Origin of the sequence: Citrobacter sp. Cpo012, from assembly GCF_030333015.1 — a bacterium.
GTDB lineage: Bacteria > Pseudomonadota > Gammaproteobacteria > Enterobacterales > Enterobacteriaceae > Citrobacter > Citrobacter portucalensis.
Genome location: NZ_JAOWGR010000036.1, coordinates 1 through 115,343 on the forward strand (window position 1 = coordinate 1; position 115,343 = coordinate 115,343).

98 protein-coding genes (1 of these 98 running past the window's edge) are annotated in these 115,343 nt (G+C 53.6%); 63 read left to right on the forward strand and 35 right to left on the reverse strand.

The genetic code is table 11. The features are described 5' to 3' along the window. The first annotated feature begins 762 nt into the window (after positions 1-762). The gene (locus OGX90_RS06825; protein ID WP_008785510.1) at positions 763-2,061 is read left to right on the forward strand and encodes an MFS transporter; all 1,299 of its coding nucleotides are present in this window, start codon (positions 763-765) and stop codon (positions 2,059-2,061) included. Here the strand turns inward: OGX90_RS06825 and OGX90_RS06830 are convergent. The 5 genes from OGX90_RS06830 to trxC all read right to left on the reverse strand — a co-directional run bounded on the left by OGX90_RS06830 (position 2,058) and on the right by trxC (position 7,780). Then, a complete protein-coding gene (locus OGX90_RS06830; protein WP_008785509.1) occupies positions 2,058-2,393 on the reverse strand; it encodes a YfiM family lipoprotein in 336 nt (111 codons plus the stop codon). The genes OGX90_RS06825 and OGX90_RS06830 overlap by 4 nt on opposite strands. A gap of 32 nt (positions 2,394-2,425) precedes the next feature. Next, positions 2,426-3,781, reverse strand: a complete 1,356-nt coding sequence (gene pssA / locus OGX90_RS06835) for a CDP-diacylglycerol--serine O-phosphatidyltransferase (RefSeq protein WP_234692717.1) — start codon at positions 3,779-3,781, stop codon at positions 2,426-2,428. A gap of 114 nt (positions 3,782-3,895) precedes the next feature. Continuing rightward, the gene (locus OGX90_RS06845) at positions 3,896-6,556 is read right to left on the reverse strand and encodes a bifunctional acetate--CoA ligase family protein/GNAT family N-acetyltransferase (protein WP_032944266.1); all 2,661 of its coding nucleotides are present in this window, start codon (positions 6,554-6,556) and stop codon (positions 3,896-3,898) included. Positions 6,557-6,592: 36 nt separating this feature from the next. Further along, positions 6,593-7,291: a tRNA-uridine aminocarboxypropyltransferase gene (tapT, locus tag OGX90_RS06850; protein ID WP_003835347.1), complete on the reverse strand. Its 699-nt coding sequence runs from the start codon at positions 7,289-7,291 to the stop codon at positions 6,593-6,595. A 69-nt stretch (positions 7,292-7,360) separates the two neighbouring features. Continuing rightward, on the reverse strand, positions 7,361-7,780 hold the full coding sequence (gene trxC / locus OGX90_RS06855; RefSeq protein ID WP_008785506.1) for a thioredoxin TrxC: 420 nt from the start codon (positions 7,778-7,780) through the stop codon (positions 7,361-7,363). Between the two features lie 207 nt (positions 7,781-7,987). On the opposite strand from trxC, the gene OGX90_RS06860 reads away from it, so the two are divergent. Further along, the gene (locus tag OGX90_RS06860; RefSeq protein ID WP_048234691.1) at positions 7,988-9,067 is read left to right on the forward strand and encodes a tRNA/rRNA methyltransferase; all 1,080 of its coding nucleotides are present in this window, start codon (positions 7,988-7,990) and stop codon (positions 9,065-9,067) included. A gap of 33 nt (positions 9,068-9,100) precedes the next feature. Here the strand turns inward: OGX90_RS06860 and ung are convergent, their stop codons facing one another. After that, positions 9,101-9,790 (reverse strand): uracil-DNA glycosylase, encoded by a 690-nt coding sequence (ung, locus tag OGX90_RS06865; RefSeq protein WP_060683405.1) that lies wholly within the window; start codon positions 9,788-9,790, stop codon positions 9,101-9,103. A gap of 317 nt (positions 9,791-10,107) precedes the next feature. Between ung and grcA the strand changes: the two genes are divergently transcribed. Further along, positions 10,108-10,491, forward strand: coding sequence for an autonomous glycyl radical cofactor GrcA (gene grcA, locus OGX90_RS06870; protein WP_003037563.1), 384 nt, complete (start codon positions 10,108-10,110; stop codon positions 10,489-10,491). A gap of 79 nt (positions 10,492-10,570) precedes the next feature. On the opposite strand, the gene eamB is transcribed toward grcA, so the two are convergent. Beyond that, entirely contained in the window at positions 10,571-11,158 is a 588-nt protein-coding gene (gene eamB / locus OGX90_RS06875) for a cysteine/O-acetylserine transporter (RefSeq protein WP_286623399.1), read from the reverse strand. 102 nt (positions 11,159-11,260) lie between these two features. Here eamB and OGX90_RS06880 point away from each other — a divergent pair, with 102 nt between their 5' ends. Next, complete coding sequence (locus tag OGX90_RS06880; RefSeq protein WP_100247265.1) at positions 11,261-12,157, forward strand: LysR family transcriptional regulator; 897 nt, start codon at positions 11,261-11,263, stop codon at positions 12,155-12,157. Between the two features lie 17 nt (positions 12,158-12,174). Here OGX90_RS06880 and srmB read toward each other — a convergent pair whose 3' ends face one another. Then, complete coding sequence (gene srmB, locus OGX90_RS06885) at positions 12,175-13,503, reverse strand: ATP-dependent RNA helicase SrmB (protein WP_186413090.1); 1,329 nt, start codon at positions 13,501-13,503, stop codon at positions 12,175-12,177. A 130-nt stretch (positions 13,504-13,633) separates the two neighbouring features. Here srmB and trmN point away from each other — a divergent pair, with 130 nt between their 5' ends. Next, positions 13,634-14,371 carry a tRNA(1)(Val) (adenine(37)-N(6))-methyltransferase TrmN gene (gene trmN, locus OGX90_RS06890; RefSeq protein WP_186413091.1) on the forward strand — a complete coding sequence of 246 codons (738 nt, stop codon included), beginning with the start codon at positions 13,634-13,636 and terminating at the stop codon, positions 14,369-14,371. On the opposite strand, the gene nadB is transcribed toward trmN, so the two are convergent. Next, on the reverse strand, positions 14,356-15,978 hold the full coding sequence (nadB, locus tag OGX90_RS06895) for an L-aspartate oxidase (protein ID WP_003037572.1): 1,623 nt from the start codon (positions 15,976-15,978) through the stop codon (positions 14,356-14,358). The genes trmN and nadB overlap by 16 nt on opposite strands. A 263-nt stretch (positions 15,979-16,241) precedes the next feature. On the opposite strand from nadB, the gene rseD reads away from it, so the two are divergent. The 12 genes from rseD to acpS all read left to right on the forward strand — a co-directional run bounded on the left by rseD (position 16,242) and on the right by acpS (position 25,854). Then, the gene (gene rseD, locus OGX90_RS06900) at positions 16,242-16,406 is read left to right on the forward strand and encodes a rpoE leader peptide RseD (protein ID WP_122973798.1); all 165 of its coding nucleotides are present in this window, start codon (positions 16,242-16,244) and stop codon (positions 16,404-16,406) included. Beyond that, on the forward strand, positions 16,403-16,978 hold the full coding sequence (gene rpoE / locus OGX90_RS06905) for an RNA polymerase sigma factor RpoE (protein ID WP_003037573.1): 576 nt from the start codon (positions 16,403-16,405) through the stop codon (positions 16,976-16,978). Before rseD ends, rpoE begins: the two co-directional genes overlap by 4 nt. 31 nt (positions 16,979-17,009) lie before the next feature. Further along, the gene (gene rseA, locus OGX90_RS06910) at positions 17,010-17,660 is read left to right on the forward strand and encodes an anti-sigma-E factor RseA (RefSeq protein ID WP_008785497.1); all 651 of its coding nucleotides are present in this window, start codon (positions 17,010-17,012) and stop codon (positions 17,658-17,660) included. Next, the gene (gene rseB / locus OGX90_RS06915) at positions 17,660-18,616 is read left to right on the forward strand and encodes a sigma-E factor regulatory protein RseB (protein ID WP_003835334.1); all 957 of its coding nucleotides are present in this window, start codon (positions 17,660-17,662) and stop codon (positions 18,614-18,616) included. Before rseA ends, rseB begins: the two co-directional genes overlap by 1 nt. Further along, positions 18,613-19,077 (forward strand): SoxR-reducing system protein RseC, encoded by a 465-nt coding sequence (gene rseC, locus OGX90_RS06920; protein ID WP_003037576.1) that lies wholly within the window; start codon positions 18,613-18,615, stop codon positions 19,075-19,077. Before rseB ends, rseC begins: the two co-directional genes overlap by 4 nt. Before the next feature lie 270 nt (positions 19,078-19,347). After that, the gene (gene lepA, locus OGX90_RS06925; RefSeq protein WP_003037577.1) at positions 19,348-21,147 is read left to right on the forward strand and encodes a translation elongation factor 4; all 1,800 of its coding nucleotides are present in this window, start codon (positions 19,348-19,350) and stop codon (positions 21,145-21,147) included. Between the two features lie 15 nt (positions 21,148-21,162). Continuing rightward, positions 21,163-22,137: a signal peptidase I gene (gene lepB / locus OGX90_RS06930; RefSeq protein ID WP_003835329.1), complete on the forward strand. Its 975-nt coding sequence runs from the start codon at positions 21,163-21,165 to the stop codon at positions 22,135-22,137. A 269-nt stretch (positions 22,138-22,406) separates the two neighbouring features. Continuing rightward, complete coding sequence (gene rnc / locus OGX90_RS06935) at positions 22,407-23,087, forward strand: ribonuclease III (RefSeq protein ID WP_003037579.1); 681 nt, start codon at positions 22,407-22,409, stop codon at positions 23,085-23,087. After that, positions 23,084-23,989 (forward strand): GTPase Era, encoded by a 906-nt coding sequence (era, locus tag OGX90_RS06940; RefSeq protein WP_003037581.1) that lies wholly within the window; start codon positions 23,084-23,086, stop codon positions 23,987-23,989. Before rnc ends, era begins: the two co-directional genes overlap by 4 nt. A 27-nt stretch (positions 23,990-24,016) precedes the next feature. After that, positions 24,017-24,727, forward strand: a complete 711-nt coding sequence (gene recO, locus OGX90_RS06945) for a DNA repair protein RecO (protein WP_008785495.1) — start codon at positions 24,017-24,019, stop codon at positions 24,725-24,727. A 15-nt stretch (positions 24,728-24,742) separates the two neighbouring features. Continuing rightward, on the forward strand, positions 24,743-25,474 hold the full coding sequence (gene pdxJ, locus OGX90_RS06950) for a pyridoxine 5'-phosphate synthase (protein WP_008785494.1): 732 nt from the start codon (positions 24,743-24,745) through the stop codon (positions 25,472-25,474). Then, positions 25,474-25,854 (forward strand): holo-ACP synthase, encoded by a 381-nt coding sequence (gene acpS / locus OGX90_RS06955; RefSeq protein ID WP_003037588.1) that lies wholly within the window; start codon positions 25,474-25,476, stop codon positions 25,852-25,854. The genes pdxJ and acpS overlap by 1 nt, the downstream gene beginning before the upstream one ends. A 106-nt stretch (positions 25,855-25,960) precedes the next feature. On the opposite strand, the gene OGX90_RS06960 is transcribed toward acpS, so the two are convergent. Together OGX90_RS06960 and OGX90_RS06965 are read right to left on the reverse strand one after the other, a co-directional pair. Continuing rightward, positions 25,961-26,221 (reverse strand): YfhL family 4Fe-4S dicluster ferredoxin, encoded by a 261-nt coding sequence (locus tag OGX90_RS06960; RefSeq protein ID WP_003037590.1) that lies wholly within the window; start codon positions 26,219-26,221, stop codon positions 25,961-25,963. Positions 26,222-26,276: 55 nt separating this feature from the next. Beyond that, positions 26,277-27,125 (reverse strand): MurR/RpiR family transcriptional regulator, encoded by an 849-nt coding sequence (locus tag OGX90_RS06965; protein WP_032944256.1) that lies wholly within the window; start codon positions 27,123-27,125, stop codon positions 26,277-26,279. Positions 27,126-27,242: 117 nt separating this feature from the next. Here OGX90_RS06965 and murQ point away from each other — a divergent pair, with 117 nt between their 5' ends. Genes murQ through tadA form a run of 4 tightly spaced genes read left to right on the forward strand, consistent with a single transcriptional unit; the run spans position 27,243 to position 30,714 of the window. Then, positions 27,243-28,136: an N-acetylmuramic acid 6-phosphate etherase gene (gene murQ, locus OGX90_RS06970; RefSeq protein WP_286623402.1), complete on the forward strand. Its 894-nt coding sequence runs from the start codon at positions 27,243-27,245 to the stop codon at positions 28,134-28,136. Between the two features lie 9 nt (positions 28,137-28,145). Continuing rightward, positions 28,146-29,510 carry a PTS transporter subunit EIIC gene (locus OGX90_RS06975; RefSeq protein ID WP_286623404.1) on the forward strand — a complete coding sequence of 455 codons (1,365 nt, stop codon included), beginning with the start codon at positions 28,146-28,148 and terminating at the stop codon, positions 29,508-29,510. Positions 29,511-29,513: 3 nt separating this feature from the next. After that, positions 29,514-30,149, forward strand: a complete 636-nt coding sequence (yfhb, locus tag OGX90_RS06980) for a phosphatidylglycerophosphatase C (protein ID WP_234692676.1) — start codon at positions 29,514-29,516, stop codon at positions 30,147-30,149. 28 nt (positions 30,150-30,177) lie between these two features. Further along, a complete protein-coding gene (gene tadA / locus OGX90_RS06985) occupies positions 30,178-30,714 on the forward strand; it encodes a tRNA adenosine(34) deaminase TadA (protein WP_286573943.1) in 537 nt (178 codons plus the stop codon). A gap of 40 nt (positions 30,715-30,754) precedes the next feature. Here tadA and mltF read toward each other — a convergent pair whose 3' ends face one another. Then, the gene (gene mltF, locus OGX90_RS06990; protein WP_234692677.1) at positions 30,755-32,305 is read right to left on the reverse strand and encodes a membrane-bound lytic murein transglycosylase MltF; all 1,551 of its coding nucleotides are present in this window, start codon (positions 32,303-32,305) and stop codon (positions 30,755-30,757) included. 257 nt (positions 32,306-32,562) lie between these two features. On the opposite strand from mltF, the gene purL reads away from it, so the two are divergent. The 5 genes from purL (at position 32,563) to glnB (ending at position 41,029) form a co-directional block, all read left to right on the forward strand. Next, entirely contained in the window at positions 32,563-36,450 is a 3,888-nt protein-coding gene (gene purL, locus OGX90_RS06995; protein ID WP_137377899.1) for a phosphoribosylformylglycinamidine synthase, read from the forward strand. Positions 36,451-37,099: 649 nt separating this feature from the next. Next, positions 37,100-38,530 carry a two component system sensor histidine kinase QseE/GlrK gene (qseE, locus tag OGX90_RS07000; RefSeq protein ID WP_286623644.1) on the forward strand — a complete coding sequence of 477 codons (1,431 nt, stop codon included), beginning with the start codon at positions 37,100-37,102 and terminating at the stop codon, positions 38,528-38,530. Positions 38,531-38,552: 22 nt separating this feature from the next. Next, entirely contained in the window at positions 38,553-39,296 is a 744-nt protein-coding gene (gene qseG, locus OGX90_RS07005) for a two-component system QseEF-associated lipoprotein QseG (RefSeq protein ID WP_286623406.1), read from the forward strand. After that, complete coding sequence (gene glrR / locus OGX90_RS07010; RefSeq protein ID WP_304502732.1) at positions 39,296-40,630, forward strand: two-component system response regulator GlrR; 1,335 nt, start codon at positions 39,296-39,298, stop codon at positions 40,628-40,630. Before qseG ends, glrR begins: the two co-directional genes overlap by 1 nt. Before the next feature lie 60 nt (positions 40,631-40,690). Continuing rightward, positions 40,691-41,029 carry a nitrogen regulatory protein P-II gene (gene glnB, locus OGX90_RS07015; protein ID WP_002914032.1) on the forward strand — a complete coding sequence of 113 codons (339 nt, stop codon included), beginning with the start codon at positions 40,691-40,693 and terminating at the stop codon, positions 41,027-41,029. Positions 41,030-41,130: 101 nt separating this feature from the next. Here glnB and hmpA read toward each other — a convergent pair whose 3' ends face one another. Continuing rightward, a complete protein-coding gene (gene hmpA, locus OGX90_RS07020) occupies positions 41,131-42,321 on the reverse strand; it encodes an NO-inducible flavohemoprotein (protein WP_286623408.1) in 1,191 nt (396 codons plus the stop codon). Between the two features lie 326 nt (positions 42,322-42,647). Between hmpA and glyA the strand changes: the two genes are divergently transcribed. Next, complete coding sequence (gene glyA / locus OGX90_RS07025) at positions 42,648-43,901, forward strand: serine hydroxymethyltransferase (protein WP_003835277.1); 1,254 nt, start codon at positions 42,648-42,650, stop codon at positions 43,899-43,901. A 92-nt stretch (positions 43,902-43,993) separates the two neighbouring features. On the opposite strand, the gene hcaD is transcribed toward glyA, so the two are convergent. Genes hcaD through hcaE form a run of 5 tightly spaced genes read right to left on the reverse strand, consistent with a single transcriptional unit; the run spans position 43,994 to position 48,211 of the window. Further along, positions 43,994-45,196: a phenylpropionate dioxygenase ferredoxin reductase subunit gene (gene hcaD / locus OGX90_RS07030; protein WP_286623410.1), complete on the reverse strand. Its 1,203-nt coding sequence runs from the start codon at positions 45,194-45,196 to the stop codon at positions 43,994-43,996. 9 nt (positions 45,197-45,205) lie between these two features. Next, a complete protein-coding gene (hcaB, locus tag OGX90_RS07035) occupies positions 45,206-46,018 on the reverse strand; it encodes a 3-phenylpropionate-dihydrodiol/cinnamic acid-dihydrodiol dehydrogenase (protein WP_111465244.1) in 813 nt (270 codons plus the stop codon). Further along, entirely contained in the window at positions 46,015-46,335 is a 321-nt protein-coding gene (gene hcaC / locus OGX90_RS07040; protein WP_032944244.1) for a 3-phenylpropionate/cinnamic acid dioxygenase ferredoxin subunit, read from the reverse strand. The genes hcaB and hcaC overlap by 4 nt, the downstream gene beginning before the upstream one ends. Continuing rightward, a complete protein-coding gene (gene hcaF / locus OGX90_RS07045; RefSeq protein WP_118262737.1) occupies positions 46,335-46,853 on the reverse strand; it encodes a 3-phenylpropionate/cinnamic acid dioxygenase subunit beta in 519 nt (172 codons plus the stop codon). Before hcaF ends, hcaC begins: the two co-directional genes overlap by 1 nt. After that, on the reverse strand, positions 46,850-48,211 hold the full coding sequence (hcaE, locus tag OGX90_RS07050) for a 3-phenylpropionate/cinnamic acid dioxygenase subunit alpha (protein ID WP_286623413.1): 1,362 nt from the start codon (positions 48,209-48,211) through the stop codon (positions 46,850-46,852). The genes hcaF and hcaE overlap by 4 nt, the downstream gene beginning before the upstream one ends. Before the next feature lie 135 nt (positions 48,212-48,346). On the opposite strand from hcaE, the gene hcaR reads away from it, so the two are divergent. Continuing rightward, positions 48,347-49,240, forward strand: coding sequence for a DNA-binding transcriptional regulator HcaR (gene hcaR / locus OGX90_RS07055; RefSeq protein ID WP_103015195.1), 894 nt, complete (start codon positions 48,347-48,349; stop codon positions 49,238-49,240). 3 nt (positions 49,241-49,243) lie between these two features. Here the strand turns inward: hcaR and OGX90_RS07060 are convergent, their stop codons facing one another. After that, positions 49,244-50,437 (reverse strand): ROK family transcriptional regulator, encoded by a 1,194-nt coding sequence (locus OGX90_RS07060; protein ID WP_213752127.1) that lies wholly within the window; start codon positions 50,435-50,437, stop codon positions 49,244-49,246. Between the two features lie 114 nt (positions 50,438-50,551). Between OGX90_RS07060 and OGX90_RS07065 the strand changes: the two genes are divergently transcribed. The 4 genes from OGX90_RS07065 to OGX90_RS07080 all read left to right on the forward strand — a co-directional run bounded on the left by OGX90_RS07065 (position 50,552) and on the right by OGX90_RS07080 (position 57,409). Next, positions 50,552-53,818, forward strand: coding sequence for a DUF5107 domain-containing protein (locus tag OGX90_RS07065; RefSeq protein ID WP_286623416.1), 3,267 nt, complete (start codon positions 50,552-50,554; stop codon positions 53,816-53,818). Between the two features lie 72 nt (positions 53,819-53,890). Beyond that, positions 53,891-55,330, forward strand: a complete 1,440-nt coding sequence (locus OGX90_RS07070) for a sugar porter family MFS transporter (protein WP_048215775.1) — start codon at positions 53,891-53,893, stop codon at positions 55,328-55,330. Further along, positions 55,330-56,172: an aldose 1-epimerase gene (locus OGX90_RS07075; protein WP_071446847.1), complete on the forward strand. Its 843-nt coding sequence runs from the start codon at positions 55,330-55,332 to the stop codon at positions 56,170-56,172. Before OGX90_RS07070 ends, OGX90_RS07075 begins: the two co-directional genes overlap by 1 nt. A gap of 88 nt (positions 56,173-56,260) precedes the next feature. Beyond that, positions 56,261-57,409: a 3-phenylpropionate MFS transporter gene (locus tag OGX90_RS07080; RefSeq protein ID WP_008785472.1), complete on the forward strand. Its 1,149-nt coding sequence runs from the start codon at positions 56,261-56,263 to the stop codon at positions 57,407-57,409. On the opposite strand, the gene csiE is transcribed toward OGX90_RS07080, so the two are convergent. From csiE to OGX90_RS07115, 7 genes are all read right to left on the reverse strand, one after another. After that, positions 57,404-58,681, reverse strand: coding sequence for a stationary phase inducible protein CsiE (gene csiE, locus OGX90_RS07085; RefSeq protein WP_234692681.1), 1,278 nt, complete (start codon positions 58,679-58,681; stop codon positions 57,404-57,406). The genes OGX90_RS07080 and csiE overlap by 6 nt on opposite strands. A 957-nt stretch (positions 58,682-59,638) precedes the next feature. Then, the gene (locus OGX90_RS07090; protein ID WP_153752480.1) at positions 59,639-60,238 is read right to left on the reverse strand and encodes a KpsF/GutQ family sugar-phosphate isomerase; all 600 of its coding nucleotides are present in this window, start codon (positions 60,236-60,238) and stop codon (positions 59,639-59,641) included. Beyond that, complete coding sequence (locus tag OGX90_RS07095) at positions 60,235-61,872, reverse strand: FGGY-family carbohydrate kinase (protein ID WP_008785469.1); 1,638 nt, start codon at positions 61,870-61,872, stop codon at positions 60,235-60,237. Before OGX90_RS07095 ends, OGX90_RS07090 begins: the two co-directional genes overlap by 4 nt. A 17-nt stretch (positions 61,873-61,889) precedes the next feature. After that, complete coding sequence (locus OGX90_RS07100) at positions 61,890-62,843, reverse strand: ABC transporter permease (RefSeq protein WP_250671843.1); 954 nt, start codon at positions 62,841-62,843, stop codon at positions 61,890-61,892. Between the two features lies 1 nt (position 62,844). After that, positions 62,845-63,834 (reverse strand): ABC transporter permease, encoded by a 990-nt coding sequence (locus OGX90_RS07105; protein ID WP_234692683.1) that lies wholly within the window; start codon positions 63,832-63,834, stop codon positions 62,845-62,847. Then, positions 63,827-65,335 carry a sugar ABC transporter ATP-binding protein gene (locus OGX90_RS07110; protein ID WP_008785466.1) on the reverse strand — a complete coding sequence of 503 codons (1,509 nt, stop codon included), beginning with the start codon at positions 65,333-65,335 and terminating at the stop codon, positions 63,827-63,829. The genes OGX90_RS07105 and OGX90_RS07110 overlap by 8 nt, the downstream gene beginning before the upstream one ends. Before the next feature lie 103 nt (positions 65,336-65,438). Next, entirely contained in the window at positions 65,439-66,422 is a 984-nt protein-coding gene (locus OGX90_RS07115) for an autoinducer 2 ABC transporter substrate-binding protein (protein WP_003037665.1), read from the reverse strand. Positions 66,423-66,842: 420 nt separating this feature from the next. On the opposite strand from OGX90_RS07115, the gene OGX90_RS07120 reads away from it, so the two are divergent. Then, positions 66,843-67,481 (forward strand): DUF1007 family protein, encoded by a 639-nt coding sequence (locus tag OGX90_RS07120; RefSeq protein WP_032944224.1) that lies wholly within the window; start codon positions 66,843-66,845, stop codon positions 67,479-67,481. Beyond that, the gene (locus tag OGX90_RS07125; protein ID WP_128611188.1) at positions 67,472-68,452 is read left to right on the forward strand and encodes a nickel/cobalt transporter; all 981 of its coding nucleotides are present in this window, start codon (positions 67,472-67,474) and stop codon (positions 68,450-68,452) included. Before OGX90_RS07120 ends, OGX90_RS07125 begins: the two co-directional genes overlap by 10 nt. Before the next feature lie 103 nt (positions 68,453-68,555). Here OGX90_RS07125 and suhB read toward each other — a convergent pair whose 3' ends face one another. Continuing rightward, on the reverse strand, positions 68,556-69,359 hold the full coding sequence (gene suhB / locus OGX90_RS07130) for an inositol-1-monophosphatase (protein WP_003835237.1): 804 nt from the start codon (positions 69,357-69,359) through the stop codon (positions 68,556-68,558). A gap of 118 nt (positions 69,360-69,477) precedes the next feature. Here suhB and trmJ point away from each other — a divergent pair, with 118 nt between their 5' ends. From trmJ to sseB, 11 genes are all read left to right on the forward strand, one after another. Continuing rightward, complete coding sequence (trmJ, locus tag OGX90_RS07135) at positions 69,478-70,209, forward strand: tRNA (cytosine(32)/uridine(32)-2'-O)-methyltransferase TrmJ (RefSeq protein WP_003835235.1); 732 nt, start codon at positions 69,478-69,480, stop codon at positions 70,207-70,209. A 239-nt stretch (positions 70,210-70,448) separates the two neighbouring features. Further along, positions 70,449-70,940: a Fe-S cluster assembly transcriptional regulator IscR gene (iscR, locus tag OGX90_RS07140; RefSeq protein WP_003037674.1), complete on the forward strand. Its 492-nt coding sequence runs from the start codon at positions 70,449-70,451 to the stop codon at positions 70,938-70,940. 112 nt (positions 70,941-71,052) lie between these two features. Then, the gene (iscS, locus tag OGX90_RS07145; RefSeq protein ID WP_003835233.1) at positions 71,053-72,267 is read left to right on the forward strand and encodes a cysteine desulfurase; all 1,215 of its coding nucleotides are present in this window, start codon (positions 71,053-71,055) and stop codon (positions 72,265-72,267) included. Positions 72,268-72,292: 25 nt separating this feature from the next. Next, complete coding sequence (gene iscU, locus OGX90_RS07150) at positions 72,293-72,679, forward strand: Fe-S cluster assembly scaffold IscU (RefSeq protein WP_002913991.1); 387 nt, start codon at positions 72,293-72,295, stop codon at positions 72,677-72,679. 20 nt (positions 72,680-72,699) lie between these two features. After that, entirely contained in the window at positions 72,700-73,023 is a 324-nt protein-coding gene (gene iscA / locus OGX90_RS07155; RefSeq protein ID WP_003835203.1) for an iron-sulfur cluster assembly protein IscA, read from the forward strand. Between the two features lie 108 nt (positions 73,024-73,131). Continuing rightward, positions 73,132-73,647, forward strand: coding sequence for a co-chaperone HscB (gene hscB, locus OGX90_RS07160; protein ID WP_003835201.1), 516 nt, complete (start codon positions 73,132-73,134; stop codon positions 73,645-73,647). Positions 73,648-73,662: 15 nt separating this feature from the next. After that, positions 73,663-75,513: a Fe-S protein assembly chaperone HscA gene (hscA, locus tag OGX90_RS07165; RefSeq protein WP_003838439.1), complete on the forward strand. Its 1,851-nt coding sequence runs from the start codon at positions 73,663-73,665 to the stop codon at positions 75,511-75,513. Position 75,514: 1 nt separating this feature from the next. Beyond that, positions 75,515-75,850 (forward strand): ISC system 2Fe-2S type ferredoxin, encoded by a 336-nt coding sequence (gene fdx / locus OGX90_RS07170; RefSeq protein WP_003037690.1) that lies wholly within the window; start codon positions 75,515-75,517, stop codon positions 75,848-75,850. Positions 75,851-75,861: 11 nt separating this feature from the next. Continuing rightward, on the forward strand, positions 75,862-76,062 hold the full coding sequence (gene iscX, locus OGX90_RS07175; protein ID WP_003037694.1) for a Fe-S cluster assembly protein IscX: 201 nt from the start codon (positions 75,862-75,864) through the stop codon (positions 76,060-76,062). A gap of 61 nt (positions 76,063-76,123) precedes the next feature. Then, positions 76,124-77,407, forward strand: coding sequence for an aminopeptidase PepB (pepB, locus tag OGX90_RS07180; protein ID WP_079935288.1), 1,284 nt, complete (start codon positions 76,124-76,126; stop codon positions 77,405-77,407). A gap of 70 nt (positions 77,408-77,477) precedes the next feature. Beyond that, positions 77,478-78,254: an enhanced serine sensitivity protein SseB gene (sseB, locus tag OGX90_RS07185; protein WP_234692687.1), complete on the forward strand. Its 777-nt coding sequence runs from the start codon at positions 77,478-77,480 to the stop codon at positions 78,252-78,254. Between the two features lie 43 nt (positions 78,255-78,297). Here the strand turns inward: sseB and sseA are convergent, their stop codons facing one another. Beyond that, entirely contained in the window at positions 78,298-79,143 is an 846-nt protein-coding gene (gene sseA / locus OGX90_RS07190; RefSeq protein ID WP_048225027.1) for a 3-mercaptopyruvate sulfurtransferase, read from the reverse strand. Positions 79,144-79,349: 206 nt separating this feature from the next. Here sseA and OGX90_RS07195 point away from each other — a divergent pair, with 206 nt between their 5' ends. The 13 genes from OGX90_RS07195 (at position 79,350) to OGX90_RS07255 (ending at position 99,077) form a co-directional block, all read left to right on the forward strand. Beyond that, complete coding sequence (locus OGX90_RS07195) at positions 79,350-84,284, forward strand: alpha-2-macroglobulin family protein (protein ID WP_286623421.1); 4,935 nt, start codon at positions 79,350-79,352, stop codon at positions 84,282-84,284. Then, positions 84,285-86,597, forward strand: a complete 2,313-nt coding sequence (gene pbpC, locus OGX90_RS07200) for a peptidoglycan glycosyltransferase PbpC (protein WP_286623423.1) — start codon at positions 84,285-84,287, stop codon at positions 86,595-86,597. A gap of 148 nt (positions 86,598-86,745) precedes the next feature. After that, positions 86,746-87,177 (forward strand): nucleoside-diphosphate kinase, encoded by a 432-nt coding sequence (ndk, locus tag OGX90_RS07205; protein WP_003037710.1) that lies wholly within the window; start codon positions 86,746-86,748, stop codon positions 87,175-87,177. 251 nt (positions 87,178-87,428) lie between these two features. Beyond that, a complete protein-coding gene (gene rlmN, locus OGX90_RS07210; RefSeq protein ID WP_286623426.1) occupies positions 87,429-88,595 on the forward strand; it encodes a dual-specificity RNA methyltransferase RlmN in 1,167 nt (388 codons plus the stop codon). Positions 88,596-88,878: 283 nt separating this feature from the next. Beyond that, positions 88,879-89,877, forward strand: a complete 999-nt coding sequence (gene rodZ, locus OGX90_RS07215; RefSeq protein ID WP_032944208.1) for a cytoskeleton protein RodZ — start codon at positions 88,879-88,881, stop codon at positions 89,875-89,877. 26 nt (positions 89,878-89,903) lie between these two features. After that, positions 89,904-91,022 carry a flavodoxin-dependent (E)-4-hydroxy-3-methylbut-2-enyl-diphosphate synthase gene (gene ispG / locus OGX90_RS07220; RefSeq protein WP_032944205.1) on the forward strand — a complete coding sequence of 373 codons (1,119 nt, stop codon included), beginning with the start codon at positions 89,904-89,906 and terminating at the stop codon, positions 91,020-91,022. A 110-nt stretch (positions 91,023-91,132) separates the two neighbouring features. Further along, positions 91,133-92,407 (forward strand): histidine--tRNA ligase, encoded by a 1,275-nt coding sequence (hisS, locus tag OGX90_RS07225; RefSeq protein WP_003835173.1) that lies wholly within the window; start codon positions 91,133-91,135, stop codon positions 92,405-92,407. 13 nt (positions 92,408-92,420) lie between these two features. After that, positions 92,421-93,041: a YfgM family protein gene (locus OGX90_RS07230; RefSeq protein WP_003835172.1), complete on the forward strand. Its 621-nt coding sequence runs from the start codon at positions 92,421-92,423 to the stop codon at positions 93,039-93,041. A gap of 10 nt (positions 93,042-93,051) precedes the next feature. After that, a complete protein-coding gene (gene bamB, locus OGX90_RS07235; protein ID WP_008785453.1) occupies positions 93,052-94,230 on the forward strand; it encodes an outer membrane protein assembly factor BamB in 1,179 nt (392 codons plus the stop codon). Positions 94,231-94,348: 118 nt separating this feature from the next. Further along, positions 94,349-95,821, forward strand: coding sequence for a ribosome biogenesis GTPase Der (der, locus tag OGX90_RS07240; protein ID WP_003835168.1), 1,473 nt, complete (start codon positions 94,349-94,351; stop codon positions 95,819-95,821). 300 nt (positions 95,822-96,121) lie between these two features. Next, the gene (locus OGX90_RS07245) at positions 96,122-97,663 is read left to right on the forward strand and encodes a peptide MFS transporter (protein ID WP_003835166.1); all 1,542 of its coding nucleotides are present in this window, start codon (positions 96,122-96,124) and stop codon (positions 97,661-97,663) included. Between the two features lie 63 nt (positions 97,664-97,726). Continuing rightward, positions 97,727-98,809, forward strand: a complete 1,083-nt coding sequence (locus tag OGX90_RS07250; protein ID WP_234103882.1) for a Gfo/Idh/MocA family oxidoreductase — start codon at positions 97,727-97,729, stop codon at positions 98,807-98,809. A gap of 52 nt (positions 98,810-98,861) precedes the next feature. Continuing rightward, positions 98,862-99,077, forward strand: coding sequence for a zinc ribbon domain-containing protein (locus tag OGX90_RS07255; RefSeq protein ID WP_286623428.1), 216 nt, complete (start codon positions 98,862-98,864; stop codon positions 99,075-99,077). On the opposite strand, the gene xseA is transcribed toward OGX90_RS07255, so the two are convergent. Next, the gene (gene xseA / locus OGX90_RS07260; protein ID WP_234103877.1) at positions 99,074-100,447 is read right to left on the reverse strand and encodes an exodeoxyribonuclease VII large subunit; all 1,374 of its coding nucleotides are present in this window, start codon (positions 100,445-100,447) and stop codon (positions 99,074-99,076) included. The two genes, OGX90_RS07255 and xseA, sit on opposite strands and share 4 nt — an antisense overlap. Positions 100,448-100,607: 160 nt before the next feature. Between xseA and guaB the strand changes: the two genes are divergently transcribed. After that, on the forward strand, positions 100,608-102,074 hold the full coding sequence (gene guaB, locus OGX90_RS07265) for an IMP dehydrogenase (RefSeq protein WP_003037756.1): 1,467 nt from the start codon (positions 100,608-100,610) through the stop codon (positions 102,072-102,074). Between the two features lie 63 nt (positions 102,075-102,137). After that, positions 102,138-103,715: a glutamine-hydrolyzing GMP synthase gene (gene guaA / locus OGX90_RS07270; RefSeq protein ID WP_149607872.1), complete on the forward strand. Its 1,578-nt coding sequence runs from the start codon at positions 102,138-102,140 to the stop codon at positions 103,713-103,715. A 121-nt stretch (positions 103,716-103,836) separates the two neighbouring features. Here the strand turns inward: guaA and mscS are convergent, their stop codons facing one another. Together mscS and OGX90_RS07280 are read right to left on the reverse strand one after the other, a co-directional pair. Continuing rightward, a complete protein-coding gene (gene mscS / locus OGX90_RS07275; protein WP_032944199.1) occupies positions 103,837-104,715 on the reverse strand; it encodes a small-conductance mechanosensitive channel MscS in 879 nt (292 codons plus the stop codon). Between the two features lie 364 nt (positions 104,716-105,079). Next, complete coding sequence (locus OGX90_RS07280; RefSeq protein ID WP_286623431.1) at positions 105,080-105,283, reverse strand: YfgG family protein; 204 nt, start codon at positions 105,281-105,283, stop codon at positions 105,080-105,082. Between the two features lie 351 nt (positions 105,284-105,634). Between OGX90_RS07280 and OGX90_RS07285 the strand changes: the two genes are divergently transcribed. Then, positions 105,635-107,905 carry a bifunctional diguanylate cyclase/phosphodiesterase gene (locus tag OGX90_RS07285; protein WP_286623434.1) on the forward strand — a complete coding sequence of 757 codons (2,271 nt, stop codon included), beginning with the start codon at positions 105,635-105,637 and terminating at the stop codon, positions 107,903-107,905. On the opposite strand, the gene ppx is transcribed toward OGX90_RS07285, so the two are convergent. The 4 genes from ppx to purM all read right to left on the reverse strand — a co-directional run bounded on the left by ppx (position 107,885) and on the right by purM (position 113,389). Next, positions 107,885-109,426 (reverse strand): exopolyphosphatase, encoded by a 1,542-nt coding sequence (ppx, locus tag OGX90_RS07290; RefSeq protein WP_286623439.1) that lies wholly within the window; start codon positions 109,424-109,426, stop codon positions 107,885-107,887. The two genes, OGX90_RS07285 and ppx, sit on opposite strands and share 21 nt — an antisense overlap. 4 nt (positions 109,427-109,430) lie before the next feature. Continuing rightward, positions 109,431-111,497, reverse strand: a complete 2,067-nt coding sequence (gene ppk1 / locus OGX90_RS07295; RefSeq protein WP_032944192.1) for a polyphosphate kinase 1 — start codon at positions 111,495-111,497, stop codon at positions 109,431-109,433. Positions 111,498-111,713: 216 nt separating this feature from the next. After that, the gene (gene purN / locus OGX90_RS07300) at positions 111,714-112,355 is read right to left on the reverse strand and encodes a phosphoribosylglycinamide formyltransferase (RefSeq protein ID WP_286623441.1); all 642 of its coding nucleotides are present in this window, start codon (positions 112,353-112,355) and stop codon (positions 111,714-111,716) included. Continuing rightward, complete coding sequence (gene purM, locus OGX90_RS07305; protein ID WP_020996702.1) at positions 112,352-113,389, reverse strand: phosphoribosylformylglycinamidine cyclo-ligase; 1,038 nt, start codon at positions 113,387-113,389, stop codon at positions 112,352-112,354. Before purM ends, purN begins: the two co-directional genes overlap by 4 nt. A gap of 295 nt (positions 113,390-113,684) precedes the next feature. Here purM and OGX90_RS07310 point away from each other — a divergent pair, with 295 nt between their 5' ends. Beyond that, positions 113,685-115,115: a 6-phospho-beta-glucosidase gene (locus OGX90_RS07310; protein WP_048224988.1), complete on the forward strand. Its 1,431-nt coding sequence runs from the start codon at positions 113,685-113,687 to the stop codon at positions 115,113-115,115. Positions 115,116-115,298: 183 nt separating this feature from the next. Further along, on the forward strand, positions 115,299-115,343 hold the beginning of the coding sequence (gene upp, locus OGX90_RS07315) for a uracil phosphoribosyltransferase (protein WP_003835110.1). 582 nt of this gene lie beyond the right edge of the window; the window shows 45 of its 627 coding nt (coding positions 1-45); it begins with the start codon at positions 115,299-115,301; its stop codon lies beyond the right edge, outside the window.

A 115,343-nucleotide genomic window follows, 5' to 3' on the forward strand; every position in this document is an offset into this window, starting at 1 on the left:
GCATCAAATAAAAGCGAAAGGCTCAGTCGAAAGACTGGGCCTTTTGTTTTATCTGTTGTCTGTCGGTGAGCGCTCTCCTGAGGAGGACAAATCCGCCGGGAGCGGATTTGAACGTTGCGCAGCAACGGCCCGGAGGGTGGCGGGCAGGACGGCCGCCATAAACTGCCAGGCATTAATTTAGTGAAGAAGCCCATCCTGACGGATGGGCTTTTTTGCGTCTGTGCGGAATGAAAACCGCCGGATGCAGCGTGCCGCCTTATCCGGCCTGCAGGGGCCGGGCTGAACGTATTTTGTAGACCTGATAAGCGCAGCGCATCAGGCAACACGGCGGTACATTGCCGGATGCGGCGTACCGCCTTATCCGGCCTACAGGGGCTGGGCTGAACGTATTTTGTAGGCCTGATAAGCGCAGCGCATCAGGCAACGCGGCGGTACATTGCCGGATGCGGCGTACCGCCTTATCCGGCCTACAGGGGCTGGGCTGAACGTATTTTGTAGGCCTGATAAGCGCAGCGCATCAGGCAACGCGGCGGTACATTGCCGGATGCGGCGTAACAGCCTTAATCGACCAACAAAAGCACACTGTCTCGATCTACTACACGGATCTCTCCCTCAGAACATATCTGAATCCTTTCTCTGCTAATTAAAATCGTGATCTTTACCGCACAATAAGATATAACAATTATATAACATTCTATTCACTAAAAAACACACAACCATCATTGATAAATTCACGCGATCGTTGGCAGGGGTACAATTCTAATGGCTGATAGTAGTGTAACTGAGAACGGGGCGCTGGCAGACGGCGATACCCGTCGTCGTATATGGGCGATTGTCGGAGCATCATCAGGGAATCTGGTCGAATGGTTTGATTTCTATATCTATTCATTCTGCTCTCTTTATTTTGCTCATATCTTTTTTCCATCAGGAAATACCACCACACAACTCTTACAAACCGCCGGCGTTTTTGCCGCTGGCTTCTTGATGCGACCAATTGGAGGCTGGCTGTTTGGCCGTATCGCGGATAAGCACGGGCGTAAAAAGTCAATGTTGCTGTCCGTTTGTATGATGTGCATGGGATCGTTGGTGATCGCTTGTCTACCGGGATATGAAACTATCGGTACCTGGGCGCCTGCGCTATTACTGCTGGCAAGGCTATTCCAGGGGTTATCTGTCGGTGGTGAATACGGAACCAGCGCGACCTATATGAGTGAAGTCGCCGTTGAAGGTAAGAAAGGTTTTTATGCTTCATTCCAGTACGTAACGTTAATCGGCGGACAGTTACTGGCATTACTGGTTGTGGTCATATTACAGCACACGTTAGAAGACTCTGCGCTCAGAGAATGGGGTTGGCGTATTCCATTTGCGTTGGGCGCCGTGCTGGCTATTGTTGCGCTATGGTTGCGTCGCCAACTGGATGAAACCTCGAAACAGGATGTTCGCGCGCTGAAAGAAGCGGGTTCCCTGAAAGGTCTGTGGCGTAATCGCAAAGCTTTTGTCATGGTGCTTGGTTTTACCGCCGCGGGATCATTGTGTTTTTATACGTTCACAACCTATATGCAGAAGTACCTGGTTAACACAGCCGGTATGCATGCCAACGTAGCCAGCGGGATTATGACGGCGGCATTGTGTGTGTTCATGCTGGTACAACCGCTGTTCGGCGCCTTGTCAGACAAAATTGGCCGGCGTACTTCAATGCTGTGTTTTGGCGCGTTGGCCGCGATTTTCACCGTTCCCATTCTGACAGCATTGCAAAGCGTAACATCCCCGTATATGGCGTTTGCTCTGGTGATGTGTGCTCTGTTAATCGTCAGTTTCTATACGTCAATTAGCGGTATTCTGAAGGCTGAAATGTTCCCGGCGCAGGTGCGCGCTCTTGGGGTCGGCTTATCTTATGCGGTGGCCAATGCGCTGTTTGGCGGTTCAGCCGAATATGTCGCGTTGTCCCTGAAGTCTGTTGGTATGGAAACGACATTCTTCTGGTACGTCACTGCGCTGGCAGTAGTTGCGTTTTTAGTATCGCTAATGCTGCATGGGAAAGGGAAAGGTCTGCGCCTCTAGTAATGTGCCAGTTGCCAGACCGCATAGCCGGTAGATGCGCCTGCAACATCCCAGGCGAAGTCCTTCCAGCTCCAGCCGCTCCCTGCGGGACGGCTGTCCCATAGCTCTTTTGACGCACCCAGGCTGACTGAGAACATCAGGCCGATAGCCGCACTGCGATCGCGGCTGTTGCCCTGATGTTGGGCATATTCATTGCCGGCTGCGGCAAGCATGGCGGAGGCGATGAAGTGTTGAGCTTTGTCTTGTCCGCTCCACTGGTCGTTAGCCATATGGCTGCAGCCCGAAATGGCAAGGACACTGGTAAGAATGAACAGGCGCACCGTTACCTCCATATGAAAAACCCCGTCACTGGACGGGGTCTTGATTACAGAATACGGCTAATTAATCTGTCTATACGAATACGGCGTAGTCGACGGATGAGCTTACGCACTTTGACTGGATAGTCAGCAATGCTTTGCAGGTCGCGATAGTGCTTAACGACGGTAGTATGCGTACGGATAAGCTCCAGCTCTTTATCGCGCTGAGGGGTGAGCTCTTGCTTAGGATCGTGGATAAGGATGGCGTTTTCCAGATCCAGACGCCAGGCACGAGGGTTAAGGTTGTTGCCGGTGAGCAGCATCCATTTATCATCAACCCACATACCTTTCAGATGATAGGTATTGTCATCATCTTTCCATAAGCGCACGACCAACTGGTCGGTATTCACGTAATACTGCAATCTGCTCAAGAAACGGCGCAGATTTATTTCATACAGATAAGGCAGCGCACCGATGATCTTGAATGGCTCATCTTCCGGGATGAAAAAGTCGTTGGCGGTTTTATCACCGACAATGATTTCAACCTTTTTCCCTTCACGCAGCAGTTGAATGATATTGCGCACCAGTATGGCGGGAAGGTTGAAATAAGGGGTACAGATTGTAAGCTTGTGCTCCGCGCAGGGCATAAGATGGAAAATGGTCTTATTTAACAGACTGGATTTCCCAAGGCCCACCAGAGGCGTAACCGAAAGCTGTTCGTTATCAGCATCACCCTGAAAATGGAATGACGCATCGCGCAGTTCTTGACGGTACAGGCGGATGTCGTTTTTAATTTCTGGGCTTTTAGGGCGGTTCATATCATCAAGACGGTTAACGCCGCGACCGTTCATCAGGTTTTGCGTCACCCAATCGAACATGATATCGGCCATTTGCGCGTTGCGAATCAACTGATAACGGTCATAGCGATATTTATCATGCTGATGCAGGTAAACATCGTTCAGACTGGCCCCGCTGTACAGGACGCTGTCATCAATGATAAAGCCTTTGAAATGCAGGACGCCAAGCGCTTCGCGGGTGTTAATCGGAACGCCATAGACAGGAATATCGATACCAGGGTTTTCTTGCGCCATTCGGCAATACCAGTCAGCATTGGTATTGGATGCCGCAGCACCAATACGACCGCGCTGGGCTCGGTGCCAGTCGACAAGCACCCGGACATCCAGTTCAGGACGCTGCCGTTTTGCCGCATAGAGAGCGTCAAGTATGCCTTTACCACCGTCATCCTGTTCCAGGTACAGCGCAATAATGCAGATCCGTTGCGTCGCGCTGGCTATTTTTTCCAGCAGAGTCTCCCTGAAATTAGCGGGAGCATAAAAGAAATCTACATCATCAACTGACTGAGAAATCTTGGGTAGTTGGGCAAGGTGTTGTTGATGTTTATTACGCTTAAATTTTGACAACATCACAGTGCATTTCTTCTCTGTTCATTGAAGGGTCCTCTGTGCTATGCAGACGACATAAGCGGGCAATGATACCACCAGTACCCATTAATGTGGTCAACATTTCCAGTACCTTACTCACGATTCCTCACATTGGGCCAGATTAAGCGTTAGCCCAACAATTCCCTCTTCGAGCTGGACGTCAACAACAAACCCGAGCTTTCGGGCCAGGGCGACCATCCCACGATTGTTCGGCATCGTAATACCATTCAAACGTATAAGTCCGTGATCTCGAGTATAGGCAATTAATTTTTCCATCAATCGGCGACCCAGTCCAAGCCCTTTGAGATCGGAACGAACCAGTACGGCAAACTCAGCGTCTACGTTATCAGGATCCGAGATTGCTCGCGTTACGCCGAGGATCTCTTCGTGATTATCTTTACAACGCACCGCAACAAAGGCCATTTCCCGATCGTAGTCGATCTGCGTCATATTGGCTAAATCTTCGTGGGTAAATTCGTTGATCTCACTGAAATAGCGATAATAAAGATCTTCTTTTGTCACCTGAGAAATGAACTGCTGAAGATGAGGTTCATCCTCCGGCAAAATGGGGCGGAACAGACAGCGCTCGCCGTTCTTCAACTCCACCCACTCTTCAAGCTGATGAGGGTAGGGACGTACAGCCAGTCTGCTTTCGTTATCTCCCGTGAAAGGGGCAATATCCAGCGTAACGTCCAGCGCGGTAAATTCTCCGGCCGAGGCCAGCAGCGGATGAATATCCAGACGCTGAATTTCCGGGCAATCGACGATCAGGTTGGAGACCTGCACCAGAAGTTGGCTTAACCCGGCGATATCCAAAGGGCGCAGTGCGCTGCGCGCGCGGATCTTTTTATTTTTGATCCCCTGGATCACCAGATAACGCGCCAGATTCATGTTCAATGGCGGCAATGCCACCACGGCTTGCTCTTCCGGTCGCCACTCAACACCACCTTCACCCAGCATAATCAACGGGCCAAATACCGGGTCGTGTTCAACGACAACGCGAAGCTCCTGAGCGCCGGCGCGATTCGCCATACTTTGCACTAATAAGCCGTGAATGCGTGCCTGCGGCCAGGCCATTTTTACCCGATCGAAAATTGCATTGGCGGCCTGCTGCACTTCAGTGGCTGTACGCAGGTAGAGCATCACCCCCTGAACTTCTGATTTATGCGGAATATCAGGAGAACGCAGCTTGAGCGCCACCGGGTAGCCGATTTGCTCCGCGATGTGTACGGCTTCCGCGCTGTCGCTGGCGATCCACGTTGGCAGCGTGTGTAAGCCATAAGCCTGTAAAATCGGCTGCACTTCATGGGTATCAAGCGATGTCGCTCCTTCAGCAATCGCACGCTGTAACAGATTATGCGCTTCGGCGGTGTTGGAGGTCAGGCTGTCAGGCAGCGCAGGCGTTTCTCGTAGCTGCTTCTGGTTTCGCCGATACTCCACCATATGCATAAATGCGGTGATGGTACCTTCCGGCGTGCGGTAGGTGGGCAGTCCGGCTTCGCTAAACAGTCTGCGGGCTTCCTGAGAGGAAAACTCTCCGCACCAGTTGGTCAGCAACGAGACGAATTTTCCTCGGGGGTGATGCTTTACCGCTTCAATCAATGCCAGTGCGCTTTCGGTTCCGGGAGCGGCTGCGCTGGGTGAATGAATCACCATCAGCGCGTCGAAATCCTGGCTGGCGAGCAAAATATCCAGCGTCTTAACGTAGTGTTCGCTGCTGGCGTCATCACGCAGATCCAGCGGGTTGGCGATATCAACATGTTCAGGCAATGCATCGCGTAATTTCTGGCAGGTGTCTTCACTCAACGTCGCCAACTTGCCATTTTTTGACCACAGTTCATCTAATGCCAGTGCGGCAGGCGCGGCCCCATTGCTGATGATCATCAGCCTGTCGCCACGTAGTGGACGCATGTGGCTCAGGGTTTCGACCGCCGAAAACAGCTCGTGAGTGTCTTGCACGCGTAATAAACCGGCACGCTGAATAGCGGCATCCCACGCAGGGTCCATCCCGGCGCTGGTATGCAGTAAACGCTGCGCCGCTGGACTACGACCGCTCTTAATCACCAAAATAGGTTTATTGCGCGAGGCGCTGCGGGCGGCGGAAACAAAGCGTCGGGCATCACTTAAATGCTCGAGATACAGCAATATCGCGCTGGTTTTGCTGTCGCGCGCCAGGTAATCCAGCAGCTCATCAACGTCGATATCCAGGCTATCACCCAGCGCGATAAAGTAAGAAAAGCCCATTTCTCTCTGCTGTGCCCAGTCGAGTATGGTGTTGGATACGGCAGCGGATTGAGAGATAAAAGCCAGCTTGCCGCGCTTAATCGGGACGGGGGAAAAGCTGGCGTTAAGCCCTTGCCAGGGCGCGAGAAGTCCCAGGCTGTTGGGGCCCAGCAAACGTATGTTGTAGCGTGATGCGCAGGCCAGCAGCTCTGCGTGCTGCGCCGCGGGAGCTGAGAGAATAATGCAGGTTTTACAGCCTTTCTCGCCAAGCGCTTCGAGTAACGCCAGGTTACGGCTGGCATTGGTGCACAACACGGCGAGATCCGGGCTAAAGGGCAGGCTGTTGATATTGGGCCATGCCAGTACGCCCAGCACCGCTTTCCATGCGGGCGTCACCGGTAAAACAGGTCCATTGAAACCGCCGGCAAGCAGGTTACGCATCATCAGGTAACCCGCGCGATTAGGCTTCATTGACGCCCCAATCACCGCAATGGATTTCGGTCGCAGTAGTGCTTCCAGACCACGCTGACTCATATCGGCTTCCTTAATGACACCAGTGACCGAATGATTTTAAACGTTTTCTGATGAATCTGCTGTGACGCTTCCCTGATGTTGAGTTTTTCCTGCCAGGTAGCGGGTTTTAAAGCGAGTGAAATGATCGCTTAACCCTTCTGCGGCTTGCGTATCTCCCGCCAGATCCAACAAGGCGATGGCCACTTCAGCAGTGCAATATTGCCCTTCAGCGTGAACGCCACGCAGGTGGTAAGCAGAAAGGCGTGATAAATCAACGGAGATCACCGGTAGGTTATCGAGGTACGGGCTTTTGCGGAACATTTTACGCGCCTCAGGCCAGGTACCGTCGAGCATGATAAACAATGGTGGCTTACCGGCTGGTGGCGTGAAAATCACTTCACGCTCTTCACCCGCATAGGAGGCCGGGAATACAACCATCGGCTGGTAATCCGGATTTTTCACCAGTTCCAGCAGCGCCTGCGGCGGCTCGGTGCGTGACCACTGAAAAGCCGTGGTATCGGGCAGAATATCAGCAATCAAACGCCCCGTGTTGCTGGGCTTCATCGGCTCGGTATCAAACATCACCAGACAAAAGCGACTTTTTGCCTCAGAGGGTGCCAGCGTTGCGCACAAGCAGAGTTTCTGCGGCAGCAGGCAGCGCTGACAGCGGCGAACGCGATTACCTCGGGCAAGGAAAGGACGCGTGGCGCGCGCGAGGCGCTCTGCGCGTAACTGAAGAACAGCGTTATCGGTCATGGGGAAACACGTTGAAAAACGCTATTGTCGCAGAGGTGAAAACGGGGCACAAGATGCGCCCCGTAGAGATTATAATGATTCGTTAAGCCAGCTATCAAATGGGGCTTTTGGTACAGCGCCGTTAAGCATGTCGACAATTTCCCCTTTTTTGAAAATCATAATGGTCGGAATACTGCGGATACCGAAACGGGCGCTGAGTTCACGCTCGGCTTCCGTATTCACTTTAACAAAACGCACTTTACCGCTACGCTCTTCCGCGACATCTTCAAAAATCGGGGCGAAGTTACGACATGGACCACACCAGGGGGCCCAAAAGTCAACGACCACCGGGAGATCGTCTTTTAACAGTTTATCCAGTGTCTCACCGGTCGCATTGATCACCTCCCCATCAAACAGGTCGTGACCACAGCGTCCGCATTTAGCCGCTTCCTGGACACGATCGTCGGGGATGCGGTTGATAGCCTGGCAGCTGGTACAAACGGTATTCATAACTAACCTCTGGATGAGTGGAGTGGACTTCACGGCAGGAACGCCAGTATGTTTCTATTATGTTACATATTATCGGGGAGTCTGTTCTAAACAACAATGCGTTTTATTCAATGAGTACAATAGTCCTTAGCTTTTAAATGAAATAATGGCTAACGACGTGCACATCGGGTAATCTGCGCGCTTCGCGCAGAGCAGGTGGAGAAAAACATGAGCGACGAACTGAAGAACAAAAACGGCAAGGTCAAAGTGATGTACGTCCGCAGTGACGATGACTCGGATAAACGCACCCAAAATCCACGTACTGGCAAAGGCGGCGGTCGCCCCGGTACTTCCCGAGCCGAAGGCGGTCGTCGCCCTGCCCGTGATGACCGAAAGGGTCCGAACAGCGAACGCGGTCGTGAACGTGGTCGTGACCGCGATGTAGAACGTGACCGCAGACGTGAAGATTCACCGTGGCGTACCGTGTCCCGCGCACCGAATGATGACGCAGCGGATAAAGCCGATCACGGCGGTATTAGCGGTAAGAGCTTTATCGATCCTGAAGTATTACGCCGTCAGCGTGCGGAAGAAACCCGCGTTTACGGTGAGAATGCCTGTCAGGCTCTGTTCCAGAGTCGTCCGGACGCCATCGTCCGCGCCTGGTTTGTCCAGAGCGTAACCCCGCGCTTTAAAGAAGCATTACGCTGGATGGCGGCAAACCGCAAAGCCTATCACGTGGTTGACGAAGCCGAGCTGGCGAAAGCCTCTGGCACTGAACACCATGGTGGCGTCTGTTTCCTGATCAAAAAACGTAACGGTACTACCGTTAAGCAGTGGGTCGGTCAGGCAGGGGCGCAGGATTGCGTGCTGGCACTGGAAGATATCGCTAACCCGCATAACCTGGGCGGCATGATGCGTAGCTGCGCGCACTTCGGTGTGAAAGGCGTAGTGGTTCAGGATGCGGCGCTGCTGGAATCAGGTGCGGCCATCCGTACCGCTGAAGGCGGAGCTGAGCACGTTCAGCCGATTACCGGCGACAGCATTGTTGATGTGCTGGACGACTTCCGCCAGGCGGGTTACACGGTTGTGATGACCTCAAGCGCGAAAGGCAAACCGCTGTTTACTACCACGCTGCCGGAAAAAATGGTGCTGGTATTAGGGCGTGAGCGTGAAGCTCTGCCAGAAGCAGCATGCTCAGCCGACGATCTGTGCGTTGCAATTGACGGCACTGGCAAGGTAGAAACGCTCAACGTTTCTGTGGCAACAGGCGTGCTGCTCGCGGAGTGGTGGCGTCAGAACAAAGCCTGATAATAAAAATGCCAGCGAATCGCTGGCATTTTTTTACTCGCTTTCTGCGGGTAATACCGGCATCCAGTCAATTGGCTTTTCACCTCGTTGTTCCAGCCATTCATTCGCCAGTACAAAGTGATTGCAGCCAAAGAAACCGCGATGCGCAGAGAGCGGTGATGGGTGGGGCGCTTTCAACACATGGTGACGCTGCGTATCAATAATCGCGCCTTTCTTCTGTGCGTGAGAACCCCAGAGCAGGAAAACCACGTCTTCCCGATGTTGGTTAATCAGACTGATGACTTTATCGGTAAATGTTTCCCACCCAAGGCTGGCGTGAGAATGTGCCTGGCCGGCGCGGACGGTGAGTACGGTGTTAAGTAACAGTACCCCCTGGCGTGCCCAGCTTTCCAGATATCCGTGCGTTGGGCGCGTGAAACCTGGAATCGTTGCCTCCAGCTCTTTGTACATGTTCAGCAACGAGGGTGGAGTGGCAATGCCGGGGCGAACAGAGAACGCGAGACCGTGTGCCTGGCCTGGACCGTGGTAAGGATCCTGACCCAGGATGACGACTTTCACGTCACCAAGCTCGGTAAAGCGAAAAGCGTTAAACACATCTTTTTGCGGCGGATAAATTGTCATTCCCGATTGACGCTCGCCGGCAACAGTATGCAGTGTGTTAACAAAATAAGGCTGCTGTTTCTCTTCAGCCAGCACATCGTGCCAGGTTAATTCGGTGGCCATCTCGCTCTCCTGCGAATTTTCAATCCCCCTAGCTTAACTGCTTCTTTCGACGTCGCAAAATTCTGTACGTTACTCAATGGTCTACCCCTTAAAGATAGTTGAAAATTTATGTAAAAAGTTTAGCTGCGCACATGGCGTAAGTTGATGTAAAACAATAAAATCCACCTATCACCACTTTCCATGTGTGGTTTTTGTTGATTTAAATCAAAGATTCAAGGGTGTGTGAGGGGTATATATACACTCAAGCAACAATGGTTTTACCAATTGGCCGGATGACGGCCAACCGAGATCAAATAATTTTGCCGGGGAGGCATCAAATGATTACAGGTATCCAGATTACTAAAGCTGCAAACGACGACCTGCTGAACTCTTTCTGGCTGCTGGACAGCGAAAAAGGCGAAGCACGCTGCATCGTTGCGAAAGCAGGTTTCAATGCTGATGAAGTCGTTGCAGTCAGCAAACTGGGCGAAATCGAATACCGTGAAGTACCGGTAGACGTACAGCCGGAAGTCCGCGTGGAAGGTGGTCAGCACCTGAACGTGAACGTTCTGCGTCGCGAAACGCTGGAAGATGCAGTTAAGCATCCGGAAAAATATCCGCAGCTGACCATCCGTGTTTCTGGTTATGCAGTGCGTTTCAACTCTCTGACCCCAGAACAGCAGCGCGACGTTATTGCTCGTACCTTTACTGAGAGCCTGTAAGGCTCACGGGGAATAACCCCGTTTAGTAGAGAATCAAAAAGCGGAAGATGCCAGTGCGTCTTCCGCTTTTTTGCATCTGTTAGTAAAAGATCCTCACCGCGCAATACACCAACAGCAGCGCCAGAATGATATTCAACTGTCGACCGTAACGGCAAAAAACGCGCTGAAAAAGATGGCCCGCCAGCGCCCAGCAGGCATTCCCGAAGGTGCCGATCAGCGCTAACAGAATACTCACCCCAATCAGCCAGTGGGCGTCCTGAGTGTACGGTAATACGAACGTGGATAACGCGGTAATGCCGTACAAAATGATTTTCACGTTAACAAACTGCAAGCCAAAACTTGCCCAGAAGCTAATCGGCTCTGACTGCAATCTATCGTTCGAGGTCGGGCTGGTGGCGATCTTCAGCGCCAGCCACAGGATATAAGCGGCCCCAGCCCAACTAAGCCAATGGATGATGGCTGGCTCCATGACCGCCAGTGAAAATGAAATCCCGGCGCACATCATCATGACGATTAAAAAGCCCAGACTCATTCCGGCCAGTACGCGTGTACTCTGACGAAAACCGTGTGACGTCGCGGCGCTGAGCGCAAGGATGTTGTTTGGTCCGGGGGTTAGCGCGGTAATCAATGTATAGGTCCAGAATGCACTTAAAAGCGTGGGGGTCACTTGTTATCTCCTCTGTTTTGGTAGACAGTACCCGAGGCAAAACATTAAAAAAAATGAATGTTTTTGCATTCTGAGTTCGATATTTTCGATGGGTTGGTGCGGATGGATTTACGTCGGTTTATTACGCTAAAAACGGTGGTGGAAGAGGGTTCATTTCTGCGGGCATCACAAAAACTGTGCTGTACGCAATCAACGGTTACCTTTCATATTCAACAGCTTGAGCAAGAGCTTTCGGTGCAGTTGTTTGAAAAAATTGGTCGCCGGATGTGTCTCACCAGTGAGGGAAAACGGCTGATGCCGCATATCCATGACCTGACGCGCGTGATGGCATCGATTCGACAGTCGGCACATCAGGATGCGCAGCCGAGCGGCGATCTACGTGTCGCAACAGGTGAAACGCTGCTGGCGTATAAAATGCCGCAGGTTTTACAGCGATTTAAACAACGTGCGCCCCATGTGCGGCTGTCTTTACAGTCGCTGAATTGTTATGTCATTCGCGATGCATTGCTCAGTGATGATGTTGATCTGGGGGTCTTTTATCGGGTGGGTAATGACGATGCCCTGGAGTTGATGCCGCTTGGCGATCAGTCACTGGCATTAGTTGCTTCGCCACTGCTTCAGCACGTTGATTTTACTCAGCATAACCAGCACATTCCCTGCAGTTTTATCATTAATGAGCCGCAATGTATTTTCAGACAACGCTTCGAGGGGCTACTGCGTAAACGACAGATTACGCTGGAAAATACCATTGAGTTATGGAGCATTGAAAGTATTAAGCAGTGCGTATCGGCAAATCTTGGGATCAGCTTTTTGCCGCATTTTGCCGTCGAGAAGGAGTTACGTTCAGGGGAGTTGATTGAATTACCGTTCAGTGAACAACCTGAGTTAATTACGGCATTGTGTGGTTATCATGCCGGAAAAGTCGTTAGCCCGGCGATGCGGGTGTTTCTTGAGTGCATAGAAGAGAGTTTTGCATCACGTGAAAAAATGCCGGGCTAAATGGCCCGGCATTCGGTTTACTCTTTGTCGGACTGCTGGGTAGCAGCGCCGCTCGGCTTACGACGTTTGCCGATATTTTTGGCGTCGCGGTGACGTTTTTTCACCCGCGGCTTCTCTTTCTCTTTCGCCTTTTTCTCAGCGCGCTTCGCCAGCACTTTCTTGGATGGCTTACCGTTAGATTTCTCACTTGGCGCGCGCGTGGTTGGACGCAGTTCGTCAATGACGCGAGCTTTCAGCGGTTCGTCAATATAGCGGCTCGCTTTGCCGAGCAGCAGGTGGTCGTGCGCTTCAACCAAAGAGATCGCAGTGCCTTTACGGCCAGCACGACCGGTACGGCCAATACGGTGTAGGTAGGCATCGCCACTGCGCGGCATGTCGAAGTTAAACACGTGGCTGACGTCAGGAATATCGATCCCGCGAGCGGCAACGTCGGTTGCTACCAGCACGTTCACACGACCATCGGTCAGGCGTTTGATCGCTTCGTTACGTTTGTTCTGCACCATCTCGCCTTCGAGATAGCAGTTATTAATGCCCGCCTGGCGCAGCCAGCCTGCCAGTTCGTGCACACGCTCACGTTTGCGTACGAAGACAATCGAGCGAGTCGCTTCCGGCTGTTTTAACAGGTGGATCAGCATGGCAGTTTTGTGCTCGATGTCATCGGCACGGTAGTAAAACTGATGGATCTTCTTGCGTTCACGGGTGGACGGATCCGCTGAGACTTCGACCGGGTCTTCCAACAGACGCTCGGCAAAATCTTTAATCGCATCGCCTTCCAGCGTGGCGGAAAACAGCATGGTTTGCTTACGCCAGCGTGTTTCACCGGCGATATGCTCGATGTCCTGGGCAAAGCCCATGTCCAGCATACGGTCTGCTTCATCGAGAATTAGCGTTTCAACCGCATGGCAGTCGAAGTTTTCTTCTTTAATGTATTGCAGCAGACGACCCGTGGTGGCGACCACGATGTCCTGGTTTTCGCTAAAGACTTCCATGTGGTTCATGTAAGCCACGCCGCCGGTAATCGTAGCGATATCCAGATGCGTATTCTTCGCCAGTTCACGAGCGTGTTCGGCAACCTGCATCGCCAGTTCGCGCGTTGGCGTCAGGATTAAAATGCGCGGCGGACCAGATTTCTTGCGCGGGAAGTCGAGCAGGTGCTGCAACGCTGGCAGCAAATATGCCGCCGTTTTACCGGTGCCTGTCGGCGCAGAACCGAGTACATCACGGCCATCGAGCGCAGGCGGAATGGCGGCAGCCTGAATGGCGGTCGGGCGAGTGAAACCTTTTTCATGGAGGGCATCCAGAAGGCTTTCATCGAGTTCAAGTTCGGAAAAAGTCGTTACAGTCATGTTCTACCTCTGAGTGGGGCGCTGATTATAGACGTTACGGCTGCAATCTTCATCTGTTTGTATGGATATACCTTCTCAGGTATTGTTTTTATCCTATGTTATCGTTTTTTTTCCAGGAAGGTTGTTCTTCATGCCCCAGTCTACATCCGTACTGAGACGTAATGGATTTACTTTTAAGCAGTTTTTTGTGGCACACGATCGCTGTGCAATGAAAGTTGGAACAGACGGCATTTTATTGGGGGCCTGGGCCCCCGTTGTGGGCGTAAAGCGGATCCTGGATATTGGTACCGGGAGTGGCCTGTTGGCGCTGATGTTGGCCCAGCGCACTGATGAAAACGTCATCATTGACGCCGTGGAGCTTGATGTCGATGCCGCGCAGCAGGCGCAGGAGAACATCGCGCAATCTCCGTGGATGCATCGCGTGAGTGTTCATACAGAAGATGCACAGCAGTGGATACCGCGTCAGACCGTGCGTTTTGATTTGATAATCAGCAACCCTCCCTATTATGAACAGGGCGTGGAATGTGCTACGCCGCAGCGCGAGCAGGCGCGCTATACCACCACGCTCGATCACCAGGCGTTGCTTACGCTGGCGGCGGACAGCATTACGGAGGAAGGTTTTTTTTGTGTCGTGCTGCCGGAACAGATTGGGAACGCGTTTACCCAGCAGGCATTAAGTATGGGCTGGCATCTGCGATTACGTACGGATGTAGCAGAAACGGAAGCCCGACTACCGCATCGGGTATTGCTGGCATTTTCCCCGCAGGCCGGGGAGTGCTTTAGCGACAGGCTGGTGATTCGTGGGCCAGACCAACGTTACTCTGAAGGTTATACGGCGCTGACCCAGGCGTTTTACCTGTTTATGTGATGACTTAGCGGCGAGAGAATGGACGGGCCGGCTTCTGGAAGCTGCTCTGGGTAATCCAGCGTGTAGTGCAGGCCCCGACTCTCTTTGCGCATCATTGCGCAGCGGACAATCAACTCGGCAACCTGCACCAGGTTACGCAGTTCCAGCAAATTGTTCGACACGCGGAAATGGGCGTAATACTCGTCGATTTCCTGTTGCAGCATGGTGATACGGCGCAGAGCGCGCTCCAGGCGCTTGGTCGTACGCACAATACCGACGTAATCCCACATAAACAGCCGCAGCTCATGCCAGTTATGCTGGATAACAACCAACTCATCCGGATTTTCTACCCGGCTTTCATCCCAGCCCGGGAGCGTGCTAACGCCGCGAGCATAAGGCATGCGCCTGTCGATATCTTCAGCCGCGGACCAGCCATAAACCAGACACTCCAGCAATGAGTTCGATGCCATCCGGTTGGCACCATGCAGGCCGGTGTAACTCACCTCGCCGATCGCATACAGCCCGTCGACATCGGTACGGCCAAAGTCATCCACCATCACACCGCCGCAGGTATAGTGCGCGGCAGGCACGATGGGAACCGGCTCTTTGGTTAAATCAATGCCCAATCCCAGCAACTTTTCATAAATCATCGGGAAATGCTGACGAACAAATTCTTCCGGCTTATGGCTGATATCGAGGAACATGCAATCTGCACCAAGGCGCTTCATTTCATGATCAATGGCGCGGGCGACAATATCGCGGGGAGCCAGTTCGCCACGTTCGTCAAAATCGGGCATAAAGCGTGAACCGTCCGGGCGCTTCAGGTGCGCGCCTTCGCCGCGCAGCGCTTCGGTCAGCAGAAAATTGCGTGCCTGCGGATGATACAGCGCAGTCGGGTGAAACTGGTTAAACTCCAGGTTGGCGACGCGGCATCCCGCGCGCCAGGCCATTGCAATCCCGTCACCCGAGGAAATATCCGGATTGGTGGTGTATTGATACACCTTTGACGCGCCGCCGGTGGCCAACACTACCGACTTCGCATGGCAGGTTTCGACGGCTTCTTTATTACGATTCCAGATCCATGCGCCGACAACCCGACGCGTTCCCGGCAGACCTATTTTATCGGAGACAATCAGGTCGACGGCGTTGCTACGCTCAAGAACCCGGATATTGGGGTGATTTTGTGCCTGGCTGACGAGGGTGGTTTCGACTTCTTTGCCGGTAGCATCCGCAGCGTGCAGGATGCGTCGATGGCTGTGACCGCCTTCACGGGTCAGGTGATAGCTCTCTTCGCCGTTAGGCTGAACCTGTGTATCGAATAAGACGCCCTGATCGATAAGCCATTGAACGCAGGTGCGAGCATTGCTGGCGACAAATTCAACCGCATGGCGATCGCACAGCCCGGCCCCGGCAATCAGCGTATCTTCAACGTGGGAGTCGATACTGTCGGTTTCATCGAAAACCGCGGCAATACCCCCCTGGGCATAAAATGTCGAGCCTTCGCTGACCGGCCCTTTGCTCAGGACAATAACCTGATGTTTTTCAGCCAGGCGCAGCGCCAGTGAGAGTCCGGCAGCCCCGCTGCCAATGATCAGCACGTCACAGGATAATTCAGGAGTCGTATTCATGATGTTTGTTTAATTTACTAAACAGTGTTTGGTCACCATAGCATCACATTGCGCGATACTGCACGTTTTATTTTTAAATGTGTTGCAATGACTAAACATGAAGGAAAAGCATGATGAGGGCGAAATAGGCAAAAATATTTTGTGAAGCAGGCCGTTAGCATCAGATTATGTGATGAAATAAAGTGCCCGTTGGGTTACTCTGCAAGCGGTGAAATGGGCATTTCTGTACAGATAGTGCGTTGATCGGGTTATGTAGACTTATAATGAGAGATAAGACCTGTCTACAACATGACAAACAAAAAACAATGCGTAACGGAACTTTACGAAACTTGAGCACTCTAAGCATTTGCTTGCTCATAGTGAAGCTGATGGAGTGGCGTTTCGAAAGCGCGTGGAAATTTGGTTTGGGGAGACTTTACCTCGGATGAGCGAGCAGTTAACGGACCAGGTCCTGGTAGAACGGGTCCAGAAGGGAGATCAGAAAGCCTTTAACCTACTGGTAGTGCGCTATCAGCATAAGGTGGCGAGTCTGGTTTCTCGCTATGTACCGTCGGGTGATGTACCCGATGTAGTACAAGAAGCATTTATCAAAGCCTATCGTGCGCTGGACTCGTTCCGGGGAGATAGTGCTTTTTATACCTGGCTGTATCGTATTGCAGTCAATACAGCGAAGAATTACCTGGTCGCTCAGGGGCGTCGTCCACCTTCCAGTGATATAGATGCGATTGAAGCAGAAAATTACGAAAGTGGCGGAGCACTGAAAGAAATTTCGAACCCTGAGAACTTAATGTTGTCAGAAGAACTGAGACAGATAGTTTTCCGAACTATTGAGTCCCTCCCGGAAGATTTACGCATGGCAATAACCTTGCGGGAGCTGGATGGCCTGAGCTATGAAGAGATAGCCGCTATCATGGATTGTCCGGTAGGTACGGTGCGTTCACGTATCTTCCGAGCGAGGGAAGCTATTGATAATAAAGTTCAACCGCTTATCAGGCGTTGACGATAGCGGGATACTGGAAAAGGTATTAGGCATGCAGAAAGAGAAACTTTCCGCTTTAATGGATGGCGAAACGCTGGATACTGAGTTACTCAAAGAGCTAACTCACGACCCGGAAATGCAAAAAACCTGGGAGAGTTATCACCTGATTCGCGATTCCATGCGAGGTGATACCGCCGACGTTCTCCATTTCGATATTTCCGCCCGCGTAATGGCCGCCATCCAGGATGAGCCAGTACGTCAGACGGCGCCATTGATTCCTGAGGCCCAGCCAGCACCGCACCAGTGGCAGAAAATGCCATTCTGGAAGAAAATGCGTCCGTGGGCCGCGCAGCTTACCCAAATGGGTGTGGCCGCGTGCGTATCACTTGCAGTTATCGTTGGCGTCCAGCACTATAATGGACAATCTGAAACGTCCCAGCAGCCCGAAACACCGGTATTTAATACATTACCGATGATGGGCAAAGCCAGTCCGGTAAGCCTGGGTGTACCTTCTGACGCGACGGCCAGCGGCGGTCAACAACAGCAGGTACAGGAGCAGCGTCGTCGTATTAATGCCATGTTGCAGGATTACGAATTGCAACGTCGACTGCACTCTGAACAGCTTCAGTTTGAGCAGGCCCAAACACAGCAAGCCGCTGTGCAGGTGCCAGGAATTCAAACTTTAGGAACGCAATCGCAGTAATGAAGCAACTTTGGTTTGCCATGTCACTTGTGGCTGGTAGCCTGTTCTTCTCTGTAAACGCCTCGGCCAATCCTGCGTCCGGGGCTTTGTTGCAGCAGATGAATCTGGCCAGCCAGTCGCTAACCTATGAGCTGTCATTTGTCAGCATTAATAAGCAGGGTGTTGAATCCCTACGTTATCGTCATGCCCGCCAGGATAACCGTCCACTCGCGCAACTATTACAAATGGATGGACCGCGCCGGGAAGTTGTGCAACGCGGCAACGAAATTAGCTATTTTGAGCCTGGTCTCGAACCGTTCACGCTGAACGGCGATTATATCGTTGACTCTCTGCCATCCCTGATTTACACCGATTTCAAACGCCTTGCTCCCTACTATGATTTTATCTCAGTAGGCCGCACCCGTATTGCCGATCGGCTCTGTGAAGTGATCCGCGTTGTGGCGCGTGACGGCACCCGTTACAGCTATATCGTTTGGATGGACACGGAGACCAAACTGCCAATGCGTGTCGATCTCCTCGATCGTGATGGCGAAACGCTGGAACAGTTCCGTGTGATCTCCTTTACCGTGAATAACGGTGTTAGCGACAGCATGCAGACGTTAGCAAAAGCGAATTTACCACCGTTGCTGTCGGTTCCTGCAGGCGAGAAAACCAACTTCAACTGGAGTCCGTCGTGGTTGCCACAAGGTTTCAGTGAGGTCTCAAGCAGTCGACGTCCGCTGCCGACGATGGATAACATGCCGATTGAATCACGCCTTTATTCTGATGGCCTGTTTAGTTTCTCCGTGAACGTAAACCGTGCGACGCAGAACAGCGCCGATCAACTGCTGCGTACTGGCCGCAGAACGGTCAGCACCAGCGTGCGTGATAACGCGGAAATTACGATTGTGGGCGAGCTTCCACCACAAACGGCGAAGCGTATCGCGGACAATATCAAGTTCAGGGCAGCACAATGATTAAAGAGTGGGCGACGGTCGTCTCCTGGCAAAATGGTCTGGCGACGGTCAGTTGTGATGTTAAAGCATCATGTAGCAGCTGTGCTTCCCGGGCCGGATGCGGGAGCCGCGTACTGAACAAACTGGGACCACAGACCACACACACTATCGTGGTGCCCTGCGACGAACCCTTGACCCCTGGTCAAAAAGTTGAACTGGGCATTGCCGAAGGTAGCCTGCTGGGTTCGGCGATGCTGGTCTACATGTCTCCGTTGGCGGGACTGTTTCTTTTCGCGGCGCTGTTCCAGGTGCTGTTTGGTTCCGATCTTGCGGCATTAAGCGGCGCAGTGCTGGGGGGCGTGGGCGGATTCCTGATTGCTCGTGGATACTCTCGTAAGCTTGCTGAGCGCGAAGCCTGGCAGCCGGTCATTCTGAACGTTGCTCTCCCACCCGATCTTATTCGCGTCGAAACCCAGCAGTGATATTTTTGCCTGATGGCGTTGCGCTTATCAGGTCTACAGCGTGCTCAGATGCAGGCGTAGGCCGGATAAGGCGTTTATGCCGCCATCCGGCAAAAGTTTCACCGACTTTGCAAGGTTGTTTCCAGTTCCCGCTATCCTTGCTCTATGAACGTTTCCTCGCCTCAGCGTTGTAGTGTAGAATGCGGCGTTTCACTTAAACAGACGTTAAGCTCAGATCAGCGACTTCTCAGAGTCTGCTCCGGCGGGCGTAAGGCACAATAATTACACTATATGAAGAACATACGTAACTTTTCAATCATAGCTCACATCGACCACGGTAAATCGACGCTGTCTGACCGTATTATCCAGATCTGCGGTGGCCTGTCTGACCGTGAAATGGAAGCGCAGGTTCTCGACTCGATGGATCTTGAGCGTGAGCGCGGTATTACTATCAAAGCGCAGAGCGTGACGCTCGATTTCAAAGCATCTGATGGTGAAACCTATCAGCTTAACTTTATCGACACCCCGGGCCACGTTGACTTCTCGTATGAAGTTTCCCGCTCGCTTGCTGCCTGTGAAGGCGCATTGCTGGTTGTTGATGCCGGACAGGGCGTAGAAGCGCAGACCCTGGCTAACTGCTATACCGCCATGGAAATGGATCTGGAAGTAGTACCGGTACTGAATAAAATTGACCTGCCAGCCGCCGATCCTGAACGCGTAGCGGAAGAGATCGAAGATATCGTCGGTATCGATGCGACAGATGCCGTTCGCTGCTCGGCGAAAACCGGCGTTGGCGTCACTGACGTTCTTGAACGTCTGGTACGCGACATTCCGCCGCCGGAAGGCGATCCGGAAGGCCCATTGCAGGCGCTGATCATCGACTCCTGGTTCGATAACTACCTTGGCGTGGTGTCACTGGTGCGTATTAAAAACGGCACCATGCGTAAAGGCGACAAAATTAAAGTAATGAGCACCGGTCAGGTCTATAACGCTGACCGTCTGGGCATCTTCACGCCAAAACAGGTTGACCGTACCGAGCTGAAATGCGGCGAGGTAGGTTGGTTGGTTTGTGCGATTAAAGACATCCTCGGCGCACCGGTTGGCGATACCCTGACGCAGGCGCGTAACCCGGCAGACAAACCGCTGCCAGGCTTTAAAAAAGTGAAGCCGCAGGTTTACGCCGGTCTGTTCCCGGTGAGCTCTGACGACTATGAAAACTTCCGTGACGCGCTTGGCAAACTGAGCCTGAACGACGCCTCCCTGTTCTACGAACCGGAAAGCTCTACCGCGCTGGGCTTCGGCTTCCGTTGTGGCTTCCTTGGTCTGCTGCACATGGAGATCATTCAGGAACGTCTGGAGCGTGAATACGATCTGGATCTGATCACCACCGCGCCGACCGTAGTCTACGAAGTCGAAACCACGGCAAAAGAGACTATCTACGTCGATAGCCCGTCCAAGCTGCCGCCGCTGAACAACATCTACGAACTGCGTGAGCCGATCGCTGAGTGTCACATGCTGCTGCCGCAGGCTTACCTTGGCAACGTCATCACCCTGTGTATCGAGAAGCGTGGCGTCCAGACCAACATGGTTTACCACGGTAACCAGGTGGCGCTGACGTATGAGATTCCAATGGCGGAAGTCGTACTCGATTTCTTCGACCGTCTGAAGTCGACCTCTCGCGGCTACGCGTCGCTGGACTATAACTTCAAACGCTTCCAGGCGTCTGACATGGTGCGTGTTGATGTCCTTATCAACAACGAACGTGTCGATGCGCTGGCGCTGATTACCCACCGCGACAACTCCCAGAGCCGTGGCCGTGAACTGGTTGAGAAGATGAAAGATCTGATCCCTCGCCAGCAGTTTGATATCGCGATCCAGGCGGCCATTGGTACGCACATCATCGCGCGTTCAACGGTTAAGCAGCTGCGTAAAAACGTTCTGGCGAAATGCTACGGTGGCGATATCAGCCGTAAGAAAAAGCTGCTGCAAAAACAGAAAGAGGGTAAAAAGCGCATGAAGCAGATCGGTAACGTCGAACTGCCGCAGGAAGCGTTCCTCGCCATTCTGCATGTCGGTAAAGACAGCAAATAATCTTAAGGAGTTGGCATGGCGAACATGTTTGCCCTGATTCTGGTGATTGCCACACTGGTGACGGGCATTTTATGGTGCGTAGATAAATTCATCTTCGCGCCAAAGCGCCGGGAGCGTCAGGCAGCAGCGCAAGCTGCTGCAGGTGATTCACTGGATAAAGCTACGCTGAAAAAAGTGGCACCTAAGCCAGGCTGGCTGGAAACCGGGGCGTCCGTTTTCCCGGTACTGGCGATTGTGCTGGTGGTGCGTTCATTTATCTATGAACCATTCCAGATCCCGTCAGGTTCGATGATGCCGACGCTGCTTATCGGTGACTTTATCCTGGTGGAGAAATTCGCCTACGGGATTAAAGATCCGATTTACCAGAAAACGTTGATCGAAACCGGTCATCCGAAACGCGGTGATATCGTGGTGTTTAAATACCCGGAAGATCCGCGTCTGGACTACATTAAACGTGCTGTCGGTTTACCGGGAGACAAAGTAACGTACGATCCAGTGGCGAAAGAGGTGACTATTCAGCCTGGATGCCGTTCCGGTCAGGCGTGTGAAAACGCGCTGCCGGTAACGTACTCTGATGTTCAGCCAAGTGATTTTGTACAGACCTTTGCTCGTCGTAACGGCGGTGAAGCGACCAGCGGCTTCTTTGAAGTTCCGCTGAACGAAACGAAAGAGAACGGTATTCGCCTTTCTGAGCGTAAAGAAACGCTGGGTGAGGTTACGCACCGCATTCTGACCGTGCCGATTGCGCAGGATCAGGTGGGGATGTATTACCGTCAACCTGGTCAGCCGTTGGCAACATGGATCGTTCCGCCGGGACACTACTTCATGATGGGTGATAACCGTGATAACAGCGCGGACAGCCGTTACTGGGGATTTGTACCGGAAGCGAATCTGGTTGGTAAAGCGACCGCTATCTGGATGAGTTTCGATAAGCAAGAAGGTGAATGGCCGACCGGTGTGCGTTTAAGCCGTATTGGTGGCATTCACTAATCACCGATAATCGTTCACGTTGTCGTCATTACGGCGGCAGCGTGAATTATTTCTCGGATAAATTCCCGCAGACTAACGACATCCCTTGTCGTTGTGTATAGAATATTCCCCCGAAGTTTTAGGTTGGCACCGACAGGTTGCCACGGCACACGAAACAGCGTTGGTTTGTATACAAAAGCATGCAGGCGAAGCCGGATGGCTCAGCGAAGTGCGTATATCAGGTCTGTTTCGTGTGCTGAATTGTTGACGCATTCATTTATTGGTATCGCATGAACCCCATCGTAATTAATCGGCTTCAACGGAAGCTGGGCTACACTTTTAATCATCAGGAGCTGTTGCAGCAGGCATTAACTCACCGGAGCGCCAGCAGCAAACATAACGAGCGTTTAGAATTTTTAGGCGACTCTATTTTGAGCTTTGTTATCGCTAATGCGCTGTATCACCGTTTCCCGCGTGTGGATGAAGGTGATATGAGCCGCATGCGCGCGACGCTGGTTCGCGGCAATACGCTGGCTGAATTAGCCCGTGAGTTTGACCTCGGTGAATGTTTACGTTTGGGGCCAGGTGAGCTGAAAAGCGGCGGCTTCCGTCGTGAATCAATCCTGGCGGATACCGTTGAAGCTTTGATCGGCGGCGTCTTCCTCGACAGCGATATTCAAACCGTTGAGCAATTGATCCTGAACTGGTATCAAACTCGTCTGGATGAAATTAGCCCAGGCGACAAACAAAAAGATCCGAAAACGCGCCTGCAGGAATATTTGCAGGGCCGCCACCTGCCTCTGCCGTCTTATTTGGTGGTGCAGGTCCGTGGTGAAGCACACGATCAAGAATTTACTATCCACTGCCAGGTCAGCGGCCTGAGTGAACCGGTGGTTGGCACAGGTTCGAGCCGTCGTAAGGCTGAGCAGGCTGCCGCCGAACAGGCGTTGAAAAAACTGGAGCTGGAATGAGCGAAGAGAAAACCTACTGCGGATTTATTGCTATCGTCGGTCGCCCGAACGTCGGCAAATCCACCCTGTTGAATAATCTGCTTGGGCAGAAGATTTCTATTACCTCACGTAAGGCTCAGACAACACGTCACCGTATTGTTGGCATCCATACCGAAGGCGCGTATCAGGCGATTTATGTTGATACCCCGGGTCTGCATATGGAAGAAAAACGGGCTATTAACCGCTTGATGAACAAAGCGGCGAGCAGCTCGATCGGTGATGTTGAACTGGTTATTTTCGTTGTCGAAGGCACCCGCTGGACGCCGGACGACGAAATGGTGCTCAACAAGCTGCGTGATGGCAAAGCCCCGGTTATTCTGGCCGTCAACAAAGTCGACAACGTTCAGGAAAAAGCCGATCTGCTGCCGCACCTGCAGTTCCTGGCAAGCCAGATGAACTTCCTTGATATCGTACCGATTTCTGCCGAAACCGGCTTGAATGTCGATACCGTTGCGGGCATCGTGCGTAAGCATTTGCCGGAAGCTATTCATCACTTCCCGGAAGATTACATCACCGACCGTTCTCAGCGCTTTATGGCCTCTGAAATCATCCGTGAAAAGCTGATGCGTTTTCTGGGTGCTGAACTGCCGTACTCCGTTACCGTGGAGATTGAGCGTTTTATCTCTAACGAGCGCGGTGGCTACGACATCAACGGTCTGATCCTCGTTGAACGTGAAGGGCAGAAGAAGATGGTTATTGGCAACAAAGGGGCCAAGATTAAAACCATCGGCATCGAAGCGCGTAAAGACATGCAGGAGATGTTCGAAGCGCCCGTTCACCTCGAACTGTGGGTGAAAGTGAAATCCGGCTGGGCCGATGACGAACGCGCGCTGCGTAGCCTCGGTTACGGCGACGACGTCTAAACACATCCTCTGAAACACGGCGAGTATATGGAAGGATGGCAACGCGCTTTTGTCCTGCATAGTCGCCCCTGGAGCGAAACCAGTCTCGTGCTGGACGTCTTCACGGAAGAGTCGGGTCGCGTGCGCCTTGTGGCTAAAGGCGCACGTTCCAAACGCTCCAATCTTAAAGGCGCACTCCAGCCTTTTACCCCGTTGTTGCTTCGCTTTGGTGGACGTGGCGAGGTCAAAACCTTGCGCAGCGCCGAAGCCGTTTCTCTGGCACTCCCCCTTAGCGGAATCACGCTGTACAGCGGCTTGTATATTAACGAGCTTATCTCGCGCGTACTCGAATACGAAACCCGTTTTTCTGCACTCTTTTTCGATTATCTGAACTGCATTCAGGCGCTGGCTGGCGCGACGGGTTCGCCAGAACCTGCGTTGCGTCGCTTTGAGCTAGCCTTACTTGGTCATCTGGGGTATGGCGTCGATTTTACCCACTGTGCGGGCAGCGGCGAGCCGGTAGACGACACCATGACCTATCGCTACCGGGAAGAAAAAGGGTTTATCGCAAGCGTAGTGATTGATAACGCCACCTTTACCGGACGCCATCTGAAAGCACTCGAATCGCGGGAATTTCCGGATGCTGATACGCTTCGCGCCGCGAAACGCTTTACCCGCATGGCGTTAAAGCCGTATCTTGGTGGTAAGCCCTTAAAGAGCCGCGAATTATTCCGGCAGTTTATGCCGAAGCGAAAATAAAAAACGAGGATTGTCATGGCCGAATTACTGTTAGGCGTCAACATTGACCACATTGCCACTTTACGTAATGCACGCGGTACCGCATATCCGGACCCGGTTCAGGCAGCGTTTATCGTTGAACAGGCGGGCGCGGACGGTATTACCGTACACCTGCGTGAAGACCGTCGTCATATCACCGACCGTGACGTACGTATTTTGCGCCAGACGCTGGATACGCGCATGAATCTGGAAATGGCAGTCACCGAAGAGATGCTGTCGATTGCCGTTGAGACTAAGCCGCATTTTTGCTGCCTGGTGCCGGAAAAACGTCAGGAAGTTACCACTGAAGGTGGGCTGGACGTCGCCGGTCAGCGTGACAAGATGCGCGATGCCTGCAAACGGCTGGCGGACGCAGGCATTCTGGTTTCGCTGTTTATCGATGCCGATGAAGAACAGATTAAGGCCGCTGCGGAAGTTGGCGCACCGTTTATTGAGATTCACACCGGCTGTTACGCCGATGCGAAAACCGACGCAGAACAGGCCAGCGAACTGGCGCGTATCGCCAAAGCGGCAACCTATGCTGCAAGTCTTGGCCTGAAGGTGAATGCGGGTCACGGTCTGACGTATCACAACGTTAAAGCTATCGCGCGGATCCCGGAAATGCACGAGCTGAACATTGGCCATGCCATTATTGGACGTGCGGTGATGAGCGGCCTGAAAGAGGCCGTAGTCGAAATGAAGCGCCTGATGCTGGAAGCGCGTGGCTAATGGCGATTCTGGGACTAGGTACGGATATCGTGGAGATTGCCCGCATCGAAGCGGTGATCTCCCGTTCCGGCGACCGCCTGGCAAGACGTGTGCTCAGCGACAACGAATGGGCAATCTGGGAAACGCATCAGCAGCCGGTGCGTTTTCTGGCGAAGCGTTTTGCAGTCAAAGAGGCGGCAGCAAAAGCCTTTGGCACGGGTATTCGCAATGGGCTGGCGTTTAATCAGTTTGAAGTCTTTAACGATGAACTCGGTAAGCCGCGTCTGCGATTATGGGGAGAGGCGTTAAAACTGGCGGAAAAACTCGGCGTTGCGCACATGCATGTGACGCTGGCCGATGAGCGTCACTACGCCTGCGCCACGGTGATTATCGAAAGTTAGATTCAGGACGATGCCGGATGGCGACGCGTAGCGTCTTATCCGGCCTACGGGTTATGCGTTTGTTGCAGGGGCAGGGTAGGGGCTTCATCGCCAGATGGCGACGCGGCTAAAGTTTATCGGCGTGATGCATCAGCACAAACTTATCCCACAGCTGCTCTTCTGTTTCGACATGCGCCGGATCTTTCAAAATAGTATTGGGGATCGGGCACACCTTCTGGCAGGTTGGCGTGTCGTAATGGCCTACGCATTCCGTACACTTGTCGCTGTTAATCTCGTAAATGCTATCACCCATCGAAATCGCCTCATTCGGGCATTCGGGCTCGCACATATCGCAATTGATACACTTTTTAGTGATTAACAGGGCCATCAGGAAACTCTCAAAACATCACAAATCGGGCGGGCATTATACGCGCATTCTTTGCTCAGACCAGTTTTTTTACCAGTGCCTCACTGTGGCGAATACGTTCCGGGGCATGCTCCAGATCCTGCTGTACCAGCGCCATAAACAGTAAATCAGTGAGCATCATTTGCGCATGGGTGGAGGAAATCGCTGCGCTGCGCGTGGCCTGCTCCTCGGCAATGGTGTACAGACAATGACTTGCCCGTTGCTGCAGTGCGTTCGGTGTAAATCCGGTGATGGCGAGGATTTTCGCGCCGGTGCGCAACGTTTCATCCGCAGCCAGGTTGAGCTCGCGACGCTCTCCGGTATACGAAATGGCCAGCAGTAGATCGTTGGGCGAAAGCGCCTGCACCGTCGCCAGTAGGGCGTGCATATCGCGTTCCACCACCGCGTTAAAACCAATCTTCAGCAGCTTCCAGGCAAAATTCTGCGCTACCAGACCCGATGCGCCAATCCCGGTCACGATAATGCGGCGGGCTGAACGCAGCATCGTGACGCTCTCCATCAGTTTCTCTTCGCTGTTGACGTCCAGCGTCGCATGCATCGCCGCCACGTTCTCTTTAATCAGTTTCTCGCCTACCATTCGCATCGGGTCGTCACCGCGAATCTGATTATGTACCGGAATGGAATGGGGGTTGGGATTGCTGGCCAATGCTTCGCTAATCGCCAGTTTGAGTGCCGGGAATCCTTTAAAGCCCATCTTTTGCGCGAATTTCACCACGCTGGACTGGCTGACGCCCGCTTCAAAGGCCAGCTGCTGTGAACTGAGATGACGCGCAGTATCCGGCTGAGCAAGAAGATAATCCGCAAGTTTTTTATCGCTTTGCGCGAGATCCGGATAACGCTGACGAATGCGAATTAAACAGTTCATGCTTTCTCCTGGCGAAAATGTGATGGCGATTACAAAACAAAATATCACTCGCCTTAGTGAATATAATATTCCATTATGACAGATTATTATGAATTAAAAATTCCTAAGGAACAAAAAATGAATCTCGGTGCGTTAGTTTCAGAAACCCGCAATCCTCAGACCATGGATCTGGATGCGCTCTCCACTCTGGAGTTGGTTCATCGTTTTAATCAACAGGATACGCTGGTAGCTGAAGCAGTAAAAGCAACTCTTCCTGAAGTTGCGCGTGCGGTTGATGCGGCAACTGACGCGCTAAAAGCCGGTGGACGCATTATTTACATGGGAGCAGGTACCAGCGGGCGTCTTGGGGTGCTGGACGCGTCTGAATGCCCACCGACCTTCGGCGTCCCGCACGGTCTGGTGGTTGGGCTGATTGCCGGGGGACCGGGCGCTTTGCTGAAGGCAGTAGAAGGCGCAGAAGACAACCCGCAGCTAGGCGAAGACGATCTGCGCGGGCTCAATCTTACCGCACAGGATCTGGTGGTGGGGCTGGCAGCTTCTGGTCGCACGCCGTATGTAATTGGCGGGTTGAAATATGCGCGTTCGGTGGGCTGTACAACGGCGGCTATTTCTTGCAATCCGGATTCCCCTATCGCGCATGAAGTGGATATTGCTATTTCTCCGGTAGTGGGGCCTGAGGCGCTGACCGGGTCAACACGACTGAAATCCGGCACCGCGCAAAAGCTGGTGCTCAATATGATCTCCACCGGCGCGATGGTGAAATTTGGCAAGGTGTACCAGAACCTGATGGTGGATATGCAGGCAACCAACGTCAAACTGGTCGATCGGGCGTGCCGTATGGTGGTTGAAGCCACCGGTATTGCGCGGGCTCAAGCTGAAACGCTGCTGAAGCAGACGGATTATGATGTTAAGCCAGCTATTTTAATGGCGCTCACCGGCCTGGATGCCGCTGCCGCCCGCGAAAAGCTTGCCGCTCACCAGGGTTTTTTACGCGCGGCGTTAGAACACTAAGAGGTGTATATGGATAAGACGGCGTTGCTGGCCAGCGACATCCTGCTGGGCGTTGGCGGAGAGAACAATATTCTGCGTCTGGAAAACTGTATGACCCGTGTCAGGGTGGAAGTTCAGGATGACGGGCAGATCGATATTCCCCGCCTCAGGCAACTGCCCGGCGTTAGCGGCTACGTGAAGCAGGGCGCACAGCACCAGATTATTGTCGGCCCCGGTAAAGCTGCCAAAGTGGCGGATGCCATGCGTTCCCTGATTGCCGATGGCGGCGAGCGAGCAGGTGCCAATGATATTGAGCGCACCAAGTCAGAGGCCAAAGCGAAGTACAAAGCGCCGATGAGCGATGCGCTGCGCAAGCTGGCGAACGTCTTTATCCCTCTTATTCCGGCGTTTATCGCCTCCGGTTTGATTACCGGCATTATTAACATCCTTAAGCGCCCGGATATCGTGGGGGATTTTGCGACCCACTATCCAAATATGCTGGGGTTGATGGGCATATTTGGCAGCGCCGTGTTTGCCATTATGAATATTCTGGTCGGGGTGAATACCGCCAAAGTTTTCGGTGGCTCCCTGGCAATGGGCGGGGTGATGGCGGGGATCCTTTCCAGCCCTCAACTGGCGCAAATTACCCTGTTTGGCGAAGCGTTGCAGCCGGGGCGCGGTGGGGTGATCGCGGTATTGCTGGTGGTTGCGCTGATGTGCTGGATCGAACGTAAATTCCGCACGCTGTTGCCGGAATCACTGGAGCTTATCCTTAACCCGCTGCTAACCACCATCATTACCGGCGTAATCGCGATTGTGGCGCTGCAACCGCTTGGCGGATGGATTTCTGAATCTATCGCTCACGGCGCATCATGGGCTATCGATCGCGGCGGTTTTCTGGTCGGTGCCGTGCTGGCAGGTACCTTTCTGCCGTTGGTGCTCACCGGACTTCATCAGGGATTGGTGCCCATCCACGTTGAGCTGGTTCAGGCACACGGTTATAACGCGCTTTTTCCGATCCTGGCGATGGCGGGCGTTGGGCAAATAGGTGCTGCGATCGCGGTTCTGATGAAAACTCGTAATGCGCGGCTAAAGAAAGTGATCAAAGGGGCGCTACCGGTCGGACTGCTGGGGATTGGCGAGCCGCTCATTTTTGGCGTAACGCTGCCGTTGGGTAAGCCGTTTATCGGTGCTTGTCTTGGCGGCGCGGTAGGTGGGGCGCTGATTAGCTACTGGAAGGTGGCGACGGTCATCACCTTTGGCATCTCCGGATTACCGCTGGCACTGACGATTGTTGCCGGAAAAGTGATGTTCTATCTGTTAGGCTATCTGGTAGCAGTTATCGCCGGGTTCCTGTTTACCTGGCTATTGGGATTCACTGATCCAGAGGAATAAGGTTTGATCAATCACCAGCGCCGCGTTGTCTTTTTTGATTTGGATGGCACGTTACACCAGCAGGATATGTTCGGTAGTTTTATTCGTTATCTGCTGCGTCGCCAGCCGCTGAACGCGTTGCTTGTGCTGCCTTTGTTACCGGTGATTGCGCTGGCGTTGCTGATAAAAGGACGTGCCGCCCGCTGGCCAATGAGCCTGCTGTTATGGGGATGCACTTTTGGCCGCAGCGAAGCGCGTCTGAAAGCGCATCAGGCCGACTTTGTGCGCTGGTTTCGCAGTAACGTGACGGCGTTTCCGCTCGTGCAGCAGCGGCTGACAACCTATCTGTTAAGTTCTGACGCTGATATCTGGCTTATTACCGGCTCTCCGCAGTCACTGGTCGAGCAGGTTTACTTTGATACTCCATGGCTACCGCGAGTCAATCTGATCGCCAGCAAAATGGCGCGGGGCTACGGCGGCTGGGTACTGACTTTGCGCTGTCTGGGCCATGAGAAAGTGACACAACTGGAACGCCACATTGGCGCGCCGCTACAGCTTTACAGTGGCTATAGTGACAGTAATCAGGACAATCCGCTGCTCTCCTTTTGCCAGCATCGCTGGCGCGTCACGCCGCGCGGAGAGCTTCAGCAACTCGAATAGCTAACGCACATGCAATTTGAAGTATGACGTGTATAATTCGCCCGCTTTGATTACTGGAGTTACCCCTTTGTCAGATGTTGAATTTAGCCACGAATACTGGATGCGTCATGCTTTAACGCTGGCTAAGCGCGCCTGGGATGAGCGTGAAGTCCCGGTGGGTGCGGTATTGGTACATAACAACCGAGTGATTGGCGAAGGCTGGAACCGCCCGATTGGACATCATGATCCGACTGCCCACGCTGAGATTATGGCGTTGCGTCAGGGCGGCCTGGTGCTGCAAAACTACCGCCTGTTAGATGCCACCCTGTACGTCACTCTGGAACCGTGCGTGATGTGCGCGGGCGCGATGGTGCACAGCCGTATCGGTCGGGTCGTTTTTGGCGCGCGCGATGCGAAAACGGGCGCTGCCGGGTCATTAATGGATGTACTGCATCACCCTGGAATGAATCATCGGGTTGAAGTGACAGAGGGGGTACTGCGGGATGAATGTGCCACGTTGCTCAGTGATTTCTTCCGCATGCGCCGGCAGGAAATCAAAGCCCTGAAAAAATCTGCTAATCAGTAACTCTCAGCCTGATGGCAGTGCGCTTATCAGGCGTACAAGACTACTTCTCCTCTTTTTTATGCGGTGAAAACAGCAGGGAAGGGGAGTGCGTCAGGTAGTTTGACGACGTTTGAGACAGAAACGCCGAAAGCGGGAATTTCTCTTTACCTAATAGTTCTGCGGGCGTCACCGTCGGGTAATCCTGCGCCAGTTGCTGCGTTTCTATCGCCTGTTTTTCTTTCTCTTGCAGATATCCCACCAGGCTAATCTGATACTTACGGATATTTTCCACATAGGCGTAAGCTTCGTGGCCACGCGCATAGCCATAGGTCAGCTTGTTGTAATACGGCTTTTGGCTGAGCAGCGGTAATCGCTGTTTTACGTCAGACCAACTGTTCGGATTGCCTTTGGTTTTCACCGTCAGCGCCCGCGCATCCAGCATGTGTGCATAACCCATGTTATAGGCTGCAAGGGCAAACCAGATGCGTTCTCCTTCGGGGACGGTATCCGGTACTTTACTCATCATATCCTGCAAATATCGCGCGCCGCCGCTGATACTCTGTTCGGCATCGGTACGGTCGGTCAGCCCGAGACTCTGGGCAGTATTTTTGGTCAACATCATCAGCCCACGTACGCCGGTTGGAGAGGTGGCCTGCGCGTCCCAGTGTGATTCCTGATATGAGATAGCGGCCAGCAGTCGCCAGTCTATCTCTTGCGCATATTTCTCAAACAGCGGCTTGAGGTCCGGCAACACGCTGTCTACGGCGCGTAAAAAGGAGCGGGTATCGACATAGTCAAAATCATCGCCATGCCCGAGATATTTCTCTTCCAGCCGTGCCAGAGAACCGTCTTCATTCATAGTGTTGAAGAAATCCAGTAGGGCGGCAGACAGCGTGTTGTCATCGTCCAGCCGACTAAACCATGTCACCGGTTGTTCGTCAGAGACGTCGAGCGCTACGGCCAGCTCAGGATGCACGCGTTGATATAAGCTGATGGCGACAGAATCGGCAATGGTGTAATCCAGCTTTCCGGCGATTACATCATCAAGCAGTTCGGTGGTGCCCTTTTTGTCATCGACTTTCCAGCTCAGATCGGGAAATTTTTTCTCTTTTAGCTGCTGGAGGTCATTAACCACCACGTGCCCCGGGGCGATAGTCAGTTGGTTTTCGTTCACGGTGGCAAGTGTGCGCGGGCGGTATTGCCCAACCCGGTACACCAGCTGTTGTGAAACCGAATAATAGGTCGGGCCTGGCTGGTAATTTTTCACCCGCTCGCTGTTATAGACCAGACCAGCGGCTAACAGGTCGGCATTGCCGTTATCCAGGTCGTCAAAAAGCTGGCTGATGTTCTGGCGTACGGTAACTTTTAACTTCACGCCTAAGTAGTCGGCAAATTCCTGGGCCAGTTCATAATCCAGGCCGAATTTTTTGCCGTTGAGGGTCGCGTAAGTTAACGGTGAGTCGATGGTACTGACGCGCAGCTCTCCCCGCGACTGAATGGCGGCGATACGATTTTCGGCTTTACCGAACCAGGGGATAGATGGCCAAAGGGCCGCTGCCAACAACAGCGTCAATATGCCGATGAACAGATAATTAATCTTTAATTTTTTCAATTAGTTAATTCTCTGAACCGTACGTTGTCTCTGTCTGCTGTGGTGTTGATTAAGAAGTGAAGTCGTCATTAATGAACGGCATTTTGCTTAAACTTGCGTCAGTTGGCAACTTATTCAGAAATCTGACCGCATTTGATGATAAGTGACGGTCGTGATTTTATTTCGACGCAAACGGTTTCGTCGGCGCGGTAGATTCTTTATAATGACGCCCGTTTCCCCCACTTGGGCACACCGAAAGCTTAGAAGACGAGAGACTTATGATGGAAATTCTGCGTGGTTCACCTGCACTGTCTGCATTCCGTATTAACAAACTGCTGGCACGTTTTCAGGCTGCCAACCTCCAGGTCCACAACATTTACGCCGAGTACGTCCATTTTGCCGATCTGAATGCACCGTTAAATGAAGATGAGCACGCGCAGCTTGCACGCCTGCTGAAATATGGTCCTGCTCTGCAAAGCCACGCCCCGGAAGGCAAACTGCTGCTGGTTACGCCTCGCCCAGGCACCATCTCCCCGTGGTCTTCTAAAGCGACTGATATTGCCCACAACTGCGGTCTGCACCAGATTAGCCGCCTGGAACGTGGCATTGCCTGGTATGTAGAAGCCTCTACGCTGACCGCTGAGCAATGGCAGATGGTGGCCGACGAACTGCACGACCGCATGATGGAAACGGTTTTCTCTGCGCTGAACGATGCCGAAAAACTGTTTGCCCATCACCAACCGGCGCCGGTCTCCAGCGTTGATCTACTGGGTGAGGGACGTCAGGCGCTGATCGACGCTAACCTGCGTCTGGGTCTGGCGCTGGCGGAAGACGAAATTGACTATCTGCAGGATGCGTTCACCAAACTGGGACGTAACCCGAACGATATTGAACTATACATGTTTGCGCAGGCCAACTCTGAGCACTGTCGCCACAAGATTTTTAACGCCGACTGGGTTATCGATGGTAAACAGCAGCCGAAGTCGCTGTTTAAGATGATCAAGAATACCTTCGAAACCACGCCGGACCACGTGCTGTCTGCCTATAAAGACAACGCTGCGGTAATGGAAGGCTCTGAAGTGGGCCGCTATTTTGCCGATCACAAAACTGGCCGCTACGATTTCCATCAGGAACCAGCCCACATTCTGATGAAGGTTGAAACTCACAACCACCCGACGGCCATCTCTCCGTGGCCAGGTGCTGCAACCGGCTCCGGCGGCGAAATCCGCGACGAGGGCGCAACAGGTCGCGGTGCAAAACCGAAAGCCGGGCTGGTGGGTTTCTCCGTTTCCAACCTGCGTATTCCTGGCTTTGAACAGCCGTGGGAAGAAGACTTCGGTAAGCCGGACCGTATTGTTACCGCGCTTGATATCATGACCGAAGGTCCGCTGGGCGGCGCGGCATTTAACAACGAATTTGGTCGTCCGGCGCTGACTGGCTACTTCCGTACCTATGAAGAAAAGGTCAACAGCCATAACGGCGAAGAGCTGCGCGGTTACCATAAACCGATCATGCTGGCAGGCGGGATCGGTAACATCCGTGCCGATCACGTGCAGAAGGGCGAGATCGTCGTTGGCGCTAAGCTTATCGTCCTCGGCGGCCCGGCAATGAACATTGGCCTTGGCGGCGGGGCAGCCTCCTCTATGGCTTCTGGCCAGTCTGATGCCGATCTTGATTTCGCTTCCGTACAGCGTGACAACCCGGAAATGGAACGTCGTTGCCAGGAAGTTATCGACCGTTGCTGGCAGATGGGTGATGCGAACCCGATTCTGTTTATCCATGACGTTGGCGCGGGTGGACTGTCTAACGCTATGCCGGAGCTGGTAAGCGATGGCGGTCGTGGCGGTAAGTTCCAGCTGCGCGATATCCTCAGCGACGAGCCGGGTATGAGCCCGCTGGAAATCTGGTGTAACGAATCCCAGGAACGCTACGTGCTGGCGGTTGCTGCCGATCAATTGCCGCTGTTTGACGAACTGTGTAAGCGCGAGCGCGCGCCGTATGCGGTGATTGGTGAAGCTACCGAAGAACAGCATCTGACCTTGAGCGACAGCCACTTCGACAACCAGCCGATCGACATGCCGCTTGATGTGCTGCTGGGTAAAACACCGAAAATGACCCGCGATGTGCAGACGCTGAAAGCCAAAGGCGATGCCCTGAATCGTGGTGAAATCTCGATTGCAGATGCGGTTAACCGCGTGCTGCATCTGCCGACTGTCGCGGAGAAAACGTTCCTCGTGACCATCGGTGACCGTACCGTTACCGGCATGGTTGCGCGTGACCAGATGGTTGGTCCGTGGCAGATCCCGGTCGCTAACTGCGCGGTCACTACCGCAAGCCTCGATAGCTACTACGGCGAAGCGATGTCTATCGGCGAACGCGCGCCGGTTGCACTACTGGACTTCTCTGCCTCTGCGCGTCTGGCGGTCGGTGAAGCGCTGACAAACATTGCGGCAACGCAGATTGGTGACATCAAACGTATTAAGCTGTCGGCAAACTGGATGGCGGCTGCGGGTCACCCTGGTGAAGATGCTGGCCTGTACGAAGCAGTAAAAGCCGTCGGGGAAGAGCTATGCCCGGCGCTCGGCCTGACCATTCCAGTGGGCAAAGACTCTATGTCGATGAAAACCCGCTGGCAGGAAGGTAACGAGCAGCGTGAAATGACCTCGCCGCTGTCGCTGGTGATCACCGCCTTTGCCCGCGTAGAAGATGTGCGCCACACCATTACCCCGCAGCTCTCTACTGAAGACAACGCCCTGCTGCTGATTGACCTCGGTCTTGGTCACAATGCGCTGGGCGCTACGTCGCTGGCGCAGGTTTACCGTCAACTGGGCGATAAGCCTGCCGACGTGCGTAACGTTGAGCAACTGAAAGGCTTCTACGATGCGATTCAGGCGCTGGTCGCTGCGCGTAAGCTGCTGGCCTATCATGACCGTTCTGACGGCGGTCTGCTGGTTACGCTGGCGGAAATGGCCTTCGCCGGTCACTGCGGTATTGACGCTGATATCCACTCTCTGGGTGAAGATCGTCTGGCGGCGCTGTTTAACGAAGAACTGGGTGCGGTGATTCAGGTTCGTGCTGCTGAGCGTGAGGCGGTGGAAGCGATTCTGGCTGCCCACGGCCTGGCAGACTGCGTACACTTCCTCGGTAAAGCCGTTGAAGGTGACCGCTTCAACCTGACCGCTAACGGCCAGCCGGTGTTTAGCGAAAGCCGTACAACCCTGCGTATGTGGTGGGCGGAAACCACCTGGCAGATGCAGCGTCTGCGTGACAATCCGGAATGCGCCGATCAAGAACACGACGCTAAAACCAACGATGCGGACCCTGGTCTCAACGTTAAACTGTCGTTTGATATCAACGAAGATGTTGCCGCTCCGTACATCGCCACCGGTGCACGTCCCAAAGTGGCCGTACTGCGCGAGCAGGGTGTGAACTCCCACGTTGAAATGGCAGCTGCCTTCCACCGTGCGGGTTTTGACGCCATCGATGTGCACATGAGCGACCTGCTGGGCGGACGTATCGGCCTGGGTAACTTCCAGGCGCTGGTGGCCTGCGGCGGCTTCTCTTACGGCGATGTGCTTGGCGCTGGTGAAGGTTGGGCGAAGTCGATTCTGTTCAACAACCGCGTCCGTGATGAGTTCGAAACCTTCTTCCATCGCCCGCAAACGCTGGCACTCGGCGTGTGTAACGGTTGTCAGATGATGTCTAACCTGCGTGAGCTGATCCCAGGAAGCGACCTGTGGCCGCGCTTTGTACGTAACCACTCCGATCGTTTTGAAGCCCGCTTCAGTCTGGTCGAAGTGACGCAAAGCCCATCCTTACTGCTTGCTGATATGGTGGGTTCGATGATGCCGATTGCCGTTTCTCACGGTGAAGGTCGTGTGGAAGTGCGTGACGGTGCGCATCTGGCTCAGCTTGAGAGCAAAGGTCTGGTGGCGCTGCGCTACGTTGATAACTTCGGTAAGGTGACCGAGACCTATCCGGCTAACCCGAACGGTTCGCCGAACGGCATTACTGCAGTGACCACTGAAAATGGTCGCGTCACCATTATGATGCCGCACCCGGAACGTGTGTTCCGTACCGTGAGCAACTCCTGGCACCCTGAAAACTGGGGCGAGGATAGCCCATGGATGCGTATTTTCCGCAACGCGCGTAAACAGCTCGGTTAATTCGCTCAATAGTCATCAAGCCCCTCTTCGCGAGGGGCTTTTTTTTGTCTGCCGGATGGAACCCGCCTGATGACGCTACGCTTATCAGGCCTACAGGGAAAATGCGGTTGTAGGCCGGATAAGGCGTTCACGCCGCCATCCGGCAATAAACTCAGCGCTTGCACCTAAAAGTAAAGTGTCGGGAAATGCCGACATGGGCAGGGTTGCGGTGTCGTCAAAAAGAGACGTTTAATTATTTGATTTAATAGGGATTTGTTTTTAAGTGCTGCAAGTGTTGCTGATTGGCGACAGAGAGAACAAAAAACAGCCAGAATTGTTATTTGTGAAAATAATAATATTTTTCATACTTATCATTGTGTTAATAAAGTGTTTTGAATATTGGCACAGATGCTGCATAATATTAACCAGTGGCTCATTCACCTTCTTATGTCAGCCCCTTCGGGACGTGCTACATAAACTTCGAATGACGCACAACAAGGTGCCTGCCGTCCAACATCTGATATTAGCATTGCTCATATCAACCTCCGGGCGAAACGTCGAGTTAGGCACCGCCTTATTCCATAACAAAGCCGGGTTAATCCCGGCTTTGTTGTATCTGGCGTTCCCCTCAGTTAGCATCAATCTATTCCTGTCCATTGAGAGTAACGCCTTGAAGCGCTGGTCAGTTTTTCCCCGATCTTTACGTCAATTGGTGACGTTGGCCTTCTTGCTTATCCTGCTGCCGTTGTTAGTTCTGGCCTGGCAGGCATGGCAAAGTCTGAATGCCCTGAGCGCGCAGGCTGCGCTGACAAACCGCACCACGCTGATTGATGCCAGACGCAGCGAGGCGATGACCAACGTCGCGCTGGAGATGGAGCGCAGCTATCGGCAATACTGCGTGCTTGATGACCCAACATTGGCCAGGGTCTACCAAAGCCAGCGTAAACGCTACAGCGACATGCTGGATGCGCATGCGGGGGTGTTGCCGGATACCAAGCTCTACCAGGCGTTGCGTCAGGATCTTAACGATCTCGCGCAGTTGCAGTGTAAAAACAGTGGTCCTGACAGTGTGTCGGCTGCACGGCTGGAAGCGTTCGCCAATGCCAATACCGAGATGGTGCAAGCGACGCGTACCGTGGTCTTTTCTCGTGGGCAGCAGTTACAGCAGGAAATAGCCGAACGCGGGCAGTTTTTTGGCTGGCAGGCACTGGTGCTGTTTCTCGTCAGCCTGGCGATGGTCTTGCTGTTTACCCGCATGATTATCGGTCCGGTGAAGGGCATTGAACGGATGATCAACTGTCTGGGAGAAGGGCGCTCGCTGGGGGATAGCGTATTATTTACCGGGCCACGGGAGCTGAGATCCGTGGGGCAGCGTATCATCTGGTTAAGCGAACGTCTCTCCTGGCTTGAGTCGCAACGGCATCAGTTTTTACGCCATCTTTCCCATGAGCTGAAAACACCGCTGGCGAGCATGCGCGAAGGTACCGAATTGTTGGCCGATCAGGTGGTTGGCCCGTTAACACCGGAGCAAAAAGAGGTGGTCGGTATTCTGGATGACAGCAGCCGCAACCTGCAAAAGCTGATTGAACAACTCCTTGATTACAACCGCAAGCTGGCTGATGACGAGGTAGAACTTGAAAGTGTGGAAATCGCGCCGTTGGTGGAGAGCGTTGTTTCTGCGCATAGCCTGCCCGCTCGCGCCAAAATGATACATACTGATGTTGCGCTTGCGGTGAACACCTGCCTGGCAGAACCGATGCTGTTGATGAGCGTGCTGGACAATCTTTATTCCAATGCGGTGCACTATGGTGCTGAATCCGGTAACATTTGGATCCGCAGCAGTTTGCATGGCTCAACGGTATACATCGATGTAATGAATACCGGCACACCGATTCCAGAAGCAGAACAGACCATGATCTTCGAGCCTTTTTTCCAGGGGAGTCATCAGCGAAAAGGGGCGGTAAAAGGAAGCGGGTTGGGGCTAAGCATTGCCAGAGATTGCATCCGCCGTATGCGGGGCAAGCTGTATCTGGTTTATGACCATGCGCAAAACGTTTGTTTTCGCATAGAACTGCCGCTAGCTGCTGCGAAAAATCACTAAAATAAACCTAAGTCTGGTGAGTATGCCATACGTTGTTGTCCGAATGCTTAAACGACATTTTCTTCGTCGCGTCATCCTCGCAAGCCTGCCGTGCCTGGCGCTGGTTGGTTGTGTCCCGAACGCGGTGAATCATATTATCGGCGATCCCTCGCAGGAGAAAATTCCGCCTAATCAACTGGCGGACTACCTTGCAACCGACTGTGCGGATATCTGGTCGCTGTCTGGCCATTCTACAGAAACCAATCCGTTGTACTGGCTGCGGGCGATGGATTGTGCCAATCGCCTGATGCCGGTGCAGGCGCGTAGTGAAGCCAGCACCCTGATGACAGATACCTGGCAGGGCGCTTTCAGGCGTGGGATCCTGCTCGATAACGCCAACATTACGCCGCCTGAAAGGCGGGAGGCTGTTACGCGCCTCGATGCGTTAAGCCCGCAAATTCCGCCGCAGGTACGCCCGCTGTATCAGGTCTGGCGCAGCAGCCAAACGTTGCAATTGCAGCTTGCCGAAGAGCGTATGCGCTACAGTAAACTCCAGCAGGCGTCCGACAGCGATCTCGATACGCTGCGCCAACAGCAGCAGCATTTGCAGTCCCAGCTCGATCTCACGACCCGCAAGCTGGAGAATCTGACCGATATTGAGCGTCAGCTTTCCACGCGCAAACCTGGCGGTAACTACAATCCTGATGCGCCGCACGGGAACGATAAACTCACTACGCCTGATAACGAAGAAGGCGCAGCGCCGTCTGCCGATGAGGTTACACCATGATAAGCCGTAAGCCCGCGCATCTGCTGCTGGTGGATGACGATCCGGGACTGTTGAAATTACTTGGAATGCGACTGACCAGCGAAGGCTACAGCGTCGTGACCGCGGAAAGTGGGCAGGAAGGGTTACGGGTGCTGAACCGTGAAAAAGTGGATCTGGTTATTAGCGATCTGCGCATGGATGAAATGGATGGCATGCAGCTGTTTACTGAAATCCAGAAAGTACAGCCTGGAATGCCGGTGATTATCCTGACCGCTCACGGCTCCATCCCGGACGCTGTTGCGGCGACCCAGCAAGGGGTGTTCAGTTTTCTCACTAAACCAGTCGACAAGGACGCGTTATATCACGCGATTGACGGGGCGCTGGAACAGTCTGCGCCCGCCACCGATGACAGCTGGCGCGAATCTATCGTTACCCGCAGCCCGCTGATGCTACGCCTGCTGGAACAGGCGCGAATGGTGGCGCAATCGGACGTTAGCGTCTTGATCAACGGTCAAAGCGGAACCGGGAAAGAAGTTTTCGCTCAGGCTATTCACAACGCCAGCCCACGCAGCCAAAAACCTTTCATTGCCATTAACTGCGGCGCGTTGCCGGAACAACTGCTGGAATCAGAACTGTTTGGTCATGCGCGCGGTGCTTTTACCGGTGCGGTGAGCAATCGTGAAGGGCTGTTTCAGGCCGCAGAAGGCGGTACGCTGTTTCTCGATGAGATTGGCGATATGCCTGCGCCGTTACAGGTGAAACTGCTGCGCGTATTGCAGGAACGAAAAGTCAGACCGTTGGGCAGTAACCGCGATATCGACATTGATGTGCGGATCGTTTCTGCGACCCACCGCGATTTACCCAAAGCGATGGCACGGGGCGAATTTCGCGAGGATTTGTACTATCGCCTCAATGTGGTGAGCCTGAAGATCCCTGCGCTGGCCGAGCGTACGGAAGATATTCCGCTGCTGGCGAACCATCTGCTGCGCCAGTCTGCTGAACGGCACAAACCGTTCGTACGCGCCTTTTCAACCGATGCCATGAAGCGGTTAATGACCGCCAGCTGGCCGGGCAACGTGCGCCAGCTGGTCAACGTAATTGAGCAGTGCGTGGCGTTGACCTCTTCACCGGTGATCAGCGACGCGCTGGTGGAGCAGGCGCTGGAAGGGGAAAACACCGCGCTGCCGACCTTTGTTGAGGCGCGTAACCAGTTTGAGCTCAACTATCTGCGTAAGCTGCTGCAAATCACCAAGGGCAATGTGACCCACGCGGCAAGAATGGCGGGGCGCAACCGCACCGAATTCTATAAATTGCTTTCTCGGCACGAGCTGGATGCAAACGATTTCAAAGAATAAATCTGCGGATTATGTTAGCTTTATTCGATCAAAAGACAGGCGACCTTTTCAAGGAATAGCATGAAAAAGATTGATGCGATTATTAAACCCTTCAAGCTGGACGACGTCCGCGAAGCGCTGGCAGAAGTCGGCATTACCGGTATGACTGTGACAGAAGTGAAAGGTTTTGGCCGTCAGAAAGGCCATACCGAGTTGTACCGTGGCGCGGAATATATGGTGGATTTTCTGCCGAAGGTAAAAATTGAAATTGTGGTTACCGACGACATCGTCGATACCTGCGTCGACACCATTATCCGTACGGCGCAGACCGGCAAGATCGGCGACGGTAAGATTTTTGTCTTCGACGTGGCACGCGTTATTCGTATTCGTACCGGTGAAGAAGACGACGCGGCAATCTAAGCCGCGCCGTTAATTTGTAGGCCTGATAAGCGTAGCGCATCAGGCAGAGTGATTGCCGGATGGCGGCATAAACGCCTTATCCGGCCTACTCGCGTAACACATTACAAGACTTTGTGCGGACCGAAGCATTCGTAATGAATGTTCTCGTTTTTCACGCCCAGACCGACCAGCTGCTTCGCGGCGAACTGCATGAAACCAACCGGACCGCACAGATAAAACTTCATCGCCGGATCGCTGATTGCGCTTTCCAGTTTGTTCAAATCCATCAGACCTACGCTATCAAAGGCACCTTTCGCACGATCGGCTTCGGTTGGCTCACGATACCAGGTGTGTGCGCTAAAGCGTGGCAGCGTTTTGCCGAGTTCATTGACTTCATCAGCGAAGGCATGCACGTCACCATTTTCTGCCGCGTGGAACCAGTTAACCTGTGCCGTATGCTTCGCTTTTGCCAGCGTATCCAGCATCGCCAGCATTGGGGTTTGTCCCACGCCTGCGGAGATCAGAGATACCGGGGTGTCGGTCGCAACGTCCATAAAGAAATCGCCCGCAGGTGCGGCCAGGTGAACAACGTCGCCAACATTCGCATGGTTGTGCAGCCAGGTTGAAACCTGACCACCGTCCTCACGCTTAACCGCAATACGGTAGCCTTTGCCATCGGGTTTACGGGTCAGTGAGTACTGACGAATTTCCTGATGCGGGAAACCTTCCGGCTTTAACCAGACGCCCAGATATTGCCCCGGATGATATTCAGCCACTGCGCCACCATCGACAGGTTCAAATTCAAAGCTGGTGATAAGTGCACTGCGTGGGGTTTTTGCCACGATACGGAAAGGACGGGTACCTTCCCAGCCGCCATTTTTATTGGCATTTTCGCTGTAGATTTGCGCTTCACGGTTGATGAAAACGTTCGCCAGCACGCCGTATGCTTTGCCCCACGCATCCAGAACTTCCTGGCCTGGGCTGAACATTTCGTCCAGCGTTGCCAGTAAATGGCCACCCACGATGTTGTACTGCTCGGGTTTAATCTGGAAGCTGGTATGCTTCTGTGCGATTTTCTCAACAGCCGGCAACAGTGCCGCCAGATTTTCGATATTGCTGGCATACGCGGCAATAGCATTAAACAGCGCTTCACGCTGATCACCATTACGCTGATTACTCATGTTGAAGATTTCTTTCAGCTCTGGGTTATGCGTAAACATGCGGTCGTAGAAATGGGCGGTCAGCTTCGGGCCTGTTTCAACCAGCAGGGGAATGGTGGCTTTCACTGTAGCGATGGTTTGTGCGTCAAGCATACGGTCTTCCTTTATCTGAGACTTTAATGATGTATGTCAAATGCATCTTATAAAAAATACCCCTGCATTGTAAATGGTTCTTTGTAACTTTGCGTTGTAAAGGTTACATCGTGAAAAATCTGCATCACAAACCTGAAAAGAAATCCGTTGAAATTCAGCAGACCTTTGTTCTCCAAAGCCTTGCGTACCATGAAGGTAATCGTTTGCGTAAAATCCTTTGTCAAGACCTGTTATCGAAGAATGATTCGGTTATACTGTTCGCCGTTGTCCTACGGACCGCCTTTTAAGGCCGAAAATTTTATTGTTAGCTGAGTCAGGAGATGCGGATGTTAAAGCGTGAAATGAACATTGCCGATTATGATGCCGAACTGTGGCAGGCTATGGAGCAGGAAAAAGTACGTCAGGAAGAGCACATCGAACTGATCGCCTCCGAAAACTACACCAGCCCGCGTGTTATGCAGGCGCAGGGTTCTCAGCTGACCAACAAATATGCTGAAGGTTATCCGGGCAAGCGCTACTACGGCGGTTGCGAGTACGTTGATATCGTTGAGCAACTGGCTATCGATCGCGCAAAAGAGCTGTTTGGCGCTGACTACGCTAACGTACAACCGCACTCCGGCTCTCAGGCTAACTTCGCTGTTTACACCGCTCTGCTGCAACCGGGCGATACCGTTCTGGGTATGAACCTGGCACAAGGCGGCCACCTGACTCACGGCTCCCCGGTTAACTTCTCCGGCAAACTGTACAACATCATCCCTTACGGTATTGATGAGTCCGGCAAAATTGACTACGAAGACATGGCGAAGCAGGCCAAAGAGCACAAACCGAAGATGATCATCGGTGGCTTCTCTGCTTACTCCGGCGTTGTTGACTGGGCAAAAATGCGCGAAATCGCCGACAGCATCGGTGCATATCTGTTCGTCGATATGGCGCACGTTGCGGGTCTGATTGCCGCAGGCGTTTATCCGAACCCGGTTCCACACGCACACGTTGTGACCACCACCACCCACAAAACCCTGGCGGGTCCACGCGGTGGCCTGATCCTGGCGAAAGGCGGTGACGAAGAGCTGTACAAAAAACTGAACTCCGCTGTGTTCCCAAGCGCGCAGGGCGGCCCGCTGATGCACGTGATCGCGGCGAAAGCGGTGGCGCTGAAAGAAGCGATGGAGCCTGAGTTCAAGGTTTACCAACAGCAGGTTGCCAAAAACGCCAAAGCGATGGTGGAAGTGTTCCTGAACCGTGGCTACAAAGTGGTTTCTGGCGGTACTGAAAACCACCTGTTCCTGCTGGATCTGGTTGATAAAAACCTGACCGGTAAAGAAGCTGACGCCGCGCTGGGCCGTGCTAACATCACCGTTAACAAAAACAGCGTACCGAACGATCCGAAGAGCCCGTTTGTGACTTCCGGTATCCGTATCGGTTCTCCGGCTGTGACTCGCCGTGGCTTTAAAGAAGCTGAAGTGAAAGAGCTGGCTGGCTGGATGTGTGACGTTCTGGACAACATCAATGACGAAGCTGTTATCGAGCGCGTCAAAGGTAAAGTGCTGGATATCTGTGCACGTTTCCCGGTTTACGCGTAAGTAATACGGATTGCCAGATGGTGGTGTAAACACCTTTTCCGGCCTACAGGTAACTCACATGTAGGCCGGATAAACGAAGTACTTTCCGGCAGTTATATTGACTTAAGCAAGATTGTTTCATCGATTAAAGTCGCCACTGGCGGCTTTTTCTTTGCCTGAATCCATTTTCTCAATAAACGTATTTCTCGGCCCTGATTCAACGTTACTGCGCCGACAATCACGCCATCCTGTAGGTTAAACCATATTGCTTTCTGCGCATCAGGATCGCCGCGTAGGAGCCAGTTCTCACCCTGCATTTCGCCGACAAACTGTAGATTATCACGGTACTGATCGGTCCAGAACCAGCCCGGCGTTGCTGCTGGCTGCGGTTGATTGAGCATCGCGGCGGCGGCAACCTGTGCCTGAAAATTGGCGTTTTCCCAGCTTTCCACGCGTACTAACGAACCGTCAGCCTGGCGCGTTATCGCTACGTCACCGGCGGCGAAAATCGCGGGATCGGAGGTGGCGCAGGCGGTATCAACGATAATGCCGTTCGCCGTCTCCAGCCCCGCTTCGCGGGCCAGCATATCGTTCGCCACGATACCGATACCATAGATCACCGCATCGGCGGTGAGAGTTTCGCCGTTTTGCAGCATGAGCGAGAGACACTCTCCCGCTTCGGCATGCTCAATAGCGCTGTTAAGCAGTACCCGCACGCCCGCAAGTTGGTGGCGGGCTAGCAGGTAGTCGCGCACCGGAGCAGGCGCGTTGCGGCCCATGACCGTTGGCGCCAGCTCCACCACTGTCACCTGACAGCCGCGTTGAGTCGCGCTGGCCGCCAGTTCCAGACCAATGGTGCCCGCACCGACAATGACAATCGACTTGCCCGGCAATAAATTGTCGCGCAGGCGCTCGGCATCGCCCGCGTGGCGCAGGGTGAAGCAACGATCGCCCAGCTTATCCAGTTGCGGAAGGGGGCGTGCCGCAGCGCCCGTTGCAATCAGTAGCCGATCCCATGGATAACTCTGCCCATTAGCCAGCACCAACTGATGGGTTTGGCGGCCGAGCGTCTGCACAGTAACCCCCAGATGCAGCTGTACGTTGTGTTCCCGCCACCAGTCAGCGGGGAGTATCGGCTGAAGTTGCGGATTGTCGTCCAGTAGCATTGCTTTGGAGAGCGGTGGGCGTTCATAGGGCAGATGCTGCTCATCGGAAAACAGGTGTAATTCGCCGTCAAAACCTTGTTGGCGCAGTGCAGCGGCAGCCATAGCTGCCGCCTGACCGCCGCCGACGATAGCAATAGTTTTTGGGTTCATAACGCCTCCTCAGAGATCCAGTCCGGCGGCGACGTGACGAATACCGCGAATACCCAGACCGGCGTCGGCATTGATCATCACGCCGCTCAATGTGCGGTTGTTGCGCTTTGACGCCAGCATCACATACGGGCCGGTAAAATCCGCCGGCTCCGGGAAAAATTGTAGTGGCAAAATAGCGGCGATTTTTTCCGGCGTCAGCGACTGCATAATCGATGTATCGTTTTGTCCCAGCGCCTGCGGGCCGCGTAGATCTGTCGCCATACCGCATGGACCGACACCGTTAACACGAACCTTTGGTGCCAGCTCGTATGCCAGCTGGCGAATCAGCCCGGTAGCCGCATGTTTGCTGGCGGTATACAGCGGGCCGCCGCCGCCGGGATACCACGACGCATTGGACAGGGTAAAGATGATGCTGCCTTCGCTGGCGATAAGTGCGGGAGCGCAGGCTTTCGCGCCCAGCAGATAGCCCAGGACGTTAACGTTAAACAGCTCGTGGAAGCCGCTCTCCAGCGCCTCCGCAGGCGTATTGACCAACGAGGCGTTGTGATCCCATATCCCCGCATTTCCGATAAAACAGTCCAGCGTACCGTAATGCGTCAGGATTTGATCTACCGCGCGCTGATAGTCGGCGTAGCAGGTGACGTTGCCTTCGATTGCCAGCACATGTTCGCCAAAGCGCTGACGCAGGCTGGCAACTTTAGCTGGCGACAGCTCCAGCGTGGCGACCCGCGCACCTTCTTCGATGAAACGCTCGACCAGTGCCAGACCAAGACCGGAGCCGCCGCCGGTGATAAAGACCACGTTATCGCGTAAATCGCTCATCTTGCGTCCTCTGGAATATCAACAAACACATCGCTACCGTCTACATATACCGCGTAGGTGGTGAGCGCGTCGGTGGCGGGTAAGCACAACGCCTTGCCGGTTTTCAGGCAAAAACTGGCGGCATGCAGCGGGCATTCCACCGTAGCGTCGTCTTCCAGATAGCCTTCCGACATCGAGGCGTTACCGTGGCTACAGCGATCGTTAATGGCATAGAACTCGCCGCCAACGTTGAACAGCGCGATGACGGGCGAGGTATCAAGCCGGAGCGCTTCACCCTCCGGCAAATCCCCTACGGGGCAGGCATAAACACGACTCATCAGAACAGTACACTCAGGTTATGGGAGGTGATCACCGCTTGATCCAGCACGATCTCACGCTCCAGTAAGCGCCACTCATCGCCCGGCAAACGGCGCACTTTGTCTATGCGCATGCCGACGTAAAAGGTTTCATCGCGCTCTTTTTGCGCGCGATACAGCAGATAATTAAGGCGCACGGCAAAGACGTCGGGAACCCCAGTTTCACTGACCTGGCAGTTGCTGATCAGGTGCCGGGTACGCGACGGTGGCTCTTCCGCCCAGGCCATGCCGGTTTCCAGCCGCGCGATACGACGTTCGAGCTGGTCTTTGTTGTCGTTGAAAATCCAGGTGGTCGGCGGCTGCACGCCTTTGCGACGATCGCGCGTCTGGGCATTGACCGTCGTACGCATGGTGTAGCGAATGTCTTCATCCAGTTGTGCCAGCCAGTCACGAAACTTCCAGTCATCCAGCAGGCTGGCTTCATGGTAGAGAAACTGTGTAATGCGGTGGTGTAGTTCCTGAGAAACGAAGGTGCTCATTTCATCACCTCCTGCTGGTAAGCTGCGGTTTTCTCCTGCACTTCCTGCCAGCTTTCGCTGCTGAGCAAATCGGCCCAGCGCTGATACATGCCGCGCGCGGCGGTTTCCGAAAAGATGTAGTTGGTGATCCCCGGAATGCCGTCTTCACGAAGTTTCTCCTGGCCAAGCCCCATTTCCAGACACAACTTGGTGTTGCGTGCGCGATGACCCTTCAGCAGTTTTTGAATTTCACACCAGTTTTCCGAGTCGTCCTGCTCCAGGAATCCGGCGGGGCCAAAGGCGCGTGTGGCGCTGTTTTCAAACGCGGCTTTCACTTCATCAGAGGCGGCTTTATCGGTAATACAGAATGCCCACACTTCAACTTGATCCGGCCCGCGCGGATGCCAGACCCTTAAGGTGGCAGTACCGTTGAGCCAGGAAAGCGTTGGGAAAATGTTGTTGTGACCGGCCAGACGCAGGGCGCGAACTTTACCCAGACGCTGCTCGGCTTCCGCGTAGGTGTCACGGTAGTAGCTGGAGACTTCGCCGTCGACCCAGACGTTGGCGTCGGGATTTTCGGTAAAGAAAAATCCGCTGCCGTGCCCATCCTGACCGAACTGTAGCGCGTCTTTGGCGGTTTCCCACACCGGGCGGGCGGTTTGTCCGTCGCCCAGGCGCTTGTCGCTGCCGTCGTCTTTTGCCCCCAGCACCTGCACGGCCGAGGCATGGCTGAACAGCGCGTGATACTGGTCGCTGGCAAACTGTTCGGCGGGGAATTTCCAGTTACAATCGATGGTCCACTTTTGTACGCCACCGACGATTTCGGTGCCGCCTTCACGACGATCCAGCACACCGTCGAGATACCAGGCGATGTCGCCGAGATAATCGCGCAGCGCAGGCGCGGAGGTATCCCAGTTGCCGAAAATCAGTCCCTTGTAGCTCTCTACGCCAGGAACTTCGTTCAGCCCCCAGTGCGATTTGCACAGCCCTTGCGGGTAGGCGCGCGGTTCCAGCGGGACGTCGATCAGCTCGCCGTTAATGCCGTACGACCAGCCGTGATACGGGCAGGTGAAGGCGCGGGTATTGCCGCAGTCGGCGTAGCTGACGCGCATAGCGCGGTGGCGACACTGGTTGAGAAACGCTTTGATGCTGCCGTCTTTCTGGCGAACCACCACAACTGCATCCTCGCCCATGTAGGTGTTAAAAAAATCACCGGGTTTGGGGATTTGGCTTTCGTGGGCGAGAAATAACCAGCAGCGTCCGAAGATGCGTTCCAGCTCCAGTTGGTAAATTTCAGGGTCGGTATAAATTCGTGGGGTTACGCGACCGTTTTGCGTGTCGATCAGTTGGTAGATGTCTAAATTTGAGGGTGTGGTCATATTTTTTAATCCTGAAAGCTAAGATGTATTGACCTTCTTTTTTTGTACCTTAAGGATGTTGCTGGTTAGTTATCAATCTGTGAAATAGTAAATTTCTACCAGTTGAGACATTTTTTCGATAACAAGGAGAAGGGCATGGAACTGAGGCACTTACGCTATTTCGTAGCGGTGGCGCAGGCGCTGAATTTCACCCGAGCGGCAGAGAAGCTGCATACCTCTCAGCCGTCGTTAAGCAGCCAGATCCGCGATCTGGAAACGTGCGTGGGCGTTCCGTTGCTGGTGCGGGATAAACGAAAAGTTGCGCTGACGGCGGCGGGAGAGTGCTTTTTACAAGATGCGCAGGCGATCCTCGAACAGGCGGAAAACGCCAAAGTTCGTGCCCGTAAAACGGTGCAGGAAGATAATCATTTCGCCATCGGTTTTGTCCCTTCCGCAGAGGTAAATCTGCTGCCGAAGGTGCTGCCTTTATTTCGTTTAAAACAGCCAGATACGCACATTGAGCTGGTGAGTCTGATCACCACCGAACAGGAAGAGAAGATCCTGAGTGGAGAGCTGGATGTGGGCTTAATGCGCCACCCGGTGTACAGCCCGGATCTCGATTATCTGGAGCTGATTCATGAGCCGTTAGTCGTGGTTTTACCGGTAAATCATCCGTTAGCTAATGAGCAAGCAATCTCCGCGGAACAACTACACGGCGTGAATTTTGTCAGCACCGATCCGGCCTACTCCGGCGCGTTAGCGATGATTGTCAAAAACTGGTTTCAGCAGCAAAAAAGCCAGCCCAACATTGTGCAGGTGGCAACCAACATTCTGGTGACCATGAACCTGGTCGGCATGGGGCTGGGGGTGACTTTGATACCCGGTTATATGAATAATTTTAATACCGGACAGGTGGTTTTCCGCCCTATTGTTGGCGATGTTCCGACCATTGCGCTGTTGATGGCGTGGAAAAAAGGGCCAATCAAACCGGCGTTGACCGATTTTATCGCCACGGTACATGAACGTTTAGCGGTGAGCCTGACGGAGTAATGGCTATAACTCGCTAAGCTGTGACTCGACATACAGATAGCCAATGCCCATAAGTTGCTGGGTGCGATTAAGCTTACCGAAGCTTATCTGCGTGGCTCTGGCTCGCGGGTTATCGCCGTGATCGAATGGGTTAAACCCAGTTTGCTGCACCAGCGTATTGAGCCAGCTGTCGCCAAATGCGCAGCTACGCCCATACAACCATATTTGGTTAATATTCAGTATATTCAGAAAGTTATAAAGACTCAGCCCGATGGCGCTGGCGGCATTTTCGGCCCAGGCCTGAATGCGGACATCTCCGTGCTGCCAGGCCGCAATTAGCTGGTCAGTGGTGAGCGTTTCCGGATCGTAAAGGGATGTCGGCTGCGATTTCATCCACACCCGGGCCTGCTTTTTCAATGCGCTTAATGACGCTACGGTTTCCAGACAGCCATAGCGACCACAGTCACAGGCGACACCATCGGGATGAATGATGGTATGCCCAATCTGACCGCTGCCATACAGGCTACCGCGCCAGATGTTATCGTTAATCACAAACGATGAGCCAATACCGTAATCAACGTTAATCACGCAGAAATCACCGTTTGCCGCCGGGTTTTGCCATTTTTCCGCCAGCGCCAGCATCACGCAGTCATTGTCCAGCCGGACCTGCACGCCGAGCTTCTCCTCCAGCAGATATTTTATTTCCACCGGCGTTTTCCACGGGGCCTGGGGCATGGTTTTTGATGCACCGGTTATCGGATCAACTTGACCATGAACGCCAAGCGCCAGATTAATCGTCACATCGGGAAATTCCCGACGATACTCCCGCCAGTGTGCCGCCAGGGCTGACAGCAGCGCTTTTGGCGATTCGGGGTTGATGACTTCATGCTGCCAGTCGCCTACGGCCACCAGTCGCGCGTCAGCCAGTTGACTGGTGATGCTAGTGGGGGTGACGTTGATGCACAGTGTCCAGGCGCCTTTTTCTGGCAAATGATAGCTGCCGCTGCTCAAACCGCGCTGGCTTAAGGTTTCTCGCGAATGGCTGATTCTCCCTTCATCCATCAGTTCTTCGAGGATATTGCTGACCGCCGGGATCGACAGGCTGGTGAGCTGCGCCAGCTGTGACTTGCTGAGCTGTTTTTCCCGCCACAGGTGAGACAAAAAGATCTGTTTATTCGCCTGACGGACCCTGGCATTGTTGAACCCCGAACGCTGCATTCACTTAACTCCCTTAACTATATTGCGTGAGCATTGCGCATTTTAACGCCACTTAACTGCCGCAGAATAGCATCAAGTTGAATTTTTACTTTGGTTTATTGAGTGGAGAGCGGCATGTACGGTTCAGTTAAAGTCTGGCAGGAAACGATCACCCTCCCAACGTGGGCGGCGGGTGAAGAAGATGCCAACCCAATGTTTCTGGAAAAACGGGTGTATCAGGGATCTTCTGGAGCGGTTTACCCTTACGGCGTGATTGATACGCTGACCGGCAAACGTGAAATGCGCGACTATCAGGCGGTGTGGATGGAGAATGACTTCATTCGCATCATGCTGCTGCCGGAGTTAGGTGGGCGTATTCATCGAGCGTATGACAAAGTGCAGCAGCGCGACTTCGTCTACTACAACGAAGTGGTGAAACCCGCGCTGGTCGGTCTGCTTGGGCCGTGGATCTCCGGCGGCATCGAGTTTAACTGGCCGCAACATCATCGCCCGACCACCTTTATGCCGGTGGATTTTACTCAGCAGCAGGGTGAGCAGGGTGAATACACCGTGTGGATGGGTGAGGTTGAGCCTATGCGCGGTTTACAGGTAATGACCGGATTCACGCTGTATCCGGATCGCGCGTTGATCGAGATAACCGGGAAGGTGTTTAACGGTAACGCTACCCCGCGCCACTTCTTATGGTGGGCGAATCCGGCGGTGAAGGGCGGCGACGATCATCAGAGCGTGTTCCCTCCGGATGTGACGGCGGTATTTGACCACGGTAAGCGCGATGTCTCAGCGTTTCCCATCGCCACCGGCACATACTACAAAGTGGACTATTCGGCCGGTGTGGATATCTCACGCTACAAGAACGTACCCGTACCGACCTCCTATATGGCTGAAAAATCAGATTATGATTTTGTTGGCGCGTGGCATCACGGCGAGCGTGGTGGGTTGCTGCATGTGGCCGATCACCATGTTTCGCCGGGGAAAAAACAGTGGACATGGGGATACGGCGACTTTGGTGTTGCCTGGGATCGTAATCTCACCGATGACAACGGTCCGTATATTGAACTGATGACCGGGGTCTTTACCGATAATCAGCCGGATTTCACCTGGATTGCGCCGTACGAAGAGAAAGTCTTCGTGCAAAACTTCTTGCCCTACAGCGAACTGGGAATGGTGCAAAACGCCAGCACGCAGTTGGCGCTTCGTCTGGTGCGTGAGCGTAGCCAGCTTTCTGTGGGCGTTTATGCGATTGCGCCGCTACGCGATGTTCAGGTTACGCTTGCTGCGCGCGGGCAGCCGTTCTATGAAAATACCCTCACCCTTGAGCCTGGACAGAGCTGGCTGGCCGATGTGTCTGACAATGGCCATGCCCGGGTGACGATGACCGTCACAAGCGTCGATGGCACTACGCTTTTGCAGTACGAAGAGCACATCGCGAAAGAGTTACCGCTGCCTTCGGCGGCCGTCGCGCCAGCGCTGCCAGAAGCGCTTTCTAATACCGATGAACTCTATTTTATTGGTCAGCATCTGGAGCAGTACAACCACGCCAGCCGCTATGCCGAAGATTATTATCGCCGCGCGCTGGACGTTGATCCGCTGGACTACCGCAATAATGTGGCCCTGGGGACGCTAGCGCTAAACCGCGCCGACTGGGCGCTGGCGGCACAATGTGCTGGCAAGGCGCTGGAGCGGGCGCATAAGCTCAATAAAAATCCGCGTGATGGTGAGGCAAGTATGCTGCTGGCCGCCGCACAGGAACGTCAGGGCGATGATGATAGCGCGTGGGATAATTATTATAAGGCCAGCTGGAGCGGCAACTGCCGGGATGCAGCTTTCTGGTCGTTAGCGCGTTTGGCGATGAAGCGTCAGGACTACGCTGGCGCCTTGGAAAAGGTCGAGCAGAGCCTGCGCTTTAACGGCAGTAATAACCTGGCGATGGGGCTGAAAGCGCTGGCGCTGGCAAAGCTTGATCGCAATGCGCAAGCGCTGGACTACATTCGCCAACAGCTGGTTGATTATCCGCTGAGCTATACCCTGCACTATGCGCGCTGGGCTATCTGCCAGGACGAGGCGACGGCGAAAGCGCTGATCTCGATTACCGGGCGGCGCGGTACCAACGCGTGTGAACTGGCAGGCTGGCTGACTTCTTTGGGGCAAAAGGATGCTGCCCGTAGCGTGCTGGAACTGCTCGACAGCCAGGAAACGCTGCCGATGCTGTGGCGCGCTTCGCTGAGCGATAATCCACAACCGTTCATTGAACGTGCTCGTGAGTGTCTGCAAAACCGCGTGCGCTTCCCCAATACGCTGGATGAAGTGCAGATGCTGCAAACTCTTGAGCAAAGTGCTTTTGCCCGCTATTTCCTCGGCTGCTTCTGGTACAGCAAACGGCGTTATGCCGAGGCGGTTTCCTGCTGGCAGTTCACGCTTGCGCAGGAAGCGGATTTCGCACCGGTACACCGTTTACTGGGAATCTATGCCTGGAACAAACTGCACGATGCACAGCAGGCGATGCAGTATTTGTCGCAGGCCGTGGCGCTGGAACCACAGAATGCTCGCTTCCTGTTTGAACTCGACTATCTCAAGAAGTTAATGGCGCAACCCGCTGAGCAGCGTCTGCAGCGACTGGAAGCCAGTAAAGAGATTGTCTTCCATCGAGACGATCTGACGGTGGAACTGCTCAGCTTGTGGAATGGGGTGGGGCGCTACGACGATGCCGCCGCGGTGTTACGTGAACGCGTGTTCCATCCGTGGGAAGGTGGTGAAGGTAAAGCCACCGGGCAATATCTGCTGAATCAGATGCATCGTGCCCTGGCTGCCGTTCATTCCGGCGACCTGCAAACCGCCATCGCGCAGCTGCAACAGGCGTTGCACTACCCACAAAACCTCGGGGAAGGACGCTTGCCAGGGCAAACGGATAACGACATCTGGTATTTGCTGGGGCATTGCGCTCAGCTGCAAGGCCATTTCGAAGAATCTCAGCGCTACTTCTCCCGTGCGACGCGCGGCGGCAGCTCACTGGATGCTGGACGTTACTACAACGACCAGCCAGTGGACTATCTCTTCTGGCAGGGTATGGCGCAGAGAAAACTTGGCGATGACGCAGAGGCGGACGCTCTGTTCAATAGCTTCCTGCAATGGAGCGAATCGCATCACGACAACGTTCCGGATGTCGATTTCTTTGCCGTATCGCTACCCGACCTGGTGGTGCTGGATACCTCAGCACAAGCAAAACACCAGCAACACTGCCTGTTTATCAATGCGCTCGGGCATCTGGGGCTGGGAAATAGCGCCGCCTGTCAGCGTGAACTTGATGAACTCCTGCAACTCAATCCGGCACATGACAAGGCATTACTGCTGCGTCACGCCATTAACGTAAGGCTTTTCCAGTAACACCCGAAACGGGTGGGGGTAACCTCACCCGAAACCTACTGTACCCTGCGTTTCCCTGAAAGAGGAATCATAATGAATAACGCGCAGACACATTTAAAGATTGGTTACGTCTGGACTATCTGCCTGGTTGCGGCCTGCGGAGGTTTACTGTTTGGCTATGACTGGGTGGTGATCGGCGGGGCAAAACCCTTCTATGAAGCATATTTCTCGATTACCGATCCGGCACAATCCGGCTGGGCGATGAGTTCCGCGCTGGTTGGTTGTATCTTTGGCGCGCTGATTTCCGGCTGGTGCGCCGATAAATTTGGCCGAAAAATGCCGCTGATTCTCTCAGCGATCCTCTTTAGCGCTTCCGCCTGGGGAACCGCCGTCGCCAGTAACTTCGATATGTTTATTGTTTATCGCATCGTTGGCGGCGTGGGGATTGGTCTGGCGTCTGCGCTAAGCCCACTGTATATCGCCGAGGTTAGCCCCGCTGAAAAGCGTGGTCGCTTTGTGGCCGTCAACCAGCTCACCATCGTCATTGGCGTGCTGGCGGCGCAGCTTATCAACCTGATGATTGCCGAACCTGTTGCCACAGGCGCTACGCAGCAGGCAATTGTTGAAAGCTGGAACGGTCAGACGGGCTGGCGCTGGATGTTTGGCGCGGAATTAGTGCCCGCGGTAATTTTCCTGGTGCTGATGTTCTTTGTTCCTGAATCGCCGCGCTGGCTGGTGAAAGCGGGAAAAGCCGATCGTGCGCGCGCCATGCTGCAGCGCATTGGTTCGGCGGAATATGCCGGGCAAACGCTGAAAGAGATTGAACATACGCTGCAAAAAGATAATCACAAGGTCGCGTGGTCAACGCTGTTACAACCGCAGATCAAACCGATCGTGATTATTGGTATGGTGCTGGCAGTGTTTCAGCAGTGGTGTGGGATCAACGTTATTTTCAACTATGCGCAGGAGATCTTCGCTTCTGCCGGATTCGACATCAACGGTACGTTAAAATCGATTGTGGCGACAGGGATCATCAATCTGGTCTTTACCCTTGCCGCTCTGCCGTTAGTGGACAAAATTGGTCGCCGTAAACTGATGTTGTTCGGTGCGTCAGGATTAACGGTTATTTATGTACTGATTGCCGGGGCGTACGGGTTGGGCATTATGGGCTGGCCGGTTTTGGTTCTGGTGCTGGCGGCGATCGCTATTTATGCCCTGACGCTGGCTCCGGTGACCTGGGTGCTACTGTCTGAAATTTTCCCTAATCGCGTTCGCGGGTTGGCGATGTCGCTGGGGACGCTGGCGCTGTGGATTGCCTGCTTCCTGCTGACCTATACCTTCCCACTGCTGAATGCGAGTCTGGGCGCGTCGGGAAGCTTCCTGCTGTACGGTGTGATTTGCGCGATGGGCTTCATATATGTTCTGCGTAATGTACCGGAAACCAAAGGCGTGACGCTGGAAGCGCTGGAAGAACAGCTGGCGGCGCAACATACAAAAGCTGGTACATCAGCCCAGCAACGAAGCGCCCGATAATGGATGGTCTGCTGACGCTACAAAACGCACATCTGCGGATGTGCGTAGACTCGCAGGGCGGCTCGCTATTAAGTCTGGTTTCGTTACAACATCAACAGGCCATTTTACGCGAAGGTCATGGTCAGCAACCCGGTGATTGCGGCCTGTTCCCGATGCTGCCGGTCGCGAATCGGGTGGCGGGAAATCGTTTTATGCTGCGCGGTGAAGAGGTGGTTTTACCTCAACATGGCGCAGATGACACCTTTTTCCTGCACGGTGACGGCTGGCTGCAACGCTGGCAGGTTATCACTGTCACCCAAAGCGGTTGTTTGCTGCAGTTGCGCAGTTGGCATCCCTGTGGCTACGACTATACGGCGCAGCTTTGCTATCAACTGGAAACCTCGAGCCTGCACGCCTCGTTGACGCTCACTCATTGCGGTGAGCAGCCAATGATTTACGGCTGCGGGTTCCATCCGTTTTTCGCCTTTGATAAGCGCAGTACGGCGCAGTTCACCGCCAGCGGCTACTGGCCTGAGGGGGAGCAGCATCTGCCGCTGGAATGGCAACGTGATATCCCTTCGGCGGCTGATTTCATGCATGCGCAATACGGTGAGGATAGCTGGCTGAATGTCGGATATTCTGGCTGGAGCGGGCGGGCCGTTATTCATCGTGATGTGATGAAAGTCACGATTTTAGCGCAAACTCCGTGGTTGATGCTGTTCAGAATGTCGGGTGAGGAGTTCCTGTGTCTGGAGCCGCAAACGCATCCGGTGAATGCCCACAACATGCAGGGGCAGCCGGGATTGCAGGTTTTAGCGCAGGGAGAACGCTGCCATTTTGCGATGCAAATTAGCATCGAATAGGGCAAAAATCATGTTATCTGCCTGTTAATGCTCTCTTGCGCCAGCCTGCGTTTGTCGCCAGACTATCGCCTCCAAACGGGAGGGATTCATGGCTTTGCATTCCACGCGCTGGCTGGCGCTCGGTTATTTCACCTACTTCTTTAGCTACGGTATCTTTCTGCCTTTCTGGAGCGTCTGGCTCGAAGGGTTAGGGCTGACGCCGGAAACCATCGGTTTACTGCTGGGGGCGGGGCTGATTGCCCGTTTTCTCGGTAGTTTGCTGATTGCGCCGCGTGTGAGCGATCCCTCTCGGCTGATCTCAGCGTTACGTATTCTGGCCCTGTTGACGCTGGTGTTTGCGCTGGCCTTCTGGGCGGGAACCAACGTGGCGTGGCTGATGGTGGTGATGGTCGGTTTCAACCTGTTTTTCTCACCGCTGGTACCGCTGACCGATGCGCTGGCCAACACCTGGCAGAAACAGATAACCATGGATTACGGTCGGGTGCGACTGTGGGGATCCGTGGCTTTTGTGATCGGCTCCGCGCTAACCGGCAAACTGGTGAGCCTGTTTGACTATCGGGTGATCCTGGTCCTGCTATCGCTTGGCGTCGCCTCGATGCTGCTGGGCATGATGATTCGCCCGAGCGTGCAGCCAGCGGGTGAAAACCGTCAGCAGGAGAGTGCGGGATGGCCCGCCTGGCGCGCGCTGATAACCCAGAGCTGGCGTTTTCTTGCTTGCGTGAGTCTGCTACAGGGTGCGCATGCTGCGTATTATGGTTTCAGCGCCATCTATTGGCAGTCTGCCGGATATTCCGCTTCGGCGGTGGGCTATTTATGGTCACTAGGTGTGGTGGCGGAGGTGATTATTTTCGCACTTAGCCACAAGCTGTTCCGTCGCTTCAGCGCCCGCGATCTGCTGCTGCTTTCTGCCGTTTGCGGGGTGGTGCGTTGGGGATTGATGGGCTGGAGCACCGAGCTGCCGTGGCTGATCGTGGTGCAAATCCTCCATTGCGGAACCTTTACCGTCTGCCACTTGGCGGCAATGCGTTATATCGCGGCACGCCAGGGGAGCGAAGTTATTCGTTTGCAAGCGGTGTATTCCGCGATAGCGATGGGCGGCAGTATCGCCATCATGACCGTATTCGCGGGCTATCTGTACCAGAATCTGGGCAGCGGCGTGTTCTGGGTGATGGCGCTGGTGGCGCTCCCGGCAATCGTTCTGCGCCCGAAGGTGGTCGCGCAGCCTGCAACGTTATGATTCGAGGATTTTGCGGATCTGCTGCTGCTGATGCGGCGTAAGCGCCAGATCCGCATGAATCAACGGGGGTGAAAATAGCGGTAACGGCGTGGTGTACGGCGTAATAATCAGCGTTACGCCGCGCGGGGCACCCTCTTTTTGAAAGTCCTGCATCGGCATATGTTTTACGTTGAGCGGCAGCAGCGTCAGTTCGCGCAGCTGTTGCTCTATATGTACTTCAAGTTGTTCGTTACTACCGGTCAGCAGGATAATCTGCTTTTCGTGTAAATCCTTCTCCTGCATCAGCCAGGCGCCGAAAATAACGGCCACCAGCCCGATCTCTTCTTCGGAAAATTGCACATCGTATTCGGCCTCGAAGCCGTGAATCGCCTCGCGGGTAGTACGAACCAGCCGGGGATAAAGGCGGCTGAACTCCTCCGGCAGCGTGTTATCAATGCCGATGGCAAACACGCTGCGGTTCAGTGCCTGAGCCAGGTGGATATACAACTGGTCATTCAGCCCTTGCTCATCGCTGAAGCGCACATTGCCATACTCGCGAAAACGCAGCACCAGCCGCGCAATAGCAAGGCGCAGGCGGCGATCCTGCTGGTGATTATCGCGAATCGGGTCGGGGATACGAAGCATTGAGAACAGCAACGCCATAAACAGCGATTCGCCCAGCGGTGCACTCTGCATGACGTGGCGCTGCCAGTGACGGCCAATTTCCTCTGCGAGCGGATATTCCGCGCAGGATTGCGCCCAGCGTTGCTGGAGTGGGTTAAATTCCGGGGTGATCCCCGCGTGATGCTGTAGCAGGCAGTACTGTAAATACAGGCGCAGGAACTGGATGTCACGACACTCAAACGGCTTCTGCAAGCGCCGGGAGCACAGATTAATGAGCGCGTGCAGATTGGTGTCGTCATACAGAGTACGTGCGATCCCCCGTTGTTTAAGTTCTGCTTTTAACGCCGGGGTAAACTGCTGGGCGATAAAGGTAGGGCAAATCCGCAGGCCACGGCGCAGCCACTGCAACAGACACAGACGTTGATTTAGCGGGGTTCCTTCGATCGTATAGCCACCATTCTGCGCGGTGGCTATCGCGAGCCGGTGATAGCGCTGGATTTCGAGTCCTGCGCCAATAATATCTTCCTGAACCGTGGCATCATCGACACCGTTGAGGCTGCTGAAGGTTTGTGTAGTAGCGATTTGCCCCGGCAGGAAAAGCGTCAGCAGCACCTGGCAACGGCGCTGGGGAGCGGAAAGTACAGATGGTGGGGCAAGCGTTGACATCATCTGTAGGATCTCCCGTGAGTATGTTTGATAAGAATAGTTAAAGTTTGCGCATAGATTTGAGGAATGGAAAGCTTTACGCCAGGAATGCTGGGGAGCGTCACAGAATTTTTAACGTGCGGAACAGATAGCGGTAGTGGAACGCAGCGCGTTAATCCGCTTTTTCACTGTTTTATCTTTTGGTTAGATATAAATAAACCGGCAGGTTGCGCAATGACGTACTGTTAATGCTCCTGTATCAACATATGTTGGCGGAGCATAATGAATATGTTTTCTCCGAGAAAAGGTTCCGTTCACCTTATGTTCATCGCTTCTCTGTACACTGAACGCCAGTGAACGTGTTAAGGGTGCTATCGCCGCACCCTTAACAATCCCGGCTCCCGGCGGGAAAATTGCCGCTCCGCGGTTCCCTCCGCTTATTCCTCCAGGCTACCGGGTCGGGCGCGATGTAACGTCCCTGTAAAGCGCGCCCTGAGCCAGCATCCATGCTGGCTCTCCCGGCCTTACGGAAACACGTCGGCAATTTTCAGCCGGACCAGCTCACACCTCACCTTCTGTGTTTTTTGTTAAAACAGCAAAACAGATTTAACTGGAAGTCAGAGCGTTGAAGCGATGACCCCGGTCCGGCTGAAAATCGATGAGGCGTTGACGGCTGACCGGGACTGCCCGCAGGGATGCGGGCAGAGGGGACGGCCTGCATGGATGCAGGCTCGGCCCCGACCCGACAGGCAGACGGAATAAGACGAATAGCTCGCGCAGCGACGATTTTCCCGCCGGGAGCCTGGGATGCAAGGGAGGCGGCGGTGAGCCTCCCTTGCACGTTCACGGGTATAGCGATATCAGAGAAGCGATGCACATAAGGTGAACGGAAACTTATTCAGAGTAAAACGTTCTCCCTACATGTTTAACTGACCGCCATTACACCTGCAAATAGGTGGGTAAAAAGAGCGCTGTCTGGCGTTACTTACCACGGCTCAGCGTTAATCCCACATCACCGCCGGGATGCACAGACAACAGCGTCTCCTTTGAGTAACCGCTTTCGCTCATCAGACAGGCGCAGGCGGCGTCAAAGATAGCCAGCACCAGTAAAATTGATGTGGTGGCCAACATGTTCAGCGGGTCGGCCTCACGCTGGACGCCGGTGGAAATCACCAGTCTCGACGCTTTAGCAATGGCTGAATCGGCGTTTTCAGTCACGCTCAGAATCGGCACATTTCGCGCATTCAGCCCGGGCAGCAGCCGGGTGAGTTCGTCCGAATTCCCCCCACGCGACAGCATAATCACCAGGTCGTTGGCGCGTAAAAAACCGAGATCGCCATGCGCCGCGTCCGTCGCGTTGAGGTAAATCGCCGGACGTTCCACGCACGCAAGCATATGCGCCACTTTACGCGCCGCAATGCCGGAGGTGCCGACGCCGGTGACGACGATTTTCCCCCGACAGCCGCGCAGCTCCGCCATCAGCGACTGCCAGAGCGGTTCAGTCAGATGCTGCCCCAGACCCGCCAGGGCATCGCTATAGAGCTGAAATACGCCGGTGGCCTGAGACCAGGAGTCGCTCATGCGTCCTCCTGCATCAACTGGCGGTATTTCATATGATCCTGATACATCTCGTGGAATACCCGATATTTGCGATCGTAGTACTGCTTAATGCGATTTGTTTGCGGGGTAACCGTTTTACCAATCCGGCTCATCGCCGACATCGCTTCCGGGAAGGTTTCGAAAACGCCCGCGGCGATAGTTCCCATCATGGCGCCACCCAGCAGCATGGCTTCGCTCTCTTCAGGCAGCAGCATCGCGCAGCCGGTGGCGTTGGCATGTTCCTGAACGAAGATTGGGTTTTTCGTCCCGCCGCCGCTGGCCATTATCGTATCGATGGTGTAGCCGCTTTGATTCATCGTTTCAATGATATGGCGGGTTCCCAGCGCAATGGCCTGGATGGTCGCAAGGTACTGTAGCGCCATATCTTCCGGTGTACGAGACAGCTTCAGTCCGGTGATGGCGCCCGTGAGCGTTGGGTTAGCGCGCGGCGAGCGATTGCCGTGGAAATAGGGCAGGATGTGCATATCGCGGGTTAAAAATGCGATATCTTCCGGTTCACCGGCCATTTTACGCAACAGCGCATTCAGCACTTCGTAAATGGTCTGCCCCTGAGATTTAGCCTGCGCCAGCAGGGTTTCGTAGCAAGGATGCGACTGAATAACGTGGTCGATTAACGCCCCGGTTGCTGACTGTCCACCTTCGTTAAGCCAGTATTCTGGCAGCACGGCTGAGTAGTAAGGGCCCCAGACGCCGCCGATAAAACGCGGCTCTTTGGAAATCGCCATGTGTCCAGTGGAAGTGCCGCCAATCAGCGCGATACGACGGTCAAAATCCGCAACCTCGCCGGAAACACCGCTTGCCCCGAGCGTGCCGAGGGTACCGGCGTGGGCATCGATGATCGAGACGCTGACAGCGGTCCCCGGAATCAGCCCCATTTCGCTGGCGGCGCGCGCGGATAGCCCGTGACCGAGCGGTTCGCCCATGGTTTTCACGTAGCGACCAATTTTGGCAGCATCATGCTCCAGCAAATCTTCCAGCCCAATCTGGCGGAAATAGCTGGCATCCCATTTGTCTTCATGGCCCATATAGGTCCATTTACACACCGTCGAACACAATGAGCGCGTGTCATCGCCCGTTGCGCGCCAGGTCAGGAAATCGGGCAGGTCAAAGTAGTATCCCGCATTGGCCCAGGTGTTGGGCATATGTTGCTTCAGCCATAGCAGTTTTGGCGTCTGCATTTCCGGGGAGATAATGCCGCCAACGTAGTCCAGCACCCGATGATGCAGGGCGTTGATGCGCTCGGCCTGAGTAATGGCGCGGTGATCCATCCACACAATGATGTTCTGTTCGCTGCGCCCGGACGGGCTAATGGTCAGTGGTTTACCTTCTTTGTCCAGCACCACCAGTGAACAGGTCGCGTCAAAGCCGAGACCTTTAACCTGGATAGGGTTGATATCCGACTGGTTAATCGCATCGCGAACCGCGTTACACACCGCCTGCCAGATGTTATCGGAAGACTGCTCAACAAAATCGGCCTGCGGGCGGTAAATCTCGATGGCCCGACTGGCCTGACCGACCATTCTGCCGTTGAGATCAAACACGCCAGCACGGGCGCTTCCGGTTCCGACATCCACACCAATAAAGTAACTTGCCATAATTTTTTCTCCTGAAATCAGGCTTTACGATTCTGTAATGCGATAAAGAGGATCAGCACCGCGCCCCACAGCGCCATCGTCAGATAGCTGCTGACCCCCAGCAAGTTAAGGCCGCTTTCAAGCATTTGCAGCACAATCAGTGCCAGCACCAGGCCGATAATGCGCCCGAAGCCGCCATCCGGGTTGATACCGCCGAGGACGGAGGCAAGGATGGTGACCAGCAGGTAGGATTCACCGTATCCGGCTTTAGCTGAGTTGAATTTCGCCATCATCAAAATGGCGGCGACCCAGCCGAGCATGGCAGAAATCACGTACACCGAAATTTGTACCCGTACGGTATTCACGCCGCTGTAGCGGGTAGCCTGTTCATTGGAACCAACGAGATACAGGCTACGCCCAAGCGTGGTGTGTTCCAGCAGTACCCACAGCAGGATTGCCACCAGGAAAAAGAGCAGTAGCGCCACCGGAATACCGGCAATCGTGGCGTTACCAAGGTACTGAATGGCGGTCGGGAAACCGGAAATCACCGTCCCGTTGGAAAGCAGAATATTCAGCCCGGAGATAAGCGTCATCGTGCCGAGCGTGGCGAGAATAGGCGAGACCCCGACCCAGGCAATCAGCGCACCGTTGAGCGTGCCGATAACCACCGCCACGGCAGCGCCTGCCAGCAGCGCCAGCACCAGAAACAGCGGGTTATCCGGATGGGTGACGATAATCGCCGCCATCACCAGCGAGCAGGCGTTCGCCCCGGCAATAATCGACAGGTTAATGCCGCCGGTCAGCATGGTCATGCCCATCCCGAGGGCCAGCATGCCGAGGATTGGTAGCTGTGAGCCAATCGACTGGAAGTTAGCGACGCTGAAGAAACGGCTGCCGAGCAGGGCCGAGAAGACCAGGGCGACGACCACAATAATCACGCATTGCAGACGAATGATGGCATCACCGGGTAAAAATCTGGCGATTGTTTTCATCTCAAAGCTCCCTTGCCAGTTTGCGTTTTTCGTTCCAGGCCGTGGCGCTAATGCTGACCAGGATAATGGCGCCGCTGAACACGGTGTGCCAGTAAGAGGAGACGCTGAGCAGCGTCAGGCCATTTTGTAAGAAGGCCAGCAGAACCACGCCGAGCAGGGTTCCGGTCAACGTACCGCGCCCGCCGCTCATGCTGGTTCCGCCGAGTACTACCGCCGCCAGCACCGTCAGCTCAAAGCCGAGCAGCGAATTGGGCGCAACTGACTGGGTGATTTGCGCCTGAACCACGGCGGCAACGCCTGCCAGAATGCCCATGTAGCCATAGACGTAAAAATGCAGCTTCAGCAGATTCAGCCCCAGGCGCGAGGCCGCGTCGCGGTTGCCGCCCATGGCGTAAACCTGACGGCCAAGACGGGTATAGTTCATCAGCACGGCGGTAAAAATGATCACCGCCGCCAGGCACAGCAGGGGGAGGGTCAAACCGTAGTCGTAGCCATCCGCCGCGGTGAACGACAACCAGTTAATGCCGTTCATAAACCAGTCCGGGAAGCCGTACAGCCAGGTGCCTTTGGTGGCGTAAACCAGCAGACCGTAGTAGACGTTCAGCGTGGCGATGGTAATGATGATTGCCGGAACGCGTAGCCAATAGACCAGAAAACCGTTGATCAGCCCTAGCAGCAGGCCCACCGCAATGGCGATGATTAACGCCAGTGCGAAGTTGCCGCCGTGACCGATAACCCAACTGGCCATTGCATACTGGGCTATCGCGGTCATCGCCGGAAATGAGATGTCGATCCCACCGGAAATCAGCACTACAAACAGCCCACAGGCCAGGATGCCGAGAATCGCGTAGCTGGTGGCCACATCCGTCAGGTTCCCCAAAGACAAGAACTCGTCGGTGCTGATGCTCAGCCCAATGGCAAGGGCTACAACCAGCAGGCCCAGCCAGAACTCATGTTGCCCGATTAAACGGGAGAGATGCATCTTATTCATTGATTACCTCGACCACTTCAGCAATCTCCTCTTCACGGCATTGATGAGGATTAAATTCCGCCACCAGCTTGCCGCGACGCATTACCAGCACACGGTGGCTGTTGTAATACGCTTCCGGGATTTCATCGCAAATCATCAGCACCGCCATACCCTGTTCAGCCAAATCGCGGGCTATCTGGTAAATACCCTCTTTGTTGGCGATATCCACGCCGACGGTAGGCGAGTCGAGGATCAGGATGCGGGGATTGGTCGCCACCCATTTGGCAATGGCGATACGCTGGGCATTACCGCCGGAAAGGGTTTTGACCGGCAGGTGCGGATCGGACACTTTGATATTCAGTTCGCGGATTAAATCGGCGACCAACTTTTGCGCTTTACGATGATCGAGCAGACCGCTACCGGTGTGCAGTTGATCAAACACCGTGACGATGGTGTTGTCGTAGATCGACTGCTCCATGATCAGCCCCTGCGTCAGGCGATCTTCTGAGACATAGCCGATCCCGTGTTGGATGGCGTCATGGTTATTGCGCAGAGTAACCGGCTGACCGTTAATGCGAATCTCGCCGCTTTCCGGGTGCGTCATACCAAACAGGCTCAGACAAAGCTCGGTGCGCCCGGCACCCAGCAGACCAACAATGGAGACGATCTCGCCACCGTGCAGCGACAGATTAATGTTTTGGTATTTGCCTCTGCGGCTCAGATTGCGCAGCTCAAGCAGCGGCTCTTGCTCAATCGCGGGCCTTTCCGGCAACGGGCTGTAGTGGAAGCGTTGTCCGGTCATCAGGAAGGCCAGCTCGTGGCTGTCGAGTTCGCTGGCAGGGTATGTACCCACCAGTTTGCCGTCGCGCATTACGCTGATGCGGTCAGCCACTTCCATCACCTCATCCAGACGATGGCTGACAAACACGACGCAAATTCCGGCCGCTTTCAGTTCATTAACTACTCGCAGCAGGCCATTAACCTCCTGGCGGGTTAGCGAGGCGGTGGGCTCGTCCATAATCACCAGACGCGCATCGGCGGCAATCGCCCGGCAAATGGCGACCAGCTGTCGATCCGCAATTGAGAGTTTTTCAACTTTTTTATCGGGATCGATATTCACCCCAATACGTTTCATGGCTGCCAGCGCCTGCTGCTTCATGGCGCCGCGACGCACCCAGATATCACCACCCGGCAGATAGCGGTTGACCGCGATATTTTCTGCGACGCTAAAGTTGGGGAACAACGACAGGTCCTGATAAATAACCTGAATGCCATAATGGGAAGAGAGCTGCGGCGTCAGATGATGGAACAATTTTCCGTCGAGTAAAATCTGCGCGCCTTTTTCCGGATGATAAACCCCGGAGATCACTTTAATAATGGTACTTTTACCACAGCCGTTTTGACCCGCCAGACAGTGAACTTCGCCTTTTCTCAGCGTCAGATTCACGTTATCCAGCGCCAGCACGCCCGGGAATTGTTTGCTGATATTCTCAAGAGTGATAAATGCGGTGGTGTCTGCCATGGACAATACCCCTGCGCGCGTCCGGGGGGACGCTGAGTGTTAGTTTGGTTGATAGCGCCGACCAGACGGTCGGCGTTAAGGTTCCCTGGTGTTGGCTAAAGCCTTAGAAACCAAGTGATTGTGCGTTGTCTTTGGTGACTTCGAGGATCTTGTTAAAGCGGATCACTTTCTTCTCCGTGTCGATATCGGCTTTCCCTAAACCATCGATACTCAGATCGGCGTTCACTTCTTTGCCCTGCAACAGCTGATCGGCAACGGTGACCAGCGCGTAGCCCGCGTCTTTTGGATCCCACAGCAGCGCTTTTTTGATATCACCGCGCATCAGGTAAGGTGCTGCCTGCGCTGGCATAGCGATCCCGACGACGGCGATCTTATCTTTGGCGCGTTTTTTCTGCACAGCCTGACCCGCACCGATTGGACCCAGCGAGCCGAAGCCGATAATGCCCTTCATCTGCGGGTAGGTTTTCATCAGATCCAGCGTTGTGGCGTAGGATTTATCGATACTTTCCGCGACCGGCAGACGTGAAGTGACTTCGAACATTTCCGGATATTTTTCTTTCTGGTACTTAATTGCATAATCCGCCCACGCGTTATGCAGTGGGACCGTCAGCGAACCAACATAGATGGCATATCCGCCTTTGCCGCCCATATTTTTCGCTAACTCATCGACGTTAGCCTGTGCGTATTTTTCACTATCGATGGTTTCGATATCCCACTGGCCAATTTGCTCATCCGGGGATTCGTGCGTCAGCACCACGATGCCTTTATCGCGCGCTTTTTTCAGTACCGGCTCAAGGACCTTGGCATCATTCGGCACCACGATGATCGCATTAACGTTTTTGGCGATCAGATCCTCAATCACTTTCACCTGCTGCGCCGGATCCGGCGTTGAAGGTCCGGTCTGGTAAGCATTCACATCCAGTTTTTTTGCTGCTTCATTTACGCCGGTTTCCATCCGGTTAAACCATGGGATCCCGGTGACTTTGGCAACCACAGCAATTTCATATTTTTCCGCCGCAAAGGACGTGCCGGACAACATGCATGCAGAAACCAGGGTTGCACTGAGTAATGCGAGTTTGAATTTCATAGTTGTACCTTTCGTAGGGGGCAGGACATGTCACGGCGTGAAGTTAACAATGAATGGAAGAGGGAATGAATCATAAGTTTGGTAAATGTGATATGCGCCCATTATTGTGAATTTATAGAAATAAAATGGTTAATAATTGGTTAAATTTGCATAGTTTTACATTCAGGCTTTCAAATTAAGTGTTAATTAAATATTAAAATGAAACCATTAATTAACATTTTGTTATCATTTGACTTAAGTTTTGACGCCTAAAAGGTGTTTGGGGGGAATTTCCCGAAGAAGAAATTATCGAAATTGAGAACTGAATCGATACCGGAAAAGGGTGCTCAATATTTTTTCGTTCAATGGTATCCTCAGCACACTTTCGCCAAACCCGGCATCATTATTTGTGGCGGTGTAGATTTTCATCGTGGAGAACTCATGCAAGGCGTTAAACGTATCATTATCACGTTGTTTCTCGCTGTCCTGTCCTTTGGCGCAGGCGCGCATCCCCACAGCTTTATCCATCTGAAAACTGAGATAGTGAGCGAGAATGACCAGTTCGTCGCGCTGAAAATGCGCTGGACGATGGATGAAATTACCTCGGCGGATCTGCTTTACGATGCGGGAAATGCCAAACCTGGTGATGAGATCTGGAAGAAACTGGCGGCGGAAGTGATGGCCAACGTTCTCGGGCAGCACTATTTCACCGAAGTGTGGCACGACGGGAAAAAGGTAAAGTTTAAAAACAGGCCGACGGAATATGGCATGGCGCGGGAGGAACACCAGGCAGTGCTGACGTTCGTTTTGCCGCTGGCCGAAGCTCAGCCGCTGAGTGGTCAAAAATATACCATTTCAACCTTCGACCCGACCTACTACGTTGATATGAGCTATGACAAAGACAGCGACGCCAGGCTGGGGCAGGCCATAAGCCAGAAATGCCGGATTTCAGTACATACGCCGACGCCCAATGAACAAACGCTGAGCTTTGCGCAGTCGCTGGATAAAGAAGACGCACCGCCGGAGGATATGGAGTTGGGTAAACAGTTTGCACAGACGGTAACGCTGCAATGTCAGTAGTTTATCAACAACGTGCAGCCAGACGTCGCTGGCTGACGCTATGGCCGCTGGCTGTCTTTTTGCTGTTGGCGGCAGGCGGCATACTGTGGCTATGGCAGGCCTGGCCGCAGGTGATGATGAAAAGTGTCGTCTGGCAGCGCGACGTTAACCAACAGATGAGCGGGTTGCTGAAAGCAGTTGCCGCCAATCCGGCCCAGGCCGGGGGATCGCTGCTGCTGTTTAGTTTTCTCTACGGCGTTCTGCACGCGCTGGGGCCGGGACATGGAAAAGTCGTCATTACCACCTGGCTGGCAACGCACCCCTCGAAGCTGAAGTCGAGTATTGGCCTGACGCTGGCCTCATCTTTATTACAGGGGCTGGTCGCCATCGGACTGGTGGTTGTGGTGCTTACCATCTTGCAGTTGCCCGCACGACAGCTACATATGAGTAGTTTCTGGCTGGAGAAAGGGAGTTATGCTCTGGTTGGCGTGTTGGGTGTTTTATTGTGCGTCCGTGCGCTGAAGAAATTGCGCCAGCTGCTGCGCCGCCCAAAATTCACTGCCTTCACGCCGCATCATGTGCATCACGAGGGTTGCGGCTGCGGGCATCAGCATTTGCCCGATCCTGAACAACTGCAAAATGGTGATGACTGGCGTGCCCGGTTGATGATCGTGCTGTCTATGGGGATGCGCCCGTGCTCGGGGGCCATCATGGTTTTACTGTTCAGCAAAGTGGTTGGCGTGTTTAGCTGGGGTATGGCGTCGGCGCTGGCGATGGCGGCAGGAACATCTTTGACGATTACGTCACTGGCTCTGCTGGTACACAGTTTCCGCTCGCTGGCGGTGAGACTTAGCGGGCATAAAGCGCCGGTGCTGTGGCGACAGATTGGCTGGACGACGCTGGCGTTAGCCGGTGGTGCGGTGCTGATCGCTGCTGCGGTAGTGATGTGGATGAGTGCGGTGCCGGTAGGGCGAGGGATAAGACCGTTTTAGCACTGTTGTAGGATGAATGCCTGATGGCGCTTCGCTTATCAGGCCTACGGGGAACTTCCCTGGTAGGCCGGATAAGGCGCTAGCCGCCATCCGGCATCAACGATTAGCGCTTCAGCGCATCGCTCAGTTCGTCACGCATGTTAGCCAGCATGGCTTTCACTACGCGCGGGTTACCTGCAACGATGTTGCCGGTCGCCATGTAGTTATGACCACCGGTAAAGTCGCAAACCAGTGCGCCAGCTTCACGGGCAATCAGCTCACCTGCGGCGAAATCCCACGGGCGCAGGCCAATTTCGAAATAACCGTCAACGCGGGCTGCGGCAACGTAGGCCAGATCCAGCGCAGCAGAACCGGTGCGGCGGAAGTCCGCGCATTCGGTAAACATGTTGCCCAGAATTTTCATGTAAGAAGCGGCGTGCTGTTTGGCTTTGAACGGGAAACCGGTGGCGATGATGGTGCCATCCAGATCGCGGGCGGTGCTGCCACGCAGACGGTAGCCGTTCAGCTGTGCGCCCTGGCCACGGGTTGCGGTGAACAGTTCGTTACGCATTGGATCGTAAACAACGGCGACTTCAGTGCGGCCTTTGATGCGTACTGCGATGGATACCGCGAAGTGCGGCAGACGTTTTACGAAGTTGGTGGTGCCATCCAGTGGATCGATAACCCATTGAACATCCAAATCTTCACCAACATGTTCACCGCTTTCTTCGGTGATGATGGTGTGCTGTGGGTAAGATTTGCGAATCGTTTCGATAATAATCGCTTCGGCGGCTTTATCGACGTTAGTCACGAAATCATTGCTGCCTTTCTGGCTGGTTTCTACAGAGTCTGGGGTTTCGTAGTGTTTGGCAATTACATTACCCGCCTTGCGCGCTGCGCGCACGGCGATGGTCAGCATCGGATGCATCGGTCTCTCTCACTGGATGTTAAAGAACGGGAAAACGGCGCAGAGTATAGCAGCGAGTTCGGAATATGTCTTCGTTTTATGATAATATGCCAGAATAATCTTTAGCCGAAGAAATACAATGCTGCAAAATATTCGAATCGTGCTGGTGGAAACCTCTCACACTGGCAACATGGGCTCTGTAGCCCGCGCAATGAAAACCATGGGTTTAACCAATCTGTGGCTGGTAAATCCACTGGTTAAACCGGACTCCCAGGCCATCGCTCTGGCAGCGGGTGCCAGTGATGTGATCGGCAGCGCGCAGATCGTCGATACGCTCGATGAAGCGCTGGCGGGCTGTAGCCTGGTGGTAGGCACCAGTGCGCGTTCCCGCACGCTGCCGTGGCCGATGCTGGATCCGCGTGAATGCGGTTTAAAAAGTGTCTCTGAAGCGACGAACTCGCCGGTGGCGCTGGTCTTTGGTCGTGAACGTGTTGGTCTGACCAACGAAGAGCTGCAGAAGTGCCATTATCACGTCGCCATTGCCGCGAACCCGGAATACAGTTCGCTCAACCTGGCGATGGCAGTGCAGGTCATCTCTTATGAGGTGCGCATGGCCTGGCTGGCGACGCAGGAAAGCGATAAGACCGTAGATTACGAAGAAGCAGAGTATCCGCTGGTCGATGATTTAGAGCGTTTTTACGGTCATCTGGAGCAAACGCTGCTGTCGACCGGGTTTATCCGCGAAGGGCACCCGGGGCAGGTGATGAATAAGCTGCGCCGTCTGTTCACGCGCGCGCGTCCAGAGAGCCAGGAGCTGAACATCCTGCGCGGGATATTAGCTTCAATCGAGCAGCAGAATAAAAGCAAGTAACTGTACTAATGCCGGATGCGCTTCGCTTATCCGGCCTACAGGCCGCACGATTCGTAGGCCGGATAAGCGAAGCGCATCCGGCAAGTGAAAATGGCACTGAAGGTTAAATACCTGACTAAATTAGTCAAGTAAATAGTTGACTGATTTAGTCGGGAATGTCAGACTTGCCCCTGCTATGCAATACCCCCATTTTACAATAAAAAACCCCGGGCAGGGGCGAGTTTGAGGCTAAGTAAGACATGAGACTGACATCAAAAGGGCGTTACGCCGTGACCGCAATGTTGGACGTTGCGCTCAACTCCGAAACGGGCCCGGTACCGTTGGCTGATATTTCTGAACGTCAGGGAATTTCCCTGTCATATCTGGAGCAGCTGTTTTCCCGTTTGCGTAAAAACGGTCTGGTTTCCAGCGTACGTGGACCAGGCGGCGGGTATCTGCTGGGTAAAGATGCCGGCAGCATCGCAGTAGGTGAAGTGATTAGCGCTGTTGACGAGTCTGTAGATGCGACCCGTTGCCAGGGCAAAGGCGGTTGTCAGGGCGGCGATAAATGCCTGACCCACGCGCTGTGGCGCGATCTGAGCGATCGTCTGACCGGTTTCCTCAACAACATTACGTTGGGCGAACTGGTAAATAATCAGGAAGTCCTGGATGTGTCTGGTCGCCAGCATACCCATGACGCTCCACGCACTAATCGTGCTCAAGACGCGATCGACGTTAAGTTACGCGCATAATAAAAGTATTTTAGAATCAGGCCGGGGTGCTACACACCCCGTTAACTCGGTCGTACATCCAGCCGGTTGCCTGATTCCTTGCATTGAAGCGATGTACGGAGTTTATAGAGCAATGAAATTACCGATCTATCTCGACTACTCCGCAACCACGCCGGTGGACCCGCGTGTTGCCGAGAAAATGATGCAGTGTCTGACCCTGGACGGAAACTTTGGTAACCCAGCGTCTCGTTCACACCGTTTCGGCTGGCAGGCTGAAGAGGCGGTAGATATCGCCCGTAACCAGATTGCCGACCTCGTGGGCGCTGACCCGCGTGAAATCGTATTTACTTCCGGTGCGACTGAATCCGATAACCTGGCGATTAAAGGTGCAGCCAACTTTTATCAGAAAAAAGGCAAGCACATCATCACCAGCAAAACCGAACACAAAGCCGTGCTGGATACCTGTCGTCAGCTGGAGCGCGAAGGGTTCGAAGTCACCTACCTCGCCCCACAGCGTAACGGCATTATCGACCTGAAAGAACTTGAAGCAGCAATGCGTGACGACACCATCCTCGTGTCCATCATGCACGTGAACAACGAAATCGGCGTGGTGCAGGATATCGCGACTATCGGCGAAATGTGCCGTGCTCGCGGCATCATCTATCACGTTGATGCGACCCAGAGCGTGGGCAAACTGCCTATCGATCTGAGCCAACTGAAAGTTGACCTGATGTCCTTCTCCGGCCACAAAATCTATGGTCCGAAAGGTATCGGCGCGCTGTACGTTCGTCGTAAACCGCGTATTCGTATTGAAGCGCAGATGCACGGCGGCGGTCACGAGCGCGGTATGCGTTCCGGTACGCTGCCTGTGCACCAGATCGTCGGCATGGGTGAAGCATACCGTATCGCTAAAGAAGAGATGGAAACCGAGATGGCGCGCCTGCGCAGTCTGCGTAACCGTCTGTGGAACGGCGTGAAAGATATGGAAGAGGTGTACCTCAACGGTGACCTCGAGCAGGGCGCACCGAACATTCTCAACGTCAGCTTCAACTTTGTTGAAGGCGAGTCGCTGATTATGGCGCTGAAAGACCTGGCTGTATCCTCCGGTTCTGCATGTACTTCTGCAAGCCTGGAGCCATCCTACGTGCTGCGCGCGCTGGGGATGACCGACGAGCTGGCACACAGCTCAATTCGTTTCTCTTTAGGTCGTTTCACTACCGAAGAAGAGATTGACTACGCCATCAATCTGGTTCGCAACTCCATCGGCCGCCTGCGCGACCTTTCTCCGCTGTGGGAAATGTTCAAACAGGGCGTGGATCTGAACAGCATTGAATGGTCACATCACTAATCGGTACCGATAAGGAGAATTCAGCATGGCTTACAGCGAAAAAGTAATCGATCATTACGAGAATCCACGTAACGTGGGCTCTTTTGACAACAGCGACGAGAACGTGGGCAGCGGCATGGTGGGTGCACCGGCCTGTGGCGACGTGATGAAGTTGCAGATCAAAGTCAACAATGAGGGTATCATTGAAGACGCGCGTTTCAAGACTTACGGCTGCGGTTCCGCTATTGCTTCCAGCTCTCTGGTTACCGAATGGGTAAAAGGGAAATCTCTGGACGAAGCACAGGCGATTAAAAACACCGATATCGCCGACGAGCTTGAACTGCCACCGGTGAAAATTCACTGCTCTATTCTGGCTGAAGACGCGATTAAAGCCGCGATTGCGGATTACAAAAGCAAACGTGAAGCAAAATAATTAAGAGTTGAGGTTTTATTATGTCGATTACCTTAAGCGACAGTGCAGCAGCGCGTGTAAATACCTTCCTGGCAAACCGCGGTAAAGGGTTTGGTCTGCGTCTGGGCGTGAGAACCTCCGGCTGCTCAGGTATGGCCTATGTACTGGAATTTGTTGACGAGCCGGCGGCTGAAGATACCGTGTTTGAAGACAAAGGCGTAAAAGTCGTGATCGACGGTAAGAGCCTGCAATTCCTCGACGGTACGCAGTTAGACTTCGTCAAAGAAGGTCTGAACGAAGGGTTTAAGTTCACTAACCCGAACGTGAAAGACGAATGTGGATGCGGCGAAAGCTTCCACGTGTAACGCGCTTACTGATAACCCCACCGTGGTCGCCTGCGCGTGGGGTTTGTTTTACCTGACTCTCTGGTTTTGCCTCATCGAACAACAGAGAATCGATGCCCTGAGAATGTTATGGACTACTTCACCCTCTTTGGCTTACCGGCCCGTTATCAGCTCGATACTCAGGCGCTGAGCCTACGTTTTCAGGATCTACAACGTCAGTATCATCCTGATAAATTCGCCAGCGGTTCCCAGGCGGAACAACTTGCTGCGGTTTCGCAGTCCGCCACTATCAACCAGGCCTGGCAAACGCTGCGTCATCCTTTGATGCGCGCCGAATACTTATTGTCTTTACACGGTTTTGATATCCGCAGCGAGCAGCACACGGTGCGCGATACCGCGTTCCTGATGGAGCAACTTGAGCTGCGTGAAGAGCTGGACGAGATTGAACAGGCAAAAGACAGTCAACGTTTAGATGCGTTTATGAAACGCGTCAGCGAAATGTATAACGTTCGCCATCAACTGATGGTGGAACAGCTGGATAGCGAGACGTGGGACGCAGCGGCAGATACCGTGCGTAAGCTGCGTTTTCTCGATAAACTGCGAAGCAGTGCAGAACAACTCGAAGAAAAACTGCTCGATTTTTAATTTCCGGAAGCGAAAATGGCCTTATTACAAATTAGTGAGCCTGGTCTGAGCGCCGCGCCGCACCAGCGTCGTCTGGCGGTAGGTATCGATTTAGGCACCACCAACTCCCTGGTTGCTACCGTACGCAGCGGCCAGGCCGAAACGCTGGCAGACCATGAAGGTCGCCACCTGTTGCCGTCAGTGGTTCACTATCAGCAGCAGGGCTACTCTGTCGGTTACGATGCCCGCGCCAATGCAGCGTTGGATACGGCAAACACCGTTAGCTCGGTAAAACGCATGATGGGCCGCTCTCTGGCGGATATCCAGGCGCGTTACCCGCATCTGCCATATACGTTCCAGGCGAGCGAAAACGGTCTGCCGATGATTGAAACCGCTGCCGGTTTGCTTAATCCGGTGCGCGTCTCCGCTGATATTCTGAAAGCGCTGGCCGCGCGGGCTACCGAATCGCTGTCCGGCGAACTGGACGGCGTGGTTATCACCGTTCCGGCTTACTTTGACGATGCACAGCGTCAGGGGACCAAAGACGCCGCGCGTCTGGCGGGCCTGCACGTATTGCGTCTGCTGAACGAACCGACCGCAGCGGCGATCGCGTATGGTCTGGACTCCGGTCAGGAAGGCGTGATCGCAGTCTACGATCTTGGCGGCGGTACGTTTGATATTTCTATTCTGCGCCTGAGCCGTGGCGTGTTTGAAGTGCTGGCGACCGGCGGTGATTCCGCGCTCGGCGGCGACGATTTTGACCATCTGCTGGCCGATTACATTCGCGAGCAGGCGGGCGTGGCCGATCGCAGCGATAACCGCGTACAGCGCGAACTGCTGGATGCCGCGATTGCAGCGAAAATCGCACTTAGCGACGCTGATTCTGTAACGGTTAACGTGGCTGGATGGCAGGGTGAAATCACCCGTGAAACCTTTAATGAACTCATTTCCGCACTGGTCAAGCGTACGCTGCTGGCCTGCCGTCGCGCGCTGAAAGATGCGGGCGTGGAGCCGCAAGATGTTCTGGAAGTGGTGATGGTTGGCGGTTCAACTCGCGTGCCTCTGGTACGTGAGCGCGTCGGTGAATTTTTTGGCCGCACGCCGCTGACCTCTATTGACCCGGACAAAGTGGTCGCTATCGGTGCGGCAATCCAGGCGGATATTCTGGTCGGAAATAAACCGGACAGCGAAATGCTGCTGCTGGACGTTATCCCGCTGTCTCTGGGACTGGAAACCATGGGCGGTCTGGTGGAGAAAGTGATCCCGCGTAACACCACTATCCCAGTGGCGCGCGCGCAGGACTTTACCACCTTTAAAGATGGCCAAACCGCGATGTCCATTCACGTGATGCAGGGCGAGCGTGAGCTGGTGCAGGACTGTCGTTCACTGGCGCGTTTTGCGCTGCGCGGCATCCCGGCATTGCCAGCAGGCGGTGCGCACATCCGCGTGACCTTCCAGGTGGATGCCGATGGGCTGCTGAGCGTCACCGCCATGGAGAAATCCACAGGCGTTGAGTCCTCAATCCAGGTTAAACCGTCCTACGGTCTGACCGACAGTGAAATCGCCTCCATGATTCAGGATTCGATGAGTTTTGCCGAGCAGGACGTTAAAGCCCGTATGCTGGCAGAACAGAAAGTCGAAGCGGCACGCGTACTGGAGAGTTTATCCGGTGCGCTGAACGCTGATGCCGCGCTGTTAAGCGCCGCAGAACGTCAGGCTATCGACACCGCCGCCGCGCACTTGAGCGAGGTTGCACAGGGTGACGATGTTGACGCGATAGAACAAGCCATTAAAAACGTAGACAAACAAACCCAGGAATTCGCCGCTCGCCGCATGGACAAATCCGTCCGTAGCGCGCTGAAAGGCCATTCCGTGGACGAGGTTTAATATGCCAAAGATTGTTATTTTGCCTCATCAGGATCTCTGTCCCGATGGCGCAGTTCTGGAAGCTGAGACCGGCGAAACCATTCTCGACGTTGCCCTGCGTAACGGAATCGAGATTGAACACGCCTGTGAAAAATCCTGTGCCTGCACTACCTGCCACTGCATCGTGCGTGAAGGTTTTGATTCTTTGCCGGAAAGCACAGAAGAAGAAGACGACATGCTGGATAAAGCCTGGGGACTGGAGCCGGAGAGCCGTTTAAGCTGTCAGGCGCGGGTAACCGAGGACGATTTAGTGGTCGAAATCCCACGTTACACAATCAATCATGCGCGTGAGCATTAACAGAGGGTAGTATGGGACTGAAGTGGACCGATAGCCGCGAAATCGGCGAGGCGCTGTATGACGCTTTCCCCGATCTCGATCCCAAGACCGTTCGTTTCACCGATCTGCACCAGTGGATCTGTGACCTGGAAGAGTTCGATGATGATCCTCAGGCATCGAACGAAAAAATCCTTGAGGCCATTTTGCTGGTCTGGCTGGACGAAGCCGAATAAGTCAACGGGCTGCCCACGGGTGGCCCGTTTTCCTGTATGCGCGAAAATAAGGATAAATAAAATGACAGAAGCCATGAAAATTACGCTTTCAACGCAACCTGCCGATGCCCGCTGGGGTGAAAAGGCAACATACAGCATTAATAATGAAGGCATTACCCTGCACCTGAACGGAAAAGATGACCTCGGCCTTATCCAGCGTGCCGCGCGTAAAATCGACGGCCTGGGTATTAAACACGTGCAACTGGACGGTGAAGGCTGGGATACCGAACGTAGCTGGGCGTTCTGGCAGGGCTACAAGGGACCAAAAGGCACCCGCAAAGTTGAGTGGGCTGCTCTGGACGAAGCGCAGCGCAAAGAGCTGGATAGCCGTCTGAAGATTATTGACTGGGTGCGCGATACTATTAACGCCCCGGCAGAAGAGCTGGGCCCGGAACAGCTGGCGCAGCGCGCTGTTGATCTGCTGTGCTCCGTCGCGTGCGATAACGTCTCTTACCGCATCACCAAAGGTGAAGATCTGCGCGAGCAGAACTACATGGGCCTGCATACCGTGGGTCGCGGATCTGAACGTCCTCCAGTGCTGCTGGCGCTGGACTACAACCCAACAGGCGACAAAGAAGCCCCGGTTTATGCCTGCCTGGTTGGTAAGGGAATTACTTTTGATTCCGGTGGTTACAGCATCAAGCAAAGCGCATTTATGGACTCAATGAAGTCCGACATGGGCGGTGCGGCAACGGTCACCGGCGCGTTGGCATTTGCCATCACCCGTGGTCTGAACAAGCGCGTGAAGCTGTATCTGTGCTGCGCGGATAACCTGATTAGCGGCAACGCCTTTAAGCTCGGCGACATTATTCACTATCGCAACGGTAAAAAAGTTGAAGTGATGAATACCGATGCCGAAGGACGTCTGGTGCTGGCTGATGGCCTGATCGATGCCAGCGCGCAGAAACCGGAGCTGATTATTGATGCAGCTACGCTGACCGGTGCGGCGAAAACCGCGCTGGGCAACGATTACCACGCGCTGTTTAGCTTTGATGATCAGTTGGCTGCTCGCCTACTGGCAAGTGCGGCACAAGAAAACGAACCGTTCTGGCGTCTGCCGCTGGCAGAGTTCCACCGTAGTCAGTTGCCGTCTAACTTTGCCGAACTGAATAACACCGGCAGCGCGGCTTACCCGGCTGGCGCAAGCACCGCGGCGGGCTTCCTGTCCCATTTCGTGGAAAACTACCAGCAGGGCTGGCTGCATATCGACTGCTCTGCAACCTATCGCAAAGCGCCGGTTGAGCAGTGGTCTGCGGGCGCAACCGGTCTGGGTGTGCGCACGATTGCGAATCTGCTGACCGCATAATTTATTACTGTATTGCCGGATGGCGCTACGCTTATCCGGCCTACATGTATTCATCCAATTTGTGATACTTATGTCCGAAACAAAAAACGAATTAGAAACATTGCTGGAACAAGCGGCAACAGAGCCTGCGCATCGTCCGGCATTTTTCCGTACTTTACTGGAATCCACAGTCTGGGTGCCGGGTACTGCCGCAGAAGGCGAGGCGGTGGTTGAAGACAGCGCTCTCGACCTGCAGCACTGGGAAAAAGAAGACGGAACGACCGTGATCCCGTTCTTCACTTCTCTGGAAGCCCTGCAGCAGGCGGTGGAAGATGAGCAAGCATTTGTCGTTATGCCGGTACGTACGTTGTTTGAAATGACGCTCGGCGAAACGCTCTTTCTCAACGCGAAACTGCCGACCGGCAAAGAATTTATGCCGCGTGAAATCAGCCTGCTGATGGGGGAAGAGGGGAATCCGCTCAGCACCCAGGAAGTACTGGAAGGCGGTGAATCGCTGATCCTCTCTGAAGTCGCTGAACCTCCGGCGCAGATGATTGACTCGCTGACTACGCTGTTTAAAACCATTAAGCCGGTAAAACGCGCGTTTCTCTGCTTAATCAAAGAAAGCGCGGAAGCTCAGCCGAATCTGCTGATTGGTATTGAAGCGGAAGGGGATATTGAAGAGATCATCCACGCTGCTGGCAGCGTCGCGACCGATACGCTGCCGGGCGATGAACCTATTGATATCTGCCAGGTGAAGAAGGGTGAGAAGGGCGTGAGCCACTTTATCACTGAGCATATCGCACCGTTCTACGAACGCCGCTGGGGCGGTTTCCTGCGCGACTTTAAACAGAACCGGATTATCTAAATTGTAGGCCGGATAAGCGAAGCGCTATCCGGCTTTTCCAGCTTTATAATTGCGGTTCTACCGGTAAATCGTTGCGCGCTCCCCATTCGCTCCATGCGCCGTCATACAATGCGACGTCAGAAACGCCCAGCGTGGCAAGTGCCAGCACGACGACGGCAGCCGTTACGCCGGAGCCGCAGCTGGCGATAATAGGGCGGTCAAAGCTCACGCCGTGGCTGAAGAAAATAGCATCCAGCTCATCGGTGGTTTTCAGTTCGCCGTCACGAACCAGTTCTGTCCACGGTACGTTAAGCGCACCCGGCACATGACCACGTTTCAGACCAGGACGCGGCTCGTCAACTTCGCCATTAAAACGCGCAGCCGGACGGGCATCGACGATCTGCGCCGTTTTTTCATGACTGGCCAGCAGTACATCGGTAACGCGCACAACTGCGTCAGGCGTAAAGGCCACGTTAAATTCACCTTCAGGTAAATCCTCATCGCCTTCCTTGAGCATTAACTCATCGCGCTTCCAGCCTGCCAGACCGCCTGCCAGAATGGAGACATTTTCGACGCCAAATGTCCGCAGCATCCACCATGCGCGTGGCGCGGAAAACAGATTACCGTCATCGTAGATAACCAGATGCTTATCCTGATCAACGCCCAGCTCGCGCATCGCAACGGCAAAGGCTTCGGGGCGTGGCATCATATGCGGTAGCGGTGAGGTATGATCGGAAAGCGCTTCAATATCAAAAAATACTGCGCCAGGAATATGGCCCGCACGATACTCCTCGCCAACATCGCGATCTTCCTGTCCTGGAGGTGCCATCCGGGCATCAAGAATTTGTATTTCCGGGTCGTCAATGTGTTCGGCAAGCCAGTCGGCAGCGACAAAGAAGGCGGTGGTCATAGGCATCTCCATTTTTACCAGGTTTTGGCAAATTGTCGGATGTTTACCGTAAAGCGACAAGTAAAACAGGCTGATTTGTCAGGTGAATCCACATTAATCACTTAAATTAAGACAACGTTGTTCAGTTACTGACTTCCACAGCCGGAAATCTGACGCATAATAGTTGTTCTACGTAGCTAACGGGCCACTACGGCCAGGGATGAAAAATGAAACATTTACGCGTAGCGGCCTGCATGCTGGTGCTGGCACTGGTCGGGTGCGATAATAATAACGAAAAATCACCGACGGCTGCGAAACCTGACTCGCCAGCTCCCCAGACTGCGCCAGTAAAAGACAAGGCCCAATTACAAAAGCTGGTGCAACAAAGCCAGGGCAAGTCGCTGACGCTGCTGGATGCCTCAGAGGTCCAGCTCGACGGTGCGGCAACGCTCGTTTTGACCTTCTCCATTCCCCTCGATCCAGAACAAGATTTTTCCCGCGTCGTGCACGTTGTTGATAAAAAAAGCGGCAAAGTGGATGGTGCCTGGGAGCTGGCGCCAAATCTGAAAGAGCTGCGCTTACGCCATCTGGAACCTAACCGGGAACTGGTGGTGACCATTGAGCGTGATTTGCTGGCGCTGAATAAAGCGACGTTCGCTATTGATTATGAAAAAAACATTACCACCCGCGATGTACAGCCAAGCGTTGGGTTTGCCAGTCGCGGCTCGCTGTTGCCGGGAAAAGTAATTGAAGGCCTGCCGGTAATGGCCCTCAACGTTAACAGCGTGGATGTGAACTTCTTTCGTGTGAAGCCTGAATCGCTCGGCGCATTTGTCAGCCAGTGGGAATACCGCAATTCGTTGACGAACTGGGAATCTGGCAATCTATTGAAAATGGCGGAACTGGTGTATACCGGACGCTTTGACCTCAATCCTGCGCGTAACACCCGTGAGAAGTTGCTGCTGCCGCTGAGCGATATCAAGCCGTTGCAGCAAGCAGGTGTTTACATCGCGGTGATGAATCAGGCTGGACAATACAACTACAGTAATGCCGCTACGCTGTTCACGCTCAGCGATATTGGTGTGTCTGCGCACCGTTACCATAATCAACTTGATGTCTTTACGCAGAGTCTGGAAAACGGCGCTGCGCAGCAGGGTATAGAGGTCACCTTACTCAACGAAAAAGGACAGACGTTGGCGCAGGCTACCAGCGACGCGCAGGGTCATGTCAAACTGGAGACTGATAAAGACGCGGCTTTATTGCTGGCCCGCAAAGACGGGCAAACCACGCTGCTGGATTTGAAACTCCCGGCGTTGGATCTGGCTGAATTTGATATTGCCGGTGCACCGGGATACAGCAAACAGTTCTTTATGTTTGGTCCCCGTGACCTCTATCGTCCTGGCGAAACGGTGATCCTCAACGGATTACTGCGTGACAGCGACGGCAAAACGTTGCCCGACCAGCCGGTGAAGCTGGAAGTCGTGAAGCCCGACGGGCAAGTGTTACGTTCGGTGGTTAGCCAGCCGGAGAACGGTCTGTACCGTTTTAGCTGGCCGCTGGACACCAACGCGCCAACCGGTATGTGGCATATTCGTGCTAATACGGGCGACAACCAGTCACGTATGTGGGATTTCCACGTCGAAGATTTTATGCCTGAGCGGATGGCGCTCAATCTCTCCGCTAATAAGATTCCGGTGGCTCCGGCTGATGAAGTGAAGTTCTCGGTAGTGGGCTACTACCTGTACGGCGCGCCCGCTAACGGCAATGCTCTGCAAGGGCAGCTTTTCCTGCGCCCGCTGCGCGAAGCGGTGCAGGCATTGCCGGGGTTCCAGTTTGGTAATATTGCCGAAGAAAACCTGTCCCGCAGCCTCGATGAAGTTCAGCTTACGCTGGATGAACACGGTCGCGGCGAAGTGACCACCAACAGCCAATGGCAGGAGACGCATTCCCCGTTACAGGTGATCCTGCAAGCCAGCCTGCTGGAGTCAGGTGGCCGCCCGGTGACGCGTCGGGCTGAACAAGCCATCTGGCCTGCGGACATGCTGCCGGGTATTCGTCCGCAGTTTGCGGCAAAAGCCGTCTATGACTACCGCACTGATACCACTGTGAATCAGCCTATCGTTGATGAAAACAGCAACGCCGCTTTCGACATTGTTTATGCCGATGCGCAGGGCGAGAAAAAAGCGGTGTCCGGTTTGCAGGTGCGTTTGATCCGCGAGCGCCGGGATTATTACTGGAACTGGTCTGAAGGCGAGGGCTGGCAATCACAGTTCGATCAAAAGGATCTGGTTGAAGGTGAGCAGACTCTGGATCTTAAGGCCGATGAAACCGGTAAAGTCAGCTTCCCGGTTGAGTGGGGTGCCTATCGTCTGGAAGTGAAAGCCCCGAATGATGCTGTGAGCAGCGTACGCTTCTGGGCAGGTTATAGCTGGCAGGATAACAGCGACGGCAGTGGGGCTGTGCGTCCCGATCGCGTGACTCTGAAACTGGACAAACCCAGCTATCGTCCTGGCGATACCATGAAGCTGCACGTTGCCGCTCCTGCTGCTGGCAAAGGTTATGCGATGGTGGAATCCAGCGAAGGCCCGCTGTGGTGGCAAGAAATAGACGTACCGGCGGATGGTCTCGATATCTCCATCCCGATTGATAAAACCTGGAATCGCCACGATTTGTATCTCAGTGCACTGGTGGTTCGTCCTGGCGACAAGTCCCGTTCGGCCACGCCAAAACGGGCGGTTGGTTTACTGCATTTGCCGTTAGGTGATGAAAACCGTCGTCTGGCGCTGGCGCTGGAAAACCCGGCGAAAATACGTCCAAACCAGTCGTTGACCGTCAAGATTAAAGCCAGCGTCAAAAATGGCGACGTACCAAAACAGGTTAACGTGCTGGTCTCTGCCGTTGATAGCGGGGTGTTGAACATTACCGATTACGCCACGCCAGATCCGTGGCAGGCATTTTTCGGACAAAAACGCTATGGCGCGGATATTTATGATATTTACGGCCAGGTGATCGAAGGGCAAGGGCGGCTGGCGGCACTGCGTTTTGGTGGTGATGGCGATGAATTAAAACGCGGCGGTAAGCCACCGGTCAATCACGTCAATATCGTGGCGCAACAGGCGCTGCCGGTCACGCTCAACGAGCAGGGCGAAGGTACGGTGACGCTACCGATTGGTGATTTCAACGGTGAGCTACGGGTAATGGCACAGGCCTGGACGGCGGATGACTTTGGCAGCAGTGAAAGCAAGGTGATTGTTGCCGCGCCGGTAATTGCTGAACTGAATATGCCGCGTTTTCTGGCGGGAGGCGATACCTCGCGACTGACGCTGGACGTGACTAACCTGACTGACAAACCGCAAACACTGAATATTAAGCTCGCGGCCAGCGGTTTACTGGAGCTGATGGGACAAGATCCTGCTCCATTGAATCTGGCACCAGGCGTACGGACTACGTTGTTTATTCCGGTGCGTGCGCGGGAGGGGTTTGGCGATGGCGAAATTCAGGCAGAAATTAGCGGTCTGACTTTACCGGGTGAAACGCTGCCAGTTCAGCATAAACAGTGGAAGATTGGCGTGCGTCCGGCGTTCCCGGCGCAAACCGTTAATAACGGTGTCGCACTTCAACCGGGCGCAACCTGGCAGCTTCCGGGCGAAGAACTGACCAATTTCTCCCCTGCAACGATGCAGGGACAACTGCTATTCAGCGGTAAGCCGCCGCTGAATCTGGCGCGTTATATCCGCGAACTGAAGGCTTACCCTTACGGCTGCCTGGAGCAAACGGCGAGCGGGTTGTTCCCATCCTTATACACCAATGCTGCGCAATTTAAGGCGTTAGGTATTGTGGGCGACAGCGATGAAAAACGCCGCGCGGCAGTCGATATTGGGATTTCTCGTTTAGTGCAGATGCAGCGTGATAACGGTGGTTTCGCGCTGTGGGATAAAAACGGATCAGAAGAGTACTGGCTGACTGCGTATGTCATGGATTTCCTCGTCCGTGCGAACGAACAAGGCTACAGCGTCCCGGTTGAGGTGATTAACCGTGGCAACGAGCGGCTGCTGCGCTATTTGCAGGATCCAGGAATGTTGTCGATTCGCTATACCGACGACTCTTCAGCAAGCCGATTTGCCGTACAAGCCTACGCCGCGTTGGTTCTGGCTCGTCAGCAAAAAGCCCCGCTTGGCGCACTGCGTGAAATCTGGGAGCGACGCGCTCAGGCGGCTTCTGGTTTACCGCTGTTGCAACTGGGGATCGCGCTGAAAAATATGGGCGATGCTAACCGCAGTGAACAGGCGTTGACGCTGGCGCTGAATACGCCGCGCCGCGATACGCAACAGTGGATGGCGGATTACGGCAGTGCGTTACGGGATAACGCGTTGATGATGGCCTTGCTCGAAGAGAACAAGCTCAAACCTGACGTGCAGAATACGCTGCTGAACACGTTGTCAGAACAGGCCTTTGGGCAGCGCTGGCTCTCGACTCAGGAAAATAATGCGTTGTTCCTTGCCGCCCGTACGTTACAGGACTTGCCAGGCACATGGCAGGCGCAAACGTCACTCTCGGAGCAACCGTTAGCCGGGGAGAAATCACAGACGCGTAATCTGGATGCCGATGCGCTGTCTACGCTGAGCGTCACCAATACCGGTAATCAACCGCTGTGGCTGCGTCTGGATGTGAGCGGTTATCCGCAAACCTCACCGACACCTGCCAGCAACGTTCTGCATATTGAGCGTCAAATCCTGGGGCTCGACGGAAACAGTAAATCGCTGGATTCTCTGCGCAGCGGCGAGCTGGTGCTGGTCTGGCTGGAGGTGAAAGCCAGCCAGAACGTGCCGGATGCGCTGGTGGTTGACTTACTGCCAGCAGGACTGGAACTGGAAAACCAGAATCTGGCCAACGGCAGTGCCAGCCTGCAGGATAGCGGTAGCGAAGTGGCGAATCTGCTTAATCAGATGCAGCAGGCAGATATCCAGCACGTTGAGTTCCGTGACGATCGCTTTGTCGCTGCGGTGGCGGTCAATGAAGGACAACCGGTTACGCTGGTGTATCTGGCGCGAGCGGTAACGCCGGGGACCTACCAGGTTCCCGTCCCGCAGGTGGAATCAATGTATGTTCCGCAGTGGCGCGCGACCGGTGCGACAGAGGGACTTTTGATTGTCAGACCGTAAATGATGCGCGGGTTGGGTAAACGCGGCTGCTGGCTCTGGCTGGCAGCCGTTGCGCTATTGATTGTGGCGGCAGTTTGGGCGGCAGATAAAATCTGGCCGCTGCCCTTGCACGAAGTCGATCCGGCACGGGTCGTGGTGGCACATGATGGTACGCCACTCTGGCGCTTTGCCGATGCCGAAGGTATCTGGCGGTATCCGGTAACGATTGATGAGGTGTCGCCCCGCTACCTTGAGGCGCTAATTAACTATGAAGACCGCTGGTTCTGGAAGCATCCCGGCGTCAATCCGTTTTCAGTACTGCGCGCAGCATGGCAGGACCTCTCCTCTGGGCGTGTGGTTTCGGGCGGCAGTACGCTCACCATGCAGGTCGCACGATTACTCGATCCCCATCCGCGAACCTTCGGCGGCAAGTTTCGCCAGCTCTGGCGCGCATTGCAGCTGGAATGGCATCTCTCCAAACGCGACATCCTGACACTGTATCTCAACCGTGCGCCGTTTGGCGGTACGCTACAGGGCGTCGGGGCGGCAAGCTGGGCCTATCTTGGTAAATCACCCGCGCAATTGAGTTACTCCGATGCCGCGCTGCTGGCTGTTTTGCCACAGGCACCGAGTCGCCTGCGTCCGGATCGCTGGCCTGACCGTGCTGAAGCGGCGCGTAATAAAGTGCTCGAACGTATGGCGAGCCAGGGTATTTGGCCTGCCAGACAGGTACAGGAGTCACGTGAAGAGCCAGTCTGGCTGTCGCCCCGGCAAATGCCGCAGTTAGCGCCGTTATTCTCGCGCATGATGCTGGGAAAAAGCCGGAGCGATAAAATCGTGACTACCCTTGATGCCGGATTGCAGCGTCAACTGGAAGAGCTGGCGCAGAACTGGAAGGGGCGCTTACCTGCACGCAGTTCGCTGGCAATGATTGTGGTCGATCACACCGATATGAGCGTGCGTGGTTGGGTGGGGTCGGTAGATATGAATGACGACTCCCGCTTTGGTCATGTGGATATGGTGAATGCGATCCGTTCGCCAGGCTCGGTGCTGAAGCCGTTTGTTTACGGTCTGGCGCTGGATGACGGACTCATTCATCCCGCTTCGTTGTTGCAGGATGTCCCGCGGCGAACCGGAGATTATCGACCGGGGAATTTTGACAGCGGTTTTCATGGCCCGGTGAGTATGAGCGAAGCGCTGGTAAGGTCGTTGAATTTACCCGCCGTGCAGGTGCTCGAAGCCTATGGTCCGAAGCGCTTTGCCGCATCGTTACGTAACGTCGGCTTACCGCTGTATCTGCCCGCAGGGGCTGCGCCGAATCTGTCGCTGATTTTAGGTGGCGCGGGGGCAAGGCTGGAAGATATGGCCGCAGCGTACAGCGCCTTTGCCCGTAAGGGAAAAGCGGGAAAACTGCGTCTGCAGCCGGGTGACCCACTGCTTGAACGTCCGTTGATGTCGGCGGGCGCGGCGTGGATTATTCGCCGTATTATGGCCGACGAAGCGCAACCGCTGCCGGATAACGCACTGAGCAGAGTGGTTCCGCTGGCGTGGAAAACGGGTACCAGCTATGGCTATCGCGATGCCTGGGCGATTGGCGTTAACGCCCGTTATGTGATCGGTATCTGGACTGGCAGACCAGACGGAACGCCGGTGGTGGGCCAGTTTGGATTTGCCAGCGCCGTGCCGCTGCTCAATCAGGTCAACAATCTTTTGCTCTCTCGCGGGACCAATCAGCCGGAAGATCCACGTCCTGATTCCGTGAGTCGCGGCGTGGTGTGCTGGCCGGGCGGGCAATCCCTTGCCCCAGGAGACAGCAACTGCCGTCGCCGTCTGGCAACCTGGTTACTGGATGGCAGTCAGCCGCCAACGTTATTATTGCCCGAGCAGGAAGGGGTTAATGGCATTCGTTTTCCTGTCTGGCTGGATGATGAAGGCAAACGTGTGGCGGCGGATTGCCCGCAGGCGCACGAGCAAACGTTAATCGTCTGGCCGTTGCCGCTGGAGCCATGGCTACCTGAATCAGAACGCCGTGGGGCGAGATTACCGCCAGTTTCTGCCACGTGTCCGCCGCTGGGACAAGACGCTTCGCAGCCATTGCAGTTGACAGGCATTCGTGATGGCGCGATTGTGAAGCGTTTACCCGGTTCTGCTCAAGCCTCATTGCCGGTGCAAACCAGTGGTGGGAGCGCTGAACGCTGGTGGTTTCTTAACGGTGAAAGGCTGGAAGAACGTGGACGTCGTCTTACGCTACGGCTGGCGACTAAAGGGGATTATCAACTGCTGGTGATGGATGACGCTGGTCAGGTAGCGACGGTGAGATTTTCGATGCAGTAGACCAGTTGGTGACTGTTTGTTGCTAAAATTCATCTTATTTTAAAGAAATGTTACCTTCATCAATAGTCAATTGCCGGGATGCTCTTTATAATCCGCGCCAGGTCGTACATCTATATAGACAACAACAGAACACATTACAGAGGTTATCATGGCTATTGAACGTACTTTTTCCATCATCAAACCAAACGCGGTGGCAAAAAACGTTATTGGGAGCATCTTTGCGCGCTTTGAAGCAGCAGGGTTCAAAATTGTCGGCACTAAAATGCTGCACCTGACCGTTGAGCAGGCACGTGGCTTCTATGCTGAGCACGATGGCAAACCGTTCTTTGACGGTCTGGTTGAATTCATGACTTCCGGTCCGATCGTTGTTTCTGTTCTGGAAAGCGAAAATGCCGTACAGCGTCATCGCGATCTGCTGGGCGCAACCAACCCGGCGAATGCGCTGGCCGGTACTCTGCGTGCAGACTATGCTGACAGCTTCACCGAGAACGGTACTCACGGTTCCGACTCCGTTGAGTCAGCGGCGCGCGAAATCGCCTATTTCTTTGGTGAAGGTGAGGTTTGCCCGCGCACTCGCTGATAAGCTCGTGGGGTAGGCCGGATAAGCATTTGCGCATCCGGCACTGTTTTGCCTGATGGCGACGCTGATGCGTCTTATCAGGCCTACGATCTTCCTTTACATATTATTTTCGCTAATGCTTCGTGCAAACGTGGCATCCCTGCGCCAGACTTTGTACAATGCAACGCCCCGGAAGAGCAGATCGCTTGCCGGGGCGTTTCTTTTTAACCCTCCACGGGCCACAACGTGTAACAACGAGGCCGGAAAAAATTATGTCTGAATTAGTTAACACCTCTGAAGTCGTCATTCCTGCGGTTCCAAATAAAAATGGAAAAATTAACCTGCTGGATCTGAACCGTCAGCAAATGCGCGAATTCTTCAAAGAGATGGGCGAAAAACCGTTTCGTGCCGATCAGGTCATGAAGTGGATGTACCACTATTGCAGCGACAACTTTGATGACATGACTGACATCAACAAGGTGCTGCGTAACAAGCTGAAAGAAGTGGCTGAAATTCGCGCCCCGGAAGTGGTGGAAGAGCAGCGTTCTTCTGACGGTACGATCAAATGGGCTATCGCGGTTGGCGATCAGCGCGTTGAAACGGTGTATATCCCGGAAGACGATCGTGCGACCCTGTGTGTTTCTTCACAGGTCGGGTGCGCATTAGAGTGTAAATTCTGCTCTACGGCGCAACAGGGCTTTAACCGTAACCTGCGGGTATCGGAGATCATTGGTCAGGTCTGGCGCGCGGCGAAGATCGTCGGTGCGGTGAAGGCTACGGGCGTGCGTCCTATTACCAACGTGGTGATGATGGGGATGGGCGAGCCGCTGCTCAACCTGACCAACGTGGTTCCGGCGATGGAAATCATGCTCGATGACTTCGGTTTTGGGCTGTCCAAGCGTCGCGTCACGCTCTCCACCTCAGGTGTTGTCCCTGCGCTGGATAAGCTGGGTGATATGATTGACGTCGCGCTGGCGATTTCTCTGCATGCGCCGAACGATGAAATTCGTGACGAAATTGTACCTATCAACAAAAAGTACAATATCGAAACATTCCTTGGCGCGGTTCGTCGTTATCTGGAGAAGTCCAACGCTAACCAGGGTCGTGTAACCATTGAGTATGTGATGTTAGATCACATCAATGATGGCACTGAACACGCGCATCAGCTGGCAGAACTGCTGAAAGATACGCCGTGTAAGATCAACCTGATCCCGTGGAACCCGTTCCCGGGCGCGCCGTATGGCCGTAGTTCTAACAGCCGTATCGATCGTTTCTCCAAAGTGTTGATGAGCTATGGTTTCACTACCATCGTGCGTAAAACACGTGGTGATGACATCGATGCAGCCTGCGGTCAGCTGGCGGGCGACGTTATCGACCGTACCAAGCGTACTCTGCGTAAGCGTATGCAGGGCGACACTATCGAGATTAAGACCGTTTGATGTTGGCGCACTACGGTATAATTCCTGTACCGTAGTGCAACGTAAGCCATATGAGGTTTTTTGTTGTCGTCGTCAGGTCAATAATAACGGTGCGTTTTTGTCGACTTTAAGGCAGTATGTAACGGCGTAACAAGTGTTTAGCCCTCAGGTTTACGCCGTTTTGTCATTGATAGTCTGACCGTTTTATACTGTCTGACGAAGGTTAACTGACCAGATGTTTCGCGGTGTGGGTGAGCATTGTGGCTCGCCGGCATCAGAACCCAAATTTACGCAGCTGTAGCGAATGAATACTGAAGCCACGCACGACAAAAATGAAACACTATCCACCGGCGTTCGTCTGCGCAATGCCCGTGAACAACTCGGATTCAGCCAGCAGGCAGTCGCGGAGCGACTTTGCCTGAAGGTCTCCACGGTACGCGATATTGAAGAAGATAAGGCGCCAGCCGATCTTGCTTCAACATTCCTGCGCGGGTATATCCGTTCTTATGCGCGTCTGGTGCATATTCCTGAAGAAGAACTGTTGCCAGGGCTGGAAAAACAGGCTCCGATTCGACCAGCTAAAGTCGCACCGATGCAGAGCTTCTCGCTCGGCAAACGTCGTAAGAAACGTGACGGCTGGTTAATGACCTTTACCTGGCTGGTACTGTTTGTCGTTGTCGGACTGACTGGTGCCTGGTGGTGGCAGAACCATAAAGCGCAGCAGGAAGAGATCACCACTATGGCCGATCAATCCTCTGCTGAGCTGAATGCCGGTAAAGAGGGTGCGCAGAACGTACCGTTAGATACCAGCGCAGCAGCAGGGCAGGATACCCCTCCGGCTCCTGACGATGGTGCGGTAGCGGACGCAGCGCCAACGCCAGACGTTGCTGCGACCCCGGCACCCGCCGCTGATGCGCAACAGAACGCCGTTGTTGCCCCATCTCAGGCTAACGTCGATACCGCAACTGCAGCGCCAACAGCGCCAGCTACAGCGGCTCCTCTGCCGACCGATCAGGCAGGTGTGACTACACCTGCAGCCGATCCTAACGCGCTGGTGATGAACTTTACCGCCGATTGCTGGCTGGAAGTAACCGATGCGACCGGTAAAAAACTGTTCAGCGGGATGCAGCGTAAAGACGGCAATCTAAACCTGACCGGTCAAGCGCCGTACAAACTGAAAATTGGCGCCCCGGCGGCAGTGCAGATTCAGTTCCAGGGTAAACCTGTCGATCTGAGTCGTTTTATCAGAACTAACCAGGTTGCGCGTCTGACCGTTAATGCCGAACAATCACCGGCTCAGTAACAGACGGCAATGCGGGAGATTTTTTAATGCATAACCAGGCTCCAATTCAACGTAGAAAATCGACACGCATTTACGTTGGGAACGTGCCGATCGGCGATGGTGCGCCCATCGCCGTACAGTCTATGACTAACACGCGTACCACGGATGTGGAAGCGACGGTTAATCAGATTAAAGCGCTGGAACGCGTAGGCGCAGACATTGTTCGTGTCTCTGTACCGACAATGGATGCCGCAGAAGCGTTCAAGCTTATCAAACAGCAGGTTAACGTCCCGCTGGTTGCCGATATTCACTTCGACTATCGTATCGCGCTGAAGGTAGCGGAATACGGTGTTGATTGCCTGCGTATTAACCCAGGTAATATCGGCAGTGAAGAGCGTATTCGCATGGTGGTGGATTGCGCTCGTGATAAAAATATTCCTATCCGTATCGGCGTCAACGCCGGATCGCTGGAAAAAGATCTGCAGGAAAAATACGGTGAACCGACGCCGCAGGCGCTGCTGGAATCCGCTATGCGCCATGTGGATCACCTCGATCGTCTGAACTTCGATCAATTCAAAGTCAGTGTTAAAGCGTCTGACGTTTTCCTCGCCGTAGAATCCTATCGCCTGCTGGCGAAACAGATCGATCAACCGCTGCATCTGGGGATCACCGAAGCCGGTGGCCTGCGTAGTGGTTCGGTGAAGTCCGCGATCGGCCTTGGCCTGCTGTTATCTGAAGGGATCGGCGATACGCTGCGTGTTTCTCTGGCAGCCGATCCGGTGGAAGAGATCAAAGTGGGTTTCGATATCCTGAAATCGCTGCGCATTCGCGCGCGCGGGATCAACTTCATCGCTTGCCCAACCTGTTCGCGTCAGGAGTTTGACGTTATTGGTACGGTTAACGCGCTGGAGCAACGCCTGGAAGATATCATTACGCCAATGGACGTTTCGATCATCGGCTGCGTGGTAAACGGTCCTGGTGAAGCGCTGGTTTCTACGCTGGGCGTGACGGGCGGTAACAAGAAAAGCGGCCTGTATGAAGACGGCGTGCGTAAGGACAGACTCGATAACGACGACATGATTAAGCAGCTTGAAGCCCGCATCCGCGCTAAAGCGAGTATTCTGGACGAAGCGCGTCGTATCGACGTGCAGCAGCTTGAAAAATAACAACGTGATGGGAAGCGGCGTGCTTCCCGTGTATGATTGAACCCGCATGGCGCCCGCATTGTTCGGGTTAGCGCTGAGGGTTCATTTTTATATTCATAAAGAGAATAAACGTGGCAAAAAACATTCAAGCCATTCGCGGCATGAACGATTATCTGCCTGGCGAAACCGCCATCTGGCAGCGCATTGAAGGCACTCTCAAAAACGTGCTCGGTAGCTACGGTTACAGTGAAATCCGCTTGCCGATTGTAGAGCAGACCCCGTTATTCAAACGCGCGATCGGTGAAGTCACCGACGTGGTTGAAAAAGAGATGTATACCTTTGAGGACCGTAATGGCGACAGCCTGACGTTGCGTCCTGAAGGGACTGCGGGCTGCGTACGCGCCGGCATCGAACATGGTCTCCTGTACAATCAGGAACAGCGTCTGTGGTATATCGGGCCGATGTTCCGCCACGAACGTCCGCAGAAAGGACGCTATCGTCAATTCCATCAGCTGGGTGTCGAAGTATTTGGCCTACAAGGCCCGGACATCGATGCGGAGCTGATTATGCTGACCGCTCGCTGGTGGCGCGCGCTGGGTATTTCTCAGCATGTTAGCCTTGAGCTGAACTCAATCGGTTCGCTTGAAGCCCGCGCTAACTACCGTGATGCGTTGGTCGCCTACCTGGAACTGCATAAAGAGAAACTGGACGAAGACTGCAAGCGTCGTATGTACACCAATCCGCTGCGCGTTCTCGACTCCAAAAACCCGGAAGTACAGGCGCTGCTCAACGACGCGCCTGCACTGGGCGACTATCTTGATGACGACTCTCGCGAGCACTTCGCGGGCTTGTGCAAACTGCTGGAATCCGCAGGCATTGCCTACACCGTCAATCAGCGTCTGGTTCGTGGTCTTGATTACTACAACCGCACCGTATTTGAGTGGGTTACCAGCAGCCTGGGCTCTCAGGGCACCGTGTGTGCCGGTGGTCGTTACGACGGTCTGGTAGAGCAACTTGGCGGTCGTGCAACGCCAGCCGTGGGCTTTGCTATGGGGCTGGAACGACTTGTTTTGTTAGTTCAGGCAGTTAATCCGGAATTTAACGCAGATCCTGTTGTCGATATATACCTGGTTGCTTCAGGGGCGGACACGCAGTCGGCGGCAATGACGCTTGCAGAACGTCTGCGCGATGAAGTTCCTGGTGTGAAACTGATGACAAACCACGGTGGCGGCAACTTTAAGAAACAGTTTGCCCGTGCCGATAAGTGGGGCGCCCGCGTTGCACTGGTACTGGGCGAGTCCGAAGTGGCTGACGGTACTGTTGTAGTGAAGGATTTGCGCTCTGGTGAGCAAACGGCAGTAGCGCAGGATAGCGTTGCCGCGCATTTGCGCACTTTACTGGGCTAAGGAGAAGGACAGCGTGGAAATTTACGAGAACGAACACGACCAGGTTGATGCGGTAAAACGCTTCTTTGCTGAAAACGGCAAGGCGCTGGCTGTTGGGATCATTTTAGGGGTTGGCGCGCTGGTTGGTTGGCGTTACTGGACCAGCCATCAGACGGAGTCCGCACGCTCTGCTTCTTTGGCATATCAAAATACGGTGACTGCGGTTAGCGCGGGTAAACCGGACAGCATTCCTGCCGCTGAGAAATTTGCTGCAGAGAATAAAAATACCTACGGCGCGCTAGCTTCACTGGAACTTGCGCAGCAGTTTGTTGACCAAAATGAACTTGAGAAAGCCGCAAGTCAGCTGCAACAGGGCTTAGCTGCGACCAGCGATGAAAATCTCAAAGCGGTGATTAACCTGCGTCTGGCTCGTGTTCAGGTTCAGCTTAAACAGGCTGATACCGCGCTGAAAACACTCGACACCATTAAAGGTGAAGGGTGGACGGCCATTGTTGCCGATCTGCGCGGTGAAGCGTTGCTGAGCAAAGGCGACAAACAAGGTGCGCGTAGCGCATGGGAAGCGGGTGTGAAAAGCGATGCCTCTCCTGCTCTGAGCGAAATGATGCAGATGAAAATCAATAATTTGTCCATCTGAGAGGGACCCGATGCAATTGCGTAAATTACTTCTGCCAGGGCTGCTTTCCGTTACCCTATTGAGCGGCTGTTCACTGTTTAGTGGCGAAGAAGATGTCGTTAAGATGTCCCCATTACCGGTGGTTGAAAACCAGTTTACTCCGTCTACGGAATGGAGCACCTCCGTAGGTAACGGTATTGGTGATTTCTATTCCAATCTTCACCCTGCGCTGGCGGATAACGTTGTCTATGCAGCCGATCGCGCTGGTGTAGTGAAAGCATTGAACGCAGGCGACGGTAAAGAAGTCTGGTCTGTGAATCTGGGTGAGAAAGACGGCTGGTTCTCCCGTGCATCTGCACAGCTTTCTGGCGGTGTAACCGTGTCTGGCGGACATGTTTACATTGGCAGCGAAAAAGCACAGGTTTATGCGTTGAATACCAGCGACGGTACCACCGCATGGCAGACGAAAGTCGCCGGTGAAGCGCTGTCTCGTCCTGTTGTGAGCGATGGCGTAGTTTTGATCCACACCAGCAACGGCCAGTTGCAGGCATTAAACGAAGCTGATGGCGCCATCAAATGGACCGTTAACCTCGACATGCCTTCCCTGTCTCTGCGTGGTGAATCCGCTCCGGCAACCGCCTTTGGCGCAGCTATTGTCGGCGGTGATAACGGTCGCGTGAGCGCCGTGCTGATGCAGCAAGGCCAGATGATTTGGCAGCAGCGTATCTCTCAGGCGACAGGCCCAACGGAAATCGATCGTCTGAGCGACGTTGATACCACGCCGGTTATCGTCAATGGCGTTGTTTACGCGCTGGCTTATAATGGTAACCTGACGGCGCTGGATCTGCGCAGCGGTCAGATTATGTGGAAACGCGAACTGGGCTCGGTGAATGATTTCATCGTCGACGGTAACCGTATCTACCTGGTTGACCAGAATGACCGCGTACTGGCGCTGACCACCGATGGCGGCGTGACGCTGTGGACGCAAAGCGATCTGCTGCACCGTCTGCTGACGTCCCCGGTATTGTATAATGGCAATCTGGTCGTCGGTGATAGCGAAGGCTACCTGCACTGGATTAACGTTGACGATGGTCGTTTTGTTGCCCAGCAGAAAGTCGACAGCTCAGGTTTCCTGACCGAGCCGGTCTCTGCTGATGGTAAACTGCTGATCCAGGCGAAAGACGGTACGCTGTACTCCATTACGCGTTAATCGTCCCGGCCGCTCGCTTTGAAAAACGGCTCCTGGTGCAGGGGCCGTTTTACTGTTTTTAACAACGGGGCAAAAAATGAGCCCGTTGTCTGATGATTTTTTAAATGAGGCTTTAAACATGGTACCTGTGGTCGCGCTTGTCGGGCGCCCTAACGTTGGCAAATCCACGTTATTTAACCGTCTAACTCGCACCCGAGATGCGCTGGTTGCGGATTTCCCGGGTCTGACTCGTGACCGTAAGTACGGTCGTGCGGAAATTGAAGGCCGTGAGTTTATCTGCATTGATACCGGCGGTATTGATGGCACCGAAGACGGTGTTGAAACCCGTATGGCGGAACAGTCGCTGTTGGCTATCGAAGAAGCAGACGTTGTGCTGTTCATGGTGGATGCGCGTGCTGGCCTGATGCCAGCGGATGAAGCTATTGCTAAACACCTGCGTTCGCGCCAGAAACCGACGTTCCTGGTCGCCAACAAAACTGACGGACTCGATCCTGACCAGGCGGTTGTTGATTTCTACTCATTGGGTCTGGGTGAAATTTATCCGATTGCGGCGTCCCATGGTCGTGGTGTTCTCAGCCTGCTGGAGCATGTTCTGCTGCCGTGGATGGATGACGTTGCTCCTCAGGAAGAAGTGGATGAAGACGCAGAATACTGGGCGCAGCTTGAAGCCAAAGAAAACGGCGAAGAAGAGCCTGAGGACGATTTCAACCCGCAGGATTTGCCGATTAAACTGGCAATCGTCGGCCGTCCGAACGTAGGTAAGTCCACGCTTACTAACCGTATTCTCGGCGAAGACCGCGTGGTGGTTTACGACATGCCGGGAACCACGCGTGACAGTATTTATATTCCGATGCAGCGCGATGAACGCGAATATGTGCTCATCGATACCGCGGGCGTACGTAAGCGCGGCAAAATTACCGAAGCGGTAGAAAAATTCTCAGTAATCAAAACGCTGCAGGCAATTGAAGATGCCAACGTGGTGATGCTGGTGATTGACGCGCGTGAAGGGATTTCCGATCAGGACCTGTCGCTGCTGGGCTTTATCCTCAATAGTGGGCGCTCACTTGTTATCGTTGTGAACAAGTGGGATGGCCTGACGCAGGAAGTAAAAGAGCAGGTCAAAGAGACGCTGGACTTCCGTCTGGGCTTTATTGATTTTGCGCGCGTACACTTTATCTCTGCGCTGCACGGTAGCGGCGTGGGTAATCTGTTTGAATCGGTCCGTGAAGCATACGATAGCTCTACACGTCGCGTGAGCACCGCGATGCTGACGCGCATCATGACCATGGCAGTAGAAGATCATCAGCCGCCGCTGGTGCGTGGTCGTCGTGTGAAGCTGAAATATGCCCATGCCGGTGGTTATAACCCGCCAATCGTGGTGATTCACGGCAACCAGGTCAAAGACCTGCCGGATTCCTACAAGCGCTATCTGATGAACTATTTCCGCAAGTCTTTGGACGTAATGGGGACGCCGATCCGTATTCAGTTCAAAGAAGGGGAGAACCCGTTTGCGAACAAACGTAATACATTAACGCCGACTCAGATGCGTAAGCGTAAGCGTCTGATTAAGCACATCAAAAAAAGCAAGTAACTGTTGCTGATGCAGATAAAAACCCGCGCTTGTCGCGGGTTTTTTTTCGTCTGCCCATTGCTGATCTCCCCCTGTGTAAAGTCAATCACTATTCGTTTTTTGCCAAGTTTAAATCTAAGAAAGTAGACATTTGTCGAGTTTTCATCTTAAAGTCCGGGGGCTGGTACTAGACAAAACTAGCCTTAGGTTATCAAATGGTTAAATAACTTTTCGCCGCATGTAAAAAATCGGTCAGATACGTAACTGGCTGGCGTACATCGCGGTGTTTACACGCACGACGACATAACTTTCGGGAGAATTATGCAATCCTCTGTTAATCAAAAAGAAAGCCGAACTTTCTTCGGTCATCCTTACCCGCTCGGCTCGCTGTTCTTCACAGAGATGTGGGAGCGCTTCTCGTTTTACGGCATTCGCCCGTTACTGATCCTGTTTATGGCTGCTACCGTTTATGACGGCGGCATGGGGCTGGCGCGTGAAAATGCCTCGGCGATTGTGGGTATCTTTGCCGGTACGATGTATCTCGCCGCGCTGCCAGGTGGCTGGCTGGCGGATAACTGGCTCGGCCAACAGAAAGCGGTGTGGTACGGTTCCATTTTGATTGCGCTCGGTCACTTGTCGATCGCGCTCTCGGCCATTATGGGGAACAACCTGTTCTTTATCGGCCTGATGTTTATCGTGCTCGGTTCCGGTCTGTTTAAGACCTGTATCTCAGTGATGGTTGGCACGCTGTATAAAAAAGGCGATGCGCGTCGCGACGGCGGTTTCTCGCTGTTCTATATGGGCATCAATATGGGGTCGTTTATCGCGCCGCTGATCTCCGGCTGGCTGATTAAATCCCACGGTTGGCACTGGGGCTTTGGCATCGGTGGTATCGGGATGCTGGTGGCGTTGATCATCTTCCGCGTGTTTGCCGTTCCATCGATGAAACGTTATGACAGCGAAGTGGGTCTGGACTCAACCTGGAATAGCCCGGTAGTGAAACGTAACGGTGTGGGCGCGTGGCTGCTGGCGCTGGCCGTCGGCGTAGCCGTTATCGTTACGCTGATTGCGCAGGGCGTGATTGTGATAAATCCGGTCGCGGTTGCCAGTATGCTGGTGTATGTGATTGCCGCCTCCGTCGCGCTCTATTTTATCTACCTGTTTGTGTTTGCTGGTCTGAATCGCAAAGAGCGCGCCAGACTGCTGGTCTGCTTTATCCTGCTGGTTTCCGCCGCGTTCTTCTGGTCTGCGTTTGAGCAGAAGCCAACCTCGTTCAACCTGTTCGCTAACGACTACACTAACCGTATGATCGGCGATTTTGAAATCCCGGCGGTCTGGTTCCAGTCGATAAACGCACTGTTTATCATTCTGCTGGCACCGGTATTCAGCTGGGCGTGGCCGAAACTGGCGAGCATGAACATTCGCCCGAGCAGCATCACCAAGTTCGTTATCGGTATTCTCTGTGCCGCTGCAGGCTTTGGTCTGATGATGCTGGCAGCGCAAAACGTTCTCAGTAACGGTGGCGCAGGCGTCTCCCCATTCTGGCTGGTGGGCAGTATCCTGATGCTGACGCTTGGTGAGTTGTGCCTGAGCCCGATCGGTCTGGCGACCATGACGCTGCTGGCTCCGGAAAGAATGCGCGGGCAGATGATGGGCCTGTGGTTCTGCGCCAGTGCGCTGGGTAACCTGGCCGCAGGTCTGATTGGTGGTCATGTGAAGGCCGACCAACTGGATATGCTGCCGGATCTCTTCGCTCGCTGCTCGATTGCGTTGCTTATCTGCGCCGCGGTACTGATCGTCCTCATTGTGCCGATCCGTCGCATGCTGGAGAATACGCAAACTAAACCGGCTACTAGCGCCTGATAACACCTCGATTGTGCCGGGGCAGACGTGATGTCCCGGCCAATTCATTTACGAGGTGAGAACATGCTGTTAGGGTTTGTTGGGCTTGGCGCAGTCGTTGAAACGGCATACTTGCCCGCATTGCGTAAACTTTACGGTGATTCCCTGGGCTGTGTGGGATTTGACGTGCAACCCGCAAAACAGCCCGCTGGTGTGACACGCTGTGCATCGCTCGCTGAACTTCTTGCAACACCGCTTGATACCCTGTTTATCACCACCGCATCCCTGCATCATCTCGATGTGCTTGAACAGGCGCTGGCCGCTCCCATCGCACGAATCGTGGTTGAAAAACCGATTGTTGCCACGCTTTCCCAAATTGAAAAACTGAAAACGCTGCTGGAGCAACCCGACGCTGCCGACCGTGTGCTGGCGCTCGACCACTGGATGGCGCGCAATGGCGCAATGCAGCTGGCATTGGGAAAACTCGGTGCGCAGTGGCAGGGCGATAACCCACAACAGGCACTTGTCTCTCACTTTTCAGACGTTGTTAAAATCGACGGTTTTTTGCAGGAGCCGAGCGGATATAACGCTACAGGAGAGCCGATCGCGCTCAACTTTGCCACTGGTGAGCCAGATACGCGTGAGCTTCGCCACCCGGACGGTGTGATTCTGGACATTGGCACACACGTACTGGCCATGCTGCGTGAAACAGTGCGTTACCTGGGCGGTAATGACAGCATGACCCTGCAGGTGAAGAGCGCTAAAGACCGTCTGGGACGTAACATCATCCAGGGTGACCTGACCACGGCTGAAGGAGAGGCGCATCTGCAAGGACTGATTAGCGGTGTACCGTTGGATATCTGGCTGAATAAATACGCGGGGCCTGCTGGCGGACAAAAAGGTCTGCGCCTTTATCTGCGTGATGGGCGTATCATCAGCTACGACCGACGGGGTGCCGACGATGTGCTCGAATTGATTGACGGTGATGTTGTGCAACGCTGGTGTCTGCCTGGTACGATTTATGCCCATTGTCTGGCGGAACATATTCTGGGGACGCAAAGTCTGTTTGAACGCAGCCCGCAGGAGGTGAGCCGCACGACGCAGCGCAGGCTGGATGAGGTAGAACGATTACTGATCCTACAGCAACAGTTGCGTGGTTCACACTAAGCGTATCATGGTAAAATTAGCGCAGAATTGAACGCCATTTAAAGGAGTCACCATGTCGATGACCTGCCCGGATTGTCATGCAGAACTGGAACCACAAAACGGTGTGGCACACTGTGAAAACTGTAAAAAAGATATTCCGTTAGAAGCCCGCTGCCCGGAGTGCCATCAGCCACTCCAGGTGTTACAAGCCTGCGGCGCGGTGGATTACTTCTGTCAGAATGGTCATGGTCTGATTTCGAAGAAACGTGTGGAGTTTGTGCCGGTTTAATCTGGCTTTTTCTTACGCGTTTTCTTTGCCGTCGTTACGCCTTTCACTTCGCTCTCTACCCAGCCGTCTGACAGGCGGGTAGTGAGCACATCACCGGTTTTTACCTGTTTGGTCTGCTTCAGCACTTTGCCGTCGGTCGCGGTAGTGACGCTATAGCCGCGAGCGAGCGTCGAGAGAGGACTCACCGCTTCAAGATGCGTCACCACATTACCGAAGCGTTCTCGCTGTGCACTTAAACGTGCGCGGATATTCTCTGCCAGACGGTACTCCAGTTGCTGAATACGGGTTTGCGCCCGATAAATGCGCGGCTGTGGGTTTTGCTGGCTCAGGCGTTGACTTACGCGCTGTTGGCGCTGATTGGCCTGCTTAATCTTATTCTCAAGAGCGAAATTCATCCGCTGACGCAGCCGCTCCAGCACGGTCTGCTGACGGGCCAGACGCAGTTGCGGATGTTGCTGTTGCAAACGGTGATGAAGCTGGGTAAAGCGACGAGTACGGTTGGCGATGTAGTAGTCCATCGCCATCTCCAGACGCTGCTGGCCATGCTGAATTTGACGCAGTAGTTCCAGTTGATTGCGGCTGACAATTTCCGCCGCTGCCGATGGCGTAGGCGCCCGTAAATCTGCAATAAAATCGGCAATAGTGACATCTGTTTCGTGGCCGACGGCGCTTACCACCGGGATGCGGCTGGCAAAGATTGCCCGTGCTACGCGTTCGTCGTTAAAACTCCACAAATCTTCCAGAGAACCGCCGCCGCGCCCGACGATAAGCACATCACACTCGCCCCGCGCGTTCGCCAGCTCAATGGCGCGAACGATCTGTCCTGGCGCATCGTCGCCCTGGACCGCGGTCGGGTAGATAATAACGGGCAGGGATGGGTCACGACGCTTCAGCACGTGGAGAATGTCGTGCAGCGCAGCCCCGGTTTTCGAGGTAATGACCCCAACGCAGTGAGCCGGAGAGGGTAGTGATTTTTTGAACTGCTGATCGAATAGCCCTTCAGCATGCAGTTTGGCTTTGAGTTGCTCATATTTTTGCTGCAACAAGCCTTCGCCAGCTGGCTGCATGCTCTCAACAATTATCTGGTAGTCGCCACGCGGTTCGTACAACGTAATGTTAGCGCGTACCAGGACCTGCTGACCGTGCTGTGGGCGGAACGTTACCCGTCGATTGCTGTTGCGAAACATCGCGCAGCGTACCTGGGCTGTGTCATCTTTGAGCGTGAAATACCAGTGACCGGAGGACGGCTGAGTGAAATTCGAGATTTCACCGCTGATCCAAACTTGTCCCATTTCCTGCTCAAGCAGCAAACGAACCGTCTGATTTAGGCGGCTTACGGTAAAAATTGAGGTGGTCTGAGAGGATAACATGTGAGCGGGATCAAATTCTAAATCAGCAAGTTATTCAGTCGAAAGTAACATGCTCACAGAGGAGCGCAAGGTTTTTTTGCAAAAAAGTGTGGATGCAATCGGTTACGCTCTGTATAATGCCGCGGCAATATTTAATAACCTCCCAGGTGAGATATTGCCCATGCTACGTATCGCAAAAGAAGCCCTGACGTTTGACGACGTCCTCCTCGTTCCCGCTCATTCTACCGTTCTGCCGAATACTGCTGACCTCAGCACCCAGTTGACGAAAACCATTCGCCTGAACATTCCTATGCTCTCCGCAGCAATGGACACCGTGACGGAAGCGCGCCTGGCAATTGCCCTGGCCCAGGAAGGCGGCATCGGTTTTATCCACAAAAACATGTCCATCGAGCGCCAGGCTGAAGAAGTTCGCCGCGTGAAGAAACACGAATCTGGCGTGGTAACTGACCCACAGACCGTACTACCAACCACTACTCTGCGCGAAGTGAAAGAACTGACCGAGCGTAACGGCTTTGCAGGCTACCCGGTGGTGACTGAAGATAACGAACTGGTCGGCATCATCACCGGCCGTGACGTGCGTTTTGTGACTGACCTGAACCAGCCGGTTAGCGTATATATGACGCCAAAAGAGCGTCTGGTGACCGTTCGTGAAGGCGAAGCGCGCGATGTCGTTTTTGCCAAAATGCACGAAAAACGCGTTGAGAAAGCGCTGGTTGTTGATGACAGCTTCCACCTGCTCGGTATGATCACCGTAAAAGATTTCCAGAAAGCAGAACGTAAACCTAACGCCTGTAAAGACGAGCATGGTCGTCTGCGCGTTGGTGCAGCGGTAGGTGCTGGCGCAGGTAACGAAGAGCGTGTAGACGCGCTGGTTGCCGCTGGCGTAGACGTTCTGCTGATTGACTCCTCTCACGGCCACTCTGAAGGCGTTCTGCAGCGTATCCGTGAAACTCGCGCTAAATATCCTGACCTGCAGATCATCGGCGGTAACGTTGCTACGGGCGCAGGTGCTCGCGCGCTTGCTGAAGCTGGTTGCAGCGCAGTTAAAGTGGGTATCGGCCCTGGCTCCATCTGTACTACCCGTATCGTGACCGGCGTCGGTGTTCCGCAGATCACTGCCGTTTCTGATGCCGTTGAAGCGCTGGAAGGCACCGGTATTCCGGTTATCGCCGACGGCGGTATTCGTTTCTCCGGCGACATCGCTAAAGCGATTGCTGCTGGTGCTGCCGCAGTGATGGTTGGCTCCATGCTGGCGGGTACTGAAGAATCCCCGGGTGAAATCGAACTGTACCAGGGCCGTTCTTACAAATCTTACCGCGGTATGGGTTCTCTGGGCGCGATGTCCAAAGGGTCTTCTGACCGTTACTTCCAGAGCGATAACGCTGCTGACAAACTGGTCCCGGAAGGTATCGAAGGTCGCGTTGCCTATAAAGGTCGCCTGAAAGAGATCATTCACCAGCAGATGGGCGGCCTGCGCTCCTGTATGGGTCTGACCGGCTGTGGTACTATCGACGCGCTGCGAACGAAAGCAGAGTTTGTACGCATCAGCGGTGCGGGTATTCAGGAAAGTCACGTTCACGATGTGACCATCACCAAAGAGTCCCCTAACTACCGCATGGGCTCCTGATAAGTTTCCGCGCCCGGCTATATGCCGGGCGAATTTGTTTCACTTGCCTCGGAATTAGCGTCAATGACAGACAATATTCATAAACATCGCATTCTCATCCTCGATTTCGGCTCGCAGTACACTCAGCTGGTTGCACGTCGCGTACGTGAACTGGGCGTCTACTGTGAACTGTGGGCATGGGATGTTACGGAAGCACAAATTCGCGAATTCAACCCAAGCGGTATCATTCTTTCCGGTGGTCCGGAAAGTACCACCGAAGAAAACAGCCCGCGTGCGCCGGAATACGTTTTCAATGCGGGCGTGCCGGTGTTCGGCGTGTGCTACGGCATGCAGACCATGGCAATGCAACTCGGTGGCCATGTTGAAGGTTCTAACGAACGTGAATTCGGCTATGCGCAGGTTGAAGTTCAGACCGACAGCGCGCTTGTCCGCGGTATTGAAGACTCCCTGACCTCAGACGGCAAACCGCTGCTGGACGTGTGGATGAGCCACGGCGACAAAGTGACCGCCATTCCGGAAGGTTTCGTGACCGTTGCCAGCACCGACAGCTGCCCGTTCGCTATCATGGCGCACGAAGAAAAACGCTTCTACGGCGTGCAGTTCCACCCGGAAGTTACCCACACCCGTCAGGGCATGCGCATGCTGGAGCGTTTTGTGCGCGACATCTGCCAGTGTGAAGCGCTGTGGACGCCGGCAAAAATTATCGATGACGCCGTTGCCCGCATTCGTGAGCAGGTTGGCAATGATAAAGTTATCCTTGGTCTGTCCGGCGGCGTTGACTCCTCCGTGACCGCGATGCTGCTGCACCGTGCAATCGGCAAAAACCTGACCTGCGTGTTCGTCGACAACGGTCTGCTGCGTCTCAACGAAGCTCAGCAGGTGATGGATATGTTCGGCGACCACTTTGGCCTGAACATCGTTCACGTGGAAGGCGAAAAGCGTTTCCTGGACGCGCTGAAAGGCGAGAACGACCCAGAAGCTAAACGTAAAATCATTGGCCGCGTATTCGTGGAAGTATTTGATGAAGAAGCGCTGAAGCTGGAAGACGTTAAGTGGCTGGCGCAGGGCACCATCTACCCGGACGTGATCGAATCCGCGGCATCAGCCACCGGTAAAGCGCACGTTATCAAATCTCACCACAACGTGGGCGGTTTGCCGAAAGAGATGAAGATGGGTCTGGTTGAGCCGCTGCGTGAGCTGTTCAAAGACGAAGTGCGTAAGATTGGTCTGGAGCTGGGCCTGCCGTACGACATGCTGTACCGTCACCCGTTCCCGGGACCGGGTCTGGGCGTACGTGTGCTTGGCGAAGTGAAGAAAGAGTACTGCGACCTGCTGCGTCGCGCGGATGCTATCTTCATTGAAGAGCTGCACAAAGCTGACCTGTACAACAAGGTAAGTCAGGCGTTCACCGTGTTCCTGCCGGTTCGTTCCGTTGGTGTGATGGGCGATGGCCGCAAGTACGACTGGGTTGTTTCCCTGCGTGCGGTAGAAACCATCGACTTTATGACCGCGCACTGGGCACACCTGCCGTATGACTTCTTAGGCCGCGTCTCTAACCGCATTATCAACGAAGTGAACGGTATTTCCCGCGTGGTGTATGACATCAGCGGTAAGCCGCCAGCTACCATTGAGTGGGAATAATATCCCTTTCCGTTAGCGGTTTTTGAACCGGTAATATGCAGAAAACCCTCTGTTTACAGAGGGTTTTTTATTGCACGCATTTCAGCAAATACTTCAGGCGCATGTTCTGCAGGAAAGTACGCTAATCGACCAGTTGCAGCTGAGACTGTTGCTGAGGTGCGACATGCTGAATACGCACATCCATCTGTGGATAGGGTAGGTCGATGTGGTTGGCGTCCAGCGCCTCTTTAATGTTTTCCAGCAGATCGTAATAGGTATTCCAGTATTCGATATTGGGCACCCATACGCGCACGTAAAAATTCAACGCTGAAGCGCCCAGTTCGCCCAGACGAACGGTTACCCCACGTTGCTTATCGATGCGGCTGTCCTGCTCGATAATGTGATTAATAACTTGCTTAACCTCTGCAATCCGACTCTGATAACCCACACCAATCACCAGATCGATACGACGAAAAGGGTGACGGGAATAGTTAATGATGTTGTCAGCGATGATCTTACCGTTTGGAATCACAACTTCTTTGCTGTCCGCGGTTAGCAGGGTGGTGGAGAAGATGTGCACCTTTTCTACTGTTCCGGTGACTGCACCAATCTGCACTACTTCTCCGGCGCGAAAAGGCCGCAGGGAAACCAACAGCACGCCAGCGGCAAAGTTGGAAAGCGAGCTTTGTAACGCGAGGCCAATGGCTAGTCCGGCGGCACCGATGACGGCAATAATGGAGGATGTTTCAATACCGATGCGACCTAATGCGGCGACGACGGAAAAGGCGAGGGTAATGTAACGTACCAGCGCGGTGAAGAACTGAATGATCGTTCTGTCGACTTTACGTTTAAGCAGTAACTTTTCCAGCCCACGAGAGAGCAGACGAGCGATAAATTTACCGATAAACAATAAGATCACGGCGGCAACGATATTCCAGCCGAATTGAATGACAGCATCGCTGTGCCCGGCGATCCACTCAAGGCCGCTTCTTATTTTCGGGAATAATAAAAAACCACTCATGGTATTACCCTGTAGAATTTAAAAATGATAACAATTCAAATAACTATTTAATTTTCATGCGAAATATAAATGCTTGCGTCAGTGATATTTGCTGGTGATATTAATTAGCGTTTATTTGAGCACTGTTTGTCTTTTTATGTCCGCTAAACCGGAACGTAAAAATCAGCGCGAATGGTGCGGTGAAGTGGGATGAAAAGATTGTGCATTTGTGCGAAAAATACGGCCGATTATCTGATAATTAAGCGGGAGAGGGGGGATGTGTGTAAAGTTTCGTCACTCAAATCCCTTACCGGATGGTTAAATGTCAGGCGATTAGCCATCCGGTAAGGAATCTTAATGCTGGGGGTATCACAGGCGCGAGCGATCAATGTTCGTCGGTTTGTGCAGGATCTGTCTGTTGCGGCTGAGTGGTCTGCTGAGATTCTTTTTTGTCCTGGTGGTGATGCCACGCACCAATGGCGGAGTAGACGAAGCGTCCGAAGAAGAAGAGAAAGCTGATAAGCAGTACGATCCGGATCATGCGACTGTTAAATCGGTGTCGTTTGCGTAGGCTGGTAACCTGGCTCACAAAAGGTTCCTTGTAGTGTACCCAACTGAGGGCAATACTCACATTAAGGCATACTGAGAGGGAATGGTCAATTCTTCCTTATGTAAAATTGCTTCAGTTGTTTTATCTTCTTATGTTATGGAAATTAATATTATTATTTGCATGAATAATGTATTAACGATAAAAAATAATGAAAAGAGTAATAATTGATGAATGAGGGGCATGTTTTTTGATATGTATCAAGCATCACACTTTGCTGACAACTAAAATCGATGAATCATTGTGATGTATTTTACTTTATCGTTTTAAAGTCAGGTGGGATGCCTGTCTGAATACCCCCCTACAGGATGTGTGGGATTCTACTGAGCATCTATGAAACTCAATAAAAATTATATTGGTATTAGAGATAGATGGTGGGCATTACCTCTCATCTTACCTTCTTTGTTGTTGCCTATATTGAGCACTGCCACCACCTATGCCCATATTAGTACGGGGACCGTAATTCTTTTCTACCTGCCGTTAGCGCTGATGATTAGCCTGATGCTTTTTTTTGGCTGGGCGGCATTGCCAGGTATTATCATTTCCATTATCTGGTACAAATATCCGCAGGTCGGGTTATTTGAAACACTTTCAATAATTTCGCACTTTATAGTTACAATCGTGCTTAGCTGGGGAGGATATAAAGTATTTTCTCCCCGACGAAACAACGTTTCCCACGGTGATTCTCACCTGATGTTTCAGCGTATGTTCTGGCAGGTCTTCTGCCCGGCAACGCTGTTTCTGATACTCTTCCAGTTTGCTGCATTTGTGGGTGTTTATGAAAGCAAATCCGGCATGGTGGGCGTTATGCCCTTCAATACAGGCACATTGATCAACTATCAGTCCATACTCGCGGGGAATCTTGTAGGTGTGCCACTGTGTTATTTCATCATTCGAACAATTCGCAACCCCTTGCATCTGAGAGGCTATTTTTCTCAGTTAAAGCAGCAGTTTGATACCAAAGTGACTAAAACAGAGTTTGCGGTCTGGTTGATTATATTGACTGTGCTAATGGCAATGTTGTGTATGCCGCTCAATGAACAAAGCTCAATATTTAGCACGAATTATACCTTGTCACTGTTACTTCCCGTCATGCTTTGGGGGGCAATGCGTTACGGTTATAGATTTATTTCGTTGATATGGGCGGTCGTACTTATTACCGCAATTCATTATTATCAGCGCTATATGCCATGGTATTCGGGTTACGATACGCAGCTTGCCATTACCTCATCAAGTTATCTGGTTTTTTCCTTCATCGTGAATTTCATTGCTGTCCTGGCAACGCGTCAACGTTTTGTTACCCGGCGCAACCATCGCCTGGCCTTCTTTGACCCTATGGTGCATATTCCGAATTTGCGCGCTTTGAACCGGGATTTGAAAAACGCGCCATGGTCAGTGCTTTGCTTTTTGGGTGTTCCGGGCATGGAGCTGCTGGTGAAAAATTACGGCATTATGCTGCGTATCCAGTACAAGCAAAAACTGGCTCAGTGGATAACACCGTTGCTTGAACAGGATGAGCATGTCTATCAATTGTCAGGTAATGATTTAATCCTGCGTTTTAACACTGAGCTACACCAGGAACGCATTGAAGCACTGGACAGGCATATCAAGCAGTTTCGTTTTGTTTGGGACGGAATGCCTTTGCAACCGCAGGTTGGGATCAGCTTTTGCTATGTCCGTTCTCCTGTTAACCATATCTATTTGTTGCTGGGAGAGTTAAGTACCATTGCCGAATTATCGCTGGCAACCAATTCACCAGAGAATTTGCAGCGGCGTGGTGTGATGCACCTGCAACGCGACCTGAAAGATAAAGTTGCGATGATGAACCGTATTCAGCAGGCACTGGAGAACAATCGCTTTTTCCTGGAGGCGCAGCCGATTTTTGGCGTGCGTGGCGACGTTTATCACGAAATCCTCCTGCGGCTTGAGGGGGATGACGGTGAAACTATTGCCCCTGATAACTTCTTGCCGGTAGCCCATGAGTTTGGTTTGTCCTCCCGTATCGATCTGTGGGTGATTGAAAATACGTTGAAATTTATGGCGCAGAATCGGGAAAAAATGCCCGCCCACCGGTTTGCTATCAACTTATCACCCACCTCAGTATGTCGCGCGCGACTTCCTAATGACATCAATCAGTTACTGAATAAGTACAAGGTTGAAGCATGGCAACTTATCTTTGAAGTGACGGAAAGCAATGCCTTGACCAATGCGGAACAGGCACAGGCAACGTTGCTGCAGCTGCAATCACTGGGCTGTCAGATTGCGATTGATGATTTTGGTACTGGGTATGCCAGCTATGCGCGGCTGAAAAATGTGAATGCCGATATCCTGAAAATTGACGGTAGCTTTATTCGCAATATTGTTTCGAACAGCCTCGACTACCAAATCGTGGCCTCTATTTGCCATCTGGCGCGGATGAAAAGAATGCTGGTGGTTGCGGAGTACGTCGAAAGCGAAGAAATACGCAGTGCGGTGATTTCGCTGGGGATTGATTACATGCAGGGGTATCTGATTGGTGAGCCACTGCCGTTGAATGAAACTCTGGAAAAGCAGGTGCCAGATGAACTGACACCTGCTGAGATCTTATGCGGCGATATCGGGTGAGCTCTCTTCTTCAATTTTGAGTCGCCAGCCTGTTACGGCTTCCCAGTATTGCTGCTCTTTCTCCAGATCGAGCAGCACCAGCGCATTTTGGCTAAACCAGTCATGCGGGAAGCGTAAGGTCCAGTGGCTGTCGTCGGTTATCAGGGTCAAAGTCGGCGGTGTGGTGGTCGCCTGACGCTGATTATTCAACAGCACGCCCAGGCGCAGCAGCTGAATTAACGGCAGAAACTGTTTCTTCTTAAACAGCGTAAAGCGGGGCAAGTCGTCGAGCTTAATCGCTTTGCGATGATAACGAACTAATGTTGCCATCATCAGCTGTTGTTCCTGATTGAAACCAGGCAGATCGCTGTTTTGTAAGATATACGCAGAGTGGCGATGCAGACCGCTGTGGTTGATGTTCAGCCCAACCTCATGCAGCATTGCTGCCCAACGCAGTAACGCTTCCAGTTGGGGATTGGCCAGCTTTGGCTGCTGCGTATGCCACTGGTCGTACATTTGCATCGTTGTTTCTAGTACGCGCCGGGCCTGTTCGCTGTCAATGTTGTACTGGTTCGCCAGGCTGCTGGCGGTACGGCTACGAACATCCTGGTGGCGAAAACGGCCTTCCATCTCGTACAGCACGCCTTCACGTAACGCACCATCAGAAAGGCGAAGTTCGCGAATAGCTAACGCGTCAAAAACGCCGCACAGAATCGCGAGTCCGGGTACAAACACTGCTTTTCTTTCTTCTGACAACCCAGGCAAGCTGAGCGCATCAAATGACGCGTGCTTCAACACTTCAGATGTCAGCTTGTCCAGACGTTCGGGGGTGATAAAACCGTCTTTTTCACCCATCTCCAGCAGCACTTCATGGGCTGCTTTAATGGTGCCCGATGCGCCCAGCGCAACGTTCCAGCCCTGAATGCGAAACTGCCAGGTTAAGGTTTCGAGCTTTTGCGCAGCCGCCATGCGGGCACGCTGGAAGTTTTCGCGGTTAATTACACCGCGCGGGAAATACATCTGGGCAAAGCTGACGCAACCCATACGGCGGCTTTCGACCAGTTTAGGCTCGAAATCTTCTCCGATCACCAGTTCTGTTGAGCCGCCGCCGATATCGATAACCAGCTTGCGACCTTTTTCCGGCTGCGTATGTTCAACGCCCATAAAGATCAATCGGGCTTCTTCGTTGCCGGAAATAATCTCAATTGGGTAGGGGATGACTTTTTCCGCTCGCTTGAGAAAATCAGTCGCATTCAGTGCCTGACGCAAAGTATGGGTTCCCACGATACATACGCTTGATGGAGGAAACCCCTGCAAACGTTCGGCGAACAGTGATAAACAGCTTAGCCCGCGCTCCATGGCCTCTTCGCTCAGCTTGTTATCTTCGCCGAGGCCATCCGCCAGATGTACGCGTTGTTTCAGTCGCCCAATAATTTGCATTGCGCCATCAACCACGCGGGCAATGACCATATGGAAACTGTTTGAACCAAGGTCGACCGCAGCAAATTCCTGCGGTCGTGGAGTCTTGTCTTGTATTGGCATATCTTTAGTCAGGTTGCTCGAGTGATTTGATGTAATCGTAAATCGCCAATTGTGACTGAACCTTACGGCGGTTTCCGCGCGGTACGTAGCGATTACTCAGTTCTTTATCAATAAAGCGGGCTTTCACCGTGTCGCTGAACAGGATATCGATAATATCCAGCACGCGTTGCTTAAGACGCGGGTCCAGCAGCGGCGTGGCGACTTCGATACGATAGTCGATATTCCTGGTCATCCAGTCTGCGGAGGAGAGATACACCTGCTTGTCACCCCCGTTCTCGAAGATATAGACCCGATCATGTTCAAGATAGCGATCAACGATGCTGATAACGCGAATATTGTCGCTGATACCTTCCAGATTCGGAATCAAAGAACACATACCACGAATCAACAAATTGACCGGCACACCTGAGCTTGAGGCCGCATAGAGGCGGTCAACCAGACCTTTATCAACCAGGTTATTCAGTTTTAGCGTAATGCCGGAAGGCAGTCCTTGCTGCGCGTTGGCGATTTCTTTGTCGATCATCGCGTACAGCAGACGGCGTGAGTTCTGCGGGGAAACCAGCAGATAATCGAACGTCACCGGGCGATACGGGTTCTCGATGAAGTTAAACACCCGACGCACTTCGTTGGTAATGCGCGAATCGGCGGTCAGCAACGAGTAGTCGGTATACAGGCGTGCCGTTTTTTCGTTGAAGTTCCCCGTCCCGATATGCGCATAGCGCACGACTTCATCACCTTCTTTACGCGAGATAAGGAACAGTTTGGCGTGAATTTTCAGTCCTGGCGCGGAGAAGATGACGTGAACGCCTGCTTCGGTAAGACGCTTGGCCCAATGGATGTTGGCTTCTTCATCGAAGCGGGCCTGCAATTCCACCACCACGGTGACTTTCTTACCGTTGTGCGCGGCATGGATCATTGAATCTATGATGCGTGAATCTTTTGCCACACGGTAGATGTTGATCTTTATAGCCAGCACGCTCGGGTCGAAAGAGGCCTGGCGCAGCAGTTCAAGAACGTGCTCAAAGGTGTGATAGGGGTAATACAGCAGCACGTCGCGTTCGCGAACGGCGTCAAAGCCGTTACGAAACTTCTCGTTGTCGAACCAGATATGGCGCAGACGCGGCAGCGGTTTGTTCACCAGGTTAGCTTTGCCAACGTTAGGGAAGTTAATAAAGTCTTTGAAGTTATGGTAACGCCCGCCGGGAACAATCGAGTCGTAGCGAGAAATCGTCAGTTTTTCACGCAGAACTTCGACCAGTGCATTGGGCATGTCACGCTGATAGACAAAACGTACAGGTTCTGCGGTCAGACGCTGTTTCAGGCTGGATGACATAAGCTCCATCAGGCTCGATTCCATCTCGTGCACCAAATCGTATTCGGCGTCACGGGTCATTTTCATCGAATAGGCGTTCAGTGCATCGTAGTCAAAGAACCCTTTGAAAATGTCGTCAAGGCAGTAACGTAAGATGTTGTCCAGCAGGATCATCGGTTTGCGACGGCGCGGGGTTTCCGGCGGCAGATTCACAAAACGAGGAACCTTGTCGGAAGGAATTTCCAGCAGCGCGTAGCGGATCGTATCGCCACGGATAATTTCTACCGCCAGATAGGTGTAGTCATCTTTCAAAAACTGGACTAAATCCGTCTCGCGGTTAATCAGGATCGGCGTGATGTGCTGGCGAAGATATTGCTTGAAGTAATGACGCAACCAGCTTTGCTGATTGACCGACAACTGGCGTTCGTTGATTAAGAAAATCTGATTGCGCGCCATTTCCAACAGCAACTCGTTGTACAGGCCGTCAAATTCCTGATCGGCTTTTAATACGCGGGCCTGGATTTTGCCTAACAAATGGCGGGAGTGAGAGTTTGAACCCTGTTCTTCGCTAATAATGATTCGGCGCTTCAGTTCGGCAAAACGAACCTTATAAAACTCGTCGAGATTATTGGAATAGATACCTAAGAAACGCATCCGTTCGATCAACGGGTTTGACTTATCAGCAGCTTCCTGGAGTACACGTTCGTTGAACGCTAACCAGCTGAGTTCTTTCTCGATGTATAGCTTTTCCTGACCCATTACCACTTTTACTCCGTTTCATTCACGGGACACTACCGATTTATTATGGCGAGCATTGCTCTCAGATGTCCAACTGTGCCAGAAAAATATGACAATAAACCGTCTGATAGCAAAGAGAAAGGGGGAGCGTAGATGAATACCGGTGGTATTAACCGGAAAAGGTAGTTATGCCTGTAAGCCGGATGGTGACATTCGGCTTACAGGTTGGTTTTTTTATTATTCGTCGGCGGCGTAGCCTTGTGGCGGCAAACGAACGCCATCCAGCCAAGCAGCGTTATCACGCATCTTCAGGCGACCGTCGATAAACCAGCTTACCACCAGCGGGTAAATGGTATGTTCCTGAGCCTGAACCCGTGCCGTGACGTCATCTTCGCTGTCGCCTTCAAATACTGGGACTTTGGCCTGGAGAATGACCGGTCCGCCGTCCAACTCATCCGTCACGAAATGGACTGAGGTACCATGTTCTTCATCGCCGTTTTCCAGTACCTGGCGGTGCGTATGCAGGCCGGGATACTTCGGCAATAAAGACGGGTGGATATTCAGCAATCGTTCAGCATAGTGAGCGACAAACGCCGGGCTGAGGATACGCATATAACCGGCCAGCACCACGACATCGGGTGCATAGGCGTCAATCTCTTGTATCAGTTGGCGGTCGAATGCTTCGCGACTGGCAAACTGGGCGGCTTCCAGCGAGTGTGCCGGAATATTCGCTTCGCGTGCGCGCTCAAGGCCGAACGCATCGGCCTTGTTACTGAATACTGCACGTATGGTGCCATTGATTTTTTTCTGTTCGCAGGCGTCGATTATCGCCAGCAAATTGCTTCCGTTGCCGGAAATGAGCACCACAATGTTTTTCATTCAATGACCACACGCTGTTCGGAATCAGAAGCTTTGATGATACCGATTTTCCATGCGTTTTCACCTTTCTCATTGAGCAAAGCAAGGGCTTTGTCCACTTCCGGAGCTGGCAGGGCGATAACCATACCTACACCGCAGTTAAAGGTGCGATACATCTCATGCTGGCTGACGTTACCCGCCGTTTGCAGCCAGTTGAAGACGGCTGGCCACTGCCATGAAGATTCGTCGATCACTGCCTGCGTGTTGTCTGGCAGAACGCGTGGAATATTTTCCCAGAAGCCGCCGCCGGTCAGGTGGGCAATGGCGTGCACATCAACCTTCTCGATCAGTTCCAGAATGGATTTCACGTAAATGCGGGTAGGGGCCAGTAAGTGATCGGCCAGCGGCTTGCCTTCAAGCTCGGTGGTTTCTGGGTCACAACCGCTGACTTCTACAATTTTACGCACCAGAGAGTAGCCGTTGGAGTGCGGGCCGCTGGAGCCGAGCGCAATCAGTACGTCACCGTCAGCCACTTTTGAACCGTCGATAATCTCTGATTTTTCGACGACGCCAACGCAGAAACCTGCCACGTCGTAATCTTCGCCGTGGTACATCCCCGGCATTTCAGCTGTTTCCCCACCGACCAGCGCACAGCCAGACTGCAGGCAGCCTTCGGCAATCCCGTTAATGACGCTGGCTGCGGTGTCCACATCCAGTTTGCCGGTTGCATAGTAGTCGAGGAAGAACAGCGGCTCAGCGCCCTGAACCACGAGGTCGTTGACGCACATTGCGACGAGGTCAATGCCGATAGTGTCGTGGCGTTTCAGATCCATCGCCAGACGCAGTTTTGTACCAACGCCATCAGTGCCGGAAACCAGTACCGGTTCACGATATTTTTGCGGCAATGCGCACAGCGCACCGAAGCCACCCAGACCACCCATAACTTCCGGACGACGAGTTTTCTTTACTACGCCTTTGATTCGATCAACCAGAGCATTACCTGCATCAATATCAACACCGGCATCTTTGTAGCTAAGAGAGGTTTTATCGGTCACTGCCTGCTTCCCCACATGTTTACTTGCAGTAAAAGTTAAATTCGGCGCAATTCTAACAGGGAAAGCAAACGTTTGCGAGCCTGCTCTGCATCAAGTTTTATCTGCTGGTTTTTTCAGCATTTTACAATCATTTATCTATTTGTTTGAGCTGCGCCACGAAAATGAAACCGGGTACAGTCTTGTGCTTGAATCCTGTTAGCCGAATGCACAGTATCGTACTGAAACCGGTTTCTGTTTTCTGTTGCGGACCTCATCGACAGCGTTTTGCGCAGAGTCATCACGATAGGGGAAGGGTATGTCAGGATTTAAAGCAGATTTCATGTGGGGTGGTGCTGTCGCTGCTCATCAACTGGAAGGTGGCTGGCAGGAGGGCGGAAAAGGCGTCAGCGTTGCCGATGTCATGACCGCGGGAGCGCATGGTGTGGCGCGTGAAATTACCGACGGTGTGATTGCCGGTAAAAATTACCCTAACCACGAGGCCATCGATTTTTATCATCGCTATAAAGACGACATAAAGCTGTTTGCCGAAATGGGGTTTAAATGTTTTCGCACCTCTATTGCCTGGACACGTATTTTCCCCTTCGGCGATGAAGAACAACCCAATGAGTCTGGCCTACAGTTCTATGATGACCTGTTTGACGAATGCCTGAAATACGGCATTGAGCCGGTGATTACGCTGTCGCATTTTGAGATGCCTTACCATCTGGTGACGGAGTACGGCGGCTGGCGCAACCGCAAGCTTATCGATTTCTTTGTCCGTTTTGCCAGGGTGGTATTCACTCGTTACCAGCACAAAGTGAAGTACTGGATGACGTTTAATGAGATTAACAACCAGGCAAATTATCACGAAGATTTCGCGCCCTTTACTAACTCTGGTCTGAAATACCAGCCTGGCGAAGACCGCGAGCCGGTCATGTACCAGGCGGCGCACTATGAGCTGGTGGCAAGCGCGCTGGCGGTAAAGGTCGCGCGTGAGATTAACCCGGAATTACAGATAGGGTGCATGATTGCCATGTGTCCAATCTATCCGCTGACCTGCGCGCCAGACGATATGATGATGGCGATGAATGCCATGCACCGGCGTTACTGGTTTACTGACGTCCATGTTCGCGGCAAATACCCGCGGCATCTTCTCAACTACTTTACCCGCCGTGGCTTTGAACTGGATATCACCGAGGAAGACCGTCAGGCGCTGACCGAGGGCTGCGTTGATTACATCGGCTTTAGCTATTATATGTCTTTCGCAACCCAGGCAACGGCGGACAACCCACAGCTGGATTACGACGAGTCGAAAAGCCTGGTTTCCAACCCGTACGTGCAGAAATCTGACTGGGGCTGGCAGATTGATCCGGTTGGCCTTCGTTATTCACTGAACTGGTTCTGGGATCATTATCAGCTGCCACTATTTATTGTGGAGAATGGGTTTGGCGCCATTGATGTGCGCGAGGACGATGGTACAGTTAACGACCAGTACCGTATCGACTACCTTGCCGCCCACATACGTGAGATGAAAAAAGCGGTGGTGGAAGATGGCGTGGATCTGATGGGATATACCCCGTGGGGCTGCATTGATTTAGTCTCTGCCGGGACAGGGGAGATGAAAAAACGCTACGGGTTTATCTATGTCGATAAAAATAATGACGGTAGCGGGACATTAACGCGCTCACCTAAAAAATCTTTTTCATGGTATCAAAAAGTCATCCAGACCAATGCTGAATATCTTTGAAATTCATAGCTTTGACAGCAAGCCCCGCCATCAGTGCGGGGCTTGTTTTATACTCATCATTCAGACGCAAATGACTTTGGTTGATCCATATCAAGCGTATGCAGTGTTGCGCCAGAGAGGAAAAGCGGTATAATCCGGCGATTTTTTTTGTGGTTGCCATTCGTCTGAGGAAAGGAGAAGAGTATGAAGATCGTGGAAGTCAAACACCCACTCGTCAAACACAAGCTG

Coding starts and splice junctions, on each gene's coding strand:
- OGX90_RS07100 (WP_250671843.1), bottom strand. CDS start 62,843: ATGAAAACAATCGCCAGATTTTTACCCGGTGATGCCATCATTCGTCTG.
- iscX (WP_003037694.1), top strand. CDS start 75,862: ATGGGACTGAAGTGGACCGATAGCCGCGAAATCGGCGAGGCGCTGTAT.
- rseB (WP_003835334.1), top strand. CDS start 17,660: ATGAAGCAACTTTGGTTTGCCATGTCACTTGTGGCTGGTAGCCTGTTC.
- OGX90_RS06965 (WP_032944256.1), bottom strand. CDS start 27,125: ATGAACTGTTTAATTCGCATTCGTCAGCGTTATCCGGATCTCGCGCAA.
- lepB (WP_003835329.1), top strand. CDS start 21,163: ATGGCGAACATGTTTGCCCTGATTCTGGTGATTGCCACACTGGTGACG.
- murQ (WP_286623402.1), top strand. CDS start 27,243: ATGAATCTCGGTGCGTTAGTTTCAGAAACCCGCAATCCTCAGACCATG.
- ppx (WP_286623439.1), bottom strand. CDS start 109,426: ATGCCAATACAAGACAAGACTCCACGACCGCAGGAATTTGCTGCGGTC.
- rseA (WP_008785497.1), top strand. CDS start 17,010: ATGCAGAAAGAGAAACTTTCCGCTTTAATGGATGGCGAAACGCTGGAT.
- tapT (WP_003835347.1), bottom strand. CDS start 7,291: ATGACCGATAACGCTGTTCTTCAGTTACGCGCAGAGCGCCTCGCGCGC.
- glyA (WP_003835277.1), top strand. CDS start 42,648: ATGTTAAAGCGTGAAATGAACATTGCCGATTATGATGCCGAACTGTGG.
- iscS (WP_003835233.1), top strand. CDS start 71,053: ATGAAATTACCGATCTATCTCGACTACTCCGCAACCACGCCGGTGGAC.
- OGX90_RS07090 (WP_153752480.1), bottom strand. CDS start 60,238: ATGAGCGACTCCTGGTCTCAGGCCACCGGCGTATTTCAGCTCTATAGC.
- OGX90_RS06975 (WP_286623404.1), top strand. CDS start 28,146: ATGGATAAGACGGCGTTGCTGGCCAGCGACATCCTGCTGGGCGTTGGC.
- suhB (WP_003835237.1), bottom strand. CDS start 69,359: ATGCATCCGATGCTGACCATCGCCGTGCGCGCAGCGCGCAAGGCGGGT.
- OGX90_RS07245 (WP_003835166.1), top strand. CDS start 96,122: ATGCAATCCTCTGTTAATCAAAAAGAAAGCCGAACTTTCTTCGGTCAT.
- rnc (WP_003037579.1), top strand. CDS start 22,407: ATGAACCCCATCGTAATTAATCGGCTTCAACGGAAGCTGGGCTACACT.
- OGX90_RS07070 (WP_048215775.1), top strand. CDS start 53,891: ATGAATAACGCGCAGACACATTTAAAGATTGGTTACGTCTGGACTATC.
- OGX90_RS06860 (WP_048234691.1), top strand. CDS start 7,988: ATGAGCGACGAACTGAAGAACAAAAACGGCAAGGTCAAAGTGATGTAC.
- nadB (WP_003037572.1), bottom strand. CDS start 15,978: ATGAATACGACTCCTGAATTATCCTGTGACGTGCTGATCATTGGCAGC.
- OGX90_RS07080 (WP_008785472.1), top strand. CDS start 56,261: ATGGCTTTGCATTCCACGCGCTGGCTGGCGCTCGGTTATTTCACCTAC.
- OGX90_RS07105 (WP_234692683.1), bottom strand. CDS start 63,834: ATGAATAAGATGCATCTCTCCCGTTTAATCGGGCAACATGAGTTCTGG.
- ndk (WP_003037710.1), top strand. CDS start 86,746: ATGGCTATTGAACGTACTTTTTCCATCATCAAACCAAACGCGGTGGCA.
- OGX90_RS07115 (WP_003037665.1), bottom strand. CDS start 66,422: ATGAAATTCAAACTCGCATTACTCAGTGCAACCCTGGTTTCTGCATGC.
- hcaE (WP_286623413.1), bottom strand. CDS start 48,211: ATGACCACACCCTCAAATTTAGACATCTACCAACTGATCGACACGCAA.
- xseA (WP_234103877.1), bottom strand. CDS start 100,447: ATGTTATCCTCTCAGACCACCTCAATTTTTACCGTAAGCCGCCTAAAT.
- OGX90_RS06825 (WP_008785510.1), top strand. CDS start 763: ATGGCTGATAGTAGTGTAACTGAGAACGGGGCGCTGGCAGACGGCGAT.
- ung (WP_060683405.1), bottom strand. CDS start 9,790: ATGGCCACCGAATTAACCTGGCACGATGTGCTGGCTGAAGAGAAACAG.
- hcaC (WP_032944244.1), bottom strand. CDS start 46,335: ATGAGTCGTGTTTATGCCTGCCCCGTAGGGGATTTGCCGGAGGGTGAA.
- der (WP_003835168.1), top strand. CDS start 94,349: ATGGTACCTGTGGTCGCGCTTGTCGGGCGCCCTAACGTTGGCAAATCC.
- OGX90_RS07060 (WP_213752127.1), bottom strand. CDS start 50,437: ATGCAGCGTTCGGGGTTCAACAATGCCAGGGTCCGTCAGGCGAATAAA.
- trmJ (WP_003835235.1), top strand. CDS start 69,478: ATGCTGCAAAATATTCGAATCGTGCTGGTGGAAACCTCTCACACTGGC.
- pepB (WP_079935288.1), top strand. CDS start 76,124: ATGACAGAAGCCATGAAAATTACGCTTTCAACGCAACCTGCCGATGCC.
- hcaF (WP_118262737.1), bottom strand. CDS start 46,853: ATGAGCACCTTCGTTTCTCAGGAACTACACCACCGCATTACACAGTTT.
- qseG (WP_286623406.1), top strand. CDS start 38,553: ATGCCATACGTTGTTGTCCGAATGCTTAAACGACATTTTCTTCGTCGC.
- OGX90_RS07250 (WP_234103882.1), top strand. CDS start 97,727: ATGCTGTTAGGGTTTGTTGGGCTTGGCGCAGTCGTTGAAACGGCATAC.
- srmB (WP_186413090.1), bottom strand. CDS start 13,503: ATGACTGTAACGACTTTTTCCGAACTTGAACTCGATGAAAGCCTTCTG.
- rodZ (WP_032944208.1), top strand. CDS start 88,879: ATGAATACTGAAGCCACGCACGACAAAAATGAAACACTATCCACCGGC.
- ispG (WP_032944205.1), top strand. CDS start 89,904: ATGCATAACCAGGCTCCAATTCAACGTAGAAAATCGACACGCATTTAC.
- bamB (WP_008785453.1), top strand. CDS start 93,052: ATGCAATTGCGTAAATTACTTCTGCCAGGGCTGCTTTCCGTTACCCTA.
- OGX90_RS07310 (WP_048224988.1), top strand. CDS start 113,685: ATGTCAGGATTTAAAGCAGATTTCATGTGGGGTGGTGCTGTCGCTGCT.
- fdx (WP_003037690.1), top strand. CDS start 75,515: ATGCCAAAGATTGTTATTTTGCCTCATCAGGATCTCTGTCCCGATGGC.
- OGX90_RS06845 (WP_032944266.1), bottom strand. CDS start 6,556: ATGAGTCAGCGTGGTCTGGAAGCACTACTGCGACCGAAATCCATTGCG.
- rseC (WP_003037576.1), top strand. CDS start 18,613: ATGATTAAAGAGTGGGCGACGGTCGTCTCCTGGCAAAATGGTCTGGCG.
- OGX90_RS07195 (WP_286623421.1), top strand. CDS start 79,350: ATGAAACATTTACGCGTAGCGGCCTGCATGCTGGTGCTGGCACTGGTC.
- sseA (WP_048225027.1), bottom strand. CDS start 79,143: ATGACCACCGCCTTCTTTGTCGCTGCCGACTGGCTTGCCGAACACATT.
- era (WP_003037581.1), top strand. CDS start 23,084: ATGAGCGAAGAGAAAACCTACTGCGGATTTATTGCTATCGTCGGTCGC.
- hscB (WP_003835201.1), top strand. CDS start 73,132: ATGGACTACTTCACCCTCTTTGGCTTACCGGCCCGTTATCAGCTCGAT.
- hmpA (WP_286623408.1), bottom strand. CDS start 42,321: ATGCTTGACGCACAAACCATCGCTACAGTGAAAGCCACCATTCCCCTG.
- iscA (WP_003835203.1), top strand. CDS start 72,700: ATGTCGATTACCTTAAGCGACAGTGCAGCAGCGCGTGTAAATACCTTC.
- lepA (WP_003037577.1), top strand. CDS start 19,348: ATGAAGAACATACGTAACTTTTCAATCATAGCTCACATCGACCACGGT.
- OGX90_RS07125 (WP_128611188.1), top strand. CDS start 67,472: ATGTCAGTAGTTTATCAACAACGTGCAGCCAGACGTCGCTGGCTGACG.
- OGX90_RS07120 (WP_032944224.1), top strand. CDS start 66,843: ATGCAAGGCGTTAAACGTATCATTATCACGTTGTTTCTCGCTGTCCTG.
- OGX90_RS07285 (WP_286623434.1), top strand. CDS start 105,635: ATGAAACTCAATAAAAATTATATTGGTATTAGAGATAGATGGTGGGCA.
- csiE (WP_234692681.1), bottom strand. CDS start 58,681: ATGATGTCAACGCTTGCCCCACCATCTGTACTTTCCGCTCCCCAGCGC.
- hcaD (WP_286623410.1), bottom strand. CDS start 45,196: ATGAACCCAAAAACTATTGCTATCGTCGGCGGCGGTCAGGCGGCAGCT.
- mscS (WP_032944199.1), bottom strand. CDS start 104,715: ATGAGTGGTTTTTTATTATTCCCGAAAATAAGAAGCGGCCTTGAGTGG.
- grcA (WP_003037563.1), top strand. CDS start 10,108: ATGATTACAGGTATCCAGATTACTAAAGCTGCAAACGACGACCTGCTG.
- pbpC (WP_286623423.1), top strand. CDS start 84,285: ATGATGCGCGGGTTGGGTAAACGCGGCTGCTGGCTCTGGCTGGCAGCC.
- acpS (WP_003037588.1), top strand. CDS start 25,474: ATGGCGATTCTGGGACTAGGTACGGATATCGTGGAGATTGCCCGCATC.
- rseD (WP_122973798.1), top strand. CDS start 16,242: ATGAGAGATAAGACCTGTCTACAACATGACAAACAAAAAACAATGCGT.
- trxC (WP_008785506.1), bottom strand. CDS start 7,780: ATGAATACCGTTTGTACCAGCTGCCAGGCTATCAACCGCATCCCCGAC.
- ppk1 (WP_032944192.1), bottom strand. CDS start 111,497: ATGGGTCAGGAAAAGCTATACATCGAGAAAGAACTCAGCTGGTTAGCG.
- trmN (WP_186413091.1), top strand. CDS start 13,634: ATGCCCCAGTCTACATCCGTACTGAGACGTAATGGATTTACTTTTAAG.
- OGX90_RS06960 (WP_003037590.1), bottom strand. CDS start 26,221: ATGGCCCTGTTAATCACTAAAAAGTGTATCAATTGCGATATGTGCGAG.
- glnB (WP_002914032.1), top strand. CDS start 40,691: ATGAAAAAGATTGATGCGATTATTAAACCCTTCAAGCTGGACGACGTC.
- hcaB (WP_111465244.1), bottom strand. CDS start 46,018: ATGAGCGATTTACGCGATAACGTGGTCTTTATCACCGGCGGCGGCTCC.
- OGX90_RS07110 (WP_008785466.1), bottom strand. CDS start 65,335: ATGGCAGACACCACCGCATTTATCACTCTTGAGAATATCAGCAAACAA.
- OGX90_RS06880 (WP_100247265.1), top strand. CDS start 11,261: ATGGATTTACGTCGGTTTATTACGCTAAAAACGGTGGTGGAAGAGGGT.
- recO (WP_008785495.1), top strand. CDS start 24,017: ATGGAAGGATGGCAACGCGCTTTTGTCCTGCATAGTCGCCCCTGGAGC.
- hcaR (WP_103015195.1), top strand. CDS start 48,347: ATGGAACTGAGGCACTTACGCTATTTCGTAGCGGTGGCGCAGGCGCTG.
- rpoE (WP_003037573.1), top strand. CDS start 16,403: ATGAGCGAGCAGTTAACGGACCAGGTCCTGGTAGAACGGGTCCAGAAG.
- purN (WP_286623441.1), bottom strand. CDS start 112,355: ATGAAAAACATTGTGGTGCTCATTTCCGGCAACGGAAGCAATTTGCTG.
- sseB (WP_234692687.1), top strand. CDS start 77,478: ATGTCCGAAACAAAAAACGAATTAGAAACATTGCTGGAACAAGCGGCA.
- iscU (WP_002913991.1), top strand. CDS start 72,293: ATGGCTTACAGCGAAAAAGTAATCGATCATTACGAGAATCCACGTAAC.
- OGX90_RS07075 (WP_071446847.1), top strand. CDS start 55,330: ATGGATGGTCTGCTGACGCTACAAAACGCACATCTGCGGATGTGCGTA.
- OGX90_RS07255 (WP_286623428.1), top strand. CDS start 98,862: ATGTCGATGACCTGCCCGGATTGTCATGCAGAACTGGAACCACAAAAC.
- iscR (WP_003037674.1), top strand. CDS start 70,449: ATGAGACTGACATCAAAAGGGCGTTACGCCGTGACCGCAATGTTGGAC.
- pssA (WP_234692717.1), bottom strand. CDS start 3,781: ATGTTGTCAAAATTTAAGCGTAATAAACATCAACAACACCTTGCCCAA.
- hscA (WP_003838439.1), top strand. CDS start 73,663: ATGGCCTTATTACAAATTAGTGAGCCTGGTCTGAGCGCCGCGCCGCAC.
- purL (WP_137377899.1), top strand. CDS start 32,563: ATGATGGAAATTCTGCGTGGTTCACCTGCACTGTCTGCATTCCGTATT.
- guaA (WP_149607872.1), top strand. CDS start 102,138: ATGACAGACAATATTCATAAACATCGCATTCTCATCCTCGATTTCGGC.
- OGX90_RS07095 (WP_008785469.1), bottom strand. CDS start 61,872: ATGGCAAGTTACTTTATTGGTGTGGATGTCGGAACCGGAAGCGCCCGT.
- rlmN (WP_286623426.1), top strand. CDS start 87,429: ATGTCTGAATTAGTTAACACCTCTGAAGTCGTCATTCCTGCGGTTCCA.
- OGX90_RS07065 (WP_286623416.1), top strand. CDS start 50,552: ATGTACGGTTCAGTTAAAGTCTGGCAGGAAACGATCACCCTCCCAACG.
- pdxJ (WP_008785494.1), top strand. CDS start 24,743: ATGGCCGAATTACTGTTAGGCGTCAACATTGACCACATTGCCACTTTA.
- OGX90_RS06830 (WP_008785509.1), bottom strand. CDS start 2,393: ATGGAGGTAACGGTGCGCCTGTTCATTCTTACCAGTGTCCTTGCCATT.
- guaB (WP_003037756.1), top strand. CDS start 100,608: ATGCTACGTATCGCAAAAGAAGCCCTGACGTTTGACGACGTCCTCCTC.